Annotated in this window: 82 protein-coding genes and 1 pseudogene (1 of these 83 cut by a window edge); 15 read left to right on the top strand and 68 right to left on the bottom strand. The window is 38.1% G+C overall.

Translation table 11 applies throughout. The features are described from left to right. From F601_RS0106355 to F601_RS12400, 6 genes are all read right to left on the bottom strand, one after another. Positions 1-5,297: collagen-binding domain-containing protein (locus F601_RS0106355; protein ID WP_018164832.1), on the bottom strand; the 5,297-nt coding region annotated here is incomplete at its 3' end. A gap of 364 nt (positions 5,298-5,661) precedes the next feature. Further along, complete coding sequence (locus F601_RS0106350; RefSeq protein WP_018164831.1) at positions 5,662-6,498, bottom strand: class C sortase; 837 nt, start codon at positions 6,496-6,498, stop codon at positions 5,662-5,664. A 110-nt stretch (positions 6,499-6,608) separates the two neighbouring features. Next, positions 6,609-8,303, bottom strand: coding sequence for a SpaA isopeptide-forming pilin-related protein (locus tag F601_RS0106345; protein ID WP_018164830.1), 1,695 nt, complete (start codon positions 8,301-8,303; stop codon positions 6,609-6,611). A 94-nt stretch (positions 8,304-8,397) separates the two neighbouring features. After that, positions 8,398-12,894 (bottom strand): SpaA isopeptide-forming pilin-related protein, encoded by a 4,497-nt coding sequence (locus tag F601_RS12675; RefSeq protein ID WP_018164829.1) that lies wholly within the window; start codon positions 12,892-12,894, stop codon positions 8,398-8,400. Between the two features lie 42 nt (positions 12,895-12,936). Further along, positions 12,937-13,548, bottom strand: coding sequence for a signal peptidase I (gene lepB / locus F601_RS0106335; protein WP_018164828.1), 612 nt, complete (start codon positions 13,546-13,548; stop codon positions 12,937-12,939). Then, positions 13,545-13,829: a hypothetical protein gene (locus tag F601_RS12400; protein ID WP_018164827.1), complete on the bottom strand. Its 285-nt coding sequence runs from the start codon at positions 13,827-13,829 to the stop codon at positions 13,545-13,547. The genes lepB (F601_RS0106335) and F601_RS12400 overlap by 4 nt, the downstream gene beginning before the upstream one ends. Positions 13,830-14,202: 373 nt before the next feature. On the opposite strand from F601_RS12400, the gene F601_RS0106325 reads away from it, so the two are divergent. From F601_RS0106325 to F601_RS0106315, 3 genes are read left to right on the top strand one after another with little or no spacing between them, the layout of a single operon-like run. Beyond that, positions 14,203-15,039, top strand: a complete 837-nt coding sequence (locus F601_RS0106325; RefSeq protein WP_018164826.1) for a class C sortase — start codon at positions 14,203-14,205, stop codon at positions 15,037-15,039. Then, entirely contained in the window at positions 15,032-15,868 is an 837-nt protein-coding gene (locus tag F601_RS0106320; RefSeq protein WP_018164825.1) for a class C sortase, read from the top strand. The genes F601_RS0106325 and F601_RS0106320 overlap by 8 nt, the downstream gene beginning before the upstream one ends. Before the next feature lie 3 nt (positions 15,869-15,871). Beyond that, positions 15,872-16,729: a class C sortase gene (locus F601_RS0106315; protein WP_018164824.1), complete on the top strand. Its 858-nt coding sequence runs from the start codon at positions 15,872-15,874 to the stop codon at positions 16,727-16,729. Between the two features lie 173 nt (positions 16,730-16,902). Here F601_RS0106315 and F601_RS0106310 read toward each other — a convergent pair whose 3' ends face one another. The 10 genes from F601_RS0106310 to F601_RS0106265 all read right to left on the bottom strand — a co-directional run bounded on the left by F601_RS0106310 (position 16,903) and on the right by F601_RS0106265 (position 32,664). Then, positions 16,903-17,367 (bottom strand): type II toxin-antitoxin system HicB family antitoxin, encoded by a 465-nt coding sequence (locus F601_RS0106310; protein ID WP_018164823.1) that lies wholly within the window; start codon positions 17,365-17,367, stop codon positions 16,903-16,905. A 38-nt stretch (positions 17,368-17,405) separates the two neighbouring features. Further along, positions 17,406-17,588 carry a type II toxin-antitoxin system HicA family toxin gene (locus F601_RS0106305; protein WP_018164822.1) on the bottom strand — a complete coding sequence of 61 codons (183 nt, stop codon included), beginning with the start codon at positions 17,586-17,588 and terminating at the stop codon, positions 17,406-17,408. A gap of 171 nt (positions 17,589-17,759) precedes the next feature. Then, positions 17,760-18,653: a Cna B-type domain-containing protein gene (locus tag F601_RS12670; protein WP_018164821.1), complete on the bottom strand. Its 894-nt coding sequence runs from the start codon at positions 18,651-18,653 to the stop codon at positions 17,760-17,762. A 124-nt stretch (positions 18,654-18,777) separates the two neighbouring features. Beyond that, positions 18,778-20,241 carry a SpaH/EbpB family LPXTG-anchored major pilin gene (locus F601_RS0106295; protein WP_018164820.1) on the bottom strand — a complete coding sequence of 488 codons (1,464 nt, stop codon included), beginning with the start codon at positions 20,239-20,241 and terminating at the stop codon, positions 18,778-18,780. Beyond that, positions 20,238-23,588, bottom strand: a complete 3,351-nt coding sequence (locus tag F601_RS0106290) for a Cna B-type domain-containing protein (RefSeq protein ID WP_018164819.1) — start codon at positions 23,586-23,588, stop codon at positions 20,238-20,240. Before F601_RS0106290 ends, F601_RS0106295 begins: the two co-directional genes overlap by 4 nt. A gap of 230 nt (positions 23,589-23,818) precedes the next feature. Beyond that, positions 23,819-24,769, bottom strand: coding sequence for a class C sortase (locus F601_RS0106285; protein ID WP_018164818.1), 951 nt, complete (start codon positions 24,767-24,769; stop codon positions 23,819-23,821). Between the two features lie 249 nt (positions 24,770-25,018). Next, positions 25,019-26,419, bottom strand: a complete 1,401-nt coding sequence (locus F601_RS0106280) for a SpaH/EbpB family LPXTG-anchored major pilin (protein WP_018164817.1) — start codon at positions 26,417-26,419, stop codon at positions 25,019-25,021. Between the two features lie 113 nt (positions 26,420-26,532). Continuing rightward, positions 26,533-31,689 carry an InlB B-repeat-containing protein gene (locus tag F601_RS0106275; RefSeq protein WP_018164816.1) on the bottom strand — a complete coding sequence of 1,719 codons (5,157 nt, stop codon included), beginning with the start codon at positions 31,687-31,689 and terminating at the stop codon, positions 26,533-26,535. Positions 31,690-31,817: 128 nt separating this feature from the next. Next, positions 31,818-32,405 (bottom strand): signal peptidase I, encoded by a 588-nt coding sequence (gene lepB / locus F601_RS0106270; protein ID WP_428835780.1) that lies wholly within the window; start codon positions 32,403-32,405, stop codon positions 31,818-31,820. Continuing rightward, a complete protein-coding gene (locus tag F601_RS0106265) occupies positions 32,392-32,664 on the bottom strand; it encodes a hypothetical protein (RefSeq protein ID WP_026183134.1) in 273 nt (90 codons plus the stop codon). Before F601_RS0106265 ends, lepB (F601_RS0106270) begins: the two co-directional genes overlap by 14 nt. Positions 32,665-33,327: 663 nt before the next feature. Between F601_RS0106265 and F601_RS0106260 the strand changes: the two genes are divergently transcribed. Both F601_RS0106260 and yaaA read left to right on the top strand, forming a co-directional pair. After that, the gene (locus F601_RS0106260) at positions 33,328-34,002 is read left to right on the top strand and encodes a TetR/AcrR family transcriptional regulator (protein ID WP_018164813.1); all 675 of its coding nucleotides are present in this window, start codon (positions 33,328-33,330) and stop codon (positions 34,000-34,002) included. A gap of 280 nt (positions 34,003-34,282) precedes the next feature. Further along, on the top strand, positions 34,283-35,011 hold the full coding sequence (gene yaaA, locus F601_RS0106255) for a peroxide stress protein YaaA (protein ID WP_018164812.1): 729 nt from the start codon (positions 34,283-34,285) through the stop codon (positions 35,009-35,011). Positions 35,012-35,311: 300 nt separating this feature from the next. Here yaaA and nrdG read toward each other — a convergent pair whose 3' ends face one another. The 24 genes from nrdG to F601_RS0106130 all read right to left on the bottom strand — a co-directional run bounded on the left by nrdG (position 35,312) and on the right by F601_RS0106130 (position 54,301). Next, on the bottom strand, positions 35,312-35,926 hold the full coding sequence (gene nrdG / locus F601_RS0106250; RefSeq protein WP_018164811.1) for an anaerobic ribonucleoside-triphosphate reductase activating protein: 615 nt from the start codon (positions 35,924-35,926) through the stop codon (positions 35,312-35,314). 29 nt (positions 35,927-35,955) lie between these two features. Then, complete coding sequence (locus F601_RS0106245) at positions 35,956-36,456, bottom strand: GNAT family N-acetyltransferase (protein WP_018164810.1); 501 nt, start codon at positions 36,454-36,456, stop codon at positions 35,956-35,958. A 9-nt stretch (positions 36,457-36,465) separates the two neighbouring features. Next, on the bottom strand, positions 36,466-37,398 hold the full coding sequence (locus tag F601_RS0106240; RefSeq protein WP_018164809.1) for a Gfo/Idh/MocA family protein: 933 nt from the start codon (positions 37,396-37,398) through the stop codon (positions 36,466-36,468). Positions 37,399-37,424: 26 nt separating this feature from the next. Continuing rightward, complete coding sequence (locus F601_RS13305) at positions 37,425-37,574, bottom strand: hypothetical protein (protein WP_018164808.1); 150 nt, start codon at positions 37,572-37,574, stop codon at positions 37,425-37,427. Positions 37,575-37,803: 229 nt separating this feature from the next. After that, positions 37,804-40,002: an anaerobic ribonucleoside-triphosphate reductase gene (gene nrdD / locus F601_RS0106230; RefSeq protein WP_026183133.1), complete on the bottom strand. Its 2,199-nt coding sequence runs from the start codon at positions 40,000-40,002 to the stop codon at positions 37,804-37,806. Between the two features lie 260 nt (positions 40,003-40,262). Then, positions 40,263-41,849, bottom strand: coding sequence for a hypothetical protein (locus tag F601_RS0106225; protein ID WP_018164806.1), 1,587 nt, complete (start codon positions 41,847-41,849; stop codon positions 40,263-40,265). A gap of 41 nt (positions 41,850-41,890) precedes the next feature. Continuing rightward, positions 41,891-42,016, bottom strand: a complete 126-nt coding sequence (locus tag F601_RS13620) for a hypothetical protein (protein ID WP_018164805.1) — start codon at positions 42,014-42,016, stop codon at positions 41,891-41,893. 77 nt (positions 42,017-42,093) lie between these two features. Continuing rightward, positions 42,094-42,405, bottom strand: coding sequence for a DUF1292 domain-containing protein (locus F601_RS0106215; protein ID WP_018164804.1), 312 nt, complete (start codon positions 42,403-42,405; stop codon positions 42,094-42,096). A 24-nt stretch (positions 42,406-42,429) separates the two neighbouring features. Beyond that, entirely contained in the window at positions 42,430-42,849 is a 420-nt protein-coding gene (gene ruvX, locus F601_RS0106210) for a Holliday junction resolvase RuvX (RefSeq protein ID WP_018164803.1), read from the bottom strand. Beyond that, complete coding sequence (locus F601_RS0106205; protein WP_018164802.1) at positions 42,846-43,115, bottom strand: IreB family regulatory phosphoprotein; 270 nt, start codon at positions 43,113-43,115, stop codon at positions 42,846-42,848. Before F601_RS0106205 ends, ruvX begins: the two co-directional genes overlap by 4 nt. A gap of 205 nt (positions 43,116-43,320) precedes the next feature. Further along, the gene (spx, locus tag F601_RS0106200; protein ID WP_026183132.1) at positions 43,321-43,719 is read right to left on the bottom strand and encodes a transcriptional regulator Spx; all 399 of its coding nucleotides are present in this window, start codon (positions 43,717-43,719) and stop codon (positions 43,321-43,323) included. Positions 43,720-44,015: 296 nt separating this feature from the next. Next, positions 44,016-45,167, bottom strand: coding sequence for a recombinase RecA (gene recA, locus F601_RS0106195; protein WP_018164800.1), 1,152 nt, complete (start codon positions 45,165-45,167; stop codon positions 44,016-44,018). A gap of 49 nt (positions 45,168-45,216) precedes the next feature. After that, positions 45,217-46,476, bottom strand: a complete 1,260-nt coding sequence (locus F601_RS0106190) for a competence/damage-inducible protein A (protein WP_018164799.1) — start codon at positions 46,474-46,476, stop codon at positions 45,217-45,219. 159 nt (positions 46,477-46,635) lie between these two features. Next, positions 46,636-47,268, bottom strand: coding sequence for an ATP-binding cassette domain-containing protein (locus F601_RS0106185; protein WP_026183131.1), 633 nt, complete (start codon positions 47,266-47,268; stop codon positions 46,636-46,638). After that, positions 47,268-48,407 (bottom strand): ABC transporter permease, encoded by a 1,140-nt coding sequence (locus F601_RS0106180; RefSeq protein ID WP_018164797.1) that lies wholly within the window; start codon positions 48,405-48,407, stop codon positions 47,268-47,270. Before F601_RS0106180 ends, F601_RS0106185 begins: the two co-directional genes overlap by 1 nt. 154 nt (positions 48,408-48,561) lie before the next feature. Next, on the bottom strand, positions 48,562-48,831 hold the full coding sequence (locus F601_RS0106175; protein ID WP_018164796.1) for a hypothetical protein: 270 nt from the start codon (positions 48,829-48,831) through the stop codon (positions 48,562-48,564). A 66-nt stretch (positions 48,832-48,897) separates the two neighbouring features. Continuing rightward, positions 48,898-49,869, bottom strand: coding sequence for a C39 family peptidase (locus F601_RS0106170; protein ID WP_018164795.1), 972 nt, complete (start codon positions 49,867-49,869; stop codon positions 48,898-48,900). Between the two features lie 131 nt (positions 49,870-50,000). Then, complete coding sequence (locus tag F601_RS0106165) at positions 50,001-50,414, bottom strand: hypothetical protein (RefSeq protein WP_018164794.1); 414 nt, start codon at positions 50,412-50,414, stop codon at positions 50,001-50,003. Positions 50,415-50,585: 171 nt separating this feature from the next. Then, positions 50,586-50,897, bottom strand: a complete 312-nt coding sequence (locus F601_RS0106160; RefSeq protein WP_018164793.1) for a hypothetical protein — start codon at positions 50,895-50,897, stop codon at positions 50,586-50,588. Positions 50,898-51,379: 482 nt separating this feature from the next. Next, complete coding sequence (locus F601_RS0106150) at positions 51,380-52,651, bottom strand: hypothetical protein (protein ID WP_155979159.1); 1,272 nt, start codon at positions 52,649-52,651, stop codon at positions 51,380-51,382. Position 52,652: 1 nt separating this feature from the next. Then, on the bottom strand, positions 52,653-53,219 hold the full coding sequence (locus F601_RS0106145; RefSeq protein WP_018164790.1) for an ATP-binding cassette domain-containing protein: 567 nt from the start codon (positions 53,217-53,219) through the stop codon (positions 52,653-52,655). Further along, entirely contained in the window at positions 53,212-53,742 is a 531-nt protein-coding gene (locus tag F601_RS0106140; RefSeq protein ID WP_018164789.1) for a hypothetical protein, read from the bottom strand. Before F601_RS0106140 ends, F601_RS0106145 begins: the two co-directional genes overlap by 8 nt. Before the next feature lie 11 nt (positions 53,743-53,753). Then, positions 53,754-53,996: a hypothetical protein gene (locus tag F601_RS0106135; protein ID WP_018164788.1), complete on the bottom strand. Its 243-nt coding sequence runs from the start codon at positions 53,994-53,996 to the stop codon at positions 53,754-53,756. A 62-nt stretch (positions 53,997-54,058) separates the two neighbouring features. Then, positions 54,059-54,301, bottom strand: a complete 243-nt coding sequence (locus F601_RS0106130) for a hypothetical protein (RefSeq protein ID WP_018164787.1) — start codon at positions 54,299-54,301, stop codon at positions 54,059-54,061. A 250-nt stretch (positions 54,302-54,551) separates the two neighbouring features. Here F601_RS0106130 and F601_RS0106125 point away from each other — a divergent pair, with 250 nt between their 5' ends. Beyond that, positions 54,552-55,400 (top strand): helix-turn-helix domain-containing protein, encoded by an 849-nt coding sequence (locus F601_RS0106125; RefSeq protein WP_018164786.1) that lies wholly within the window; start codon positions 54,552-54,554, stop codon positions 55,398-55,400. 104 nt (positions 55,401-55,504) lie between these two features. On the opposite strand, the gene F601_RS0106120 is transcribed toward F601_RS0106125, so the two are convergent. The 7 genes from F601_RS0106120 to argR all read right to left on the bottom strand — a co-directional run bounded on the left by F601_RS0106120 (position 55,505) and on the right by argR (position 62,795). Further along, entirely contained in the window at positions 55,505-55,903 is a 399-nt protein-coding gene (locus tag F601_RS0106120; protein WP_018164785.1) for a hypothetical protein, read from the bottom strand. A 179-nt stretch (positions 55,904-56,082) separates the two neighbouring features. After that, on the bottom strand, positions 56,083-56,646 hold the full coding sequence (locus F601_RS0106115; protein WP_018164784.1) for a DNA-3-methyladenine glycosylase I: 564 nt from the start codon (positions 56,644-56,646) through the stop codon (positions 56,083-56,085). A 13-nt stretch (positions 56,647-56,659) separates the two neighbouring features. After that, positions 56,660-57,250, bottom strand: a complete 591-nt coding sequence (gene ruvA, locus F601_RS0106110; protein ID WP_018164783.1) for a Holliday junction branch migration protein RuvA — start codon at positions 57,248-57,250, stop codon at positions 56,660-56,662. 40 nt (positions 57,251-57,290) lie between these two features. Beyond that, positions 57,291-59,240 carry a DNA mismatch repair endonuclease MutL gene (gene mutL, locus F601_RS0106105; protein WP_018164782.1) on the bottom strand — a complete coding sequence of 650 codons (1,950 nt, stop codon included), beginning with the start codon at positions 59,238-59,240 and terminating at the stop codon, positions 57,291-57,293. Between the two features lie 225 nt (positions 59,241-59,465). Further along, entirely contained in the window at positions 59,466-62,021 is a 2,556-nt protein-coding gene (gene mutS, locus F601_RS0106100) for a DNA mismatch repair protein MutS (RefSeq protein ID WP_018164781.1), read from the bottom strand. Next, positions 62,011-62,361, bottom strand: a complete 351-nt coding sequence (locus F601_RS0106095) for a YlbF/YmcA family competence regulator (protein WP_018164780.1) — start codon at positions 62,359-62,361, stop codon at positions 62,011-62,013. The genes mutS and F601_RS0106095 overlap by 11 nt, the downstream gene beginning before the upstream one ends. Then, complete coding sequence (gene argR / locus F601_RS0106090; protein ID WP_018164779.1) at positions 62,358-62,795, bottom strand: arginine repressor; 438 nt, start codon at positions 62,793-62,795, stop codon at positions 62,358-62,360. The genes F601_RS0106095 and argR overlap by 4 nt, the downstream gene beginning before the upstream one ends. A 202-nt stretch (positions 62,796-62,997) precedes the next feature. On the opposite strand from argR, the gene argS reads away from it, so the two are divergent. Further along, positions 62,998-64,689: an arginine--tRNA ligase gene (argS, locus tag F601_RS0106085; protein WP_018164778.1), complete on the top strand. Its 1,692-nt coding sequence runs from the start codon at positions 62,998-63,000 to the stop codon at positions 64,687-64,689. 142 nt (positions 64,690-64,831) lie between these two features. On the opposite strand, the pseudogene F601_RS12390 reads toward argS, so the two are convergent. The 6 genes and pseudogenes from F601_RS12390 to hisS all read right to left on the bottom strand — a co-directional run. Continuing rightward, positions 64,832-66,268, bottom strand: a pseudogene (locus F601_RS12390) (PTS transporter subunit EIIC); the annotation flags it as partial. 347 nt (positions 66,269-66,615) lie between these two features. Beyond that, positions 66,616-67,488, bottom strand: a complete 873-nt coding sequence (locus tag F601_RS0106075) for a YitT family protein (RefSeq protein ID WP_018164776.1) — start codon at positions 67,486-67,488, stop codon at positions 66,616-66,618. Positions 67,489-67,776: 288 nt separating this feature from the next. Then, complete coding sequence (locus F601_RS0106070; protein WP_018164775.1) at positions 67,777-68,718, bottom strand: YitT family protein; 942 nt, start codon at positions 68,716-68,718, stop codon at positions 67,777-67,779. Next, complete coding sequence (gene aspS / locus F601_RS0106065) at positions 68,711-70,459, bottom strand: aspartate--tRNA ligase (RefSeq protein WP_018164774.1); 1,749 nt, start codon at positions 70,457-70,459, stop codon at positions 68,711-68,713. The genes F601_RS0106070 and aspS overlap by 8 nt, the downstream gene beginning before the upstream one ends. 263 nt (positions 70,460-70,722) lie before the next feature. Then, positions 70,723-71,361, bottom strand: coding sequence for a TMEM175 family protein (locus F601_RS0106060; RefSeq protein WP_018164773.1), 639 nt, complete (start codon positions 71,359-71,361; stop codon positions 70,723-70,725). Positions 71,362-71,524: 163 nt separating this feature from the next. Beyond that, complete coding sequence (hisS, locus tag F601_RS0106055; RefSeq protein WP_018164772.1) at positions 71,525-72,802, bottom strand: histidine--tRNA ligase; 1,278 nt, start codon at positions 72,800-72,802, stop codon at positions 71,525-71,527. Positions 72,803-73,342: 540 nt separating this feature from the next. Between hisS and rpmF the strand changes: the two genes are divergently transcribed. Together rpmF and rpmG are read left to right on the top strand one after the other, a co-directional pair. Continuing rightward, on the top strand, positions 73,343-73,522 hold the full coding sequence (gene rpmF, locus F601_RS0106050; protein WP_018164771.1) for a 50S ribosomal protein L32: 180 nt from the start codon (positions 73,343-73,345) through the stop codon (positions 73,520-73,522). 15 nt (positions 73,523-73,537) lie between these two features. Next, on the top strand, positions 73,538-73,687 hold the full coding sequence (gene rpmG / locus F601_RS0106045) for a 50S ribosomal protein L33 (protein ID WP_001265622.1): 150 nt from the start codon (positions 73,538-73,540) through the stop codon (positions 73,685-73,687). 169 nt (positions 73,688-73,856) lie between these two features. Here the strand turns inward: rpmG and arsC are convergent, their stop codons facing one another. The 10 genes from arsC to F601_RS0105990 form a co-directional block, all read right to left on the bottom strand. After that, positions 73,857-74,267: an arsenate reductase (glutaredoxin) gene (arsC, locus tag F601_RS0106040; protein ID WP_018164770.1), complete on the bottom strand. Its 411-nt coding sequence runs from the start codon at positions 74,265-74,267 to the stop codon at positions 73,857-73,859. An 89-nt stretch (positions 74,268-74,356) separates the two neighbouring features. Further along, the gene (locus F601_RS0106035; RefSeq protein ID WP_013904615.1) at positions 74,357-74,626 is read right to left on the bottom strand and encodes a thioredoxin family protein; all 270 of its coding nucleotides are present in this window, start codon (positions 74,624-74,626) and stop codon (positions 74,357-74,359) included. Between the two features lie 12 nt (positions 74,627-74,638). Continuing rightward, the gene (locus F601_RS0106030; RefSeq protein ID WP_018164769.1) at positions 74,639-75,634 is read right to left on the bottom strand and encodes a permease; all 996 of its coding nucleotides are present in this window, start codon (positions 75,632-75,634) and stop codon (positions 74,639-74,641) included. Between the two features lie 58 nt (positions 75,635-75,692). Next, a complete protein-coding gene (locus tag F601_RS0106025) occupies positions 75,693-76,022 on the bottom strand; it encodes an ArsR/SmtB family transcription factor (RefSeq protein ID WP_013904613.1) in 330 nt (109 codons plus the stop codon). A 273-nt stretch (positions 76,023-76,295) separates the two neighbouring features. Beyond that, entirely contained in the window at positions 76,296-77,780 is a 1,485-nt protein-coding gene (locus tag F601_RS0106020) for a tyrosine-type recombinase/integrase (protein WP_018164768.1), read from the bottom strand. A 9-nt stretch (positions 77,781-77,789) separates the two neighbouring features. Next, positions 77,790-78,038 carry a hypothetical protein gene (locus F601_RS0106015; RefSeq protein WP_018164767.1) on the bottom strand — a complete coding sequence of 83 codons (249 nt, stop codon included), beginning with the start codon at positions 78,036-78,038 and terminating at the stop codon, positions 77,790-77,792. A gap of 65 nt (positions 78,039-78,103) precedes the next feature. After that, on the bottom strand, positions 78,104-79,132 hold the full coding sequence (locus F601_RS0106010; RefSeq protein ID WP_018164766.1) for a replication initiation factor domain-containing protein: 1,029 nt from the start codon (positions 79,130-79,132) through the stop codon (positions 78,104-78,106). Positions 79,133-79,134: 2 nt separating this feature from the next. After that, the gene (locus F601_RS0106005) at positions 79,135-79,566 is read right to left on the bottom strand and encodes a hypothetical protein (RefSeq protein WP_018164765.1); all 432 of its coding nucleotides are present in this window, start codon (positions 79,564-79,566) and stop codon (positions 79,135-79,137) included. A gap of 274 nt (positions 79,567-79,840) precedes the next feature. After that, entirely contained in the window at positions 79,841-80,296 is a 456-nt protein-coding gene (locus tag F601_RS0105995) for a hypothetical protein (RefSeq protein WP_018164763.1), read from the bottom strand. Beyond that, complete coding sequence (locus tag F601_RS0105990) at positions 80,296-80,511, bottom strand: hypothetical protein (protein ID WP_018164762.1); 216 nt, start codon at positions 80,509-80,511, stop codon at positions 80,296-80,298. The genes F601_RS0105995 and F601_RS0105990 overlap by 1 nt, the downstream gene beginning before the upstream one ends. Positions 80,512-80,831: 320 nt before the next feature. Here F601_RS0105990 and F601_RS0105985 point away from each other — a divergent pair, with 320 nt between their 5' ends. Together F601_RS0105985 and F601_RS0105980 are read left to right on the top strand one after the other, a co-directional pair. Further along, entirely contained in the window at positions 80,832-81,752 is a 921-nt protein-coding gene (locus F601_RS0105985) for a helix-turn-helix domain-containing protein (RefSeq protein WP_018164761.1), read from the top strand. A 104-nt stretch (positions 81,753-81,856) separates the two neighbouring features. Next, on the top strand, positions 81,857-83,314 hold the full coding sequence (locus F601_RS0105980) for an ATP-binding protein (protein WP_018164760.1): 1,458 nt from the start codon (positions 81,857-81,859) through the stop codon (positions 83,312-83,314). Positions 83,315-83,660: 346 nt separating this feature from the next. On the opposite strand, the gene F601_RS0105975 is transcribed toward F601_RS0105980, so the two are convergent. Together F601_RS0105975 and F601_RS0105970 are read right to left on the bottom strand one after the other, a co-directional pair. After that, on the bottom strand, positions 83,661-84,878 hold the full coding sequence (locus F601_RS0105975; protein ID WP_018164759.1) for a Fic family protein: 1,218 nt from the start codon (positions 84,876-84,878) through the stop codon (positions 83,661-83,663). A gap of 229 nt (positions 84,879-85,107) precedes the next feature. After that, positions 85,108-85,722: an NUDIX hydrolase gene (locus F601_RS0105970; protein ID WP_026183129.1), complete on the bottom strand. Its 615-nt coding sequence runs from the start codon at positions 85,720-85,722 to the stop codon at positions 85,108-85,110. 188 nt (positions 85,723-85,910) lie between these two features. On the opposite strand from F601_RS0105970, the gene F601_RS0105965 reads away from it, so the two are divergent. From F601_RS0105965 to F601_RS0105950, 4 genes are read left to right on the top strand one after another with little or no spacing between them, the layout of a single operon-like run. Then, a complete protein-coding gene (locus tag F601_RS0105965; protein WP_018164757.1) occupies positions 85,911-86,231 on the top strand; it encodes a PadR family transcriptional regulator in 321 nt (106 codons plus the stop codon). Beyond that, positions 86,224-86,811, top strand: a complete 588-nt coding sequence (locus F601_RS0105960) for a DUF1700 domain-containing protein (RefSeq protein WP_018164756.1) — start codon at positions 86,224-86,226, stop codon at positions 86,809-86,811. Before F601_RS0105965 ends, F601_RS0105960 begins: the two co-directional genes overlap by 8 nt. Then, positions 86,808-87,887, top strand: coding sequence for a DUF4097 family beta strand repeat-containing protein (locus F601_RS0105955; protein WP_018164755.1), 1,080 nt, complete (start codon positions 86,808-86,810; stop codon positions 87,885-87,887). The genes F601_RS0105960 and F601_RS0105955 overlap by 4 nt, the downstream gene beginning before the upstream one ends. A 12-nt stretch (positions 87,888-87,899) precedes the next feature. Beyond that, complete coding sequence (locus F601_RS0105950; protein WP_018164754.1) at positions 87,900-88,976, top strand: DUF4097 family beta strand repeat-containing protein; 1,077 nt, start codon at positions 87,900-87,902, stop codon at positions 88,974-88,976. Between the two features lie 59 nt (positions 88,977-89,035). Here F601_RS0105950 and F601_RS0105945 read toward each other — a convergent pair whose 3' ends face one another. The 3 genes from F601_RS0105945 to F601_RS0105935 form a co-directional block, all read right to left on the bottom strand. After that, positions 89,036-89,389 carry a DUF1304 domain-containing protein gene (locus tag F601_RS0105945; RefSeq protein WP_018164753.1) on the bottom strand — a complete coding sequence of 118 codons (354 nt, stop codon included), beginning with the start codon at positions 89,387-89,389 and terminating at the stop codon, positions 89,036-89,038. Positions 89,390-89,398: 9 nt separating this feature from the next. Next, a complete protein-coding gene (locus tag F601_RS0105940; RefSeq protein WP_018164752.1) occupies positions 89,399-89,824 on the bottom strand; it encodes a MarR family winged helix-turn-helix transcriptional regulator in 426 nt (141 codons plus the stop codon). 99 nt (positions 89,825-89,923) lie between these two features. Then, a protein-coding gene (locus tag F601_RS0105935; RefSeq protein ID WP_018164751.1) for a YhgE/Pip domain-containing protein crosses the window boundary here: on the bottom strand, positions 89,924-90,156 show its 3' portion. 2,227 nt of this gene lie beyond the right edge of the window; only the last 233 of its 2,460 coding nucleotides appear in the window; the start codon falls outside the window, past its right edge — the gene reads right to left on this strand; the stop codon is at positions 89,924-89,926.

Here is a 90,156-nt window from a genome sequence, read left to right as displayed (position 1 = left end):
GCGGCTTGAACCGCTGCTTTGGCAGCTTCAATTGCTGCTTTCGCTTCGGATTTCTCAACGCTGTCTAACTTACCATCGCTGTCTTTATCGGTGACTTCCAATGGAGTTGGGACTTTGATAGTATTCAAGACAGCTGTGAGTTTTTCTGCATCTTCTGGTTCAACTTTGGCAGACTTTTCAATCAGGTCTTGAGCAGCCTTGATAACTGCATTTGCAGCATCAATCTTATCTTGAACTGCCTTCGCTTCCTCTGGAGTGACAGCTTTGTCAGAGACAGCTGTACTATGTTCGTCCTGGGCAGCTTTTGCTGCTTCGCTGGCTGTTTCAATCGCTCGGAGAGCATCTAAGGTATTTGCTAGGCGTTCACTTAGGCTTGTGCTTGCGCTTAGACTTGACACTGAGAGGCTTTCTTGAGATTTGCTCAATCCTTCGCTTGCAAGCTTACTTGCACTCACGCTCTGTGAGGCTTCGCTGACGCGGAGCTCTGAAATCGACGTACTTGCTGAACGTTCTTGTGACGTCAAGCTTGTTTTATCGCTTTGGCTAGCTACAGTTGAGAGATTCGCGCTTCTTGAGGCACTTTCACTAAGACTCTTAACGTGACTGGCACTTTGGAAAGCACTTGTATTTGCGCTTGTATTTAGACTTGCATCGCTTGCTTGAGCGCTAGCCAAACTCTCGCTTAGACTCAAACTTGTGCTGGCACTGATCGTACCAAAAGCACTTTGGAAAGCTTCTGCCTCGCTTGTAGAGTCTAGTTTCGCTACTAAACTGTTTACTGAGGCAATTGCACTTTTCACTGTTGATTGGACCACACTTGTTCGATCCGACGTTGAATAACTTGTAGATTTAGCTGTACTTGCCAAGGCAAGTGATGCCGCTGATTCACTGGCAGCTTTTGAGGTACTAATACTGTCTTTGGCACTTGCAGACTCCAGACCGTGAATAGCCCCTGAAAGGCTTAATGACTGACTGTTATAGCGACTAGTACTCTGAACAGTAGAAGTACTTGCAGACATACTTGTAGAGGTGCTAAGTTGGCTAGCTTTGCTTTCTAGCCCCCCACCGTTGTAATCCCAACGTTTTGTTGTTCCGTTGCTTGTAAATGCCTTAGAAATTACATTACCCACCGTATCAACAGATGTTGTCACATTGGCTTTTGGTGCTAAAACACTTCCAACCCAATTACCGCTAGAAATATTAACGTTGCCACTAAATGGTGTGGAGTTCAGATTAACAAAATTCCAGAGAACCGTATTTTCAATACTTGTCGAAGCATCATGCTGAACAGTTACTCCATTTGTATAACTTAATTTAATTTGTGAATTTGAGTAAACGGTTGATGAACCAGTATTATTCACAACATTAATCATGACTGTCTGAGGTTTTGTTGCATCCAAACCTGTGAAAGTCAATGGAGTTGATTGAGATAGAATATCAGATCCCAGATTGATAACAAGAACATCATTATTATCAGCATCTACAATCTTAGAAATATCAATGACTCGATTATTGTTATCCACAAAGACAGAGTTATTACTGTATGTTGCATCCGCTTTTGTATTAGCTATTTGATCGCTAATCTCGGCTAAGTTAGTAAATTCTTGGTCAAAATCAATATAAGCCTTATTACGTGTTTGCTGATATACCTCAGATTTATTGATGCTTTCCCCACCATTAAAACTAGTATTACCAATAGTAAAGCCATGGCCGTTATTATATGATTCCATTCTTACGTCTGGTCCAATAACGAATTTTTCATTTACATTATATGAACCAATAGACTGGTTGATACCACCTGTAATATGATTAGCGTAAAGATAATCTTTACCGCCTGTATTGCCATAACTTGTCTCTATGCCATTGTTTTGTGTAGCAAGTGTTCCGATTGCGAAGTTCCCTTTTACAGAACCATTTAAATGAGCTGTTTCTTGTGTAAAAATCGTGAAGTCTTGTGCAGCTTGTAAGAAGTTGTCCCTCGCAGCAGGAACATCATCGTAATAAGTATTAGTGTTGATTGTTACTCCAGCCGAGTTATTCTGAGTGCTTGTTTGCGTCTGGGTTTGTGAAGCCAATTGCGATTGAACAACACTTTCCGATGCTGATTGGGATACACTTACAGAGGCAGAAACAAAGGCCTTTGATAATGAAGCATTTTGACTGTACAACTCCGAAAGATGTTCTGAAATATTAGCGTTAGATAGTCGAAGTAATTCTGATTCACTTGCAGAAATCGAATCCATCCGATTTTTTTCACTAACTAAGATTGAATTTGAAGTACTAGTTTCAACAGATTCTAAATGTGCTTTTTCACTTTCAGAAACATATTTAGAAAGACTTGCACCAAATGATTCCGAGTATTCTTTTTGACTAGTTGAAAGAGATTGAGATACTAGCTCAGATGCACTTGTAGAAGCAGAGGTTATGACACTGTTAGATAAGGATGTCGTTACTTCTTCTGGGACAGCGTTCAAGTCTACGATAAACTTATAACTAGCTCCGCTTCCTGAAAGTCCATTTGTAGCAGAAAAATCTAATCGATATTGTTTAGTTGGATCATCCACATCTGGACTAGTTGTAAATGTGATAGAACGCTCATCTTCAGATAAGGTCACATTATGTAGGTCAGAATTCTTATCTTCTTTACTATCTACACGTAACTTCAAACGATGATTATCATTATCTTCAATCACGGCATCCGGTGTATCTGGGTTATTAAAATCAATAATGCTCAAAGTCCAGTTAGTCAATCCAGTTACAGTGTCATAATTAGCTGTCACTGTATAGGTGAACTGTTTCCACTGAGCGAGAAACTTGCCATTTTCTTTGGCATAGACTTGAACACCTGAGTTGTAAACAGAAACTGTCGTGCTAGTTCCATTGTCACTACCAATCTCATGTTTAGAGAGTTCTTCTTGGTATAAAGATAAGGATGTCGCCAAAGATTCCAGAACAGACTCACTAAGCGAAGTAGAGTTTTCAGCAGAGACAGATTCCTGACTTTCACGAAGGGAAACACTGTCGCTAAGAGAGTCTGAAATTAAGCTTTCTGATTTTATCGAGCTAGCTGCTTCTTCAGACTCACGATTGTAATCGCTGAGCGATTTGCTTTTAGACTCAGAAACCAATCTATCTGAAGCTGAATCTTTGAGAGATTCAGAGAACAGGCGATCTGATTCGCTGGTGCTACGCTCTTCTGAAACCTTGCGTTCAGACTCGGAGTCCACCAATGAGTCAGAGACTGATTTGTTTGAAGCAGCAGTGCTATGAGCCTCAGCTTCTTCACGTGCAGAATTACTATCACTGAGTGAAGCATCTACAAGACTTTGTGAATTGCTTGCACTAAGTGACTCCTGAGATTCACGTACTGAGTTACTACTTTTCAAAAACTCTGATAAGGACTCGCTAGAAAAGGCATCACGCAAAGATTCCGAGCTTAGTCTACTTTGTAAACTAGCCGATGTTGAGAGTTTCTCACTCTCCTGAGACTTAGCAGTGCTTGTGCTCAGTGAGCCACTCCGATAGGTTGAGGTAGAGACAGACTCAACAATTGAATTTGAGAGACTTTGAGCATATGTTTTGTATAAAATCGTATTATTCTTAGATGTAACACTCAAATTCCCAAAGTTAATTGATCCACCACTCTCATTCAATGTAGCATGGACATTCGAACTAGTAGTGTTGGTCGCCGCTTGCACAAACAAACCGATGTTATCCATAGTTCCATTTGTTGTCGTTGAGAATGTAAAGGTCAAGCCTTTACTGATATCATAAAGTTGAGTACCTGAATAGTTATCTCCCCAGTGCCTCTTACCTTCATAGGTTAAGCCAAGCGCCTTATACTCTGTGCCACCAGATTCTGTTGTTGTGAACGAATTGTTTAATACGAGAGATTCGGTATATGCAACAGAAATCGTCCTTGTTTTGGTTACAGCTACAGATTCATAACCGACAATTACATTTTTATAATACTTATAACCACTCCATGTGTATACCCTAGAATCCCAACCTTCCCATCTGCTAACTTCTTTAGCTTGGTAAATAGGGTCCCCTTGCACATAATCTATATAGGTTTCTGTTTGATTAATTGTACCTGTAACTTTCAAATCAATTGGTTCAAGAGATTCTCCGTCCGCAATATTAGCAATATAAAACCCTACATATTGTGGAGTTGCTGTGCTTGTAGTTGGTTGATAAGTTACAACCCAATCAATCATTCCTCTAGAAACATCAAGGTACCCTTTAACAGAAGATATGACAGAACCACTTCTTTCATTAGCCAAAAATGGTTCTATCTGATTTTCTATGGCTTCCTGTAGCAAAGATTGACTCTCTATGATACTAGACACTTCAGAGTCAGAGACTGACAATGAGAAGGAAGCCAGACTAGTACTTGCTGATGCTGATTCTGAACTCTCACGGACAGAGGTACTAGCTTTGAGTGATTCTGACACAAGTGCCAAAGAAGCGCTAGCGCTGAGCGACTCTTCTTTTTCACGTTCAGAGGTACTCTCATTCAATGAATTTGAAATGGCTTCGTTTGATTCACTAGCACTCACCGATTCAGATGCAAGGCGCTCTGATTCACTGTCATTTAGAGATGTTGATGCACTTTCGCTGGCTTTTACAAGACTCTCTGATTCACGTTCTACACGCTCTGACTCGCTCAAATTTAATGAACGCGAAGCACTTTCCAGAGTTAATGAAAGGCTCTGCGACTCTTTTGTTTCACGATCTGAAGTACTTGTTACTTCACTAGATGCTTCAGCAATTAAACGATCTGACTCACTTGCAGCAGTCGATGCTTGTACAGACTCTTCCATACTTCTAGTGCTAGCTGATTCAGATTCCAATCGAGAAGAAGTACTGACACTCAAGGAGGCCTCAACTACAGCTTCTTGATCAATCTCATCGTCCAATGCTTCGGTGGCAGCCTCTTGGATGTTATTATTTGTGACTTGCCCCTCAGAAACATCCACACTTACTGTATCAGAATGTAGCGATAATTCCGAACCTAGCACTGATGCCTGTTCATTGGCAAAAGCCTTATCAGCAACCCCAGCCCCTCCTATGATGGAGCCCGAGACGGCTATGGCTTTTAGAATCTTCTGCCCTCTCTTTTCAGCTAATTCATCTGTAGCAACCTTTGATAATTTTTCAGCACTCGGCTTGAAAAAACGCAATAAACCGACAACAGAAAGAACTCGAGTAACCCAATGTTTACCAGATTTGTAGAGTTTAATCCGCTCTTTCCGATCGGTTTCAGCAAAATTATTATTCGATTTTCCCCAACGCATATACAAAACCTCAGATATCTGATTAGATATATTTTAGTAACCTTTCACTTATTTTCAAAGCAGTGCAAAACAGTACCATAGTTATTCACTCATCAACTCTTCCAAAGTCAAAAAAAGCGAGTTCTAAGAGCTCGGCATCGACTGTTCACATAAAATCAACTGACGACTATTTTCTCTATATTTTTTAATGATTGTTAGTACTGCAAAAAAGTATACTATTACTGTGTTATTATATCACATTATTGGGACAATTATCTCAAAAAATGAGAAAAAATAAGCGCTTTTTAGAAATAATGTTAAAATTCAGATAATTTTTCAAATACACAAGAAAATCCCTTGTTTTGTTACAAAGGATTTTCATATTTTAATTTATTTTCAAAAGAATTTTCTTAAAGATAGGCCAAAATATTAGAATGCTCATAATCAACAAGATACCAATAAAAGGTGCAACAAGAAGTGGTTCGATTTGACTTGCCTCAGAGGTGACACGAGCTGTTTTAGCTTCATTTTCAATACGATGACCGCGAACTAATAATCGGTGGGTATTGACTCCATAAGGGGTACAGGTAACAAGGGTTACGTAATCCTCATCTGGATCAACCTCAAGAGCCGAGACATCGTCAGGTAGAACAGTTAAAATCTGATCAACTTCATAAGTTAGGGTTTCATCCATAACCTGAATCAGAAAAGTATCACCCTCAACCAACTTATCAATATCAGTAAAAAGCTTGGCAGATGGAAGCCCTCGGTGCCCTGAGATAACTGCATGGGTCCCTTGCCCCCCTACAGGAAGAGAGGTTCCAGGAATATGACCAATGGCCACCTGCAAAATCTCAGCATCGGCACCGTGATAAATCGGCATGGTCGTATTCAACTTAGGAATCTCAACATAAGCCATAACCCCTGTTCCACTAACATCCAAGAGCTGATTGTAGGCTTGTGTTTCTGATTCCGTCAAATTCAAATCAGGAATGACATTTTTGGGTAGAGTGTCATTATAAGCATGCGCACCTGACATCATAGTGTCATGTTCTGCTTCAGTCATCTCGTTCATCGAATCAATATAGCGAGCTACCGCCTTTGCTTGACCTAGATTATTCCAGTAATCACTGACCGTCGGATAGAGTAACAGAGCCAATCCGACAAACAAGATAAATCCTAAAAGGATGGTTGTAAAATTAGATTTAATTTTTTCAATCATATCGACCGACTTGCCTCTCCATTCTTTATGAAATTCACTTCTTTTATTATAAAAATAAAAGGAGGCAACCTCAAGAGATTTACCTCCTTTTTATCAACATATGTTTAGCTTTATTTTACTTCCATACGTTTTTTAGTTACAAGTAGGACACCTGCAGCAATTACTAAGATTGAGCCAAGTGCATAAAGAATTCTTGTACCAACACTACCTGTTTCAGGAAGTTTAGAACCTTTACCATTGACGATTGTAGCAGTCATATCACCATAGTTTGGTTCAAAATCAACATTGACATCTTTTTGACCTTCAGATTGCTCAGTAAAGTCATCATTCAAACGAACAATGTTTACAGTTGTCAAACGTGGATCAGCAGAATCTTCTTGCTTAGTTGTTACAACTTTGAAATAAACTGGTTTCGAAAGCTTGTTATATCCAACAGGTGCTTGAGTTTCTTCCAAAACATAGATACCTGAGTCAAGACCTACAGCAGTAAAACGTGCATCATTTTCTGATTTAGCAAGAGTAATAGCTTGGCTAGATTTTACGTAAGTGTTGCCATCTTTAACCATTTTGTGCAAAGTAAATTCAGCTCCTGACAATAGCGTTCCAGCTTCATTTACTTTATCGACTGTCAATTTGAAAGTAAATACAGTAACAACATCATCTGGTGTTTCCCCTTTTGGTGAATCTTCACCTGAACCAGTCCAGTTAGGGTTATTTGAGTACTCTAGGTAAACAGTATTGATATTACCTTTTTTATCATTTTCAGCACCTACAACAAGACCATTATCTGTCAATTTAGCTTCATATTCAACAACAACTTTTGTTGAAGATGTGATTGTAACTGCTGCACCTGAATCATCAGTTGCAATAGATTTCAAATTATTAATTGTAAAATTAACATTTTTACCAGATTCAGTCACTTTAAACTTACTTGTTACATCCTGACGAGTGCTACCGTTAACGATGTAAACTTTTGCAGAACCTTGTTCGTAAACCAAGGCTTGTGAAAGTGTATCATGGAATGAAAGGTAATATTCTTCATAGTCAGCAAATTTAGTTGGAAGCGATGCAGTCAATTGGAAAGGTACATTATCGTTTAAATCCCAAACTGCTGAATCTTGCCAGTTTGTTTCCACCAATTCAGTATCATCGTAGCCTTTAACTTTTTTCTCAACAGAAGGGATAGACAATTTACGAGTTGTGTCTACACTTGTATCACCTACAACTTGAAGAATATATTGTGAATAGGCAGCATGGTCGCCTGAAAGAGTACCCAACTTATCTGCAACAAAGTAGTAACCACCAGTCAAACCTGAGATAGTTGCTGCTTTTGTTTCAGCAGTGGTTTCAGCAGCACTTGCTTTTGGACTTGTCAAGTAGTTATATGCTGATGCATCTGCATTCAAAGCACCTACGATAGCCGCAAATTTTGCACCGTTATCTTGGTTGTCATCTACTGATTTTTGCAAAGCTTTTGATACAGCTTCAGCATCGTTGAAATCTGCAACTCCATAATTAGAAGCAAGAGCTTTTTTACCAGCTTCATTGATTCCATCACCCCAAGTGATAGCTGTTAGTGTTTCACCTTCAGAAGTATTTGCATAAGTACCCTTGAAGATTTCATAAGCTTCATAAGTACGACCAGCAAAGTTATAAGTTGTACCATCACCAACAAGAGCTCCGTTACTATCATAGTTAGGATTTGGAATAGTGATACTATAAGTATCATCAGCAAATGCTTTTGAACCAGCAAATACAGAAAATACTGTAGCTAGTAAAGCTAAAAACAATTTTAGTTTCTTCATCATTTTCTCCTTTTTATTTTTTGAAACTATATATTAAACAACCAGAATTTCCATGTTTTTCACGGATCCTGATATCGTATAACCAAATATTTCATCAACTTCCTCCCAGTCGGTATCGACGATAAGAAGCATAAGCTAAAGCAAGTCCCGCTAGTCCCAATAGACTAACTCCCACTAGAATAAACGTCTCAATACCGCTTCCCCCTGTTTCAGGAAGAACATAGGCTTTTTTGGCCTGGTTGGTAATGGTTAGTTCGCCAATTGAGATTGGATTGTCTTTAGTTACTTCATAGGAAGTATCATAACCCTCAATAGGTTCTTCGATAACATAATATTTAAAGTAGTGACTTATCGAACCATCAGAATCCGTCTCATAAGTCGGCAATTCATCAAAGGTCATAGTCCAAAGAGAACTATTACCTGTATTTGACATTGTAGCAGTTTCTAACTGTTTCTCTGACAATGTCTGGCCGTTCGCATCTACAGTGACTTGCATTAAGTGAATTGTGATTTCACCAGATGAACGTTCTGTCTCACGACCTTCAGAATCAAGCCAACGCTTGTTAACGTTGAGCGAAGTTTCCTTAGGCATGGCCTCGTTTTCAACATACTCATTAACCGTATGTTTACCCAAGTCAGCAACCAGACTCATGTCCATCAAACCAGGATTTTTAACCAAACCTGATTGTGAATATTGGAAATAGTATCTTTCAGGTTCTTCTGGCAATTGATATCCATTGGGTGCCGTAGTTTCGACAGCATAGTAGATTGTATCATACTCCAGTTCTCCATATTCTTCTGATGCGTTGCGTCCATCTCGAAAGATTGCAAGATCACCATTAGCCCGTGTGGTATAGGTTGACATTTCTCTATCTGTACCGTATTCATAAACAGTAAAGATAGCACCCGGTAAAGTAAGACCGTAGTTATTAACATCAACTTTTGTTAGTCGGTAGGCTTTTTCAATTTCAAAAGATGCCGCTGAAGAACGAGAACTTGCTGAGCTGCTAATCTGATCTTTTGCAGCATCTGCATTAGCCAATTCTTCAATACGTGCTGTGTTTGACACACTCAAATTAACAATATCTCGCGTATTTGGTGCTGAGAAAGCATAGCTATAATGCAAGGTATACTTCTGTTCGTCGGTAACGACAACCCTCAGAATAATTCTATTTTTTCCTGTACCATCAGCATTTGACTTAATACTGTAAGAGGTCCAACTATATTGAGATTTTGGAACTTCATTACCGTCAGCATCTATCAACTTAATGGAGTCTTGAATCAAGTCGTAGGTTACGCCAGTACTTGCATCACCATCATACTCAAAAGTATCAAGAACAGTGTAGTAATCCTCGTCTGGAACTAAATCCTGAGCTTTTTCGTTTAAAGTCAAAGCATAATCAAATGACTTAGTTCCTTCATTCCAGTTACCTGCTTTTTTTACTTTTTTTGATGGATTAACAGTGATACTCTGTGTGTGATCGTCTTCGCCAGAAGGCACACCATCAATCACAACAGAAGCATGGTTAGTTAGCGCGTAACTTTCAGAATTAATCACTGGGGTATCACCTGTGTATTTAAAGGTATAAACGATATAGAAGAAATCAGCCTGAGTAACTTCTTTTAGATTCTTCCCATTCTGCGCTGTAGCCGTTATCGTTATCTTCCCATCATCAGATATTTGACCATTAAAGGAAAGATCGCTACTAAAAGTCCAATTCTGCGGTTTAGAAATAACATTTCTAGATATGGTTGCACTTTGTGTATAGTAGAATCTACCAAACTCAATACCTGTAATCTCAACACCTTCAGGAGGGGTATCAGTAACCGTTAGAGATTTATCACTCTCACTAACCGCAACTTTAACCGCCCACTTGATAACTCCACTACCTTGATCGACAGCCGATTCACTTATGGTATGACTCGTCGTTTTTGATTCATATTCCGACCCATAATTCACTTTTACAGAGCCATCCATCTTTGTCAATTTACCACCAATCGGCTCATAATTGTAAGTATACTTAGAAGAGTGTAAACCGTCTGATGTTTTTATCTCATTTATAAATTCCCTATCAACATTAGCATCGGCAGTTGATTGATAAATTAAACGTGGATTGCTAGAACTTCTAAAATCAGCCAACAATGTCAGTTTATACCTGAAGTAGTGATTACCTGCAATCGTCTGATTATAGTTAATATATGGATACCAACTTCCGGTAGGTAAAACTTCTAAATTAAAGTTACCCGCTCCAAATATAGTCACCAACTGATTATACAGATCAGTTAATTGCTCTTTTGTGAAGTAATGGTTTGTAATGTTACCACCATTTGATTTCAACTCATCTTCAAAAACAGTTCCTTTTGGAATAGTACCATCTTTGGGCATTGTCAAATCAACCGACCAGTTCAAAAATTGAACAAAATCATCATCTGTAGCATTAACAGAAGTTAAAGTCTTACTTAAATCTCCAGAAGTCACTTTAACACTACTTGCAGCTGTAGTTGTATCTGAACCCTCAGCCAAAATAGCACTGTTTGAAATAGTTTGACCATTCCAAGTTAGTTGACTATTCTCTACTTTTGTTTTATAGGTGATTGTATAAGAGTTGGTATTATTAGGTCCTGAGAATGTTATTGTATTACCTTTACGTGTCCAACCATTGCCACTTACTGGAAGATCGATTGCATTCTGGAACATGCTATCGGTCAATGTTGCTCCCGAAATATCATTTCGATTAGTATTAACATTGAGTGTCCATGTAATCAGATTTGTTGAGGCATCAAAACTGCCACTCTTACTCATCTGGTTTCTAGCTAAGTTGCTGGTTACACTTCTCTCCTGTTTTGGAAGATTCGGATTGGTCACTTCAACTTTGTTGGTAGCCGTTGTCCCACTACCCGTTGCAAATCCTGTGACTTTATAAGTATAAGTTACTTTATAAGTTTGATTTGCTGATAATTGGGGCAAGGATAAATCAAAAGTCTTTTTATCTGCAGAGATTTGCGGAGAATAACTAGAGTAATTCGTCCAACTTCCACCATTAGTCTGAACAGTCACCGAATCAATAGTCAGGCTATTAACTGTTACCCCTGCTGCAGCCAACGAATCGTGAATTTTTACCCCACCCTCCGTACCGTTGTTAGATCGAACTGTTACTTCATAAGTCATAACCGCCGTGTCACCTTCATAAGTAACCGTAGGATAAGTTTTAGAAGTATTTATGTCTTTTTGTGGTGTAGTATTTGTTGATGAACTTGTTGATGAGCTTGTTGAACTACTACTTGAGCTCGGCGTGGAAGGTTCCGGTTTCGGAGTAATATTCACGCTAGAAGCTGGGATCGTAAGTTTGAGATTATCTCCAAAGATCATGTTAAAGTCGCTTTGATTACTATCATGATCTAAAGTTGCTTCCATATGGTGCTCAAATTTTACTTTACCATTAGCTCCTTGGGCAATTGTTTTGTAGTAATTTTCATCAAATCGGAAGGTAACATATAGATTACCATTGCTATCTTTTTTGTAGCTGTAGTCATAAACCTTAGGACCACCCTGATACTCATAAACAGCATATGATACATTTTCTTGTACCCAGTCTGTCTGAATATAAGAGTTAGCTGGCAGCTTCAAGGCATAATCAAGAGTCTGTCCCAAATCAGCTTGTGTGATTGGGAAAGCCACATTAATCGTTGCCTTTAATTTTTTTGTTGCCTCATCATAGCTTGCTTCTCCTGCATTAGTATCTAAACTAACCGTCGGATTAAACTTATCAATGCTTTCATAAGTTGTTGTACCTATTGTATAGGTAGAAAATGTATCTGACTGGAAGGTAACTTTTTCAACGTCACCAGAATGTGTCATCTGGATATCAGTTGTCTTCGCCAATGTCAAATCTTCAACTTCCTGATAAGTATCATCCATGAAATGGTAGACACGCCAAGCTGCTAAAGGAGCTCCGCTATTGGCCACTTCCTTAAAATCAATTGACACTCTAACTTCTTTATTAGGTTCAATCTCTTTGCCATCCTGATTGATAAAAGCAATATCGTAAGAGTATGATGTGATTAGGCTTTGCTTACTGTCTTTTAAGACCTCGTTGAGTTTTTTCTCAATCACACGCGCATCTGTAATCGGTGTGACTTTGAGCGTCACAGCTTCATCAAAGGTATTGGCATCATAATCAACCGATACGACAACTTTGTCTGTCTCAGCCTTAAAGTTTCCAGCTTTAGTAATGTCTTCAAGCGGCTCACTCTCTTGAGACTGACTGCTTTTTGTTGTATCAGCTTGCTCAACTTCAGTTGTTTCCTCAGCTGCCGTTGTTTTATTAGTTTCTGGCGTGCTTTGATTTTCGACTTCTTCAGGAGCTTGAACGTCATCTGTACCTGTTGATAATTCAGTGACAGATTCTGTGCCCAAGTCTTGGATAACCGAACTGCTTGAATTGTTTGTCAATGTCAGCGCAGGCAATATAAGCACGTAGGTTGTACAGAAAACAACCAGCACTGACATAGCCAGACCGATTCTAGCCCAGTTACGGGCTTTGATACGTTGCTGAACTAAGGCTGATAATTTTTCAAGTAGGGCTCTCATTTAAACTTATTACTCCTTTCTATCAAGATTTTTGTTTTTTGATTATTTAATCCAGTTAATACGATTCAGCGGCCAAATGCGCAGAGTTAAGCGACCAACAATTTGTTCATCACCAACTGTTCCAACTGCAGTATTTCGAGAATCGATAGATACGCTACGCTGATCTCCCATAACGAAGATTTTGCCATCTGGAACTTGGTAAGGCAATTCAATATTGGTCTCACCGTATGCCTTGTCTTCTTCCTTGAGATAAGGTTCATCAATTAAGTAACCATCTACGCTGACATTACCTTTATCGTCAATATCAACCCATTGCCCTGATGTGGCAATCACGCGCTTGACTAAAACTTTATTATTATAGTAGAAAGCAATAACATCACCTTGCTTGAAGGCTTTGTCATTAACTGAAACAACAAGATCCCCGGACTTTAGCGTCGGTGTCATTGACTTCCCATAAATTTGTAAAACTGGTAGCCAGATTGTAGCGATGAGGACCGCAACTGCAGCAACTGATAACAAGGTAAATACCGTGCTTTTCAGTGTTTTTAGGTACTGTTCGCGGTATCTTACTTTCTTTAATTCTTTAGCTAAGACTTCCGACTTCGGAAGCTCCTCTAAGCTCACTTTTGATTTCTTTTCTTGGGCTAACTTCATGAATTGTTATGCTCCACTTTCTCTGAATGGTTTTCAGAAGCTAGTCGCTCAATATTAGCGAGGTACTGATCTGCAGCAGCCTGAGCAGTTTCAAAAATTTTATTAATCTGCAAAGACGCTTCCGCAATCGAACCAGCCTTCTCAATCAGCAAAGTTTTGTCTTCTAACTGTTTTTCTAAATCAGAAACTTTTGCTTCAAGGGATTCGATCTTTTCTGCCTGACTCACCAAAAGTTCAAACAAATCTGAGCGACGTAATTTTCTTAAATATTTTTCTTCCATAATCCCTCTCTAGTTTAAGAGTCCTTTAATAAAAATGATTCTCTTTATTTTAACCCTAATTAGTAATTTTTGCAAGTAATATGTTTAAGAAACTTTAATATTTTCTTGAAACTGTGTCTTTGATTAGTTACCCCTATACCGCTATAAAACCTTTAATTTCAGAAAGATTGTATATATTTTCATGAAAGTGTTTTCTGAAAGCATTTTTATAGAGAGGTTGTATTTTCATACTACACTTGTATTTTTCTCATTATTCTAATCGTCAATTTCGGTTGTTTTTCGCCCCTATATTGCCTATTTTATTTGTTTTTCGATTGGTATTATTTTAAAATATTATTAGAAGGTTTTACTGTTTTTAGTAAGGATTTGGCTTATGAAAAAATTTATTAATCATCTGACTAGTATTATTATTCTAACTGGTATCTTCATTGTCAGTTATCCTGCTATTAGCCAGATCTACTATAATTACATCAATCAGCAAACAATCTCTGATTTTGATTCTGGCAAAAAAAATTTAACTAGTGCCGAAATTCAAGAGCGAATGACTTTGGCCGAGGCTTATAATCAGTCTTTGCAAAATGTTGAAATCAATGACCCTTATACACAGGAACAACTAGATGCCGGTCGGACAGAATATGCTCGCATGCTGACTGTTCATGAAAAAATCGGAACGATTTCGATTCCGTCTATTGATGTTGATTTGCCTATTTATGCTGGATCAAGTGAAGAGGTACTTCAAAAAGGTGTGGGGCACTTGGAGGGAACTAGTCTTCCTATTGGGGGAACTAGCACGCATTCTGTCCTGACCGCACACACTGGATTGCCTAATGCTAGACTTTTCACAGATCTAGATAAGGTAGAAAAAGGGGACAAATTCTACATCACCAACATTAAAGAAATAATTGCTTATGAAGTTGATTCAATCTCGGTTGTTGAACCTAGTGACTTTGACTCTTTGATGGTGGTTCCCGATGAAGATTATGTGACTCTCTTGACTTGTACTCCCTACATGATTAATTCACATCGCCTTTTGGTTCGCGGGCACCGCATTCCCTATGATCCTCAAGAAAAAGAAAAGACACCTAGTCGTGTCAGTCACTTTAATATTCCTCCACTTTATCTTGCCATCTTGGTGATTATTTTGATTATTATCCTGCTCCTAATTTGGACTAAATGTCAGGCGCGAAAGAGAGGGCAATCAAATGGTTAAGAAAGTTTCTAAAAAAAATTGGCTCAAATGGCTCTATCGCGGTTTAATCATCATTGGTATTACAGCAATTTGTTATCCTTTAATCAGTCAGGTCTATTATCAATACCTCACCAAGCAAGAAGTTTCTCAATTTGAAGCACAAAAGGGAAATCTTGAGACGGCGGAAGTCCGTGAACGTATTGAACTGGCTCATGCATATAATCGAACGCTCACTCCTGCAAAAATAGGTGACCCTTTCACAAAAGAGGAAGAAAAAGGGGTGGCTGAATATGCCAGAATGCTGCAGGTGGCTGAAAAAATCGGCTACGTCACAATCCCAAGTATTGACCAGGAAATTCCTATTCGAGCCGGGACAAGTGAAGCTGTTCTGCAAGATGGGGCAGGTCACTTGGAAGGTACTAGTTTACCAGTCGGCGGAGAGTCAACTCACACTGTTATCACCGCCCACCGCGGACTTCCGTCAGCACGCTTGTTCACAGATTTGGATAAGGTAAAAGTGGGTGATATTTTTTACATTACCAATATCAAAGAAACTTTGGCATATAAGGTGGACCAAATTTTAACTGTTAAGCCTGATAATTTCAACCCCGTTTTAGTCAGTCAAGGACACGATTATGCCACTTTGCTGACTTGCACACCATATATGATTAACTCTCACCGCTTGCTTGTCCGAGGGGAACGTATTGCCCTTCCTGAAAAGGAAGAGAAAAAAGCTAAGAAGATTAATCGCTATAAGAAATACTATTGGTTTATCATATCAGCTGGCCTTGTTCTCCTTATACTGCTCTGCTATTTAACCTATAGATTCATCAAACGGAAAAGGAAGTGAGTCATGAAAAAGAAAAAAGTATTAGGACTGTGTCTGCTTCTATCTGGAATTCTACTCTTCTCTTTTCCTTTTGTGTCAATGATTTCTCGTGATTTCAAACAACTAGGTGCGCAAAATAGCTACGCTGAATATTTGGCTGAGAATCGAGAAACCTTGCAAGAAACTCGGCAGAAATTAGAGGAAGAGAATCTCAGTACTCAGCCTGTTCAAGATATTTTCACACAGAACAAGGAGACTGCTGTTAACCAAAATAGTCCCTACCTCTCAATCCTTGATACCAGTCAGGTTGTTGGGCAGGTTAGTATACCGGCACTGGGGCAAAATTTTGATTTGTATCTAGATGCTGACTATAATAAAATAGCAAAAGGCGTTGCAGTTATGGTTGGAACTGGAGCTCCAGTGGGAATCAAGGGGCAGCGTCCAATTATCGCTGGGCATCGCATCACCTATAACGATATGTCTTTCTATTTTCTCCCAGATTTAGTTAAGGGAGATAAAATATATGTTACATTTCTTGATCAAACTTTAGAATATCAAGTTTACCAAACTGAGATTATCGATGAATATGATAATGAAAAGCTAGCGCCTATCCCAGATAAAGATGTTATCACACTGATGACTTGTTACAATGCTCCCGAATATAACCAACGTTATTTGGTCAATGCCATACGTGTTGAAAAAGAGACAAGTGAGGAGCAAGGTACCACTGAATCAAGCGCGACAATCACAAGATTGCTCACACAGAAAGACAGCAAAACTAGTGTTAAACTTTTACGACTAGCACCCTATGCTGTGCTGTTAATATCACTAGCCAGCTTCCTGTATTTTGCTAGGAAGTTATGGAAGTTGATTCAAAAATGAGATTGGTCTTCCAATCTCATTTTTTGAATATCTATTTACGCCTAAAGGTTGCGCGTGATTGATTTATTATCTTTTGAATTAATTTTGACTTGCCCTACTTTCGGCTGAAAGAAGACGTTTCCTTAATTTTCCACCTCAGTCTCAAGTCTTAAAACTAATTCAGTTGACTATTGTTAGGAATTTGAAGCAGATAGTTTTTTCTCTGCGATTGCCTCTGTTAATGTCTGTGAGAAATTCAGTGACATTTCCTTACCTAATTTATCTGCCCATTTTGGAATAGTTAAGGTTTTTTTGACAGGCTCATCTTGTCCCAAGTACCCCGCTACATCAACCATTACAAGTGATATAAACGATTTATTAGCATCATAAACCAGAGGGAAATCGTCGTCACCTTTAAATGGGTCAGCATTTTCAAAAGTCAGGCTATTGATGTTACTAGCTTTCGGTAAATTTTCACCTTTTTCAATAAGATCAGCTAACATAATCCCAAGGTAATCACTAGCCATGGCCATGGCGTCGGTCATATCTTTACCTTGAGTACCGGCCCCCTCAATATCTGGAAAAGTAATAAAGTAAGGAGGGAGATTCTCTCCATCTGTATCATCAAAATAGAAAACTGCTGGATATGTTACTAACATTTTACACCTCCATAGGAAAAAGCAAGCATAAGACTGCTTCATATTAGTCCTGCTTGCTTCAGGATACCCCTTTCGGTGTACTTATTAATTTCACCGTGGGGAATGGTTATTGGTCTTTTACCAGCTTTTTCAAGTTTGATATGAGACCCTTTTCCTCCTTTGGTTTTAATCCAACCATTGGCAGTTAAAAGTTTAACCATTTCTTTTTGTGTCATAGGCATAGCGCTTTTATCTCCTGACAACACAAGTATAACACACGTGCTACACGTATTCAAGCGGAAAAGATATTATATTCTTTAAAATCAAAATAATACATTGTCAGTTTCGATTTTATTTGAATATTAAATCCGCAATTATCTAAAGATACCAAAAATGAGATTGGAAAGCCAATCTCATTTTTTATCTGTTTTGTAGAATCGATAGCCTAGACCTATCATGATAACCGCAATTCCTAGTAACCAATAAATTCCAAGTGTACCTGTTTTGAAGATTGGAGTTTTTGGTTTCTTTGGTGGGACATAGGTGTTTGTGATGGTTGTTCCTAGTTTATCTTTCATCTGTGTATAGGTTGCAGTGTAGTTTTTTGGAATTTCTTCTTCAACTGTATAGGTGTACTCCTTACCTTCAGATGATGTGATTTCTAGGTTTTCAAAAGTGTATTCCCATTTATTGTTAGCGTTCAATTCGACACTGTCAATCTTATTTCCATCACGTTTGAGGTTAACTGTGACGCTGGTTAATTTCTGGCCTTTCCAGACTTTTCGGACTGTAAAGGTTGTTCGCCCTGGTTGCGGTTCTTCTTTGGTTTTTGGGTAGACTGTTAGCTTACTGCCTAGGGTTACCAATACTACAAAAGGTTGACTTGTTGCTAAACGCTCTTTACCAGCTTTGCTATTGACCTCAAATCCATAATAGGTGCCTGCACTTAGGTTTGAAAAGACTGTTGCGCCTTCAGGATCTGTCGCTTCACCGTGATAGACGAGGTTGTCGATAGCTAGTTTCTCAAGATCTTCGACGGTTTTCTCAGCCATGTCAGTTTCGAGTTGCTTTTGCCGTTCTTCTGTTAACTCGCTGTTGTTGTCGAGCTTAATCAGGGTATAAAAGCTACCTGGTACAGGGGCTGTCTTGTGATCATCCGGTGTTCCTTGACTATTTTTCAGCTTAATGACTGTCAATACCGCTGTGCTGTCTTCCTGAGCATAAACAGAGCTCTGTTGAAAGCCCACAATGGCCAGCACCAGCACTAGCAGTCCAACAAGTTTGCTGAGCCACTTCCTTGTTTCCATACTGCTCCTCCCTATTCATTTTTCTCTTCACTGAAACGCTCAATGTGGCGTTGGGGACAACACATTGAACGCTTGAGTGAAGAGGCAAGAAATCTTGCCTACTTCAGTTTATTGTGATTTTAGCTTATTTCGCCATACGACGTTTAAGCATCAAACCAAGACCTGCAACAAGCATACCTGCTGCGACAATAGCTACAGAACCGATACCACCAGTTTGTGGGATAGTAACTTTCATGTTGTTTACTTCTTGAGGATCAGCAAGGCCAGCAGTAAGGTCTGTTGGATCAGCTTGGTAAGAAGTTGCATTTACAGTAAATTGAATTGGTTGTGTCAACAAAGCGTATCCTTCTGGGGCTTTAGTTTCCACAAGGAAGTAATCAGTTGAACCTACGTTAGCCGCTTGACCAGCAGTTCCGTATGCCAAACCTTTAACTTCAAAGGCACCGTCTGAGCCAGAAGTGAATTTAGTAGCTTCATCTTGAGAATCAACCCAAGTATTGACATTGCCAGTTTGTTTCAAGAATTTACCAGCAGCGTTTTTAACAACGAATTCTGCACCTGGAAGTTTCTTGTTCAATTTCTTATCAACTTTGACGAAGCGTTTACCACCAGTGTGGAGTTCTGGGTTTTCTCCAGGTTCTTGTTCTTTTTCATCTGTGAAATCAGGGTTAGTTGCATAAACAACTTTGACCTCATTCGGATTTTCTGCACCAAGAACGGCTGCTTCATTAATAGATGCATCGTAAGTGATAACAACTGTGTCAGCTGGATTCAAGCTAGCAATAAATGTTTTTGCAAAGTCAACAGTAATTTTTGCACCTGCAGTACCTGTTACATTTACTGTATAGTTAGCTGCATCAACAGCTGCGTCATTCAATGTAACTTTAAGGTTGTTTTCATAAGTCAAGCCTGCTGAGAATTTATCTTCAAATTTCAAAAGCTTGTAGTCTTTGATCCCTTCAGGCATTACTGAAGTTACTTTAAATGTTTTAATTTGCCCAAGGTCAGCTGTATCATGTTTATCATTATCGTTTACAACTTTGTCGATAGTTGGTTTGTCTACAGTATTCTTTGGATAAACGTGAACTGCATCTTCACCTTTCTTATACCAGCCACCAGTCGCTTTGAAGACTGGAAGAGTGATTTCGATTGGTACAGCAGCTGCGTTTGCTAGTTCATCTTCACCAGGAATTTCAGATTTAGCTTTGTTTTCTACGATAAAGTATGTTCCAGCTGGCAAATCTTTAAATGTGATAGTACCATCTGCAGCTGTAAGACCTTCATCAACAATATCACCTGTTGCTGAATCTTTACGAACTTCAAAGTATGCACCTTGAAGTGTTGTAGCTTTAGTTCCAAAGTAGTCTGCAATCGTCAACTTTTGACCAGTATAGGCTGTATTATCTACACCAGTTTGTTTTGGCCAGCCAGTCAAATCTGACAATTTGACCTTGGTCAAAACGATGTCATAAGTATCCGCTGGATCTGGATAGTCATCAGCGAATACTGTAGCCGCAGAGCCCAAGGATCCCAAGACCATGGTAAGGGTCGCTAGAATCGTAAGTATGTGTTGGACGATTTTTTTCATTTTTCCTTCCTCCAAAAAATTTTCTTTTTTTGCATATAATATAGTATTACTGCCACAAATAATGAGATGATACCTATCATCATGTACGGTCGACTTCCGAAACCACCTGTTGATGGGTAAACAGGATTAACCTTGTTTTTAACAGTCAAGGTAGGGGTAGTTTGATAATTACTACTTGTAAATGTCGTAGTTTTCTCACTAGCCGCACTGATTTCTAAGTAACCTACCGGTTGTTCTTCTTCGATATAATAAGTATAGAAATTCTTATTATTATCGGTTATTGGAACAGGCTCAGTCAGCGTCCATCTATAGTTCCCCTCTGTGCCTTGGCGAATTAGGGTAATTTCTTTAAACAACTCCCCGCCAGTTGTTTGACCATTTGTTGTTCGATAGAGTTTGACTTTCAAGCGACTTGGTAGTTCACCATTAGCTAAAAGTGTTTCCCCATCATTCATATACCATAGCTTTCGAATAGTGATATTTCCAGTCAACCGTTCATTGGTGACACTAAGTTGATTGTTTGTTGGATTTGGATCCAATTGTTTATCATTTACGTAAGACTTGATATAAAAGTTTGCTGGTAAAGTGGACACATCTTCTTCGATATAGTAGGTCATCACTCTACCATATGAATCCTTCATCGGAAGATTATCAACAGTTGCCTTCCAAGAAAGACTAGCATCACTATTGTATTTCAATTCAACGACTTGACTAAATTGGCCATCACCCGTCTGCCCAAATTTGCGTTTTAGTGTGACCTTAATCGGACCAAAATCACTGGTATTTTGATTTGAAATAGCTTGACCATTTTCTAACCAAACTTTAGTAATGGTTAAACTGGTCTTGGTTTTATTATTAGTGACACCAAGATTATTTTGAGCTGGATCATGATTTAAAGTAATGCCAACTTGAGAACCATTTGATGCGTAATTACCAGAATTTGTGTTCCTATAGCCGTGCAATTCAAAGTTTGTCGGTAATGTTGACAAATCTTCTTCGATAAAGTAGGTATAGTTCCTATCGTTATCATCTTTAATCGGTAGATTATTGATAGTCTTTTTCCAAGAAGTGCTAGCATTACTATTGTATTCTAGTTCAACGACTTGGTTGAAGCTGGTATCAACTTGGTTTCCTACTCTGCGTTTAAGAGTAACCTTAAGTTTGCCAAAGGTACTGGTGTCTTGATTAGACATTGCATTACCATTAGCTAACCATGATTTGGTAATGGTTAGTCCGGTATGAGTTTGGGTATTAGTAACAACGAAGCCAGCTGGATCTAATGAACTACCTTCATAGGAAACCTTGTAGCCATCTGGAAGATTTCTTTCAACAGCTTCATATTTGAAGTCTGTAATGGTTGTTCCTGGATTTGCCTTTTCAAGAATCAGCTGCATCGATGCTTCATCTGGAACATTTTTGAAATCTGTTTGCCAACCATTGGCAGCAGTCAGCGTTTGAATTTGACCAAGTACCCGCTTCTGCTCTCCATTTTGCTTCCAAGTAGACCAGAGTTCAATGATAATATCTTCTGTTGGATTGTTATGGCCAACCCAGTCCTTACGGACATGGATATCTTTTGTTACTACTTTGTTTTTAGTAAAGGAATCTGTACTAATGGTGGTCCAGATATAGTTAGTGCGATAAACCGAACTAGCTTGCTGACCCCAGTTCAGGTCAGGGAAATCAGTCGCACGCTTACCAGGTTTACGCATGAGGTTCCCCATGGTAAAGGAGATATTCGGCGTGTCTGAAGTCGTGAACATCACCGAGTTTTTTGACCAGTTTTGACTGTCTGAATGGTCATCATCGCCACCCCACCTATTAGTGTCACCACCGTTGTAACCATACTGGTTATATTCTCGACCTTGGGCGTTGTCATCCCCTTTATAAACTACAGAGATGTTTGAATTAGATGTTTTGTAAGCACCCAAGTAAGTTCCTGAATCTGGAACGACATATTCTGGCCCATGGGCTGAACCATCTTCATAGTTATACTGTGGGTTGAGTGAGTTGATGGTATAATAGGTCGCTTCTGTATCTGAGAAGAGCCCGCCTTTTAGGGTTATCGGCGTTGATGAGTTCTTTTCATAGAAGCTCAAATCCACATCAAACTCTTTAACGTTTTGCCAAACCCATCCACCAAAGAGAAGACCACTAATCTGGATGGTTGGGTAATAAATAGCTTTATCATAGTCATTATCTGCGTAAGTGGTATTTCCCCAAGTGCTAAAACCTCCATTTGGGTTTCTTTGACTTCTGTTGGTACGGTTTTTAAATGGGGTAACCTTAATGGTTGCTATAGCATCAACCAGTTGACCATCATAATAGGCTGCATCAGTGTACTTCACTGTAACCCACATGGTAGTTGTCTCTAGACTCAAATCATTCGCATTCCATCCAGCATCCGGATTAGTCTTATAACCAGAAGCATTTGGATCTGAAGGGCGAAATTCAACGGTTAAGGCATTATGACCTGGTGCCTCACCAGCTATAACCGAGTTGATATGAGGCTCCCATTCACCACGCCAAATTTCATTTTGTCCATTATCACTATTTGGACTAGCATAGGCATAGCGACTGTGGGTTCCAATTGAAAGCAATGCAACTTTAGAAGTGGTTGGCATGTCTTTGATAATTTGGAGCCTATTGATTGGGGCAATCGTAGTATCGCTAACAGTTTGCGGAGGAGATAGTGGCCCGTTTGCTCCTACACGCAGAAGAGCTCTTCTATTAAAGGCTGCCGCAATATCTAAGGTTTCAAATGTCGTCCAATTATCTCCGTCCAGTCTCTCAAATGTTCCAGAATCTGTTAAGCGAATCTTCACATCAGCTGGCTTCACATAGCTACTATCTAAGTCAACTACTTTTAGCAGATAGATAGTACCTACGGATAACTCTACTTTCGGAGATTCTGCATCACTTGACCATCTAGCTAATTCAGAAGAATTACTCTCCTGAACTAGTCTGAAAGTTGCTGTTATATCTTTGGTTTCTTTATCACCTTCCTTATAAATGCTTACTTTAGGAATTGTCACCTCCTGACTGGTGATAGCTTTTTGTTGAGGTTGTTCTTCTGCGACCTCTTTCTTTTCCTCTGCTTCGGCATTTTCTTCAGTCACTTTGGAATCATCACTTGATTCTTCCTGATTTTCGGGCGTCAGAGAAACATCTAATTTCTCAGCTGTAGTATCTTCTTCTTCACTACTATCATCGCTTGCTTTTGGTTCAACTTGTGTTACCTCATCAGGATTTGGTACCACGTTGTCCAGTGAATAAGCTATAGGGGTCACGAGGCTATTGATTAGTAGTATGCTCAGAAGAATACAAGCTAACACTTTTTTTCTCATATCAACCTCCCTATTTTATCTCTTTAACCATATTTTACGCCTTTAAACCTTAAAAATAAAGCGTTTACATAAAAGTTATACGTTTTTTATTCTAATGTTTCTCTTCAGAAACTCATTTTTGTTCTGCGGTTTCTTTTATTTGTTTGATAATTGAAACTTTTGTTTACCAAGCGAGATAACATAAAATAAAACGGCAAATTTCCCCTAAAGAAATCTGCCATCTCACTGTCTTATCTATTTCTAGGACGTTTGTCCATGAAATCTTGAATATTTAAAATAATCTTTTCATAAGATTTTTTTCTAAGGACTGGACGTTTCAAGCCTCTTTCTTCCATGTATCTTTGTCCACTATTTCGATATTTTTCTTGAAAATGCTTACTAGTTATTATTAGAACATAAACAATAAGTAAGAAACAAATTGGAATAGCGAAAAATGGTGCGATAAAGACTGGTTGAATCTGCACTGCATCTGATACTACTGAAGCACTGCCGTTGACATTTTCTATACGGTGACCTCTGACAAGTAAGCGGTGGGTATTGATACCATAAGGCGTACAAGTGACTAATGTGCATAAATCTTTTTCAGGATCAATGGTCAAAGTTGATAAGTCTGTCGGTTCTACCACACGAATTTGATCGACTTCGTAAGTAAAGGTCTCGTTAAGCACGTGGATTGTGAAAATGTCTCCCTCACGCAGCTGATCTAGGTCGGAAAAGAGCTTGGCAGAGGGCAATCCTCGGTGGCCTGAAAGCACAGTATGTGTTCCTAGCCCTCCGACTGGTAAAGAGGTTTCCTCTAAATGTCCAATCGAAGTTTGCAGAATCGCTTCATCAGTCCCATGGAAAATAGATAACTTAACATTGATTTTTGGAATTTCAATATAACCCATGATGCCGTCATTGTTAAAATTAAGCTCCGCATTATAGGCAGCCTTGTCAGCCTCTGTGAAATCCCAGTTTATCTCATGATTTTCATTGTATTTCTTTGCACTTTCTAAAATCTTATCATAATCTTCTTCATTCATATCAGAAACTACTTCAGAATAGCTCATGATAGCCTGAGATTGGTGAAATGAATTCCAATAATCACTAAAAGAGGGATAGACTAGCAAACCAAGACCTACCAAGAAGATCAGTGGCATGATAAATGTTTTGGCATGTTTTTTTAACCAAGCAATCACTGATTACTCCCCCTTCCAATCATTTTAAAAAGGCTGAATGAAAGCTCTGCTATTTCCCAAAAACCACAATTAAAACGTATCTGCTTTTGTGAGTTATAATCACACTTCTAAAGCCCAAGTTTGAGCTCTAGAAGTCTGAGCATAGACTCAGACAAGAAAGAAATATCTTCGGAAATACCGCTATTTCATCTATTGGCACTCCCGAAGATAACTTTCTTTATATGGCTAATTCTTTGGAGTTAACATGAATTAGATGTTATTCATGCGACGTTTAGAAATCATGTAAACAAGTGCACCAACCAAGAGAACTGAGCCTGCAAGGTAGAACATTGTAGTACCGAATGAACCAGTTGATGGCAAGGCTTTACCAGCATTGTTGACAACTTCTACTTCATTTGTTGCTGTTGATGAGATAGTCACAGCTTTACGTGCAGTTAAGATATTGTAACCATTTGGTGCTTTAGTTTCTTCAAGGTGGTAGACTGTGTTGTCACCTTTAAGACCTTTAACAACTGCTGTACCAGCTTCAATATCAACACCAGTTTCACCAGCTTCAGCTACACGGTAAGTACCGTCAGCATTTTTAACAACTGCGATTTCATTACCATTAGATGCAGCATCGTAAAGACGGAATGTCGCACCAGTCAATGCTTTCGTACCATCAGTTTTCTTAAGTGTGAATTGGAATGTCTTAACGACTGGGTCTGGATCTGGATCTGGGTCTGGAACAGGTTCTTCATCACCATCTGAAGTAGTGTAAGTAATGTCAGCATGGTTACTTGCTTCACCATCTTGAGCAGCAGCTTTTACAGTTGCTTTATAAGTAACCTTCACTGCTACTGGAGAATCGTAGATTGTATTGCCATCTGCATCTGCCCAAGGAAGGACAATAGTCATTTTACCATCAGCAAATGTAGGTGTAGCTGCTACTGTAACACCACCAACAGTAACGGCTACTGTAGATTGGTTAATTTCCAAGTCAGATGGAGTATCGACGATAGTGTATTTAGTGATTTGTTTAGTTGATGCTCCTCCAGCAGTTGTTACAAAGTTAGTAGCATTGAAGAGGATTTGATAGTCAATCACATCACCAATTTTAGCAGTAGTTTCTGATGTTACTGTACCATTGACAACAATTTTCTTACCACCATCTTCTGGGATGTCTGGGTTAGTTGTATTTTTGTCAATAACAGTAGCACTTGGATTTGTACTGTTAACAGTGAGTGTAGTACCAAGTGATGATGTAATGTAGTAGTAACCATAAGTAAGGCCTGTGAAAGCAAGTGTTTGATCAGTTGCTTTAGTACTTGCTACCTCAGTACCAAATTCTTGAGCCCAGGTTTTAAAGTCATCACTGCCAACATTGATACCATCTTTAGCTAAAACGTTTCCTGCGTTATCGACTGTGAAAAAGTCATTTCCTGTAAATGTTTTACCACTTGGAACAGAATAGGCAATACCATCGCTACTTTGAGTGGCATCAAAGAGTTTATAAACTGTATAAGTTTGTCCTTTTGAAGCATTGCTAATTGTAATTGAGCCTGCTCCTCCAGCACCTGAGTCAACTGACTGTGCACTAACTGGTAGCCCTGCAAAGACTAAGGTGAGTGCTGCAAGAATAGTTGTTATCACTTTTCTAATCTTTTTCATGATAATCCTTCTTTCCTTTTTGAAAGTTACTAAGATAGTTGAGGGAGGGGGAATCCCTCAACCAGTTAGTAATGGTTTAGCTTAGTCATAAGCTGTGTCGACTGATAAGGAGTTTATAATGACTTATCACTCCTTTCAAGCTGTGGTTTCAATACAGCCATGCTAAGCAATGCTAACAACATCAAGCTTAATCCTGCAAGGGTAAAGGCACGCTTGCCACTACCACCAGTACTTGGTAATGCTTTACCAGCTTTGTTAGCAATTTGTATACGATTGCTGTATGTGTTACCTGCACCTTCAACTTTAGCCTTATCTTCTGATTCTGTAGATAATGACAAACTAAAGGTAATCTGTTCATTAGAGTCGGTAGACTCTGTAATTGTGAAGTAAACGTAACTGTCCAAAATGATATAGCCATCTGGAGCTGCAGTTTCCTTAATACGATAAGTTCCTGCTCTCAATCCAACTGGAATATTAACGCCTGCTTCAGAAGTATTAGAAAGTGTTCCAACACCATCTACAGCTACCCATGCACCATTTTCCAATTGACTAAGTTCAAACTTACCGCCTGATAGAGCTGTCCAATCAGTCTTGGTTTTTTGAATGTTAACAGTTGGCGTAACGAGCAGTCTTCCAAATACTTCTGTTATGTCGTAGTTTAGAGGGTTAGTGTTACTTTTTAGTGTGTAAGTAAATGTGTTTTCTGAAGATCCTGGATTTGTTTGACTACCAGTGATATTATAGCTTTCAACACCTTGACTAAGAACAAATCCTTCATTAGGTTGTTCAGTAGTTTGTTCAGTAGCGACAACTGGTTCAGCAGTCAAAGCTGTTCCATCAAATGCTTTTTCAGCTTTAGGTGAAGTCAAGGTAACTGGTCGTTTGTTGATAACCAATTGACCATTTGAAACTCGGAAGTGAACATCAAAGTTTTCATTAGTGTTTGTGAAGCGATTATCAATAGTCAAATCATATGTTCCAGCATCAGTTTCTTTGATTACTTTCTCGGCTTCTGTACCATTGAAGTTAATGTAATCTTCTAAGTATAGGTCATTACTGATACTTGTAATCTCGTAAGTCACTGCTGCTTCTACTCCATCGTAAGTCTTGGTTACTTTTTGACCGTCAATGATAACTGTGACAGGAAGTGCAGTAACTGTTAGTGTTCCTGGAACATAAGTAATATTGTAGTAGTATGTTCTATCATTTCCAGTTGCAGCTTCAATAACCGCTGCTGATGGAGTTGTCGCACTGCTACCCACATTTGTTTGACTGCCAGTAAATGTAATATCTGTTAAAATATCACCAGATTCAAGCCAATATTTATAAGTATCTACTAAATCTTCCACACCATTACTTATTAGAGCAGTACTATCGTAGACTTTGGTCTTATTAGCAGCCTCAATCTTCAAATCTTTTTGATAGTAAAGATTAACAACGATTTGTTCACCACCAGTAATTCGATAAGTTGCTGGTACTTCTTTAGGATTTTCTGAATCAGAAACATCCTTAGATGAGTGATAGGTGTAACCAGAAATGCCTGGGTATTGTACCTCATAAGTTGTTGGTTTTTTCTTAGTCTCTGTCAATGGTGTTTGACCAGGGATAGGATTGCCATCCATATCAAGATAGTTGACTGTGATGTGAGCAACATCATATGTAGTGTAGTAGAAAGTAATGACATTATTTTCTGAGTTTGAAGAAAGTGTCAAACTCAAAACATCATCAAGCGGATAGTATTCACTTCCAACATCAACTGCACTTTCCTTAGCTACAATAGTATTACCATCGACTGTCTTAGTCACAGGGTCTTTAAGAGGGGTTGTTGTTCCTTCTAATAGATATTCAATGGTATAAGAAATCTGAGCAGCCTTCTTAGTGTAGTAGAAGGTGATAACATTGTTATCATAATCTAGCACGATAGATTTTGAATTATTATCTGGACGATAACCTGTGATAGCAAGGGCTTTTTCAGTAATGACTTGGTTAATAGCTAGCGCAGGACTAGTTATAACTTTATCCGCCGCAAGTCTAGTTTCATTATTGTCAGCATCGACATACTTAACAGTATAGGTCAATGGTTTCAAAACCCAGTGAGCATAGAGGGTCATGTTTTCAGTGACAGGTTTAGACCAGTCATAACGTTCTCCACCTTCTGCTTCTGTAAACCAACCATCAAAATTATAGTGTGCACGACTTGGGTCAGACGGAGCCTCAGCAAAGTCGTATTTCTCAACTGTTTGAGAATCTGGAGTAGCACTATCGCCGCCATTTAAGTTGAAGTCAACTGTAAAGCTTGGTGCAACCCATTTTGCATAAAGCACCAAGTTGTTTGATGGCATCTTATCAAAGGTGTATGCCTCAGTTAAATTGGCATCTGTATACCAACCACCCCAAGTGTAATCATCATCGACTCCAGCCGGACGACTTGGTGTGTAGTTGTAGGTTGCACTATTGATATTTGCATCAAAGAGAATGGCATCAGATGTCTTCAGCTTGGTAGTTCCATAGTAGTAGTCAATCTTGAAACTATCGCGGTTGTAGTAGAAACGGTAGTGATTTATGATGTATTCATTATATGACCAGTAGCCCGAAGAATCAGGATAGTCTGATGGTCTACTTGTCACTGTAAAACCAGCTATATCTTTGGCATTTAAAGTAGATCCTGCTGGACTATTATAGGTTTGACTATACACAGTAGATATCTCATAGACATTAGGATTATCGGCTGATTGCAGATAATAATCTACTGTTTTTACCACAAGATTTGAACGCCAATATGCCTGATAGGTCTTTTGACCATTGGCATTAGCACCACGAATCAAATCAGTCGTCACTTCAAGACGCTTGGTAACATAAAGTACAAGTTCGGAATTACTTCCAGAAGAGTTATTTGAATTATACCAGCCTGCAAAGCTATTACTTCCAGAACTTGTCACCTGTGAACCTGATGGCCAAACTGATGAAATATCCTGACCTAAAACTATATTCGATATCCTGTACTGTGAACCGGTATAGCTACTACCACCTATTGTTATCCGTCCATTTACCGTAGGACCAGTATAACCTGACCCTCCCCAAGAGGTTGTATATGATGGTCCATTAGCATTGAAGATAAAAGTATAGCGAATCAAACTATAGTAAACTTTCAGAACTGATTGTCCATCTGCATCAATAACTACTGAGGAGTTTGCATTCTTACCATAAGCAGTTTCGCGTTCATAGCCCAAAGGAACATTAGACATAGCCGGTGCAGAGCTTGCTTGAACTGTCGTTCCTACTTGTCCTGTTGCATTTCTTGAACTATCGTAAACGTAATGGGTAGTTCCTGTACTGTTGTCATACACTTCTCTATAGTAGGCAATAACATAATTAACGTTGTTTGCTTTCCATTTGGCATAGAGAGTGACATCATCATTGAGAGTGACCTTACCAGTTACTGGGCTACCTGAAAGTTCAGGGTTGTCATACCAACCATCGAAAGTGTAACCTCTCTTAGTTGGTACAGTATTTGTAATAGGAACTTCACTTTCAAAGAGACCTGTTTGCCATGTTACGTAGCTACCACCATTAGTATTGTAAGAAAGTGTATAACTCTTACGTGTGTAGTAAACATAAAGGTCTTGACCTTCTTCCTGAGTAATCTCGACTTCATCTGCTTTCTCAAAGTTTGCATAGCTATAAGTTAAAATTTGAGGTCTAACTGTTGAATGAAGAATACCGTAATTCAATACCTCCTCGATCTCACTATAATCATCGCCTGTAAGATCTTTCAACATATAGTGAACATTGTATTGAGCAGTGTAAGGAACATATTCCAAATCAATTGTGATTTGCTTATCTACTGTTCCATCTCCAGCATCCAAGGATTCAAGATGAGCTGTATCAGCAATCTCAATTCTTGGCTGTTCAGGATAGTAGATTGTATCATTTGGTAAGGAGGTATCTTCTTCAGGTTTTGTGGAAGCAGGAGGAGTAATACGGTAAGGTACATCTCTCTCTTCCATTTGGAAGATCTCAGTTTCAAATACTGTGTTTTTATTGGCACTATTATTAAAGTAGTAATAATGAACCGTTACAGTATAAATCTTGATTTCTTCAAACTGACCGACAACTGTCATGTCTCCATTAACAACAGTATCAGCAGTGACAGTTTCACCTGTCTCCTGATTTTTCCATCCTGTAAAGCGATAACCTTCTCTGAAAGGATTATCAGGCATGGTTGTAATAGCATTACCGTTTTCGATTTTAGTAGAAGCTACCTCTACTTGGTCACCGTTATTATCAGTGTAGATAAAGGTTACAGTATGTTCGATTGCCCTAGACGGAGCTGCTTTTCTAGCTTTACTAGATTCCTCAGTTTTTTGAGAATCTTCAGCTTGATTAGAACTGTCATCTTTTGATGATGTTCCGCCTACCATATATGGTGAAAAACTTGAACTTTCAAAACTAACTTCTGTGACTTTATCGCCTTTTTCTTTGGTGTCTGTGATGTCTAGCTTCTCAGTTTTTCCATCATCAAGTAAATGGAGAACAAATAAATCATCTTCTGTAGAAGCTACTCCCTTAGCAGGTATTATGGTTATCTTAACATCAGCTTGAGGCTGTACTTCTTTTCCATCAACTTCAAAGCTAATGTCGAAGAATTGAATATCTGAAATTTCTTCGTCCAAGGCTTTTTGTGCCTTTTGATAATGGCTTTGGTAATCAGAAGCTCCTTCACTAATTTCTGTCACCTTTAGTTCCACATCTTTTGGCATTTTTGCTTCAGCCGTGATTTCTGCAGTGACAGTGTAATTTTTGTGGTCCGCAGTCAACGTTTTAGTTTCAGTAATTAAATCTGATTCTTCCTTGTCTTGACTTTGTTCAGCCGGTGCTTCTTCCTTGTTTTCTGATGCTTCTTGTTTTTCTGTTGCCTCCTCTTCTTTTTCTGTCTTAGGGTCTGGTTCCGCTTCAACCTTTGTTTCAGGTTCTGGTTCAACCACTTCCTCAGCTGTTACTTCAGTTTCAGACTGAGCAGGTTCTTCGACAGTGTTGACATCACTTGGAACAAAAGCTTCTTCAATTGAAGGCAGTGTTGTCATAGCCGTATTGGGCTCTGCTATTTCTATACCTGCCTCTTGGCTTGCTCTGTTACTATCCAAGGTGATAGCTGGCAATATTAAGGCATATGTTGTTGCAAAGACAACAACTATGGCAATAAAACTGGCGATCTTTTTATACTTCGATTGAAATTGTGCAAGTCGTTTTCCCCTAAAAAACTTTTTCATATAATTTTCACCCTCCTTCCTAACTTAGTGAAAATTTTGCAAACAATATCATACTCGAATAAGATCAAAATCAGTCGAGGACGGGTCGAAGCAAACGTCAATCATTTTGATTTTAAATGAGTACTAAATTATTTTATTGTGCCAATTTCTTGTAGCGGCCAGATTTTAAATATCAGCCTTCCGACAATCTGTTCATCTGAAACCGTACCAATCGATGTATTTCGCGAATCAATGGAAACTTCTCGGTTATCTCCCATTACAAAGATACGATTTTCAGGTACTTGATATGGAAAAGTAATGTCTGTTTCACCATAGGCTTTCTCAGTTATGTATGGTTCCACGAGTTTAACCTCGTTGACATAAACCGTTCCGTCATCATCCATATCCACCCAGTCACCTGCTTCTGCGATGACACGTTTAACTAAGATGTTGTTATTGTAATAAAATGCCACGACATCACCTGTGTCAAAATTACTGCTTTTTACTGATAGTACGATGTCTCCACTATCCAATGTTCCGTGCATTGATTTTCCATAAATGCGCAGGATTGGAAGAAAAAGAACCGCAATTAAAACAGCAAATGCGGCTACCACAATCAGCATGAAGACTGTACTTCTAATCGCCTCCATGAGTCTTTTTCGATAACTGGCTTGTCGATACACTTGTTCAATTTCTGATGTTTTTGGGATCTCAATCGGTTCCCTATTCTTCTTCATTTTCATCAGTTTCTCCGAATGTAGTCTTAATATTCTCTAAATACAAATCGGCTGCTTTTTGAGCTTCTTCAAAGATGTTTGTCAAGCTGAGCGCTGCCTCAGCAATTGAACCCGCTTCTTTGAGTTTAATCTCTTTATTCGATAGTTCCTCTCGAACTTGTGCTAGCTCTGCCTTTAATGCATCAATCTCTTGACTTTGTGCTAGCATGATTTCATATAAATCAATGCGCCTTAATTTACGAAAATTTCTCTCATCCATCATATTCAAAACCTTCTTTTTATTTATCTATTGATTTTTTAAAATTACAAATATGCAAAAATATTGATTTGAGATTATTTCAATAGCGCTAGTTTACTATGTTTTCCTTTTAAATTTGAATAATATTATTTGTCAAAACTAAGAAAGAGAGAGTTTAATCATTTTTGGGCCCTTCATTGGCGCAAAAATTTTCATGTCTGGAGTCGTCAAAAGTCCTAGGGTTCGTAACCCGAGGCTCTTTTGTCTTTACAATCATATTCTACACCTTAACTTCCGCAAAATAAAGCGTTTTCATTAAGTTATACATTTTTTATTCTAACGTTTCTTATTAAAATTTTTTCCTTATGTCTGCGTTTATTTTAATTATCTGACAATTGACATATGTGTGTAATTTTCGTTTTATATTTTTTCATATATGCTCTCTTAAAACTTTTATTTTTTCAATAATTGTGCTATAATCTTGAAAATTTACATCTATATTATAACAGTTTTACAATTTGGAGGTGATTATGACAAATAGGAAGAGAGAGTTTCTTTTCCTAGCTATTAAAAATTTATCTTTCTGTATTTGAGTTCTCTAATGAAACTTAAATATAAGTTGTGTTAGGGTGATAGTTTTATCATCTTCTTATTCACGTATTTTGCTTGAAGGGGGAATCTTGTATGAGTAATTTACTAGGCAAGAAAAGACAAGCTTTGACTACAATGCAGACCATTTCCAACGCTCTTATTTCGTTAATTAGCGAATATCCTTATGATGATATTGCAGTCTACCATATTTTAGAGGAAGCAGGTGTTTCAAGACGAACTTTCTACCGTTACTTCTGTAACAAAGAAGCAGCCATGGAATATTGCATGAGCTTGCTTGTCTTAGAGTACTATGAAGAACGTGCTAAATTCTTTCAAGCAACTAAACCTGAAGATGTCTTTTATGTCACTTTAGATTTTATGTATCAAAAGCGAAAATTTATACGCTCGCTCATTTTGAGTGGACATTATGATACTTACGCTACTATTTTTAACGATAATTCATCCATTATTTATAAAACATTTAACCTTCCTTGGAGTATTCCAGGGGATACCCAATCTAAAGATATTAATTTCGTTTCTAAGGTTCTGACCGGAGCATTCATTAATGTTATACGTTATTGGCTTGTAGAAGAAGAACCAGAGGCTCCTGAAGAAGTTGCCAAAGATTTTGCTGTTCTCTTTTCTGCTATTCCAACCTATTTTGGTAACTTTGAAGAAGATCATCAAAAAGAGTTACGCAACTCTTATCACAGACAACTGAATGATACTTGTGACAATCAAAGCAATGACAATGCTGATAGTGCTTGATTGACTTACTAGATATTTTTGGGGGTGGGACTATGAACTCTTCACCGTTAAAGAAGAGTTCTGTCCTATCCCTTTTTGTTATTGTCAATTGAATTAGCTTTCAGACAAGAAACAGAGATGCAGATGGCTCCAAGAGTCTGGGGATAGACTCTTGGAGGTTGGAAATTAAGATCTCAGCCAAAAGTAGGGTAAACTGATAGTGACGATGTAGCAAAGCTAATTCAAATGACCATAATAGCTCTAACTTGACAGCATCATCAGCTCACTTTACAATGAAACTATGCTTAAATTTTTAATTCCTACCGCAAAAGAAATGACCCTAACTGGGGAAACTTGTCCTCACCAAATCAAGGAAAAAAGCTCTGCTATTGTCCAAGAAATAGCAAAGTTATCCACAGATGATTTGGAAAAGGCCTATAAAATCAAGCCAGATGCTGCACAAACTGAGCACGAGAGGTGGCAAGCACTTTTAAATGGGGCTGCTCCTGCCTTTCCAGCCTATGAGCTTTTTAACGGACTTATGTACCGCCAGTTTAAATCAGACTTATCCCCAGATGAGCTGAACTATTTGGGTAAGCATGTCTATGTCACATCTGCACTTTATGGTGTCATACCTGCTAGACAGCCTATTTCTCCCCACCGTTTGGACTTTAACATGCCTTTTAAGATTGAGGGAAAATCCCTGAAATCATACTGGCGCAAGGATTATGATGACTCTATTAAAGACGGTGATTTGGTTATCTCTCTCTTATCATGCGAGTTTGAGGAAGTCTTTTCACCTGCTGTTCGCAAAAACTTCATCAGTCTCAAATTTATGGAGAAAAAAAATGGAAAACTCAAGACACATTCCACAATCTCCAAAAAAGCTCGGGGTAAATTTATTTTGACTGTAGCTAAGAAAGGGGCTGATAGCCTTGGGAGCTTGAAAACATTGACTTTTGATGGCTTTGCATTTCAAGAAGATTTGTCATCTGATAGCCAGTTTGTCTATGTCAAAGAGGCTCTGTAAACACTTGCCAACAGGCTTTTCCACAAAAAGGTGGATAAAATGTTAATATCTGTGGATAAGTATTTTTTTGAAAATCAGTTTTGGAAACTTATAAAATAACTATTTTGCCCCCTATTGGTTACTAATATCCCCATAATTGTTAACACTTATTCACAACCTGTGGATAACTCCCTCTGTTTTTTGGGGATAACTTGTAGATTTCTTTGGATAAATCCTCAAAATAAGTAAAAATAACGAAAAAAGCATGAAACCAAGAATTTTTCCTTAGTTTCATGCTTTTTTATCTCTTTATTACTTTGTCTAGAGCAAATCATCACGACTGACTTGTTCATAAGCCTGCTTGCCATCATTGAGTTTATCCCAGATGACAACCTCACCCTGAGCTAGGGATTTTTGAACATCTATAATCCGTTGATTGGATGATCCTCGAAACTGCAGCATAAGATTTTTCTTAGCTTGGTCGAAGCGACCATCCACTAGGATGTCAATCAAGCTCAGTAATTCTAACTTATCCGGTGTCTCTAGCATCATTTCTTCCCAAGTGTAACCTGTCCAAGACCAGATGTCCTTGTCTGGCAATTCACGGCGAATACGCTTGACCAAAGGAAGCAAGATTCCAGTATTAAGGAAAGGTTCTCCACCTAAAAGAGTCAGCCCTTGAACGTAGGGCTGTGCTAAATCAGCCATAATTTGCTCTTCCAATTCCTGTGTATAAGGGATACCAGCATTAAAGGACCAAGTTGCCACATTGTAGCAGCCCTTGCAGTGAAACATACAGCCCGCCACATAAAGCGAGTTACGCACGCCCTCACCATCAACAAAATTAAAAGCCTTATAATCAATAATTCGTCCCTGACTAAGTTCTTCTGACTTCCATTCGCCAGGTTTGGGAGTATTCCATGTTTCTTCTGTCATTTTCGTCCTTTCTAGCTACTTATCCACAATCACTCGGTGTCAATCCAGTAGCGCTCAACACCATCCCTCACATCCTCCAAAGCTCCGCCATTTGCCAAAATAACGGCACGGCTAGCAGCATTGGTCGCATCACAGGTCAGCAATGCCTTGGGGATATTTTTTCTTTTTGCCTCTTTGAGGCCATAGCAGAGCTGCTTGGTCGCATAGCCCTTCCCACGCGCACTGGGTCTGATAGAGTAACCAATATGGCCTCCCTTACTGAGAAGACTCTCATTAAGACGCAGTCTCAGATGCAGAAATCCCAGCGCTCTGCCATTGTCATCAAAGGAAACAAATTGCACCGATGGTACAAAGTGCTCTGGAATGCCAATGCCCATTTCATTGGTCAGATTTTTCTCCAACCAAGCCTCATAATCAAACGATTCACTATCCCAAAAACCACCATCATGGACCGACTCTGTCTCTTCAAACTCAGCCATCATGTCCAAAATAGTTTCTTTATCTTCTAATCTTGGTCTGCGTAATTCCATATGACCTCCCTAGTCAGGTAAGTTAAAATTTAGTTGACCTGAAGTGGATTCTGATTGCTTAATCTGCTCACAAATCCAATGGCTGAGGAGACTGGTTTCACGTGAAACTGGTGAAATGCCTGTTTTCACAGCTTGAAGAAAGGCGACGATGATAGATTCAAAGCCACGTTTATAGAGGGTGGTATCCCAAGAACCAAAACCATCTTTTGTCGCCTCAAGACCTTTATAAATCGTTAAGTCATCTAAATTTTCCAGATGATAGGTCGCATCTGGTGTTTGGACTTCCATGACTTCTCGGCGACTGCCTGACTGCAGGTTCATGCTAGCTAGAACAGTGCTAGTAGCAGTCTCAAGTGTCACCTGAACCTGCTGTAGCTGATTGTCTACTAAAGCGTAGCTGAAAGAGCCTGCGATGGGCTTGTCATGTGCCAGAAAAAGGGCTGTGTCCAAGGGATGGATAAAGAAATCAAAGAGTTTGTATTGGAAGTCACCAAGTCGATTGACATCGTTTTTCTCAACGGTGATACGAACCTTGTCAGCCTGCTCTGCCATTGTCAAAACCTTAGGGGCAAACCGTCGGTTGAAGCCTGCCATAAGGAAGGTGCTGTGCTTCTCTGCCAGCTGGTATAGAGCTGCAGTTTGCTGGTAATCTTCGGTGATGGGCTTGTCCATGTAAACGGGGATGCCACGTTCAAGGAAAGCTTTGGCTATGTCATAGTGAGCCACTGTCGCAGCATGGATCATGACACCATCAAGATTAGCTTGATGCAAATCTTCAAGAGAATCATAAGTTTTTGAGTGTGAAAGCCTATCAGCAACTTGATTCAGAACTGCTGTCTGACGTGTAAAAAGATGCCACTCAACTTCAGAGACTTGACCTAGGTATGGTAGATAGGCCTTCTTAAAAATATCACCGAGTCCGATAATCCCAATACGTAACATAGCTTTTCCTCCCCTGAACCCAGAGCTTATTTACTTGCTTTTTGTTTCGTTTTCTCGATAAATTTTGCTTTTAAATCATTAACGCGAGCCTTTTTATTAGTCTTCACGTTTGAATTTTTCTCGTGGAATCGCTCCACTTGTTGCATGCCTTTATAATCTAATTGATATTTTCCCACTTGTTTTTTCCTTTCTTTTTGATATTTTTCTGAAGTGTGACGGACGCTAGCGACTTCCTACGGAATTCCATAGCTAAATTTTGAGCCCTAAGTCTCAAAATTTCCGAGACAATTAGCAGACCATCTGCTAATTGTCTTTTTCACACCGCGAAAAATATCTGATTGAGAAGCTACGCCTCAATCTTTATAATATCAATAAAAGGTTGCTTTAAGCAACCTTTTATTACTTTTATTGTCCTGGATTATTGATTGTTGAGCCGTTCATATGTTTAACACGGGCTGAGATTTCTTTGTGGCGACCATTTACCATTGGACGAGCTTGTGGGTTACCTAGGTAACCGCAAGTACGCTTAACAACGTCTACTGTTTTAGGATCGCTGTTACCACAGTTTGGACAAGTAAATCCTCGTTCTGTTGGTGTGAAGTCACCCTCGAAATCACACTTGTAACACTTATCAATTGGTGTGTTTGTTCCTAGATAGCCAACACGATCATAGGCATAATCCCAAACAGCTTCAAGCGCTTTTGGATTTTGTTGAAGAACTGGATATTCACAGTAGTGAATGAATCCTCCTGAAGCACCAGCTGCTGGATATACTTTTTCAAAGTCCAGTTTTTCAAATGGTGTTGGATTCTTACGGACATCATAGTGGAAGGAATTAGTATAGTATTCCTTGTCAGTGATGTCAGTCACAATACCAAATTTTTCAGTATCTAGACGGCAGAAACGGTCTGTCAAACTTTCAGATGGTGTTGAGTAAACTGAGAAATGGTAGTCATATTCATCAGACCAATCTGCACACAAGTTCTTCATGGTTTTAACGATATTAACTGTAAAGTCTTTTGCCTCAGCATTATTTTCCCACTCTCCACCATAGAAGACTGTAGCGACTTCATAAAGACCGATGTAACCCAATGATACCGTAGCACGACGATGTTTGAAGAGTTCATCAACATTATCATACTTACCAAGACGTTGGCCAAAAGCACCATATTGGTAAAGAATCGGAGCATTAGCTGGCGTTGCTTCCTTAACACGTTCCACACGGTAAACAAGAGCATCCTTAGCAATGGCCATACGCTCATTGAAGATTTCCCAGAATTTATTGATGTCACCATTTGATTCCATGGCAATACGTGGAAGATTGACAGTAACAACACCCAGGTTCATACGACCTGAGGTAACATCCACACCATTTTCATCCTTCCAGCCTTGCAAGAATGAACGACATCCCATAGGAGCCTTGAAAGACCCAGTCAATTCAACGATTTTATCGTATGATAACATATCTGGATACATACGTTTTGTGGCACACTCAAGAGCCAGCTGTTTGATGTCATAGTTAGGACTATCAGGCTCTAAATTAAGACCACGCTTAACTGTAAAGATAAGTTTAGGGAAAATAGCTGTGCGATGTTCAGAACCCAAGCCCTTGATGCGAATCTCAAGAATAGCTTTTTGAATTTCACGTTCAAACCAGTTAGTTCCTAGACCAAAACCAAGTGAGGTAAATGGCGTTTGACCATTTGAAGTGAAAAGGGTATTAATCTCATACTCCAAAGACTGCATGGCATCATAGATGTCTTTCTTAGTCTTAGCACGCGCGTAATCTTCACGCTTCTCTTCAGCCACCCATTCTTGAGCATCTTTAAGATGCTTTTGGTAATTGAGCTCCGCGTATGGAGCCAAAAACTCATCAATACGGTCTGCCGTACAACCGCCATACTGGCTTGAAGCTACGTTGGCAATGATTTGAGAAATCTGGGCTGTCGCTGTCTGAATAGACTTAGGACTTTCCACCTCAGCATTACCAATCTTGAATCCATTAGCCAACATACCCTTAAAATCAATAAGACAGCAGTTGGTCATTGGTGTGTATGGGCTGTAATCAAGGTCATGGTAATGAATGTCACCCTTTTGGTGAGCATTGGCAACATGACTTGGCAACATTTTAAGACCAATTGATTTACCAACAATACCAGCCGTCAAATCACGTTGCGTATTGAAAACATCACTGTCTTTATTAGCATTTTCATTGACCACAGTTTGGTCTTTGTTGAGCAATTTATCAATGGTAAAGTTGATATCTGTTGCCTTGGCACGGTCGAAATCGCGGCGTGTACGATAGTTGATGTACTCATTAGCAATGGCATACTCATTAGCCTCTAAAAGCTCATGTTCAACAATGTTTTGAATCTCGTAAATTTTAATATTATTTTGGAAACGTTCGTAGATTTCAGCGATGACACGGTCAGCAATTCCTTCCAACTTCGCCTCAACAAGTGGAGACATCTTGGTTACATTATTGCTAGCTTTCAAAAGTGCACTGTAAATCTTATCTGCATCAAAGTTAACCAAACGACCGTCGCGTTTAATTACTTTCATGTCCGAACGTGTTACAATTTTTTCTTTTTCCAATGTCATCATGGTCAAAGTCCCTTCATTACTTCTAAGAAAAAAATATAATGCTGATTTTTTACGCTTACCATAGATGAGCTTATAAAACAAATCAATTTGCTCTTTAAACCTCTATCATAGCAAGAAGCAACTTAGAAAAGTTGCTTTTGTGATAGTCTATCTCAGTTATTTTTTCTATTATTTAATCTTTTACTATTATACCATTGTAGAAAAAAAAATCAATATGTTGTGTCGATATTTTAAACATAACACTACATATTGATTTTTCATTATTTTTTCTGATAAATTTTGAAAGTAGAAACACCCTCTACTGAAACCTTGTCATAGTTAGCCTCTAGGCTATTTTTCAAAACATCAGACATCGGTATTTCAGGATTAACCACTACAAATTCTGAATCAACTTGTAATAAATCATCCTCTAAAAGTTTAGCATTTGATTTTTTCACAGTATTCACTGTTGGAAGGGCAAATTGAGCACTAGTTTGAGCTTGAGTTTCGAAATAAATTTTAGCTGAGTCATCCCAGACATAAATCTTATCTTCACTGCCAAGCTGGCTAGTCAGATAAGTCGCAATTGTGGAGCGCTCTGCATTTTCCGAAAGCCCCATAAGAGAAACATAAGTTAAATGCCCAAATGATAAGATAAGAACCAAAATCGGTAGGTAAAGATGTTTTCTCAAGAAATAGCTTAGGAATTGACTTGCGCCGCGACCTGTCTTCTTTCGGCGGTGTGATGTCTTGGCCAAGCTACGCTGATAACTTGTGTTAAGCGACATAACAGTCAAAATCAAACCGAACGGTAGGAGCGTTAAAAGATGGTAAAGTCGAAAATCTTGAGATAGGCAAGCAATGACCAAATAGATGAAGGCCACAAGGAAAATCAAGAACTTAGATACCTTGTCCTCACCTTTAAAGGCACCTCGGAAGAAACCGAAGAATCCTAGCAAGAGGCCGGAAGCCAGGGCTACAAGAAGATGGAAAAGAATAGACAACCACAAGTTTTGGCTACCTACTGCAAAATAGGTAAATGGATAAATCACCGCTTGGCTGATGTAAGGGGACAAAATCTGCAGGTTCAAAATAAAATAACCGCTTGTATAGAAGACCAAAATTGTGCCTAAGATAATACACAACAGTTGGTAAAATCCTCTTGCAACATGCTTCTGGCTAATATTGTAAATCCCAATGGTTATGAAGGAAATTCCCCAGAAAATGAGTGTACGGGGCTCCAACAACATAGCCGCCGCTCCAGCAAAGCCGTATAAAATGAAGGCTTCATCCTTGATAATACCTGCAAAATACTTAATCAAGAACCAGAGGGAAACCATGACAAAAGGCATTGCCCACTGAATTGGATAGAGTCCACCAAAGCCCAAAATGAGATTGAGCAGATAAAAAATCAGATTGGCAATCGTAGCAACCTTGCTATCCTCAGTAAAGTAATAGAAAACTTTATAGAGATAAATGCCTGTCACATAATAGGCCAGGAAATTAACCAAGGCTATCCACAAGTTAGCACTAATAAAGAAACCGATAGCTAGAATAATATAATAGAGGAATCCACCTGTCGCAAATAAGTCACTAAAAGGCAACTGCCCTTTGGTCACCATTAAACCAAGATAGAAATTTTGAGATTGAAGGCTGTTTGCAGTGTCTGCTAAAAATGGAAGAACGGCAAAACTCAGACAAGCTGTCAGAGCACTCCAAAATACGATGTAGAGCTTATGTAGAGTTGGAACCTTAGTCTTTTTGACTTCTTTACGTGATTCCCTATTTACCCCTTGATGGCGTTGAGAACGGCTATAGTCCTCATACGACTCTTTGGCTACCAAGCTCTCTTCAGGTGTTTGATTCACATTGATTCTCCTTGAATATGATACTTCCAGTATATCAGAATCTAAGATTTAGTCAATTTTCCACAGACAATACTATAGCTTAAAATGTCTCGAAAGCGATGAAAAGATTGGCTTTCATAGCGTATCAAAAAGAGTTTTTCTTCCTGACTTAATCTGGTCTTTTTCATAAAATTCCTCCTTCTCCTAACCTATTCGAAAAAGAGGGCAAAAAAAAGAGAGGGCTTTGCCCACTCTAAATACTTTATTATTCTTCGTCCAAGAAGCTATTGAAGACTTCTTCAATCATATCCCATTCAGCGTCTGAATCTTCTGGAATCGGTTGAAGGTCACCTTCTGTACCGTCTTCGTTTTCAGTGAATGAGTAAGCTTGAATTTCAATCTCACCTTGCTCATCTTCTTCAGCACCAGCTGGTACCAAAAGAACATAGTTTTTACCGAATTCTTCACGACCGTCAATCGTCAAAAGAATTTCAAATAATGTTTCGTTACCTTGTTCATCAACAAGTGTAATAACTTCGTGGTCATGATCATGATCGTGGTTATGGTTATGTGCCATGTTTTCTCCTTTTATGTCTTGTTTTTAAAACATTCTATCTAAATAATTTTGTAAAATAAGCTGTGCTGCCAATTTATCAATGACCTTCTTACGTTTGCCACGGCTGACATCAGCTTGTTCAACTAGCATACGCTCAGCTTGTACAGTAGTTAAACGCTCATCTTGGTAATCAACAGGGATTCCAAATAAATCAGCGATTTTCTCACCATAAGCCTTGCTGGCTTCAACACGCGGACCTTCGGTATTGTTCATATTCTTTGGCAAGCCAACAACGAATTTGTCAACTTTGTACTCTTTAACAAGTTCACCTAAGCGGTCAAAGCCAAAATCGCCAGCTTCTTCGTCGATTTTAATGATTTCAACACCTTGAGCTGTAAAACCTAAAGGGTCACTAATTGCTATACCGACTGTTTTAGAGCCGACGTCTAATCCCATGATTCTCATTTCAAATCAATTCCATTTCCTTTGAGGTAATAGCGAACCAACTCTTCAACGATTTCGTCGCGCTCATACTTGCGAATCTGGTTGCGGGCGTCATTGTAACGAGGAACATAAGCAGGGTCCCCACTCAAGACATAACCGACAATCTGATTGATGGGGTTGTAGCCTTTTTCGTCCAATGAACGGTAAACAGTTGTGAGAGTCTCACTGATTTCTTTTTTGTTAGTATCGTCCAATTTGAAGCGAACAGTTTCTTCTGTAAATCCCATACTTACACCTTCTTTCTGAAATTCTCTTATCCCTTATTATAACCCATTTCATTTGATTAAACAAGGATTTCAATTGTTTTTCTGTAAACTCTTTCAAAATTTTTGTGATCAGAGTCTCTTCTATAAAATATAAAAACCGCACAAAATCGCCTCATGACGCTGCACGGTTTTGGGGGTTATCTTGTCTATAATAAGACATTAGGGTCTATAGAGCTGCGCGAAGACGTGCTTCTGCATTTTCGACATTACGAATAGCGCGTGGCAAAAAGGCACGAATATCATCTTCTTTGTAACCAACTTGAAGACGTTTTTCGTCAATCAAAATTGGGCTCTTCAAAATACGTGGGTTTGCTTGAATGAGGTCAATGACTTCATTAAGGCTCAAATCTTCAATATCACAATTTAGGGCCTTAGCGTAACGATTTTTTGAAGAAACGATACTTTCAATCCCATTTTCAGTTTTTGTAAGGATTGCCATAATTTCTTCGCGTGATAGGGGTTCTTTTCCGAGGTTTTGTTCTTTGTAAGGGAGCTGATGAGCGTTGAGCCAAGTTTTAGCTTTTTTGCAGCTAGTGCAACTTGAAATTGTATAAATCTTAATCATGTTCATTCTCACTTTCTATCCCATGATACTTGTATTATAACATACCTAGCAGAGACAAAACATAGGTCTAGAGACCTATTTTTAAATTGTCAACTAAAAAGTTGTAAAATGACATATTTTAATCTTTCTGTTATCTTTAAACTCAAATTAAATCAAAATCAGATGAGGAAGTGAGACGAGGACAGCGCTAGGGTAAGCCAAAACGAAAGTGACAATGTATCATTTTGATTTAGTCTTACGAAGAGACTAAGGAGAAGAGGACGCTAAAAAAGAAGCCCCAGGACTTCTCTTTCGTTTTATTCTTCGATTTCGATTGCGTCATCAAGCTCAAGTACTAATTCATCTGCCTCTTCAGCTTCTGTTTTAGAATCAGCCTTTTTTGCTTTCTTTTCTTCTTCAGTTTCTTCAATCAAACCGTAGTGCAATCGTACTTTACGGTCAATTTCATCGAAAATTTCTGGATGCTCTGCCAAGAATTTCTTAGCATTTTCAGAACCTTGTCCGATTTTCTCGTCATTGTATGAGAACCAAGCGCCAGCTTTTTTGATAATATCCAAATCACTAGCAATCTTAACAAGCTCACCTGTACGAGAAATGCCTTCTCCATACATGATTTCCACAAAGGCTTCTTTAAATGGCGGAGCGACTTTGTTTTTAACAACCTTGATCTTAGTTTCCTTACCAACATTACTGTCTTTCTGGTCACCAGTTCCCTTAATTTGTGTGTTTCCACGGACATCCAAACGCACTGAAGCATAGAATTTAAGGGCACGTCCACCAGGTGTTGTTTCAGGGTTACCAAACATGACACCAACTTTTTCACGCAATTGGTTGATAAAGATAGCAATTGTTTTAGTTTTGTTGATTGATGCAGACAGTTTACGCATGGCTTGTGACATCATACGCGCTTGCAAACCAACGTGGCTGTCACCGATGTCACCATCAATCTCAGCACGAGGGACAAGAGCCGCAACTGAGTCAATAACCACAAGATCAACGGCACCAGAATCAATCAATTTACCTGCGATTTCAAGCCCTTGTTCACCTGAATCAGGCTGTGACAAGAGGAGCTCATCAATGTTAACACCCAAGGCTGCAGCATAGGCAGGATCAAGAGCGTGCTCAGCATCGATAAAGGCAGCGATTCCGCCTTCTTTTTGTGCTTGAGCAACAGCGTGAAGGGCAACGGTTGTTTTACCAGATGACTCTGGCCCGTAGATTTCAATAATACGTCCTTTTGGATAACCACCTGCACCTAGTGCAATATCAAGAGCCAAAGAACCTGAACTCATAACTTGAACTTTTTGCTCTGCGCGTTCACCAAGACGCATAACTGCACCCTTACCGAAATCTTTTTCAATAACTTTTAGGGCATCGTCAAGAGCTTTTTTACGTTCGTCACCAAATTTTTTGGTGATTTCTTCAGTTTTTTTCGTTTTTTTAGCCAAATTTTTCTCCTTCTCTTCTAGAGATATATCTTTTCCATTATATCAAATTCTAGTCCTTTAATAAAGCGCGGCGCACTAAATTAAAGGCATATAAGGTAGCGATATAACGAACATCTGAACGACTGCGTCCTCCAATAACAACACGTATTGATTGAACACCTGTTCTAGTGGCAAGGGCAATGAAAACTGTTCCTGCTGGTTGACCTTCAAGCTCATCTGGGCCAGCTACACCTGTCAGACCAATACCAAAATCGGCATCGGTCAAAAGACGTGACTGCTCTGCCATTTTTTCAGCTGTAAAGCTAGACACAACACCATGCTCCTGCAAGTCTGTAAGAGGAATCTGTAACATTTTAGATTTTTCTTCAATACTATAGGTCACAAAGCCACCGTTAAAGACCTTTGAAGAACCTGGGAAGTCTGCCAGACTAGACTGGAAGAGACCTGCAGTCAAACTCTCAGCTGCTGTAATGGTCTTACCCTGCTCCTTGAGCATTTCAAAAGCCACACGCGCCAAGCTGTTATCATCTCCATAACCATAGTGAAGTTCTGATAGTTCTTGACCTTCCAAGGTTTTAATGGCCATAATTTGAGCTTCAAGGGCATCTAACTTAATATCAGCTTCTTCTTGTGTCTTTGCCTTAGTAGACAAACGAAGAGTCACTTCGCCTGTTTTGGCATAAGGAGCCAAGGTTGGGTCTGACTGATTGTCAATTAAGTCAGATAAGACTGTAACCAACTGACTTTCTCCAATCCCAAAGAAGCGCAAAACACGTGAATACAGTGTCTGATTATCTTCAACAAAAAGGGGAACAAGATTTTGCAGTACCATTGGTTTGAGCTCACTTGGCGGGCCAGGTAAGACAATGTAGGTTACGCCACCAACTTCTAAAAGACTTCCAACAGCAAGACCAGTCACATTCTGAATAGGTGTAGAACCCTCCACAATCTGTGCTTGACGCTCATTGTTAGGCGTTCTGGCATACTGAGGACGGGTCGCAAAGAATTCGTCCAAACGCTTGCTTGCTTGTTCATCAAAAACGAGTTGACGTCCTAGATATTTGGCTAGAGTTTGCTTAGTCAAATCATCTTCGGTTGGGCCCAAGCCACCACAGAGCAAGACAATGTCACTACGTTTGCTGGCAATATCAATTGCAGATAAGAGACGCTCCTCATTATCACCAACAGCCGTGTGGAAGTAAACATCTACACCCAGCTCTGCAGATTTTTCAGACAAAAACTGGGCATTGGTATTAACAATCTGCCCTGTTAAAATTTCAGTCCCGACAGCAATGATTTCAGCTTTCATTTTTACCACCTACTTATTTATTCGCATTTGCTTCTTCATTTTAACAAAAAAATCCCCAATTCACTAAAAATTGGGGGGGGAAATCTGATAAAAACTTGATGATTTTGACTTTGTCTCTTTTTTGGAAAATAGCAGAGCAGGTTTTCCAAAAGAATCTTGTCAACTTTTACTTTCGTATCGAAAATCACCACTCGAAAACATGACACGCTCGAGGTCTCTACGATCAATTGATTTCAGAGAATCTTTTTCCAAAAGGTATACGCAATCGCAAACCTCAAAAACTTCAGATAAGTTATGAGAGGTGAGTAAAATTAACTTAGTCTTGCTCTGCTCCTTTAACAATTTATAAGCTCTAAAACGCCTTTGTTCATCAAGACCATCAAGCAATTCATCGAAAATGATGAGGTCAGATTGGATAGAAAGAAGATATAAAATAGCAAATAACTCTTTCATACCTAGAGAGTACTTGCCGATTTTTTGCTTCAGAAAATTAGCGCCACCCATTGTCTCTAAGTTTTTTTGAAAAACCACCTGCTCATCTACTTTTAGAAGTCGGAGATAGTCCTGAGCTGATAAGTGTTTGTCAAAAATTTCTAGATTTGGAATATAGGATACCTTACCTGATTCTATACAATTATCTGAAACTTTGATTTCTCCATTGATTGTGCTAAATAAGGTGCTCTTCCCAACACCATTACGACCAACTATGCCAAGTAAGCCGGTCTTTGGTAGGTTAAAGCTCAAATCTTGAAAGACTTCTGTTGTTAGGTTATTAACTTTCAATCCTGCCATCATTTACCTACTTTCCGATAGTAATAATGTTGGTACAAGTAAACTGAAAATACTATAAAAATAAGACTCATACTTGTCAAATATATAATACCGATTGTGATAGCCTTGCTTGGGAGTATTTTAACATCATTGATAAGTTGTCCATAGCCCAAGTACTCAAAAGGTACGAATTTCTTAAAAGGCTGAAACCATTCTTCCTGTGAAATTGTCATAAATCCTGTCAAGAAAACTACAATTAGTCCTATAACAACTAAACTTTTCTTGAAAATTAACGATAAAAATTGTCCTAAACTACCAATGAAAATCAAAGCGACTAGAAACATTGTTACTGTATTCAAACTCATTTTCCAAATTGGAAGTATGATACCATTTGACATTAAATAGGGATATTGCCAAGTTCCATAGCCATCAAACAAACCATTTATCACGTAACAAAGTAAAAAAACAGTCAGAGTCGTTACAAAAACCGCTAAAATTGGAACCACTAATTTCAGAACTAACTGTTTCGGCTTTCTACCTCCCATTAAATGATAAAAACGAATTTGTGAACTTTCAATATCGTGACTGACTCCGTCTGCAATCAGCACTGTAACAAGTACAAAAATAGTAGTTGATGATAACCACGCTACCATAGAGCGCCCTATAATAAATGCTGAATCACTGCTATCATTCACAGAAACACTAAAATTACCATTTACTGATTTAATGGCATTAAAATATCTAACCATTGCCTCAAGTTGGCGATACTCATCAGAATCCCTATCTTTCTCTGGAATAGAATCTAATCTAGACGTATTTAATTGATTTTCTAGATTTGCAAATGTAGCAAAATCATTGTTCTCGACAGCAGTAAGCTGCTTATCCCTAAAATCATGTTCTTTTTTGGCTGTTATTAAAGCCTGAGCAAGTCCCTCATCATTAGGATGTAGCTGTACTTCTTTTTCTAAGCTATTCACAGCCTGCTGGGCTTGCTGGTAATCTAATCTGATAAAGGCTAAATCAGCTTCAGCAAATCTTTTTCTAAAAACTGTTTGATTAACTGTAAACATACCTAGAATAAACAGAAAAAGAAGTACCAGACAAACTTGGTTTTTGGGATTTTTTAGAAATCGCTTCAATTCAAATGTAAAAAATTGCACTTGTTCTCCTCTTAAAATATCTACTTTTAATAATTCATATGTCGCACCAATAAGCCAGCAGACTTCTTAGTAAAGGCTTAAATTAACCACTATCATGGCTAAATTAATTAACTTAAGCAAATCCATGAGTACCAATAGATTTATATTTCTCGCCTCAGTATGTCTTGTAATGGTATGTGTAAAGGTACGCAGGATTCACACCATAATCTTTTCGTTCTCTTGTTGTAGAATATGTAAAACCATTAGGATACCTTAGTTCTTTATAGGTGTAGGAAATGTTTGTACCTCCCATGACATAATAAATTTCATATCGTGTGTTTGCTACAGTCGCAACGTGTACTGCCGATACAACATTTTTGGCACCCAAGCCAAATAACATTGCAATAATCACAATAAGCCAAACATTATTTTTAATTTTTTTCATAACCTTTTTCCTCCCAAAAATGAATTATATATTATTTTATATTAAGAACTAATTTACCAAATCAAATTACCAGCCATAATTTGGCTCCACACAGGTCAACATGGCATATAATAATTCTTCCGGTGTAACTTTCTTTAGTCCACCATAGGTTGGATCGATGACGGCATAAGATGGGTCCAGGTAATAGACATAGGCGATATCAGAACCATCCTGGGTCAGTTGATAACCAATACCTGTCACATTATGTTCACCACTTTTTCCTGGATACATTCTAGCATTGTCAATGGTGTAATACATTGGATAGCCATCGCGGATGTTCTGAATGAGACGTTCTTTAAAAAGGCGCATGTCTTCAGAATTTGAGCTAGAATTGGTGACTGTGGCTAGACGATAACCTGCCTGACCGACTGCGGGGTTGTCGTAACCAAAAAGATAACGGTTGAGAACCTGAATAGCATTGGCATTGTGGGTCCCGAAAGAGTCATCAGTCCCCATATCCTGAGCCAGTTGAGCTTGGGACACCGAAACTCCTTTATAGGATAAAATCATACTCACTGCTGTCGGTGCACACCAGTTCCAGGTTTGCTGGTACTGTTGGGAGACATTAAGAATGGCTTTTTGTCCTCCCTGTATTGAGGTGGAGGCAGTAGCATTATTATTGCCTATAATCAAACGATTAGCCGTTTCATCATCCATTGGTGGGTTTTCAACAGTCGTTGAATCCGTATAAGTTGAAGTGTTTCCTCCTGTCACACCGGCCGAACTCCCTCCTGTTTCAACTTCCTGACTTGGGGTTGGTTGAGTCTGGTTATCTTGAACAGAAGATTGTTCTGTAACCGATTCATTTGATGTTGATTCTTGACTATCTGATTGTGCTTCTTCCTTAGTCGAAGTACTGGTAGAGGCTTTCGTCGAAGATTGTGATTCTTCCAAAGTCACCTTATCTTTAGAAGAATCTGTTTTACCCGTTGTTGAAGGTTTTGAACTACAAGCTGACAAGATAGCTATTGAAAGTAAAACTAAAATAACTTTTCTCATAATCAATCACCACTTTCTGAATGAAAACATTTATTAATAGTTTATCAGCGATATCTTTACTTCCTATATAGCACTTTTTATCATAGATATCAAATATTTATACCATTTCTAGCTAATTCATCTAGCGACAGCTATTGTCCCCATCTTTCTTCATGAAAATCTCTAATTGCCAAAGCATAACCTAGGACTATTATAATAACTGAAAGGTAATAGCCAATATTAATATTGAGCAGGACATTTTTGACGTAAGAAATTAAATCATTACTATTAGTCTCAGAGTAACAAAATGGCGATAAGTTAAGGTGTAGAAAAATCACCCCTATTAAAAGGAGTGACACAACACCTAAAAAACGTCTATATTTAAAAGAATGAAAAATAACCAATAAGACTATCACCGTCAAAAAACTAACCCAATAACTTTTCATAAATTCAAATCCTGAAATATCTCTGACTTGATAGTTATTAGGGTCTATGATTGCTATAAAAGGAAGGCTTAGTGACACTAGATAAAGTGTTAATATAAACAAGCCATAATATTTTTTCATTAAAACCTCTATATATTATATTCAACGCATCAGATTTTATAGACTGGAGACCAAGTCATTAACTCTGTCATTTCCGTATCAGAAAGACAAAACCTAGGATCTTATTATTGTATAGAATCCTTTAAGATTGGAAACAAACAAAAAACCTTATTAAACATCAAAAAAACTTCATTAATAGTATTTTAGAGTGTTAGTTAAAAAACGGTATGTATAAGCTTCATCTTTAAATGATTTACTTGAAAGTTTTTCTTGTAATTGACTAGCTGTTATTAATAATTTTTTATTTTCTACAAATTTATTATTACGATATTTTTCAAGAAAAACAGAACCATCTCCATAAGCAACACAATAGTATTTCCCAAAATCTTTAATGAGTTCTGGAAATTCAGAAAAACCCAATGATAAGAAAGATTTCATCATATTTCTCCAACGTAACCTTCTAGTTACTACAACTTCTATTGAAAATTTTTTATCTTTTGTCATTTAAAATCTCCTTATAATAGCATCAACTTACATTGATAAGCTCCAATAGTCTAATAAAATATAGGTAAGCATGGGAAGAACCATAAGAATAGACTTTACCATATTAAACTTTATGTGTTTATTCTTTAAAGCTGAGTAAGTTATCATAACTATTATAATAAAAATGGTTATTACAGAAACAATCAAAAACCATAAGAAATCCAATCTAAATATACCCAGATATCCACAGTATAGCCATATTAACCTGATGATGAGACTCGAAACATATACATATTCCAAAGAATAACTAATTTGAAAATATTCATCGCAGTAAAAAATATTTTCAAGTACTTCCGTTAAAAATTTTACAACCTTGAAATAAATGAGTGCGGTAATAAAAAATATCACAACGTTAGCTATAAAAATGGTATCAATTTTTTGGGAAATCATATAGCTCATCAGTATGGAATAGCTGGTAAGTGATGTGTAAAATAATAACGGGTTCATATCAATTCCTCCTCCTGTACTATTTTCCTAATATTGATTAATTCACTTAATATAAATATACTTAGTACAATGACCAACAAGAAATAGTGTCTTGTATAAATGGAAAGAAATATTACTAAACAAAAAAAATATCTAATAGTAAGTATTTGCAAAATGCTAAATCTTTCCTTTACGATTAATAAATTAAATTCTTGTAAAGAACACACAAACGACAATAATAGTGCAATTATGAAATAGTTCAAAGAATAATAGTTCAAAATTATACTTATTCCTAACATTAGAAGAGTTTTGACAACCAAGGAATACTTGATATAAAATTGCAATTTCTTATTCAATATCATTTTATAATCTTGAATAGACAACAACTTATTATTTAAAAAAAAGTTATCATGTTTAAAATTTACAACTCTTCCATTGACTTTTTGAGTAAAAACCATAGCTACAGAAATAAGATAAATTACCACAAGCCATATCATTTCAGTACTTGATTGAAAATCACTCCATAAAAAGAATCCCACAGCTAGCATCATGTTAAAAAAATTGACCACTAGTCCGCGATGAAAAAGTTTAATTTCTTTATAATCAAAAATACTAATTCTTCCGTATAATAATCTGATAAGCCCTTGTTTATCGGAATACTTTCTTTGACTAAAGAAGCGAATAAATAACCAAGTGTAACTTGAATATAAAATTGCAATAATCATTGGTAGTAAAGAATTCTTAGCAAACAAAAAAGAAAGGTTATTTGGATAAAAAACTATCAAGAAAACTATCACAATCATTAGGACTGTTACCTCCGATAGTATTTTTATGTTGACAAGTTCCTCACTCAGTTTATTATTTTTAATAATTAACCATTCTAGAAAGATAGCAATAATATCAATAATAATAATAATAATAATATTAGACAGAGCTGATAAATTATCTAAATACAATAAAATACCAAAAAATAAAATACTATACGCTATTTTATAAAATATGTTATTTATAATTAGTCTTTGAAATAAAAAAAATTTCAGGAAGGAAAAATTATTTTGAGTAAAACCACTAAAAATAAAATCATTCTGGCTCAAATATATATTATTTTTTATATACATTATGCTTGTTAAAATCAATCTGTATAAAAGAAAAGCATAAATAAAATAGTCAGTATAAAAGTATAATAAAAAACTTGAGGAAATCAGTCGTAAAACAAAAAAAGCGACTTTACCAAAATCATACTTTTCCTGTCTCCTAACAAGACGATAAAATTCAGTATAAAATTCCATATCAATTATCCATATTAATAACAAAATCACAGACATTAGTTATAAGCTCAATATTATGATCAACAATAACAACCATTTTAGGAGAGCTCATAATTTCATTAACAACAAAATTAGCACTAACTCCGTCTAGAGACTCAAAAGGTTCATCAAATAAAATTACATTTGCACCCGATAGGAAGGCAAATAAAATTCCGACTTTTTTATAAGTGCCTTGTGATAATTCTACTAATGGTTGATGTAAAAACTTTGTTAAATGGAGTCCTTCTATATAGTTGTCCTTATTACTCAAATTAAAACTATCTAGTTTTCCCAAAAGGTTCAGTAACTCATCTATCGTAAATTTATTATAAAATGATAAGTCATGTATAGCTCTGTAGATCCTACCTTCAACAAATATATTACCCGAATCCGGAATAAGCTCTTTAGATATCAATTTTAAAAGAGTACTTTTTCCGCAACCATTTTTACCTATTACACCAATAATTCTTTTGTCAGTCATAATTGAAGTATCATCTATGAGATGTTGATCTTTTTTATATGAAAATGATAGATTTTCAATTTTAAACATTTGCTCCCCCCTCTAATAAAGCAGCTATATAAGTCAATGATATGATCAAGACATATAATAACAATAGTATCTTCATATCTTTTTTAGTAGTTGTTAACTCTTTCTGATGCCACTTATTAAGTATAGTTTTCAAATAGTAGCTACAATAAATTGATATTAGTAAAGCAATAAACTCAAATACTAAATGCCTATACAACATATTAAACTGCACCTCAAAACTTAACCCTCCAATTAATCGCATTTGTACGCCAACTGAGGCCATCTGTAAAATTAAAATCGGAAAGTTAATATACGGAAGTATAGTGATAACAAGGAAAAACACTACATTATTTTTAAAGAAAAATAATGTTCCTGGATTTTTCACAACATCTTTCATATAGGGAAGTGTTATAAAATTACTATTTAATAATAAAATATCCGTAAATAAATAAGTGATTAGTATTGTTAAAATAGAAATAGTTACTATATTTTTTATTTTCATTTCATCATTTAAAAAATGCGTTCGAGGATATCTCAAACGCATTTGACACCTCACTAGGCCCAACCTGTTGCATAACCAATAATAAATCCAAGCGGTCCTGCTAAACTGCTACCTGAACCTAAATAACCTGCAAGAACTGATGCTGCAGCAGTTACCCCTAAACGTGTAACTGTACCAACAAAGAATGCTGCCATACCTCCACCAATTTTAGGTGTTAAGGTTTTAACAACAGCATTATACCCTGAACTTTTGATTTTCGAATTTATCCAACTAGCAACTAAATAACCTGCTTTCATTTTTACCTCCCTGCATATTTAGATATGCTTAATTTCTGTATGACAAACAATTTATTAAAATATCACAACCAACCTGATGCTGTTCCTACAATCCATCCAAGCGGTCCTGCTAGACTACCACCTGCGCCAAAATATGTGGCAATTGTAGTTGCTGCAGCAGTTGCTCCAACTTTTACGACAGTGGTAACAAAAAACCTCGCGGTTCCATATCCAATTGAAGCAGCCAAAATTGATATAGTTTGATTTACTCCTCTTGCCTTCATTGAATTTACTATCCAATTTGCTACTAGATATCCTGCTTTCATAATCAATACCTCTTTCTACTTAAATATAAGCTATACATTAGATTAGCATTCTTTCCTTTACTTTTTTGATTGATCTAAAACCACAACCAAATATATAAGAACCCCATCGCTAATGCAGAAACAGTAGGATAGAATAATCTCTTTTTCATTTTTTTCCTCCTTTTTTATTTCTATGCTATAATGGTAACAAACTTTTTAGTTTTTTTAGGACTTTGTAACCTTTTGTCACATTGTTTGAGGAGGAAATATTATGCGTTGGGATTTTGGAGATGTTTATAAAAAAATCAGGGAATCTAAAGGGCTCACTCAGCAAGAAGTTTGTGGAGGAGTAATCTCACGAACGTCATTAGCCAAGATTGAAGCAAATCAACGTATCCCTTCATTTGAAAACATGATTTTCTTGCTTAATCAAATTGATATGACTTTAGAAGAATTCCATTATATCTGTCATTACTACAAGCCAAGTAAGCGACAAGAAATTATAAATACTGTTAAGAATAAAGTTATACTCACTGAAACAAAGGAGCTTGAGGCAATTAAGAAGCTATGTCAAGATTATCTAGCTATTCACCACGACCTTCCTATTCAGCATATCAATGAACGTTTGACGATTTTTCTTGAAATGAGAAAAAACGGTCCTCAAAGCAAGGACAAGGAGTTTCGTGAAACAGTAAAGACTATTTGGACCTATCTTGAAAAAGAAGACAATTGGTATTTTTCCGACTTACAACTTCTAAATGCAATTCTCTTTCACTTTCCAATTGAATCCCTACCAATCGTTACTGACAGACTACTTAATAGCCTAAAAAAATATAAGGACTATACTACTACAAAACCAATTGAATTGGTCATCCTTACTAATCTTGCAACTATTTATCTTCATAATAACCTTGAAAAAGAGTGTGAAAAGATAACAAAATTAACACTAGAGTTAGCTAAAAATCTCAAACGTTATGACAGTCTTGCCCTATCACAAGTTCGTCTTGGCATCTGTCGTAAAGATGATGAGTTGATTAAGAAGGTACTAGAACTTTTAAGTCTAACAGAGGAAACTGCTCTCTTAGAGACTATGGAAGAAGAAATTAAAAATTTTCGTTGAGAACTCAGCGGAAATTTTTGTTATTCGCAGCACACTCTTGCAAGGGGTGCTCTGCTATTTTCCCAAAGAAAAATCACTGAATCAAGGTCAGTGGAAAATGTGTATCAGCGTTCTTTCCAGAGGAGGGCATAGCCCAAAAATGCAAGGAGAGCTGAGATATAATAGCCAAACTGTAGTCCGGCTCTTAAGAGGCTGTTAAGGTAGGTGCCATAGCTGGTTGAACCCAGGTTTGATACGTAAAAGGGCGATCCATAAAGATAGAGCAGAATGACGCCAACTAGGGTCAATAAAACAATCGCCAAGGTTCCATGACTAGGCTTGGCTAGGACATATCCTACTAGTAAGGTGAGGAGCAGTCCGAAGCCCTGAAGGTGGCTGGCAACAAAGTCAAAGCCAGTTACTGTCACTTGGGAATAGCTGAGGGCATCCATGCTAGATGCAAAGGGAAGGAAAAACACTGCTAAATAAAGCACTGCGAGTATATAAGGGCCGTAGGTTTTCATAAATCTTGTCTCCTAAAGGAATTTGGACGCGGTCTGGGACCGCTCAATGGCTTGCGCTAGTATAGTCATTTGAAGGGCTTTGAAAAATCGTCACTATCAGCTTGCCCTACTCTCGGTTGAGAGAAAGAAGTTTCTTTAAATTCAAAGCTCCAAGAGTCTCTCCCTTATCTGAAAGCTCTTCATTCGGCTAAATCTTTCAATTCACACTCATCCTCATGGTCATTGACCAAGCCTGCTGCTTGCAGGAAAGAATAGACACAGACAGGTCCAACAAATTTGAAGCCCTGTTTTTTCATGTCTTTGGATATTTGTTCAGACAGATCTGTTTTGGCTGGCGCAGTACGGTAGTCGGCAACTGAGTTGACAATAGCTTGATTGTCTACATAAGACCAGATGTAGCTGTCAAAGCTTCCATAAGTTTCTTGGATTTTGAGAAAGGCTTGCGCATTGGCTCTCGTGGCAAAGATTTTGAGGCGATTGCGGATAACATCTGGGTTCTGTAAGATTTCTTCCAGTTCAGCGTCTGTCATCTGAGCGACTGTGTTCAAATCATAGCCATGAAAGGCTTGACGGAAAGCATCTCGCTTATTTAGAATAGTCTCCCAAGATAAGCCCGCTTGATAGGTTTCCATGCAAAGCAATTCAAAGAGAGCATGTTCATCATGGAGAGGCCGCCCCCACTCTTGATCATGGTAGGCAATATATAGGGGATTGGTCATCTTGACCCAAGAGCAACGCTTCATGTGACTCCTCCTGCTATTTCATCAGCATTTTGAGAGCTGATTTGATGTATTGTTCTGCGCTTTCGTTGGTTCCTTCAAAGAAGGCTTTGATTTTCTTGAGTTCTGTTGCCTTGTAGCCAAGGGCTAGGAGGGCTTCCATGGCTTCGTCGAGTTGGGCATTGCCTGCTGCTGCTTGTTTCGGAGCTTTGCCATTTTCCGCAGGAAGGTCAACAAACTTGCCTGCTAGATCCAGCACCATTTGCTGGGCAGTTTTCTTGCCGATTTTAGGGAATTTCATGAGGTACTTGATGTCACTGTTGTCAATGGCGTTGACAAGGCCCTCGTTGTCATCCACGGCGACAATGGCTAGCGCTGTTGTAGGGCCGATGCCTGAGACAGAGATGAGGTTGAGAAAAACAGCTTTTTCATCCTCTGTGTGGAAACCAAAGAGAAGTTGAGCATCTTCACGGACCACTTGATGGAGGTAAATTTGCACGTCTTGGTTGACAAGGTCTGTAAAGCTATATGGATTTGCCACATTGATAATGTAGCCCAATCCACCAGCTTCAACAACGATGTATTTAGCTGTAATTTTTGTTAGTTTTCCTTTGATATAATCGAACATGATATTACTTTCTTTTTCTATGCTGAGTTTTTTTAGTAAGTTAGTACTTGCCTAACTCTCTCAAGCTAGTGTGGTTTTCCTGAATACGGCGGAACATTTTTTCCATGTCAGCCTTGCTAAAGTTGACAAGGACTGGACGGCCATGAGGACAGTTATAGGGATTCTTACATTGGGCTAATTGAACCAAGAGGTCTCGTGCCGAATAATCATCCAAAACATGATTGGCCTTGATGGAACGTTTACAAGACATCATGATAGCCAACTCTGCACGGTATTTCTTGATAGAAACTTCGTTGGTTAGGAGGAGCATATCGCACATCTCATAGACGCCCGACTCAATTTCGCTCTCCTTCATCCAGATCGGATGCTCACGCAGAATAAAGGTATTGTCACCATAGGCTTCAAGGTTGATACCAACCTGATTAAGCAAGGGCATTTTTTCCTGTAAATTGAGGAAATCAGAAGCTGAAAACTCAAACAGGTATGGAACCAAAAGCTGCTGTAGAGAGCTGTCAACGTCACCGATTTTTTCACGGTAATACTCATACTTAACGCGTTCTTGGGCTGCGTGTTGGTCAATGATATAGAGACCTCCATTGCCTTGAGCAAAAAGGTAGGTTCCGTGCATCTGACCAAAATAATCCAACTCTGGGAAAGTTGAGCGCTCTTCATTTTCCAGATGATCAATCAACTTATTGATTTTAGTCTTATTCTTAAAGTCTAAACTCTCATGCTCATCATGGTCTTCAACAGACTCAGAACGTTGGGCAAGTTTAACAGACGTAGAGCTTTTATCTTGGTCAACTTGCTTTACAGGGTTGTCAACTTGCTCAATTAATACTGCTGGCTTCTCCTCAACAAGATCTGACTTCATGAAGAAGTCATTTCGCTCCTTGTCATAGTAGAGATTGGTCTGCTTGAGCGGTAAGGTCGTCTGCTCAGGCTTAGACTGACCACGAGTGCTTGACTTGGCCAAATTTTCCAAAGCATCCGGAATCAGATCTTGTTCCTTTAGGCTTTGGGAAATGGCAGAGCTAATCAGCTGCATCAGTTCCTTCTCTTTTGAAATACGAACCTCTTGCTTAGTTGGGTGAACATTGACATCGGCCAAGTAAGGGTCAATCTGAATGTCAATGACTGCAATTGGAAAACGTCCCACCATAAGTTTAGAGCCATAGCCGTCTAGGATAGCACGATTGAGTAGGAAATTTTTGATATAGCGGCCATTAATAAGGATGGTAATATAGTTTCTGTTGGCTCTGGTCAGTTCAGGAAGACTGACATAGCCAGATACTTCAAAGTCCAAGTCACTGTTAGAAATCTCTACCATCTTTTTAGCCGTATTGAGACCATAAATACCAGCAATGGCCTGACGCAAATCTCCTGTTCCAGAGGTCTTTGTCATTTCTCGGCCATCATTAATAAGGGTGAAAGCTACCTCAGGATGAGCCAGACTAAGACGGTTAACCACATCAACAATATGAGCCAGCTCTGACTGAATACTCTTCATGTATTTAAGACGGGCTGGGGTGTTAAAGAAGAGATTTTCGACCTTTATCTTGGTGCCAACAGGTGTTGAGACGGGTTCTACTTTTTCGATTTCCCCTCCATTGGCCACAAGGAGGGTTCCGTGGGCTTCACCAGCAACTGCTGTTTTAACAGTGAATTTACTGATTGAGGCGATAGAGGGGATGGCTTCACCTCGAAAACCAAGTGTTCGTATGCGGAAGAGATCTGATTGATTTTTAATCTTACTTGTGGCATGACGACGGAGACTTAGTGCAACGTCATCCTGAGCAATCCCCTCTCCATTATCCGTAATTTGAATGAGTTTTAAACCAGATTCCTCAATTTCAATGGTTATCTGTCTACTTCCAGCATCAATAGAGTTCTCTACCAGCTCTTTGACAACACTGGCAGGTCTTTCAATCACCTCACCAGCAGCAATCTGATTGGCAAGAATTTCTGGAAGCTCAATAATTTTTGACATAATGTATCCTCGCTTTATACTCAATGACAATCAAAATCAGACTGTACTGGAAAAATACAGCTGACGAAGTTAGCACCAAAACTAGATATTATCTTTTTGATTTTCCTAGAGTAATACTTCTTACCATTATAGCATAAAAAGAAGGGCAGTTCTCTTGTCAAACTCCCCTTCTTTTTAAGTTGTCAATATAATGTAAACTTCATTTACACAACAGACAATAATACTTTACAGCATCTTTTTGAGTTCATAGATGGTGTTCATGGCTTCCATCGGAGTCAAATTCATGAGATCGATGGCCTTAAGAGCTTGAACAATTGTCTGAGACTTGTCATCTTCAAAGAGGGACAATTGCTGAGGCTCTGCTATTTCCACTGTTGTGTCTAATGGTTCAGAAAGCTCAGAAGTAGAGAGTTGAACAGCATTTGATTCCAAGGAAGTTAAAATCTTATCTGCCCGTTCAAGCAGTGCTTTTGGCAAGCCTGCAATCTTGGCCACATGGATACCATATGATTTGTCAGCCGGTCCTTGTGCAATTTTATGGAGGAAGGTGACCTCGCCATCTTTTTCCAAGGTTGCCACATGGACATTGACAAGTTCTGTCAATTGGTTTGACAGGTCAGTCAACTCATGGTAATGGGTGGCAAACATGGTCTTAGCCTTGATATGGTTATGTATATACTCAATAATTGATTGAGCGAGAGCCATACCATCATAAGTGGCAGTCCCACGTCCCAATTCGTCAAAAAGGATGAGAGAGTTTTGGCTGGCGCGCTTGATGGCTTGATTAGCTTCCATCATTTCAACCATGAAGGTTGATTGGCCCGAAATCAAGTCATCTGCCGCCCCGATTCTAGTGAAAATGGCGTCAAAAACTGGAAGATCAACCTTGTCTGCCGCAACGAATGACCCAATTTGAGCCATGATAACTGTCAAAGCTAGCTGACGCATATAAGTTGACTTACCACTCATATTAGGACCAGTAATCAATTGAATGCTGGTCTTTTGATCAAAGTGAATACAATTTGGAATATACTCTTGGACCCCCATAACCACTTCGACAACAGCATGGCGCCCATTTTCAATACTAATCTCATGCTGCTTATTAAAACTTGGGCGGACATAGTGGTTATTTTCAGCCACAACAGCTAAGCTTTGGAGAACGTCCACTGTGGCAATTGCCTTGGCTAAATCTTGAAGTCGTGTGATATAGCGTTCAACTTGTGCTCTGATACGCATGAAAATATCATACTCCAAACTTGAAGACTGTTCACGCGCTTCCAGCATCTCCCCTTCAATTTTAGCCAATTCAGCAGTTCCATAACGCTCAGAATTTTTCAAAGTTGCTTTACGGAAGAAATGCTCCGGCACCAAGGACAGGTTAGAATTAGTGACGTGGAAATAATACCCGTCTTTTTTATTGTAGTCAATCTTAAGATTGGTGATGCCAGAAGCAGCCCTTTCTTTGGCTTCAATATCAGCAATCCAAGTCGTTCCCTCACGCAAAACCTTACGGTAATTATCCAGAGTTTGGTCAAAACCTGTTCGGATTATATTGCCCTCTGTAATAACCGCTTGGGCATCTGGGTCAATAGCAGAGCGAATGAGACTTTCTAATTCTGGCAGAGTGTCAATTTGGTTGACAAGCTTGTCAAGTTCTGGAGAGCCAAAGGATTCTAAGATGGCCTTAATCAGGGGAACCTGCGCCAGCGTATTGCCCAACTGCAACAAATCTTTAGGATTTGCCTTACCGAAAGAAACACGGCTGGCTAAACGTTCAATGTCATAGACGCCTTTTAGGCTATCGGACAAATCACTGCGCTCAAAGAAGTGATCTAAGAAGACTTGAATAATGTCCTGACGTTCCTTAATCAGCTCCTCATTAACCAGAGGACGGTCAATCCAGTTACGCAAAAGACGCATACCCATAGCCGTCTTAGTCTCGTCTAAGAGCCAATAAAGACTGCCATGCTTCTTGCTGGTTCTAGCATTCTCCAGCAAGTCCAAACTAGACTTGGTCGCATAAGACATCTGCAGGTAATCCTTGATTTCATAGTGAAGGACCTTTTGTAAATGGCTGAGCTCACGTTTCTGAGTCCTATGGACATATTGCAGGAGCTTTTCCGCCGCCGAGATTTCTAAGTCTGTCAAGCTGGTGTCAATCAAGTGTACATCTTCAAAACGCTCTTTCTCAGTAGAAAGAAGGAGATTCATTTGCTTAACTAGAACCTGTTCATCAGCCTCTGACAGGTCAAAACCTAGAACCACTTCACGGGCTTTTAGGTTTTGAATTTCACTGCGGACAGTGGCAAAGTCTGTCAAGCTAGTCGCAAAGAATTCACCTGTTGACACATCCATATAGGCTAGGCCAAAGTTTTTTCCATCAGAGTCGAGAGCCACTAAGAAATTATTGGCGCTGTCTGGTTTGGTAGAATCAACGACTGTCCCTGGTGTGATGACCTGAACCACTTCACGCTTGACAACACCTACAGCCTGTTTGGGATCCTCCATCTGCTCAGCAATGGCTACCTTGTGTCCCATTTCAACCAAGACATCAATATACTGTTGGGCAGAATGATAGGGTACCCCTGCCATAGGGATTGGGTTCTCTGCATTTTTATTTCGGCTAGTTAGGCTGATTTCTAAAATCTGGGCAGCCTTAACAGCATCTTCATAGAATAGTTCGTAAAAGTCTCCCATGCGGAAAAGCAAAAAAGCATCTGGATAGTCTTTTTTTACATCCAAATACTGTTGCATGCCAGGAGATATTTTTTCATTTGCCATTGGCTAACTCCTTGTTTATCTTATCTTCCAAAGTTTTAGTCATATACTGAATCAAGTCACTGGCATCCTGCATCTTAGCGCGGTAGTCTTGAACAATGGGAAGGCCAGTGAGCTCTGCTTCAAGTTTACTTGCTTTTTCATCAGCAAGGTTTTGGGCTTGTTTTTTATCAATCTTCTTAAAAAGCACAGCATCTTGCTGGTAAGCCTTCATCTTATGGGCCAAATGCTCAAGTTCAGGATATGACTGCATTTTTTGCTCTGCTTTTTTAAAAGCAATTATACTCTCGTGTTCTTGAATGGCCTCTTTAAGATGCTCGACTGCTCGGTCGTAGGTTCTCATATTGCTGCTGATAATTCTTGTTCAAATTTACGAGCTGTCTCTTCGTCTTTACAAATAACCAAAAGAGTATCTGCACCAGCAATAGTTCCTAGAATCTCAGGGATAGCATCACTGTCAATAACATTGGCAAGAACATCCGCTTCACCTAGATTAGTATGCAAGACCAACATAAAACCAGCTCGTGCCACTTTCAAAATATAGGAAACCACAGCAGAGCTAAATTTGCTATTACTTGTTTCAGCAAGACTATAATAGAGCTTTCCTTCAGCATTTCGCAACTTGAGAAGGCCGATTTCGCGCAAGTCACGTGAAAGGGTTGCTTGGGTAACATCAATCCCTTCTTCGTGTAAATGATGTTTGATTTCTTCCTGAGTCCCAATTTGGCCTGACTGAATCAAACGCTTAATGAGATTTTGGCGATTTATTTTATTCATTAATTTTCTCCGTTTATGCATAATATCTCTAGAATTATATCAAAAAAGTGATTTTTTTTCACCTTTCTATCGTTAATTCTCAAGGGTTTTAGTGGAAAAATCGCAAATTAATAATTTTATCCAATTGCTAGCGTTTTCTATTGCAACAGCTCTGCTATTTTGTGATAAAATAGAATGACTATACTATAACGAGGAGACACTCATGGATACCAAAAAACTCATTGCTGAGGAAATTGCCAAGGTTGTACCTGAACTTGAGCAAGATACTATCTTAAACTTACTTGAAACACCTAAAAATTCTGATATGGGAGACCTTGCCTTCCCTGCCTTTTCATTGGCTAAAGTGCTTCGCAAAGCACCACAAATGATTGCTAGTGATATTGCTGAAAAAATTGATGCCAGCAACTTTGAAAAAGTTGAAGCAGTTGGTCCTTACATCAACTTCTTCTTAGACAAAGCTAAAATTTCTGCTACTGTTCTTAGTCAAGTCCTTGAGGCAGGCAGCGACTATGCCAACCAAGACCTTGGACAAGGCCGCAACATTGCCTTTGATATGTCTAGCCCTAACATCGCAAAACCTTTCTCAATCGGTCACTTGCGCTCAACTGTTATCGCAGACAGCTTGGCAAACATTGTAGCTAAACTGGGTTACAATCCTGTTCGCATCAATCACTTGGGTGACTGGGGTAAACAGTTTGGAATGTTGATTGTTGCCTACAAAAAGTGGGGCGATAAGGAAGCTGTTGAAGCTAACCCAATCGCTGAACTCTTGAAACTCTATGTCCGCATCAATGCTGAAGCTGAAGAAGATCCAAGCTTGGATGAAGAAGCACGTGAATGGTTCCGTAAATTGGAAGCAGGCGACGAGGAAGCAACTAGCCTATGGCAATGGTTCCGTGACGAAAGCCTCGTAGAATTCAACCGTCTTTACAATGAACTTAACGTTTCTTTTGATTCTTATAATGGCGAAGCTTTCTACAATGACAAGATGGATGAGATTGTTGAGCTCCTTGAAGCTAAAGGACTATTGGAAGAATCTCAAGGTGCCCAAGTTGTCAAATTGGATAAATATGGCATTGAACATCCAGCTCTGATTAAAAAATCGGATGGCGCTACGCTTTACATTACACGTGACCTTGCAGCTGCCCTTTACCGCAAACGCACTTACGATTTTGCCAAATCAATCTACGTCGTTGGTAATGAACAATCTGCCCACTTCAAACAACTTAAGGCTGTTTTGAAAGAAATGGGTTACGACTGGTCTGATGACATGACTCACGTTGCCTTTGGTCTTGTTACTAAAGGTGGTAAGAAATTGTCAACACGTAAAGGTAATGTTATCTTACTTGAGCCAACTATCGCAGAAGCTGTATCTCGTGCCGCTTCACAAATCGAAGCTAAGAACCCTAACCTTGCTAACAAAGAAGCTGTTGCTCATGCAGTTGGTGTTGGTGCCATCAAGTTCTACGACCTTAAAACTGATCGCATGAACGGATATGACTTCGACCTTGAAGCCATGGTATCCTTCGAAGGTGAGACTGGACCTTACGTTCAATATGCTCATGCACGTATCCAATCTATCTTGCGTAAAGCTGAGTTTACAGTAGATGTCAACAAAGTTTACAGTCTTAAGGATGCGGAAAGCTGGGAAATCATCAAACTTATCCAGGACTTCCCACGTATCATTGTTCGTGCTTCAGACAACTTTGAACCATCTATTATTGCTAAATATGCTATCAGCTTAGCACAAGCCTTCAACAAATACTATGCTCACACGCGCATTCTTGATGAAAGCCCAGAACGTGACAGCCGCCTAGCCCTCAGCTATGCTACTGCAACTGTTCTTAAAGAAGCCCTTCGTCTTCTTGGCGTTGAAGCTCCAAACGAAATGTAATTCTCATATAAAACCATCCTCCTTGTACAAGCAAGGAGGATTTTTTGATTTGCCAACTACATAATAAAAAAGGTTGGAGTAACATGGTGCTACTTCAACCTTTGACTTGCAGTTTTAACAATATTATCGCTTAGTTTTTTTCGTATAGTTTTGGAATTTTTGTGAATTGTGTCAATACAAATCCAAGAACAAATGACATTACGATAGCTGCAATGAAATACCAAACGTTATTTGGATCTGTGCTAGCTCCTGCTGGGATTTCAGCTGGAGTGATATACGATGGAATAGCGAAGAGTCCCATACCACCCATTGTAAATCCTGTAGTGTTAAAGAAACCAAGGAAAGCTCCTTGAATAGCCCCAGCAATACATGTCATAACAAATGGCGTACGCATTGGAAGAGTAATACCGTAGATAGCTGGTTCAGTTACCCCAAAGAGGGCAGAGATGAAAGCTGGAATTGTCAATTGTTTAACTTTATCTTCTTTTGTGCGAAGGAAAATATTTAAAAGGGAACCTGCTTGTGCAAAACAGATAGCTACTGAAGCGACAAGAAGAGTACTCCATCCTTTTGTTGCAAAGTCCAAGATAGCAATAGGAACAAGACCCCAGTGAAGACCAAACATAACAAGTACTTGCCATAGAGCACCAAGGATGATACCAAAAACAACAGGACTAAAGTTATAAATACCTTGGAAAATAAAACCTACGAGGTCAGATGCCCAAGTCATAAGTGGTCCGATAACAATATATGCAAGAGGAACCGTAATCATCATTACCAAGAAAGGAACAATAAAGACTTTTACAACATCTGGTACAACTTTATTGAAGAATTTTTCAAATTTTGCACCTGCAAACACTGCTAGTATGATTGGAAGGACTGTTTGTAGGTAGCTTGATGCTGGGAAGATAATTGGTAAACCAAGGAATGTAGCATAAACTGGCGATTCAATAACTGATCCCGCAAACAGAGTATATAGTGGAGCGTCTCCTGTGAAACTTGCTGAAATATTTGGATAAACCAAAGCAAATGCCAATGCCATCGCAGTAAATTTGTTCATTTTGAAACGATTAGCTGCGTTGTAAGCCAAAATAATTGGCAAGAACTGGAAGAAGCCATCACCAACTGCATTCAAGACAATATAAGCACCATCAGTAGTTGGAACACCACTAGCGGCCATAAGAGCTACCACACCTTTAATCATCCCGGCTGCAGAAAGTGCGCCAAGCATTGGTTGGAAGATACTTGATACCAAGGCTACAAATTGGTCAAATAGATTTCCTTTTGGTCCACCATCACCTTCATCAATGTCTAAGCTACCACCAGCGGCAAGTCCGCCAACTTTAACAACTTCTTCATAAACATCAGGTACATGGTTACCAATAACCACTTGGTATTGTCCCCCTGCTTTAACAACCGTTACAACGCCATCACGTTGTTTAAGGTAATCATCATCAGCTTTTGACTCGTCTTTCAAATCAAAACGTAAACGTGTCACACAGTGTTTTAGACTGTTGATGTTTTCTTTTCCACCAACGTGTGCGATGATGTCTTTTGCTAATTCAGTATATTTTGCCATACGAATAGGCTCCTCCTAAAATTTTTGGATAGTTGTTTTTGTGTAAACAAAAAACCTAAGAAAATACCAAATAAACACTCCTAGCTACGTTATAGCCAGTTGATTATCTCGTATTCACTTAGGTTTTGCCTGCCTACCAGTAACAATCCTTATAATCTAATAATAGTCTTTTCTCCCAAAAATTGCAAGCGTTTTCTTGATTTGCATATGATAATATCTGTTTTTCGTGCTATAGTATCATTTTTATGTAAAAAATATCAAAAAGTAGCTTTTTTCGTATTTATACTTAAAAAAGAGCTGAGGTTTTTCCTCAGACTCTTAGGCTTCATTCTATTAATTCTGATTGCTCAGTACTTATCATAGTTTTTTCGTCGAATTTTGAAATCCGATGAAATAACTTCATCAACGTCAATGACAGAGATGAAGGCATCTGGATCTAGCTCTGCCATTATGCCTCGAACATCACGCACTTCACTGGGGTTAAGCACCACATAAAGGACATTAAAATCAGTACCAGAGTAAGCACCTTGCCCCTTGAGATAGGTAACTCCTCGGTTGATTTCCTGGAGAATAGCTGACGCTGCTTCTTGCGATTTTTGTGTGATAATCAGCATTCCACGTACGGTGTAACCGCCATTTTGTACGATAGTCAGAACCTGACTGTAAACAAAACTAGCTACCAAAGTGTAGAGCATATGTTGGAGATCGATATAAACCAAGGAAGCCGTCAAAACTAGTGCATCAATCAAAAGCATGGTTTGTCCCAGTTTGAGGCCTAGTTTTTCTTCGAGAACGCGACCTACGATATCTGCTCCACCTGTTGTAGCACCATAACGGAAAACTAAACCACTGCCAGCACCGGAAAAAATCCCTGCAATAACAGCAACCAACATCATATCATTATGAAGAGCTACTTCAATTGGAACTTGCTGCCAAATCCAAATAAAACCAGACATCAGAACCGTACCATAGATGGTCAGTGCTAAAGATTTTTTTCCTAAAATATGCGCTCCAAGTATAAAAAGCGGTAAGTTCAAAATTAAGGATGTAAGGGCTGGATCAATATTGTACAAGGCATGAACAATGAGGGTTATTCCTGCCACCCCACCTTCAGCCAAATGGTTAGCCATATTGAATTTTACAAAGCCAAAGGTGTATATAGCAACACCCAGAGCAATCAAAATAAGCTTCCTTAATTTTAACAACAAATCTTTGTTCATCTCTTTCTCCTATCTTCTGATAGTATTCTAGTGATTATCAGTCAAATAATGTCTTTTAAAATCAAGATAATAGACTTCAGTTTCGACTTGCTGTACCTTAGTACCACCTTCATCTCACTTTCTCGTCTGATTTTGATTTTATTTGAGTATTATTCGACTATAAATCCTCACAATATTCAATTTTTAAAGTTCAGTGCACAAAGATGCCACAGAAGGCAGAGCCTAACGTGGCATGAAATTTATAATTCTAAATGATGAAATATTAACCTTAAACCATGAGAGAAATTATTAATCCATATCGACAAATCGGCCCATAACATGAACATTTTCGGCAACTGATACGAATGCTTCCGGATCAGCTTTACTCATTAGGTATTTAAAGTCGCTATACTCTTCTCGGGTAATAATCGTTATCAGAACTGCTTTCTTTTCATGATTATAAGTCCCCTCAGCATCATTAATACAGGTCACCCCACGATGCAATATTTTATGAATTTTACGTGTAACACGCTCTGGATGACTTGTCACAATCATAGCCTGCATTTTCTTTTGCTTAGTAAATAAGGCATCGGTCACACGGCTAGATACAAAGATAGTAATCATTGAATAGAGCGCGTATTGCCAACCAAATAACAGACCCGCAAAAATCATGATTGCACCATTAACCATTAAGGAAATGCTTCCGACATCTCGACCTGTCTTTTTACGTATCGTCAGACTGACAATATCAGTTCCTCCACTAGATATTCTAGATTTTAGTGCAAAACCAACTCCAGTTCCCATAACCAAACCACCAAAAATGGCATTAATGAGTGGATCTGGTGTTAATACCACATGAGGCATAAATTGGATAAAAACTGAGCTCACCGTTACCGTTATAAAGGTAAAAATCGTAAATTTTCGCCCAATTTGGTACCATGCTAAAACCAATAGAGGAAGATTGATAGCATAAAAGGCTACTGAAACTGGTATGGTAAATCCCAACCAACGCTCACTTATTGCCGAAATGACTTGTGCCAAACCAGTTGCTCCACTAGAGTAGACATGTCCTGGTTGGAAAAAGAAGTTGACGGCAATAGACGACATGAGGCCATAAAAGAGAGAAGCTGAAAACTTCTCTGCATATTTTTCTTTAGAGATACCTCGAAGAGTATCCAAAAGGCCAAATTTTTTCGCCCAGCGACTAACGATAAATTTAAGACGCTTAACGAGGGGTGCTTTTCTAGTCATTGTTTTCGATTGATAATGCTAATTCTTCTAATTGTTTGTCTGCAACAAGACTTGGAGCTTGAGTCATTGGATCTGAAGCCTTGTTGTTTTTAGGGAAGGCAATCACTTCGCGGATATTGTCTTTTCCAGCCAAAATCATTACGAAGCGGTCAAGTCCGATTGCCAAACCTCCATGCGGTGGGAAACCATAGTCCATTGCTTCCAAGAGGAAGCCGAATTGGTCATTGGCATCTTCTGCTGAGAAGCCAAGTGCTTTAAACATGCGCTCTTGCATGTCTTTTTGGTTGATACGAAGGCTACCGCCACCGAGCTCGTATCCATTAAGAACGATATCGTAAGCCACAGCGCGGACCTTAGCCAAATCACCTTCAAGCTCATGAGCTGATTCTTCAGTTGGCAAGGTGAATGGGTGATGAGCTGACATATAACGCCCTTCTTCTTCAGACCACTCAAACATTGGCCAATCAACCACCCAAAGGAAGTTGAATTTAGAGTTGTCAATCATGTCAAGCTCTTTAGCGATGCGCGTGCGAAGAGCTCCAAGTGTATTATTGGCAACTTCAAGTGTGTCAGCCACAAAGAGTACCAAATCATTGTTTTCAAGTTGTAAAGCAGCTGTCAACTTATCTTCAATACTTGTCAAGAACTTAGCAATCGGTCCTGTGACAGTACCGTCAACATATTTGACCCAAGCAAGACCTTTGGCACCGAATTGTTTGGCCACTTCGGTCATTTGGTCGATATTTTTACGTGAGTATTTATCCGCATTGTTTTTAACAACAATTGCTTTAACTGCAGGAGCTTCAGAGAACACTTTGAAGTCAACGTCCTTGACAATATTTGTCAAGTCTTGTAAAAGCATGTCAAAACGCGTATCAGGTTTGTCTGAACCATAGTTATTCATAGCATCATCATAAGCCATGCGTGGGAATGGTAAAGTCACATCAATACCCTTAGTATCTTTCATGACTTTAGCAATCATGCCCTCTGTGATATCTTGAATTTCTTTCTCAGATAAGAATGACGTTTCCAAGTCAACTTGTGTAAACTCAGGTTGACGGTCACCACGCAAGTCTTCATCACGGAAACATTTAACGATTTGATAATAGCGATCAAATCCAGCATTCATAAGAAGCTGTTTTGTGATTTGCGGACTTTGTGGCAAAGCGTAGAAATGGCCTTGGCTAACACGAGATGGCACCAAGTAGTCACGCGCACCTTCGGGCGTTGATTTTGTCAACATTGGTGTCTCAACATCGATAAATTCAAGCTCGTCAAGATAATTACGGATTGAGTGAGTTACTTTAGCACGCAATTTGAAGTTTTCCAACATCTCTGGACGACGAAGGTCAAGATAACGGTAACGAAGACGTGTTTCATCAGCAGCTTCTACGCCATCTTTGATTTCAAAAGGTGTTGTTTTAGCCGTATTTAGAACTGTTAATGCTGAAACTTTAAGTTCAACTTGACCAGTTGGCAAGTTATCATTAGCTTGTTCACGCGCAGCAACTTGACCAGTCACTTCAATAACAAATTCAGTACGAAGACTTTCAGCAGTTGCCATCACTTCAGCTGAAACTTCCTCAGGATTGATAACCAACTGCATGATTCCTTCACGGTCACGAAGGTCAATAAAGATAAGGCCTCCAAGGTCACGACGACGACCTACCCAACCTTTCAAAGTGATTTCTTGTCCGATATGTTCCGCACGAACACGACCAGCATACATTGTACGTTCCATGTTATACATTCTCCATCTAATAATTCCTAAACCCAAAATCATCTAAAAATACAAACCACTGCAATCTTCTATATCACAGCTGGTCTTTGATTCTGACTTTAGTTACCTATATAATTTTCATTCCCTCCTATTATAGCAAAAAGCATACAAAAACCCCACCCATTAGGAGGAGTTTTTTAGGGTTTTTGAAAATAGCAGAGCTGGAGCCAGGTATAGACCATAAAAGCTTTTCAAGCTAAGTCCCAGCTTTTGTTTTCAAAATCTCAATTCAAGCCCAGCTTCTCTGCCAAAATGGACCTGAAATCTGATTCGTCATTAAGAACATCTTTAATCTGTCTATCCTTATGATAGTTAGCCAAAAAGTCAGCAAAAGGAAGAATGAGATAGAAATAAGTCCCGTAGTGTCCTAAAAAGTAAGCTATTGCGATTGCTGCTAGGTTGAATAAGATGGTAAGCCAAACACGACGACGAAAGAATTGATGAATATAGCCTGACAACTGTCCTTTTTCCCAATTGTGACCCATTTCAATAACTGGAATCATGTTAATTAGAGTAATGACTAACATATTTAAGAGACCGAAAAAGAGGACGGACAACCATTCATCTTCATAAGCAACCAAGGTCTTAACAGCCAAGGGGAAGAGAGACATGAGAGCATGGGCTATGACATCAAAAAGAAGACTTTCTAACTTAGTAATCTCAGTTCGCAACACAATCTTAGTCCGACGATACCAGATATTGATTAGCAGCATGAAACTGACTAGAAAAAGACTAATTTCCTTGAAGAAGTTAAAGAGTTCTGTCGAATTTGTCGGTGCTTCAATTTCCAGAACCAAGATCGTCATGATGATGGCAATAATAGCATCACTAAGAATATCAAACCGTTCCAGCAGTTTCTTCATAGGTCATCTCCCTTCAAGATAGTTGTAGTAATGTTGCTAGCTAAAAACTCCCTTTCATTTGAAGAGGAGTTTCAGCTTATTTTCTATAATCGCATGACTATGTCTTTATCGTTTATGACTAGGGTCCTTACTTGGAAATCTAGCCACTCTCACTTCTAAAAATCTAGTTTAATTGTTCTAAGATAGCTCCAAAGTCTGTCATGATGTCATCAAAGCTTGCTGTGACTTCTTGGCGAGTGGCATTGTTTTTGATGCTTACTTGACCGGCTTCTACTTCGCTTTCACCCAAGGTGATGACAGCTTTTGCTTTGAAGGTGTCCGCAGATTTGAATTGGGCCTTGATTTTGCGGCCAAGGTAGTCACGTTCTGCTTTGAAACCTTGTCTGCGGATGGCTTGGATGAGCTCTAAAGCTTTGCCATTGGCGCCAGCCCCCAAAACAGCCATGTAGACATCCATCTCTTCTTCAACAGGCAAGTTGATGCCTTGTTTGTCAAGGATGAGGAGGAGGCGTTCAAGACCCAGACCAAAACCAAAACCTGGTGTTTCAGGACCGCCGAAGTACTCGACCAAACCGTCATAACGGCCACCAGCACAGATGGTCAAGTCTGACTTGTCAACATTAGTGATGAACTCAAAAATCGTGTGGTTGTAATAATCGAGACCGCGCACCATGTTAGTGTCAATAACGTAAGGAATCTGGAGGGCCTCAAGCATATCACGCACAGCATCAAAGTGAACTTGACTTTCCTCATCAAGATAATCCAAGATAGATGGCGCATTTTCAACGGCTAGCTTGTCTTCTTTCTCTTTAGAATCAAGCACGCGCAATGGGTTTTCATCCAAACGGCGTTGGCTGTCTTTTGACAAGCTGTCGCGCATTGGTGTCAGGTAGTCGATAAGGGCTTGACGATAGGCTGCTCGGCTAGCAGGGCTACCCAAAGAGTTGAGGTGGAGGGTCACATCCCTGATGCCAAGCTCTTGGAAGAGTTGGTAGGCCATAGCAATGGTTTCCACATCTGTTGCAGGATTGCCTGAGCCAAAAGCCTCAACACCGATTTGGTGGAATTCACGCAAACGACCAGCCTGTGGACGCTCGTAGCGGAACATAGAGCCAATATAGTACATCTTAACTGGCTTTTGCACCTCAGGCGCAAAGAGTTTATTCTCTACAAAAGAACGCACAACCGGAGCTGTCCCTTCTGGACGAAGAGTGATGTGACGGTCGCCCTTGTCGTAGAAATCATACATTTCCTTAGTGACAATATCAGTAGTGTCACCGACAGAGCGAGAAATGACTTCGTAATGTTCAAACATAGGTGTACGAATCTCACCATAATTGTATTTTTTAAATGTTTTACGTGCCACATTTTCCACATACTGCCACTTAGCAGCATCAAGAGGTAAAATATCCTGAGTCCCTTTAGGTTTTTGAAGTTTCATTGATTAAGATACAAAGAGCGTTAAGAAAACGAGAAGAAAATAGGAAACTGACGATGAGTCCCAAAGACTCAAGGAAGTTTATCTTTTTCTCGACGTTTTTAGCTCGTGTTCAATTTAAAACACTGGCTAGTTGTGCTCAATTCCTTTCCTAGATTTAATGAGATAGAAACAAAGATTCTTAGTTTAGCTCGTGTTCAATTTAAAACACTAGCTAGCCTGTGCTCAATTCCTTTCATAATTTGTCAAAGAAAAAAGGTTTTAGCCCGTATTCAGTTGATACCTAAGCTATCAATACTTCATTCTCTCACTTAAATTCTTTTTTATTTTACCATAAAAAACTCCAGTTTTCACTAGAGGCCTGAGCATATTTGACAATTTCTCTAATCTGACAAGGGCAAATTAAAAAATTTAATGGAAAAAAGTGTCAAGTAACTTTACTTTACAAAAATCTTTTGTTATACTGTTTAAGTTGATGAAAATCACACTAATTAAAAAATGAAATCGAGCCAAGCTCAAATATCATAACGGAGGAAATAAAAAATGGCAGTACCTGCACGTCACACTTCAAAAGCGAAGAAAAACAAACGTCGTACACACTACAAATTGACTGCTCCATCAGTACAATTTGACGAAACAACTGGAGATTACTCACGTTCACACCGTGTATCACTTAAAGGATACTACAAAGGACGTAAAATCGCTAAAGCTGAAGCTAAATAATAGAAGGGAGATACCATGCGCGTAAATATTACACTTGAACACAAAGAATCTGGTGAACGCTTGTACCTTACTTCAAAAAACAAACGTAACACTCCAGACCGTCTTCAATTGAAAAAATACTCACCAAAATTGCGTAAACATGTTGTGTTTACTGAGGTTAAATAATTGAGTAAACTAAAAGCCTATGAAACCAATGTTTCTAGGCTTTTTATTTGTTTAGAATGCAATTTTATCTGATTTTTGTCTGATTGAAGTTAAAGCAAAATATCAAATATTGTAATTCTGATATATTTTACACACTTTCAAGATGGCAAAAGTTTCTTTTTCTTATCATTTATCTAGAACTACTACTAATTATCTCGCCATCTTCTTTAATAAAGTCTTTATCAAGCGACTTAGGTAAAATATTTAAGACTTTTTCTGATGGTCTACATAATAAAGTTCCTTTATCAGTTACCACGATTGGCCTATTTATCAAGATAGGTTCTACTATCATTGCATTTATAATATCTTGTTCTGTTTTATCTTTTTGTAAATCATATTCTTCAAATTCAGGAACATTTGTTCGTAATAATTCTCTGGCACTCATGTTCATTTGTAATAAAAGTTGCCTCAATTTCTGCTCTGTCGGTGGTGTTTTTAGATACTCAATAATAGTAGGTTCAATTCCAACCGCTCTAATGATAGCTAGAGCATTTCTAGAAGTTCCACAATTGGGATTGTGATAAATTGTAACTTGTTCCATATATCTCACGTTTATACCAGTAATTTATTATCACTAGTATCTATCCTTCCTTTTAATAAAATTTATACAATTTTTATATCTAAAAATGACTAATCATTTAATGGTGTCATGAACAATTTTTTAACATCATCAACTGTCAAAACCTTTCCTGTCGAAACAACTTTTTCATTTAATACCAAAGCAGGAGTAGACATAACACCATACTCTGCTATCTTAGAAAAATCCTTTTCATGTTCGATTATTACATCCAGTCCTTCATCTTTACAAGCTTGTCGAACATGTTCTTCTAACAAGTTACATTTCTTACATCCAGAACCCAGAATCTTAAAAATAATTTGATTTGATAAATCTTGTGACATAATTATATCCTCCTAAAAAATAAAATTTTGTAATATATTAAATAGATACCCAACTAAAATAATACCAACTGTGCAAATGATAATAAACGCAATGAGTAGACGAGGTTTAACCGCTCTCTTTAGCATAATAATTGACGGAAGGCTAAGTGTTGTAACCGCCATCATAAATGATAAAACTGTTCCAAGTTGTGCTCCCTTACTTAATAATGCTTCTGCTACTGGAATCGAACCAAAAATATCTGCGTACATAGGAATCCCAATTAAAGTTGCTAAAATAACACCTAAAGGATTGTTACTTCCCAAGGTACCAGATACCCAATTCTCCGGTATCCAGTTATGTATAACTGCACCAATACCAACACCAACTAAAATATATGGAAATACTTTTTTAACAGTATCAGCCACTTGTTCTTTGGCAAAATCTAGCCTATCTTTATAAGTTAGCTTTTCATTTTCGACGATCTGCATATGAGCATTTTTAACAAAATCTTCAACATAATCTTCCATTCCTAGTTTTTCAATGATACTTCCCCCAATAACTGCAATAACTAAACCAAGAACAACATAGATAATAGCTATTTTACTGCCAAAAATACTCATCAAGAGAACTAAGCTACCCAGATCTACCATTGGGGAAGAAATCAAGAATGAAAATGTGACACCAACTGGTAGTCCAGCACTTGTAAATCCCATGAATAAGGGAATTGAAGAGCATGAACAAAATGGTGTTACTGTCCCTAATAGGGCAGAAATAATATTTGCAACAATACCATCATAGTGACTTAAAATTTTTCTACTTCGTTCAGGAGGAAAATAACTTTGGATATACGAGATAGAAAAAATTAAGATACATAATAAAATTGTTATTTTAATTACATCATAAAAGAAAAATTGTAGACTTCCTCCTAGTCGTGATGTTAAATTTACACCGACAATTGACAATAACCGGCCAATTATTTCATTTAACCATTTCATTCCTAAAATTTGTTCTTGGATAAATAACCACATAATGTCCCTTTCTATACATTAACTTTTTTTGATGTGTTTTAGAAATCTAAAAGTCATACTAAGATGACTTTTGATGACAATGACAACTTGCTAAGGAATCCTCCCCTAAAGCAGTCAGTTCTTTAAATCGATTAAGAGCAAAACTTCGCCCAGAATCACTGAGGCTATAATGTTTCCACTTCCCCTCTTGACGACTAGAGACTATACCTGACAGGCATAAAATTTTCATATGATACGATAAAGCAGACTGTGCAATCCCCAATTCATCAGTCAAAACACAAGCACACTTTTCACCATTCTTTAAATAATCTAGAATTAACAAGCGCTTCTCATCAGCTAATGCTTTAAAAATTTGAGCATCTTTTGTAAAATCCGTAATAACTTCCACCTCATATCAAATATTTTTGATGAATTTTTCTATTTCTAGAATACCACTTAGAAAAATAATGTCAAGTATTTAAATGAAAATCTGTTATTTTTCCTTAATTGGATTTACCAGTCATATAAATTTTTCTACTTCTCTTTTCATACTGCCACTTTGTTTCAAAAAATTGAACTATTTACCTACCATAAGTGAGTAAAAAAAGCCTATGAAATTAATATTCATAGGCTTTTTCTGTTGTTCAAAATTTAGTTTTGCCTGATTAAAACGTTACTTTTGTTATTCAATCAGCTTTTCTAGCTTTTCTACCGCTCCTCTCATGGTGTCTTTTTGTTTCTTAATCACGTGGAGATAGACACGTTCAATCTCCCTGGAATCCTCCGAATGTCCTACAAACTCTCGAATAGTGGGAAGGTCAATGCCTTCACTTGCCATAATGGAGATAAAGCTATGACGGAACATATGAGGAATGACATGAATCGGTCTGCCAAAGTTTAGAAAGCTATCGATATCCTTATAGGGTTTACCAGCTTTCTTGTTATACTTTGCTGACTGACTAGAACCACCTCTCAGGAATTGTGAGAGCTCGTTGTGATAAAGCGGAGAACCTTGCCGATTACCTGCCCTGATATAGGTTCTAGTAAAGAGATATCCCAAGTCTTTGTAAGTCGGATTGAATTGAGCTTGAAACTTATTTCTGTCGATGTAATGTCGCAAGATTTTCTCTACCTCGGGGCTCATTGGAATTGTACGAACACTTTCTTTAGTCTTTAAGTCTGCTCGGTAGCGTTCCTTTTCGTTAAGATTAAGAGCTTCCATGACCTCATCAGATTTATTTTTACTCGCCCTTTGCCAATGAACCTTTATCCACTTCTCCTCAAAATCAAGCATATCCTCATTCAATCCCAAAACCTCACTTGGTCGCATACCTGTCAAAAAAATCATTCTAAGCACATCAGCGATAAGTTGATTATCAGGTCGGTTAGTCCAGCTCTCTATCAGGTGGAGAACATAGTTAACCTCACTTGCTTCAAGATATTTTTCTGCAATATCTTCACGTTTCTTATTTTGCTCCTCACTCTTTGTCAGAACTCGCCTTTTAACCTTGTTGTTGGCAATCGGGTCTTGTGTAAGAGTAATCTGTCCGTTTTCGACTGACCAATCAAAAACCATCTTAAGATAAATATGCAGATTTCTTGCCATGTGCATGGAAGAAGCATTGATGAGATTTTGAATTTCATCTGTCATAGAGGCAAATTTTGTGATAGACATTCTGGTATCAAAATTAGGCACGATATAGCGGTTATAGATAGTAACCCTTGTTTTAAGAGTATTATTGGCTGGTTTGACCCTTTCATACCATGCTTTAAAGGCTTTACCATAAAGACTTCCATCTTCATCATAGGGCTTAGCGATTTCTTCTAGGGTTAAAAGTCTCTTGGCTTTCTTAGGCTTAATACCTGTTACCTCAGCGATATAGTCATCAACTAATTTGTTCAGTTCTTGCGTGACCTGTGTAATCAATTGTGAGTTTTTAATATCGCTGACCAAAAGACGTTCTTTTCCAGAAGATGTCTTTTTACTTGGTCTTGCCTTAGTGGTAAACCACCCTTTACCAGTACCTGTAGAAAGGTATTTCTTGTGAGATTTTTTAGTAATAGGGTGGGTAAATCGCATAGCGAATTTCACCAAAACATTGCCTGCTTTATAAGGGTCTGATCGCCAAGAACTGATGATGAGTACTCTTGAACCATTATCTTTCATAGGTATTACCTACGCCATCTTTGCGGCATATTGATTAGCAATTTTGTAGTCAAACCATGCCACGAAGACTTCTGAGTGAATAAAGACATTGCCATGTGTTCCTTTAATACCGAAAGCGTATGGGCTGTCCTTCATCTGACGAATATAGCTATTGATCGTTGCAACGGTCATGCCATGCCAGAGTTCATCTAGGAAGACGGATTTACGGTACCAGTTACGGGTCAAGTCAAAATCATGTTCTGTTTTTAATGTTGCCATTGAATTCTCCTTCTATTTTGGTTATAATCAAGTTAGTTATTTTTGGAAAGGTGATTTGTAGCTTGCTACAGGTCGTCTTTTCTTATGCCCCAATAGGCTGAGCTTTGTTGCTCTTGTTTGTACTGCTGAATATCAGTCTCATCTGTTTCCGTTAGTTTGGATATCCCAAGCTCAAGTAAGTGTTGAATATAGCCATCTGCCTTTTCTTGTCCGTAAGATTCTGCTTTTGCTACATAGAGTTTTCCAAGTGTTCGTGAGACTTGTTTCTCTGTCCATAGCTCAGACCGTTTTAGGGTGGGTTTTGTCCGCTTTACACTTAAGACCGTCTTTTCTTGTGTTTCTAAGTAGTCATTCCACCATTTTACGTTTTTTCTTCGCCAACGGTTGGAATCCTTATCTCTCGGACTGACAAAGCGATAGTGTCCATTAATCGCTTCAAAGTAAATCTCTTTAAGGGGACGTCCTTTTTTTATCTGTTGAGCCAGTAAGTTTGCCTTTTCTTGCCAACATCTAAGCTCTGCTCTTGTCCATGATGAGGGCATTTCTGGTAAATCTTTATCCAGTTTTTGTTCTAATAGCTTATTATAGATGCACCATTGCTGAGTACCTCTAACACCAATCGTTACCATTTCACCAACCTTTTCACCATTTTCAAGAATACTCTTTTCATGGTAATCAAAGGTTTTAGCGGTTGATATGCAGAGTTGCTTTTTACAATAACTATAAATAAGCGGGACGGATAGGCTACCATCAAAAATATCATTGGCGATATCTAGTCTTGTAAAGTTACTATGGCATTCAGAAATGCGTTTCATCAGGGTTACCCAGTTATTGACATTGCTTTCCATGTATTCTTCATACTGACGGCACCCCTGCCCTCTCAGTTCGATAAAAACTCCCATTTTTGATTCCCAGTCTTTATTGAAGTAAACCTTTATCTCTGAGAAGGCATAATGCCTTTGGTACTTGTTTATCCCCCATTCATTGAGAATAAACTTATCTTTAGGAAGAATGAGGATTTTCTCAATGACATCATCTGGAGCTAAGCCTTTAATCGTTACGGCTAAGTAGTCTAACATCACTGAGTTATCCATGTCTAGGCTCCAATAAATTTAATATCAGTTGCCACTAGTTTTAAGCCTCCCCAATTTCCACCACCATTATTATTAGCTCGCCAACCAAGGTGGACTTCTGGATTGACAAGTTCTACTACAAGTGAGTTCAGCTCATCCTTCTCAACGGATTTAGCCAACTTGTCAAGATTGTCTACAATCTCCAAGCGAATACCCTTGAGGTCATCAGGGGAATAGCCCAGGTCTTTCAAGGCTTGGATTTTGTCTGTATCTTGTACAGAGCAAGTAATTTTAGCTACTTCATCTGTCGCAATGCTTTCGCCATTGACATTTTTATAGACTGGTGCAACTCGTGAAGAAAGGATGGTCACTTTCTTTGGAATGTCAAATTGTGATTTATCCAATTTCAAGTCGCCAACTTTTATAGTTTCGTCTGTTAAGTTAAATTTTGTCATGTTTTTTTCTCCTATTCATAAAAGCTACGCCTACATGAAATCCATCGTAAACCGTTGATATCATAGGCTTCATAAATGTTTTTTCGTGAAATTTGCTTCAAATCGCTGACCCCCTTGCGTATCAAGGAATTTGACCACATTTTATGTATGTGTGCACCCCCTAATAGGGACTGGGGTGCAAATGTCAAATCGAGTTCAGCCGTTTGCCACCTTTCCCACCTGCTCTGGGCTACCGTGTTGACCACTCGCCCAGCGGTGGGGTGGCGAACCGTCTTCATCGATGAAAGAAGCCAAGTCTCTTAGATGATTTCTTTTCAGTCTCTTTCTCTAAGGTCTGGATTCTATCCAGAAGCACTTCTAACTCCTGTTTCAACTTTGCTAGGTTCCTTCGATAATCTTCTCGGATTTCCTTAAAGGAGACCTCTAGCTCATCAACAAGTTCTCTAATAGGTTTTTGATAATCATTTTCTTTAGAAAACCCATAAACACTTAGAATTGCTCTTTCCAGCCCCAACGAAGACTTCTTATCAGCAATCGCTTGAAAATGATTTAGGTCATCTTCTGTAAAAAGATAAACTTTAGAATAAGATTTTCGACCCGTTCTCACTCTACTTTCATTGAATTGAGTACCAGTTAGACTTTCAATCTTTAACCGCCACTTTTTCAATGTTGAGACTGAGTTGAGACCATCAACCCTATCTACAACTTCTTGATAATCGTATTCACTCATTAGTTTACCTGTATTTTCTGATTAAGAAAGTCGTTCAAAATCTGCAAAGCTCTAGATTCAATCAATCGCTCAAATCCCATATCCTTGATAAGGCGATAGAGTTCTCTGTCATCCAAATCTTTACAGTCCTCTGGTTTGATTAAGACTTTCTCTTGTGTATCTGGTGAGTAGGCCACCCACTCTACCATTTGTAGTTCCATACCTGTTAAATTCATAATTACCCTCTTTTCTGATTCTGCATTCAACTAGCGTTTATCCGAAATATCTGGTATAATTACAGCAATTAGATTTACTGTCCTTGAACGATGTACCAGATTGTTCAAGGATTTTTTGTACCTTCCTTTCTTTTTTGATTGTTGGGTTAGCTCCTCTCTAACACATATGTACGATTTTATGTACGTTTGGTGTAAAATTTTTGAGCAACCTTAATGCTCATTAATAATTATATACGATATCATACACGTGGTCAAGCGTTTTTCTCAAAAAATGTACGATTTTATAAACACCTGTGTTATAATAGTCTGAGAGGTAACCTATGTTTGAAATACTTAAACCTGATAAAAAGACTGTTGGTCGAAGATTAAGACAAGTCAAAGATGAATTAAATTTGTCTTTTACTGAATTTGGAAACCGTCTTGGATTAAAAAAATCAACGATTAACGCATATGTAAGAGGAGATAACTTAGCTCCTCTTGAAGTTTTAGAGAAAGTGTCAAAAATCTATGGAAAACCCGTAGGTTGGTTTTACTACGGAGAATTGGAAGAATATATTGAACTTTACCTTAGAAAACTTGGTTATGGCACATTCCTAGATGAGTATCCTGATACTCCATTAAAAATAAAAGAAGAGCTTTTTAGAATAAAAACAAATCCAATACAATCGGTCACAAGAAGTGGGGGAGTAACCATTGGAACATTTGAAAATCCTGACTGGGAAAATGAATTTGGATACCCAAATGAAGGCTACCTAGATGATATCTTCTTTGAAATGCTTTATGATACGCTGAGGGACACAATTAGGAAGGAAGCCAAAACCTACTTAAGCCAGCAAGACGGACTTGATGCTACTAAAATCAACGAACTTTCTGATTACTTTGCTAACCAAATCTACATCTCATATGACTTTGTCGGTAATTTAGAAGAGCTTTCCAAGGATAGAATCAAGCAAGAAATCAAAGAAGGCTATGAACGTCTGCTTAAGGATTCATCCTCAACAGGTGTAGAAGTTAACTATGATTCTAATTATCTACTTGGTTTTCTGATTAATACACTTGCAGATAGCCAAACAACACGCCAATTACTTTCAGATATCTCCCAAGCAACTATCGGTATGCCTTTTTCACAATTTCATGAGGGACACGAGTTAGTTGAGATCATCCAATCTGTCAGACCACGACTGATAGAACTTTACAATAACACGACCTTTGATGATTGGACTGACTGGGCGGAGAAATAGAGATAATTATCATTTGGATTTAATTTGGAAAATAAAAAAAACGTTGATTTTACAGCGTTTTAGACAATTTAAACCACCCAATGAAAGAAAGATGGAAAATAAAGATGGACGAGTTAAAATTACAAGAACTTATGGAACTTGATGAATCTGAACTATTAGAATTCAAAAGTAACAAGATTGAACCTGAGAAAATTGGAAGATATATATCTGCTTTAGCAAACTCATCTACAATGCTTAATAAGCAATTCTCTTATCTTGTTTGGGGAATTTCCGATGAAAAAGAAATAATAGGAACTAATTTTTTCCCTTATTCTGAAAAAATAAATGGTGGAGAACCATTAATCTCTTGGTTAGAAAGAAATCTAGACCCTAGAATATCAATTAAATTTCAAGAATTTAAAGTCGAAAATCTGAGAGTAGTAGCATTAATTATCCATATGACGGTTGGTAGACCAGTAGCTTTCAAAGGTGTCCGATACATTCGCAGTGGTTCATCTTTAAAAAATCTATCTGAGTTCCCAGAGAAAGAACGACTATTGTGGAAATCATTTGAAGCACGGACTTTTGAAAAAGAATTTGCACTAACTAATTGTTCTATAGATGATTTAATTTCACTTTTGGACTTTGAAACATACAGGAGAATGCTAAAATATCCACCTGAGGCAAGTTACGATGAATTATTACAGTATATGATTGACGATAACATCATTGAGCAATCAGGAAGTGGTTTTAACATTACCAACATGGGAGCATATACTTTCGCAAAAAATCTTGCTAATTTTAAAAAACTGCAGTCTCATGCAATTAGAGTAATTCGTTATGATGGTAACAATAAATTGTTCGCAAAAGAAGATATAACTGCTGGAAAAGGAGTTGCCGTTGGATTTGAAGGTCTGCTCAATTTTATTAGAATGAGATTGCCATTGACCACAGAAATTTATGATAAAAAAGGCCAACGAATCGAACGGACGGATTATCCTGATATTGTCATAAGAGAAATTGTCGCCAATCAAATAGTACACCAAGATTTTTCAATATCAGGCACAAATCCAATGATTGAAATTTATGATAATCGAATTGAATTTACAAACCCTGGAATACCTATTAATGAGCCAGATAGATTACTCGATCTTCCCCCGATATCTAGAAATGAGGATTTAGCAAATTTATTCCGTAAAATGCACCTTGTTGAATCTCGTGGTAGTGGAATTGATAAAATCATTATTACCCTTGAGAATGAAAATCTTCCTGCTCCTGAAATCAGTGCAAAGGGAGATAATACTTCTGTGACAATTTTTAAACGCAAACATATTAGTGAAATGAATGATAAAGAAAGAATTAATGCCATCTTCTATCATGCATCAATTATGTATGTGGAAAATGATTACATGACTAATAAAACTGTTCGTGACCGCTTCGGATTAACTTCAAAGCAATCACCATTAGCTACAAAAATTATTTCTGCTGCTGTAAAAAGTGGGAAAGTTAAACCATACGATGAAAATGCAGGTAATAAATTTATGCAATACATTCCATACTATGCTAAAGGATACAATGAATAATTTTGTCTGATTTTTGTCTGATTAAAACTGGAGCAATCTCTAAAACATACTATTTTATCCATATTTGAAAAAGTAAAAAGCTTATAAAATCAACGTTTCTAGGTATCAATACACTTATCAAATCATACATTATTGTCACGGAAGTAAAATAATTGAGATAAGAAAGACCAATGAAATTAAGTTTTCGTTGGTCTTTTGTTTTGGTATGATTATAATCAGATTTTTACTATATTTTTAAGTAATTCTATGAGGTAAATAGGGAAAATGCTAACACTTCCTATAAAGGTTAACATTTTTTGACTATCTTCGACTTTTCAAAGACTTTTCTTATTTGCTATTTTAGCCCTCACTCCACCAATACATGTTTCTTCGGTCTTTGTGCGATTAATTTAATAGCTTGTATTTTTTCTAAATTATCAATTTCTCTCTTGATAGTGTACCTTGGATTATCTCTAGAGAGTAACTCTATGATTTCATTGTCCGTCAAACCTTCATTGATATCATCAACAAAGACTCCAGATTGGAGTAGAAGGAATAGGATTCTTCTCTGAAGTTCGTTATAATCAGATTTTGCTAATTTTTTACTGTATTCTAGAAGAATAGCTCGCTTTTCTTCTAGAATATTGATAATATCCAGCTGCCCTTGATGCAGTATCTCTAATAAAGTTTGAACAAAGAAGGTACCTTCCGCTCTGTTATCAAAGTCACCAGTAATTTTGAAGGATTTGTAATATTTACTTTTTTCTTCATTGATTTTTTGCGAAATAACTAATCCAGAAAATATGTCTAATTTACGCGCTAGATAACTTGATAAAATATATCTTCCTGTTCTACCATTTCCATCATAAAAGGGATGAACATTTTCAAAGAAATAGTGAGCAAGCATCGCTTTTATCAAAAATGGAATCGTTCTATCGTTGATAAAATTAATCCAAGCAGTTAACATCAAATAGATTTGTTTTTCAGATGCAGGAGGAGTATGATCAATCTTGTTACTTGAAAAATCAACAATAGAGACCGGACCATCCCTAAATAATTCTCCGTCTAAAATATCCTCTGAATCAATTTCACCCTCGGTTAACTGGTCATATATCTCTCTGATGGTCTGCAAGCTATCGATTTTTAAAAAAGCATTTTCTTGAATATCATTGTACATTCGGACAGTTGATAATAATCTAACTTGCTCTTTGGTCTTAGACACTAATGATTTATGTGCTAGGGATACCTCTTTTCTAGTTGTCTTTATGCCTTCGATTTCATCTGTACTGATGACTGCTTTATATAATTGCTCATTATAAAATTGATTCTTGGCTACATCGGGTAGCAATTCTGCTAGCTCCTTAATAAGATTTGAATTTTCGACAATCTGCTGTGTTAGCAGTTGAATTTCTTGGATTGGAACTGAAAAAAGTTCAAATTCCTTTGACTTCAATTCTCCTCTTTTGTTTAAATAAGGATATAACCCTGTTTTGATGGTTCCGAATCCTTCAAATCTTTTGAGATATTCTTCATCATTATTCCCTTTGTTTTGAAATTTTACAATTTTTAAAGGTTTGTAACTCATATTCCCCTCCTATCTTCAAATAATATCTGTTTTTTAAAGATAATAGCACAAAACATCAATAATATCTATTAATAATAGACATAATTGAAGATTATCCTTATATTTTCAAACCTAAAATCTATATTACTGAAAAAACCTCCCTGATCTTCACTTTCAAGGAGGTCTTTTCTATTTTATGTTGATTTAATCGTCAACTTTGTTTACAAATAAATCATATAGTTTCATTGTTTTATTCGTTTCCGTCAAGTATCTCTGTAAACCTATGTGTAAACTGTGCTGTCAATCCCCAGATATTTTCATCAACTAATTCATAAAAAGGGATTTTTCTGTCATAGTGAGTGAATTTATAATCAACTCCGTTACGGATGCGTTCAAATGGAAAATCTGTGCTTGGTTTTACTGCTGTTTTTAGGCGATAATAGTGGGGTGGTTCTTGCATCAATGCTTCTAATGAGATGGTAAACAATCTTGCTACTTCTTCATTCGGCTTGATATCTTTCCAGTTCTCAATTGCTAATTTTCCTACAAAACAGTGGATGCTGCCTCTATTATTTACCATATAATCAATCTCACCTAAAATCTCAATTTGATTAGCTGATAGATTTAACTCTTCCATTGTTTCACGTACTACAGCTTCTTCATAAGTTTCATTTCCCTCAAGAGCTCCGCCTGGAAAAGAAACCTCACCAGGTTGTGAAACGGCTTCACTGCGCACTTGGTAGAGTACTTCCCAACTATTAGCTCTGCTATTCCACACAAGAGGGAGCATAACAGCATAGCGTCGTCTTTGTCCTAAAGGTTTTGGTTCATATTGATTTAAAATCTCTCTAAAATCTTTCATCATGTTCCTCGTCTTTTTCTGTCCTTATCATAGCATATTTTACTGAGAATAGCCGTGCTTATGCACTTTAACTGAAATATATAAAATTTTTATATATTTCACTTGACTTTATCTGGGAAACAATCTATATTATATGTGTAAAATAATTATATATAAAAAAATTATATATCGATACACAAGGAGGTGAGTCTATGTATTTTCCAACTTCATCAACTGTCATTGAGTTCCTTATTCTGGCCATCGTTGAAAAAGAGGACTCATACGGTTATGAGATTAGTCAGACAATCAAGCTTATCGCAAATATTAAAGAATCGACTTTGTACCCAATATTAAAGAAACTTGAGAGCGCAGGCTATGTAACAACATATAGTCAGGAACATCAAGGACGTAAACGAAAATACTACGCTATCACAGATTTAGGAAAAGCACAGTTGGCATTTCTAAATAAGGAATGGCAAACCTATACTACGAGCATTTCAGAAATTTTAAAAGGGAGACTAAGACATGACTAGAACTGAATATCTCGCGCAGATGGAGCGCTATTTAAAACGATTACCACAGAAAGATTATCAGGAAGCAATGGATTACTTCACCGAATATTTTGATGAAGCTGGGATTGAAAATGAAGCTCAGGTCATTGATGAACTAGGTAGTCCCAAGGAAGCAGCTAGCGAAATTATTGCCAGTGTTCTTGGCAAGCACATGGATACTCCTGAAAAGACACCAAAAAGTCGTGCGACAATTGTCGGTTTGACCATCCTTTCACTTTGTGCAGCTCCTATAGCTTTACCTGTTCTTCTTGCTTTGATTCTGTTTATCTTAGCTGTTCTTCTTGCTTGCCTTGCAGCGATAATAGCAGCCTACGTTTTTGGGTTAGCAGGTATAGTCGTAGCAGGTGTAACCTTATTTGAAAGCATCACGCTATTAGGTACTTCTTTTTCTGCCCAAGCTATGGGACTTGGAGCTGCCTGTCTCAGCTTCGGAGGAGGCGTCCTGATTTGGATTATTGCGACAGCTATCTTAAAAGGATCTGGCCGTGGGTTTGTAAACTTTGTTAGATGGATTAGTAGCAAGAAAGGAGGCGCATTATGAAAAACTTCACCAAAAAACTTTTCATGATGAGCGTTATCTCTATTGTACTTGGTGCAGTCTTATTGGGAGCCGGTTACTCGACAGGAGGCCTCCAGGCAATCAAGCAACGCTCAGAACCTAAGTTAGTGACAAAAACCTTTAATCAGGTAACCGACCTTGAGTTGGATGCCAATTACGCAGAATTTGAAATTAAAACTGGTAATGTTGATAAGCCAACACTTACCTATTACACACATCCAAAGTTCATTTCTCCCATCTCTGGTAACCTAAAAGATGGAAAACTTACCATTTCTCAAAAAGATCGAGATGTAATCATTACTGGTGGCATTGAGATCCTTGGTTACGGCTTAAATGAATTAGGTAGAGAAAAAAATTTCCGATTAATTACTCTCACATTCCCAAATGACACTTCGCTCAATACCCTAACGGGTAGTAGTATGCCTAGTGTATCTGTTGATGGGATAAATTTTAATGAAGTTGACTACAACGGACAACTCACCCTTCTAAATAGTAGTGTGAATAAAGGACAAGTTGACGGCTCATTCAACGGTATTAAGACTAAGTTGACTGATTTCACAATAAAATCCGACTACGCCTTTGTCAACTTGACTGACACTAGCCTTGAAAAAGGGGAAATTTCACTAGCAAATGGTGGGCTAACAACTGACAATAGCAACTTGAAATCTGTCTCAGTTTCAGCCAGTGAATATGGCGGAATTGAGCTAAACAGAGGCAGCATTGAAAACTTCAGCTTTACATCTGACAATGAAAAAGATGATGAAGATGACTACTATTACAATGTTGTCGGAGAAGTTACTATTAATAATGTAACCCTAAAAGGGGACAATACTATTAAAGGGGGAAATTTAAATGTTGACGCCTTGTTGACAGATATTAAACCAATTGCTTATGACCTATCAACCGTCAAAGGTAATATCACACTGGGCTCAAACTTTACAGATGTAAAACTAGACCGAGACTCTAGCACAGGAGCTACAACCTTTAAATCTCAACCATCAGAACAAACTGGAACTCTCAACATCTCCATCACAAAAGGGGATATCAAGTTACAATAAAGGGGACATCTTATGACAAAAGAAGACTTTCTCAATCAACTCAGCAATAATCTCCAAAACATCCCTGAAAAAGATTACGATGAAATCATGGCATATTTCACAGAGTACTTCCAAGAAGCTGGACCTGATAATGAAGACAAAGTTATTCAAGATCTGGGTAATCCAGAAGAAATTGCATCAGAAATCATCTCTTCTTTAGGTATTTCTAAGCAAAGTTCCGAAAATGACTGGACAAATTGGGACACAGAAGATAATTTTGACAATCAGTCAAATGAATGGAGCACTCAAATCCTAGCACCAATAACCGGACTCAACTTTCAACTTTACAATCTTAATATTGAAGTTTACCTAGAGCCTATCAGCCAACCAACCTTAACTTACTTCGATGATGGCAATCTGACAATCACACAAACCAGTGATGGGTATCTGAAACTGAACGAACAGACCATTCAAAAAGAGCAAAGTCACATCTTCCATTCCCTTTTTCTCATTGGAAAAATGCTGACAAAACGTAAAACCATTACCTTGATACTTCCTGAAGGAACACAACTTCAGACAATAGAAGGCATCAGCAACAATGGTGACGTCCAATTAAGCCAAATTAGTGCTAGCAAAATCTCACTCAACTCCTACAATGGAAATATTAAACTAGATCATTTGGAAAATGCTATCGCTGACATCAAGAGTAAAAACGGAGACTTACAACTTACAAACTGTTTACTTGATAATTGTAAACTGGAAACCAAGAATGCAGGTCTCATCTGTCAAAATAGCCAAATAAGCAATGCAATTGTGATTAATAAAAATGGAAATACCAAATTTGAAGATGGTACTTTGCAGCAAGTCAACATTGAAAACAAAAATGGGAACATTCTTATTAATCAAACTATCCTAAACGGGAAAACAAGTATTGATAATAAAAATGGTGTCATTGACATTAGATTAACACCTGAAAATCTTTCCCGTTGTCAGGTACAGAGTCAAAATAAAAATGGGTTTACAAATATTAGCTGTGATGCAGGAAAGACTTTTCCAACACAGGCACATCTAAAACTCAAAAACAAAAATGGCATGATTAATTTACAATAAAGTTGGCCAAAAAAGCCTAGAGGATTTAAATCATCCTCTAGGCTTTTTAAATATAGTAATTAGAACAAGAGTGTGATAAGAGCTAAAATAGCCAATCCACCTTGTGTCAAGATGATTTTTTTATTTGCTGTAAGTGCTCCGTAAGCTGCTGCTAAAACAACGTTAAGAAGGAAGATGGTTACAACTGTTGCATTAGCTGTAAAGACACCGTAAAGCATGAAGACAGCAATTAAACCGTTGTAGATACCTTGGTTTTTGAAAAGTTTGCTGACTGATTCACGTTGCAATTCGTCTTTAGTCATGTTGAAGACACGGCTAGTTGAATCTGATTGTGTTGCAAAAGTTTCCAAGTACATGATGTAGAAGTGTTCCAAAGCAACCAAAGTTGCCAAAATTAGTGTGATGATTGACATAAAATCTCCTTAAAAAGTTATATTTTCTAATCCATTGATTAATTTATCAAGTAAGTTTGAAAGTGTTTCGCTCTCTTCAGCTGTAAAGATATCCTGCATCTGCTGCTTAACTGACAAGTGCTGCTCAGACGGTTGGTCTTGCAAATCGTGTAAGGCTTTCCCTCTTAGATTGACAATAAGTTGGCGCTGATTTTGGGGATTACGGTGTCGGCTGATATAGCCTTCTTCTTCCAAAATCTTTAGATGACGCGTAATAGCCGCCTGATCAATCTGTAAACTTTCCTGTAAAGCAACTTGACTGCATGGTGCTAATTCTAATAGACGTTGCAGAATCTCATAACGAGTCAAACTAATAGACAGTTTGTTCTCAAAAAGTTGAGTCACTTTCTGATCAGTCGTTTTAAGCTTATAAAGCAAAGAACTCAATTCGGTCACAGACACCTCCTATACTTGATAAATCAATTATTGACTTATCAAGTATACAAAAAGCTCTGCTATTTTTCAAATCATATGCTCAAGAAAATAATACAAAACTTAATGATCTGTCTTTGGTCGGTAAATAAGCACTGCCATTGTCATAAAGGCTAGGAGGAAACTTATTAGAACTCCAATTTGTTTTCCAGCTGCTCCTGTCATAGAAATGGATTGACGGAGGCCAGATACAATATAGGACATTGGCATCCAAGGGTGTACCACTTGGAAGAATTTAGGACTGAGCTCAATAGGGTATGAACCTCCTGCAGATCCAACTTGTAGTAAGAGCATCA

Origin of the sequence: Streptococcus henryi DSM 19005 (genome assembly GCF_000376985.1) — a bacterium.
Taxonomy (GTDB): Bacteria; Bacillota; Bacilli; order Lactobacillales; family Streptococcaceae; genus Streptococcus; species Streptococcus henryi.
This window is presented reverse-complemented; position numbering and strand designations above follow the sequence as displayed.

What these genes read in the sequence shown, in the direction of transcription:
- F601_RS0106190 (WP_018164799.1), bottom strand. Translation starts at nt 46,476, where the DNA reads ATGAAAGCTGAAATCATTGCTGTCGGGACTGAAATTTTAACAGGGCAG.
- F601_RS0106035 (WP_013904615.1), bottom strand. Translation starts at nt 74,626, where the DNA reads ATGTCACAAGATTTATCAAATCAAATTATTTTTAAGATTCTGGGTTCT.
- rpmF (WP_018164771.1), top strand. Translation starts at nt 73,343, where the DNA reads ATGGCAGTACCTGCACGTCACACTTCAAAAGCGAAGAAAAACAAACGT.
- arsC (WP_018164770.1), bottom strand. Translation starts at nt 74,267, where the DNA reads ATGGAACAAGTTACAATTTATCACAATCCCAATTGTGGAACTTCTAGA.
- F601_RS0106175 (WP_018164796.1), bottom strand. Translation starts at nt 48,831, where the DNA reads ATGAAAAAAATTAAAAATAATGTTTGGCTTATTGTGATTATTGCAATG.
- F601_RS0106165 (WP_018164794.1), bottom strand. Translation starts at nt 50,414, where the DNA reads ATGAAAAAATATTATGGCTTGTTTATATTAACACTTTATCTAGTGTCA.
- F601_RS0106260 (WP_018164813.1), top strand. Translation starts at nt 33,328, where the DNA reads ATGAGTAATTTACTAGGCAAGAAAAGACAAGCTTTGACTACAATGCAG.
- F601_RS0106005 (WP_018164765.1), bottom strand. Translation starts at nt 79,566, where the DNA reads ATGACAAAATTTAACTTAACAGACGAAACTATAAAAGTTGGCGACTTG.
- lepB (WP_428835780.1), bottom strand. Translation starts at nt 32,405, where the DNA reads ATGAAGAAGAATAGGGAACCGATTGAGATCCCAAAAACATCAGAAATT.
- F601_RS0106150 (WP_155979159.1), bottom strand. Translation starts at nt 52,651, where the DNA reads ATGGAATTTTATACTGAATTTTATCGTCTTGTTAGGAGACAGGAAAAG.
- F601_RS0106245 (WP_018164810.1), bottom strand. Translation starts at nt 36,456, where the DNA reads ATGGAATTACGCAGACCAAGATTAGAAGATAAAGAAACTATTTTGGAC.
- F601_RS0106125 (WP_018164786.1), top strand. Translation starts at nt 54,552, where the DNA reads ATGCGTTGGGATTTTGGAGATGTTTATAAAAAAATCAGGGAATCTAAA.
- F601_RS0106135 (WP_018164788.1), bottom strand. Translation starts at nt 53,996, where the DNA reads ATGAAAGCAGGTTATTTAGTTGCTAGTTGGATAAATTCGAAAATCAAA.
- F601_RS0105960 (WP_018164756.1), top strand. Translation starts at nt 86,224, where the DNA reads ATGACTAGAACTGAATATCTCGCGCAGATGGAGCGCTATTTAAAACGA.
- nrdG (WP_018164811.1), bottom strand. Translation starts at nt 35,926, where the DNA reads ATGACAGAAGAAACATGGAATACTCCCAAACCTGGCGAATGGAAGTCA.
- F601_RS0106070 (WP_018164775.1), bottom strand. Translation starts at nt 68,718, where the DNA reads ATGACTAGAAAAGCACCCCTCGTTAAGCGTCTTAAATTTATCGTTAGT.
- ruvX (WP_018164803.1), bottom strand. Translation starts at nt 42,849, where the DNA reads ATGAGAATCATGGGATTAGACGTCGGCTCTAAAACAGTCGGTATAGCA.
- F601_RS0105955 (WP_018164755.1), top strand. Translation starts at nt 86,808, where the DNA reads ATGAAAAACTTCACCAAAAAACTTTTCATGATGAGCGTTATCTCTATT.
- argS (WP_018164778.1), top strand. Translation starts at nt 62,998, where the DNA reads ATGGATACCAAAAAACTCATTGCTGAGGAAATTGCCAAGGTTGTACCT.
- F601_RS0106280 (WP_018164817.1), bottom strand. Translation starts at nt 26,419, where the DNA reads ATGAAAAAGATTAGAAAAGTGATAACAACTATTCTTGCAGCACTCACC.
- F601_RS0105950 (WP_018164754.1), top strand. Translation starts at nt 87,900, where the DNA reads ATGACAAAAGAAGACTTTCTCAATCAACTCAGCAATAATCTCCAAAAC.
- F601_RS12675 (WP_018164829.1), bottom strand. Translation starts at nt 12,894, where the DNA reads ATGAGAGCCCTACTTGAAAAATTATCAGCCTTAGTTCAGCAACGTATC.
- F601_RS13620 (WP_018164805.1), bottom strand. Translation starts at nt 42,016, where the DNA reads ATGAAAAAGACCAGATTAAGTCAGGAAGAAAAACTCTTTTTGATACGC.
- F601_RS0105995 (WP_018164763.1), bottom strand. Translation starts at nt 80,296, where the DNA reads ATGAGTGAATACGATTATCAAGAAGTTGTAGATAGGGTTGATGGTCTC.
- F601_RS0105990 (WP_018164762.1), bottom strand. Translation starts at nt 80,511, where the DNA reads ATGAATTTAACAGGTATGGAACTACAAATGGTAGAGTGGGTGGCCTAC.
- yaaA (WP_018164812.1), top strand. Translation starts at nt 34,283, where the DNA reads ATGCTTAAATTTTTAATTCCTACCGCAAAAGAAATGACCCTAACTGGG.
- F601_RS0106140 (WP_018164789.1), bottom strand. Translation starts at nt 53,742, where the DNA reads ATGCGTTTGAGATATCCTCGAACGCATTTTTTAAATGATGAAATGAAA.
- F601_RS0105980 (WP_018164760.1), top strand. Translation starts at nt 81,857, where the DNA reads ATGGACGAGTTAAAATTACAAGAACTTATGGAACTTGATGAATCTGAA.
- F601_RS0106095 (WP_018164780.1), bottom strand. Translation starts at nt 62,361, where the DNA reads ATGAGAACCTACGACCGAGCAGTCGAGCATCTTAAAGAGGCCATTCAA.
- aspS (WP_018164774.1), bottom strand. Translation starts at nt 70,459, where the DNA reads ATGGAACGTACAATGTATGCTGGTCGTGTTCGTGCGGAACATATCGGA.
- argR (WP_018164779.1), bottom strand. Translation starts at nt 62,795, where the DNA reads ATGAATAAAATAAATCGCCAAAATCTCATTAAGCGTTTGATTCAGTCA.
- F601_RS0106345 (WP_018164830.1), bottom strand. Translation starts at nt 8,303, where the DNA reads ATGAAGAAACTAAAATTGTTTTTAGCTTTACTAGCTACAGTATTTTCT.
- F601_RS0105985 (WP_018164761.1), top strand. Translation starts at nt 80,832, where the DNA reads ATGTTTGAAATACTTAAACCTGATAAAAAGACTGTTGGTCGAAGATTA.
- mutS (WP_018164781.1), bottom strand. Translation starts at nt 62,021, where the DNA reads ATGGCAAATGAAAAAATATCTCCTGGCATGCAACAGTATTTGGATGTA.
- mutL (WP_018164782.1), bottom strand. Translation starts at nt 59,240, where the DNA reads ATGTCAAAAATTATTGAGCTTCCAGAAATTCTTGCCAATCAGATTGCT.
- F601_RS0105975 (WP_018164759.1), bottom strand. Translation starts at nt 84,878, where the DNA reads ATGAGTTACAAACCTTTAAAAATTGTAAAATTTCAAAACAAAGGGAAT.
- F601_RS0106350 (WP_018164831.1), bottom strand. Translation starts at nt 6,498, where the DNA reads ATGATTGAAAAAATTAAATCTAATTTTACAACCATCCTTTTAGGATTT.
- F601_RS0106205 (WP_018164802.1), bottom strand. Translation starts at nt 43,115, where the DNA reads ATGGGATTTACAGAAGAAACTGTTCGCTTCAAATTGGACGATACTAAC.
- F601_RS12400 (WP_018164827.1), bottom strand. Translation starts at nt 13,829, where the DNA reads ATGGAAGAAAAATATTTAAGAAAATTACGTCGCTCAGATTTGTTTGAA.
- spx (WP_026183132.1), bottom strand. Translation starts at nt 43,719, where the DNA reads ATGATTAAGATTTATACAATTTCAAGTTGCACTAGCTGCAAAAAAGCT.
- F601_RS0106145 (WP_018164790.1), bottom strand. Translation starts at nt 53,219, where the DNA reads ATGTTTAAAATTGAAAATCTATCATTTTCATATAAAAAAGATCAACAT.
- hisS (WP_018164772.1), bottom strand. Translation starts at nt 72,802, where the DNA reads ATGAAACTTCAAAAACCTAAAGGGACTCAGGATATTTTACCTCTTGAT.
- F601_RS0106290 (WP_018164819.1), bottom strand. Translation starts at nt 23,588, where the DNA reads ATGAGAAAAAAAGTGTTAGCTTGTATTCTTCTGAGCATACTACTAATC.
- F601_RS0106130 (WP_018164787.1), bottom strand. Translation starts at nt 54,301, where the DNA reads ATGAAAGCAGGATATCTAGTAGCAAATTGGATAGTAAATTCAATGAAG.
- F601_RS0106120 (WP_018164785.1), bottom strand. Translation starts at nt 55,903, where the DNA reads ATGAAAACCTACGGCCCTTATATACTCGCAGTGCTTTATTTAGCAGTG.
- F601_RS0106010 (WP_018164766.1), bottom strand. Translation starts at nt 79,132, where the DNA reads ATGGATAACTCAGTGATGTTAGACTACTTAGCCGTAACGATTAAAGGC.
- F601_RS0106305 (WP_018164822.1), bottom strand. Translation starts at nt 17,588, where the DNA reads ATGCCTATGACACAAAAAGAAATGGTTAAACTTTTAACTGCCAATGGT.
- F601_RS0106315 (WP_018164824.1), top strand. Translation starts at nt 15,872, where the DNA reads ATGAAAAAGAAAAAAGTATTAGGACTGTGTCTGCTTCTATCTGGAATT.
- rpmG (WP_001265622.1), top strand. Translation starts at nt 73,538, where the DNA reads ATGCGCGTAAATATTACACTTGAACACAAAGAATCTGGTGAACGCTTG.
- F601_RS0106185 (WP_026183131.1), bottom strand. Translation starts at nt 47,268, where the DNA reads ATGGCAGGATTGAAAGTTAATAACCTAACAACAGAAGTCTTTCAAGAT.
- F601_RS0106020 (WP_018164768.1), bottom strand. Translation starts at nt 77,780, where the DNA reads ATGAAAGATAATGGTTCAAGAGTACTCATCATCAGTTCTTGGCGATCA.
- F601_RS0106015 (WP_018164767.1), bottom strand. Translation starts at nt 78,038, where the DNA reads ATGGCAACATTAAAAACAGAACATGATTTTGACTTGACCCGTAACTGG.
- F601_RS0105965 (WP_018164757.1), top strand. Translation starts at nt 85,911, where the DNA reads ATGTATTTTCCAACTTCATCAACTGTCATTGAGTTCCTTATTCTGGCC.
- F601_RS0105945 (WP_018164753.1), bottom strand. Translation starts at nt 89,389, where the DNA reads ATGTCAATCATCACACTAATTTTGGCAACTTTGGTTGCTTTGGAACAC.
- F601_RS12670 (WP_018164821.1), bottom strand. Translation starts at nt 18,653, where the DNA reads ATGGAAACAAGGAAGTGGCTCAGCAAACTTGTTGGACTGCTAGTGCTG.
- F601_RS0106310 (WP_018164823.1), bottom strand. Translation starts at nt 17,367, where the DNA reads ATGTTAGTAACATATCCAGCAGTTTTCTATTTTGATGATACAGATGGA.
- F601_RS0106115 (WP_018164784.1), bottom strand. Translation starts at nt 56,646, where the DNA reads ATGAAGCGTTGCTCTTGGGTCAAGATGACCAATCCCCTATATATTGCC.
- F601_RS0106060 (WP_018164773.1), bottom strand. Translation starts at nt 71,361, where the DNA reads ATGAAGAAACTGCTGGAACGGTTTGATATTCTTAGTGATGCTATTATT.
- F601_RS0105970 (WP_026183129.1), bottom strand. Translation starts at nt 85,722, where the DNA reads ATGATGAAAGATTTTAGAGAGATTTTAAATCAATATGAACCAAAACCT.
- F601_RS0106160 (WP_018164793.1), bottom strand. Translation starts at nt 50,897, where the DNA reads ATGACAAAAGATAAAAAATTTTCAATAGAAGTTGTAGTAACTAGAAGG.
- F601_RS0106295 (WP_018164820.1), bottom strand. Translation starts at nt 20,241, where the DNA reads ATGAAAAAAATCGTCCAACACATACTTACGATTCTAGCGACCCTTACC.
- F601_RS0106320 (WP_018164825.1), top strand. Translation starts at nt 15,032, where the DNA reads ATGGTTAAGAAAGTTTCTAAAAAAAATTGGCTCAAATGGCTCTATCGC.
- F601_RS0106030 (WP_018164769.1), bottom strand. Translation starts at nt 75,634, where the DNA reads ATGTGGTTATTTATCCAAGAACAAATTTTAGGAATGAAATGGTTAAAT.
- nrdD (WP_026183133.1), bottom strand. Translation starts at nt 40,002, where the DNA reads ATGATGACATTGGAAAAAGAAAAAATTGTAACACGTTCGGACATGAAA.
- F601_RS0106075 (WP_018164776.1), bottom strand. Translation starts at nt 67,488, where the DNA reads ATGAACAAAGATTTGTTGTTAAAATTAAGGAAGCTTATTTTGATTGCT.
- ruvA (WP_018164783.1), bottom strand. Translation starts at nt 57,250, where the DNA reads ATGTTCGATTATATCAAAGGAAAACTAACAAAAATTACAGCTAAATAC.
- F601_RS0106215 (WP_018164804.1), bottom strand. Translation starts at nt 42,405, where the DNA reads ATGGCACATAACCATAACCACGATCATGATCATGACCACGAAGTTATT.
- F601_RS0106275 (WP_018164816.1), bottom strand. Translation starts at nt 31,689, where the DNA reads ATGAAAAAGTTTTTTAGGGGAAAACGACTTGCACAATTTCAATCGAAG.
- F601_RS0106325 (WP_018164826.1), top strand. Translation starts at nt 14,203, where the DNA reads ATGAAAAAATTTATTAATCATCTGACTAGTATTATTATTCTAACTGGT.
- F601_RS0106170 (WP_018164795.1), bottom strand. Translation starts at nt 49,869, where the DNA reads ATGAGAAAAGTTATTTTAGTTTTACTTTCAATAGCTATCTTGTCAGCT.
- lepB (WP_018164828.1), bottom strand. Translation starts at nt 13,548, where the DNA reads ATGAAGTTAGCCCAAGAAAAGAAATCAAAAGTGAGCTTAGAGGAGCTT.
- F601_RS0106265 (WP_026183134.1), bottom strand. Translation starts at nt 32,664, where the DNA reads ATGGATGAGAGAAATTTTCGTAAATTAAGGCGCATTGATTTATATGAA.
- F601_RS0106240 (WP_018164809.1), bottom strand. Translation starts at nt 37,398, where the DNA reads ATGTTACGTATTGGGATTATCGGACTCGGTGATATTTTTAAGAAGGCC.